86 protein-coding genes and 1 pseudogene are annotated in these 115,343 nt (G+C 60.4%); 26 read left to right on the plus strand and 61 right to left on the minus strand.

Annotation, left to right across the window (positions count from 1 at the left end):
* Nucleotides 1-77 precede the first annotated feature (77 nt).
* The 10 genes from LVE68_RS03790 to LVE68_RS03835 all read right to left on the minus strand — a co-directional run bounded on the left by LVE68_RS03790 (nucleotide 78) and on the right by LVE68_RS03835 (nucleotide 10,572).
* Nucleotides 78-1,316, minus strand: coding sequence for an aspartate kinase (locus tag LVE68_RS03790; RefSeq protein WP_233005701.1), 1,239 nt, complete (start codon nucleotides 1,314-1,316; stop codon nucleotides 78-80).
* Between the two features lie 149 nt (nucleotides 1,317-1,465).
* Nucleotides 1,466-4,081, minus strand: a complete 2,616-nt coding sequence (gene alaS, locus LVE68_RS03795; RefSeq protein ID WP_233005702.1) for an alanine--tRNA ligase — start codon at nucleotides 4,079-4,081, stop codon at nucleotides 1,466-1,468.
* 59 nt (nucleotides 4,082-4,140) lie between these two features.
* Entirely contained in the window at nucleotides 4,141-4,500 is a 360-nt protein-coding gene (locus LVE68_RS03800) for a histidine triad nucleotide-binding protein (protein WP_233005703.1), read from the minus strand.
* A gap of 3 nt (nucleotides 4,501-4,503) precedes the next feature.
* Nucleotides 4,504-4,689 (minus strand): Trm112 family protein, encoded by a 186-nt coding sequence (locus tag LVE68_RS03805; RefSeq protein WP_233005704.1) that lies wholly within the window; start codon nucleotides 4,687-4,689, stop codon nucleotides 4,504-4,506.
* Between the two features lie 113 nt (nucleotides 4,690-4,802).
* Entirely contained in the window at nucleotides 4,803-5,642 is an 840-nt protein-coding gene (locus LVE68_RS03810) for an alpha/beta hydrolase (protein ID WP_233005705.1), read from the minus strand.
* 145 nt (nucleotides 5,643-5,787) lie between these two features.
* On the minus strand, nucleotides 5,788-6,807 hold the full coding sequence (locus tag LVE68_RS03815; RefSeq protein WP_233005706.1) for a class I fructose-bisphosphate aldolase: 1,020 nt from the start codon (nucleotides 6,805-6,807) through the stop codon (nucleotides 5,788-5,790).
* Between the two features lie 99 nt (nucleotides 6,808-6,906).
* The gene (glpK, locus tag LVE68_RS03820) at nucleotides 6,907-8,385 is read right to left on the minus strand and encodes a glycerol kinase GlpK (RefSeq protein ID WP_233005707.1); all 1,479 of its coding nucleotides are present in this window, start codon (nucleotides 8,383-8,385) and stop codon (nucleotides 6,907-6,909) included.
* 40 nt (nucleotides 8,386-8,425) lie between these two features.
* The gene (locus tag LVE68_RS03825) at nucleotides 8,426-8,905 is read right to left on the minus strand and encodes a regulatory protein RecX (protein WP_233005708.1); all 480 of its coding nucleotides are present in this window, start codon (nucleotides 8,903-8,905) and stop codon (nucleotides 8,426-8,428) included.
* Between the two features lie 47 nt (nucleotides 8,906-8,952).
* Nucleotides 8,953-9,987, minus strand: coding sequence for a recombinase RecA (gene recA / locus LVE68_RS03830; RefSeq protein ID WP_233005709.1), 1,035 nt, complete (start codon nucleotides 9,985-9,987; stop codon nucleotides 8,953-8,955).
* Between the two features lie 75 nt (nucleotides 9,988-10,062).
* On the minus strand, nucleotides 10,063-10,572 hold the full coding sequence (locus tag LVE68_RS03835) for a CinA family protein (RefSeq protein ID WP_233005710.1): 510 nt from the start codon (nucleotides 10,570-10,572) through the stop codon (nucleotides 10,063-10,065).
* A gap of 91 nt (nucleotides 10,573-10,663) precedes the next feature.
* Between LVE68_RS03835 and mutS the strand changes: the two genes are divergently transcribed.
* The 5 genes and pseudogenes from mutS to LVE68_RS03855 all read left to right on the plus strand — a co-directional run bounded on the left by mutS (nucleotide 10,664) and on the right by LVE68_RS03855 (nucleotide 17,021).
* Nucleotides 10,664-13,291: a DNA mismatch repair protein MutS gene (gene mutS, locus LVE68_RS03840; protein ID WP_233005711.1), complete on the plus strand. Its 2,628-nt coding sequence runs from the start codon at nucleotides 10,664-10,666 to the stop codon at nucleotides 13,289-13,291.
* A gap of 123 nt (nucleotides 13,292-13,414) precedes the next feature.
* Nucleotides 13,415-13,738 (plus strand): ferredoxin FdxA, encoded by a 324-nt coding sequence (fdxA, locus tag LVE68_RS03845; protein ID WP_233005712.1) that lies wholly within the window; start codon nucleotides 13,415-13,417, stop codon nucleotides 13,736-13,738.
* A 263-nt stretch (nucleotides 13,739-14,001) separates the two neighbouring features.
* Nucleotides 14,002-14,169 (plus strand): DUF1328 family protein, encoded by a 168-nt coding sequence (locus LVE68_RS03850; protein WP_233005713.1) that lies wholly within the window; start codon nucleotides 14,002-14,004, stop codon nucleotides 14,167-14,169.
* Between the two features lie 413 nt (nucleotides 14,170-14,582).
* Nucleotides 14,583-14,894 (plus strand): annotated as a pseudogene (locus LVE68_RS18205) (InlB B-repeat-containing protein); the annotation flags it as partial.
* A 51-nt stretch (nucleotides 14,895-14,945) separates the two neighbouring features.
* Nucleotides 14,946-17,021, plus strand: coding sequence for a hypothetical protein (locus tag LVE68_RS03855; RefSeq protein WP_233005714.1), 2,076 nt, complete (start codon nucleotides 14,946-14,948; stop codon nucleotides 17,019-17,021).
* 105 nt (nucleotides 17,022-17,126) lie between these two features.
* Here LVE68_RS03855 and LVE68_RS03860 read toward each other — a convergent pair whose 3' ends face one another.
* Nucleotides 17,127-17,651, minus strand: a complete 525-nt coding sequence (locus LVE68_RS03860) for a peroxidase-related enzyme (RefSeq protein WP_233005715.1) — start codon at nucleotides 17,649-17,651, stop codon at nucleotides 17,127-17,129.
* Between the two features lie 86 nt (nucleotides 17,652-17,737).
* On the opposite strand from LVE68_RS03860, the gene dinB reads away from it, so the two are divergent.
* From dinB to LVE68_RS03880, 4 genes are all read left to right on the plus strand, one after another.
* On the plus strand, nucleotides 17,738-18,826 hold the full coding sequence (dinB, locus tag LVE68_RS03865; protein ID WP_233005716.1) for a DNA polymerase IV: 1,089 nt from the start codon (nucleotides 17,738-17,740) through the stop codon (nucleotides 18,824-18,826).
* A gap of 121 nt (nucleotides 18,827-18,947) precedes the next feature.
* Nucleotides 18,948-19,244, plus strand: coding sequence for a DUF6116 family protein (locus LVE68_RS03870; RefSeq protein ID WP_233005717.1), 297 nt, complete (start codon nucleotides 18,948-18,950; stop codon nucleotides 19,242-19,244).
* Nucleotides 19,245-19,334: 90 nt separating this feature from the next.
* Nucleotides 19,335-19,871, plus strand: coding sequence for an RNA polymerase sigma factor (locus LVE68_RS03875; protein WP_233005718.1), 537 nt, complete (start codon nucleotides 19,335-19,337; stop codon nucleotides 19,869-19,871).
* The gene (locus tag LVE68_RS03880) at nucleotides 19,868-20,314 is read left to right on the plus strand and encodes a hypothetical protein (protein WP_233005719.1); all 447 of its coding nucleotides are present in this window, start codon (nucleotides 19,868-19,870) and stop codon (nucleotides 20,312-20,314) included. Before LVE68_RS03875 ends, LVE68_RS03880 begins: the two co-directional genes overlap by 4 nt.
* Before the next feature lie 43 nt (nucleotides 20,315-20,357).
* On the opposite strand, the gene LVE68_RS03885 is transcribed toward LVE68_RS03880, so the two are convergent.
* The 8 genes from LVE68_RS03885 to LVE68_RS03920 form a co-directional block, all read right to left on the minus strand.
* Nucleotides 20,358-21,335: an NADPH:quinone oxidoreductase family protein gene (locus LVE68_RS03885; protein WP_233005720.1), complete on the minus strand. Its 978-nt coding sequence runs from the start codon at nucleotides 21,333-21,335 to the stop codon at nucleotides 20,358-20,360.
* A 76-nt stretch (nucleotides 21,336-21,411) separates the two neighbouring features.
* On the minus strand, nucleotides 21,412-22,335 hold the full coding sequence (locus tag LVE68_RS03890; protein ID WP_233005721.1) for an SDR family NAD(P)-dependent oxidoreductase: 924 nt from the start codon (nucleotides 22,333-22,335) through the stop codon (nucleotides 21,412-21,414).
* Nucleotides 22,336-22,349: 14 nt separating this feature from the next.
* Complete coding sequence (locus LVE68_RS03895) at nucleotides 22,350-22,814, minus strand: MaoC family dehydratase (RefSeq protein WP_233005722.1); 465 nt, start codon at nucleotides 22,812-22,814, stop codon at nucleotides 22,350-22,352.
* Nucleotides 22,815-22,887: 73 nt separating this feature from the next.
* Nucleotides 22,888-23,673 carry an SDR family NAD(P)-dependent oxidoreductase gene (locus tag LVE68_RS03900; RefSeq protein ID WP_233005723.1) on the minus strand — a complete coding sequence of 262 codons (786 nt, stop codon included), beginning with the start codon at nucleotides 23,671-23,673 and terminating at the stop codon, nucleotides 22,888-22,890.
* A 1-nt stretch (nucleotide 23,674) separates the two neighbouring features.
* Nucleotides 23,675-24,451, minus strand: coding sequence for an SDR family oxidoreductase (locus LVE68_RS03905; protein ID WP_233005724.1), 777 nt, complete (start codon nucleotides 24,449-24,451; stop codon nucleotides 23,675-23,677).
* A gap of 24 nt (nucleotides 24,452-24,475) precedes the next feature.
* Nucleotides 24,476-25,534 carry a phosphotransferase gene (locus tag LVE68_RS03910; protein WP_233005725.1) on the minus strand — a complete coding sequence of 353 codons (1,059 nt, stop codon included), beginning with the start codon at nucleotides 25,532-25,534 and terminating at the stop codon, nucleotides 24,476-24,478.
* Between the two features lie 61 nt (nucleotides 25,535-25,595).
* Complete coding sequence (locus tag LVE68_RS03915; RefSeq protein WP_233005726.1) at nucleotides 25,596-26,810, minus strand: acyl-CoA dehydrogenase family protein; 1,215 nt, start codon at nucleotides 26,808-26,810, stop codon at nucleotides 25,596-25,598.
* 40 nt (nucleotides 26,811-26,850) lie between these two features.
* The gene (locus tag LVE68_RS03920; protein ID WP_233005727.1) at nucleotides 26,851-27,522 is read right to left on the minus strand and encodes a histidine phosphatase family protein; all 672 of its coding nucleotides are present in this window, start codon (nucleotides 27,520-27,522) and stop codon (nucleotides 26,851-26,853) included.
* A gap of 125 nt (nucleotides 27,523-27,647) precedes the next feature.
* Here LVE68_RS03920 and LVE68_RS03925 point away from each other — a divergent pair, with 125 nt between their 5' ends.
* Both LVE68_RS03925 and LVE68_RS03930 read left to right on the plus strand, forming a co-directional pair.
* The gene (locus tag LVE68_RS03925) at nucleotides 27,648-28,541 is read left to right on the plus strand and encodes a LysR family transcriptional regulator (protein ID WP_233005728.1); all 894 of its coding nucleotides are present in this window, start codon (nucleotides 27,648-27,650) and stop codon (nucleotides 28,539-28,541) included.
* Between the two features lie 209 nt (nucleotides 28,542-28,750).
* Nucleotides 28,751-30,781, plus strand: coding sequence for an NADPH-dependent 2,4-dienoyl-CoA reductase (locus LVE68_RS03930; protein WP_233005729.1), 2,031 nt, complete (start codon nucleotides 28,751-28,753; stop codon nucleotides 30,779-30,781).
* A gap of 90 nt (nucleotides 30,782-30,871) precedes the next feature.
* On the opposite strand, the gene LVE68_RS03935 is transcribed toward LVE68_RS03930, so the two are convergent.
* Complete coding sequence (locus LVE68_RS03935) at nucleotides 30,872-32,128, minus strand: MFS transporter (RefSeq protein ID WP_233005730.1); 1,257 nt, start codon at nucleotides 32,126-32,128, stop codon at nucleotides 30,872-30,874.
* A gap of 703 nt (nucleotides 32,129-32,831) precedes the next feature.
* Here LVE68_RS03935 and LVE68_RS03940 point away from each other — a divergent pair.
* Complete coding sequence (locus LVE68_RS03940) at nucleotides 32,832-37,586, plus strand: CapA family protein (protein WP_233005731.1); 4,755 nt, start codon at nucleotides 32,832-32,834, stop codon at nucleotides 37,584-37,586.
* 31 nt (nucleotides 37,587-37,617) lie between these two features.
* On the opposite strand, the gene LVE68_RS03945 is transcribed toward LVE68_RS03940, so the two are convergent.
* The 8 genes from LVE68_RS03945 to LVE68_RS03980 all read right to left on the minus strand — a co-directional run bounded on the left by LVE68_RS03945 (nucleotide 37,618) and on the right by LVE68_RS03980 (nucleotide 51,744).
* Nucleotides 37,618-38,298: a TIGR02466 family protein gene (locus tag LVE68_RS03945; protein ID WP_233005732.1), complete on the minus strand. Its 681-nt coding sequence runs from the start codon at nucleotides 38,296-38,298 to the stop codon at nucleotides 37,618-37,620.
* 29 nt (nucleotides 38,299-38,327) lie between these two features.
* Nucleotides 38,328-40,307: an acylphosphatase gene (locus LVE68_RS03950; RefSeq protein ID WP_233005733.1), complete on the minus strand. Its 1,980-nt coding sequence runs from the start codon at nucleotides 40,305-40,307 to the stop codon at nucleotides 38,328-38,330.
* A gap of 392 nt (nucleotides 40,308-40,699) precedes the next feature.
* Nucleotides 40,700-42,673, minus strand: a complete 1,974-nt coding sequence (locus tag LVE68_RS03955) for an acylphosphatase (protein ID WP_233005734.1) — start codon at nucleotides 42,671-42,673, stop codon at nucleotides 40,700-40,702.
* Nucleotides 42,674-42,691: 18 nt separating this feature from the next.
* The gene (locus LVE68_RS03960) at nucleotides 42,692-43,600 is read right to left on the minus strand and encodes a transglutaminase-like domain-containing protein (RefSeq protein WP_233005735.1); all 909 of its coding nucleotides are present in this window, start codon (nucleotides 43,598-43,600) and stop codon (nucleotides 42,692-42,694) included.
* A gap of 53 nt (nucleotides 43,601-43,653) precedes the next feature.
* Nucleotides 43,654-44,916 (minus strand): HlyD family type I secretion periplasmic adaptor subunit, encoded by a 1,263-nt coding sequence (locus tag LVE68_RS03965; RefSeq protein ID WP_233005736.1) that lies wholly within the window; start codon nucleotides 44,914-44,916, stop codon nucleotides 43,654-43,656.
* Nucleotides 44,916-47,111, minus strand: coding sequence for a type I secretion system permease/ATPase (locus tag LVE68_RS03970; RefSeq protein ID WP_233005737.1), 2,196 nt, complete (start codon nucleotides 47,109-47,111; stop codon nucleotides 44,916-44,918). Before LVE68_RS03970 ends, LVE68_RS03965 begins: the two co-directional genes overlap by 1 nt.
* Nucleotides 47,108-48,334 carry a TolC family outer membrane protein gene (locus LVE68_RS03975; RefSeq protein WP_233005738.1) on the minus strand — a complete coding sequence of 409 codons (1,227 nt, stop codon included), beginning with the start codon at nucleotides 48,332-48,334 and terminating at the stop codon, nucleotides 47,108-47,110. The genes LVE68_RS03970 and LVE68_RS03975 overlap by 4 nt, the downstream gene beginning before the upstream one ends.
* Nucleotides 48,335-48,681: 347 nt before the next feature.
* Complete coding sequence (locus LVE68_RS03980; protein WP_233005739.1) at nucleotides 48,682-51,744, minus strand: BapA/Bap/LapF family prefix-like domain-containing protein; 3,063 nt, start codon at nucleotides 51,742-51,744, stop codon at nucleotides 48,682-48,684.
* Between the two features lie 263 nt (nucleotides 51,745-52,007).
* Here LVE68_RS03980 and LVE68_RS03985 point away from each other — a divergent pair, with 263 nt between their 5' ends.
* The gene (locus LVE68_RS03985) at nucleotides 52,008-53,582 is read left to right on the plus strand and encodes a carboxylesterase/lipase family protein (RefSeq protein WP_233005740.1); all 1,575 of its coding nucleotides are present in this window, start codon (nucleotides 52,008-52,010) and stop codon (nucleotides 53,580-53,582) included.
* A gap of 54 nt (nucleotides 53,583-53,636) precedes the next feature.
* Complete coding sequence (locus tag LVE68_RS03990) at nucleotides 53,637-54,185, plus strand: histidine phosphatase family protein (RefSeq protein ID WP_233005741.1); 549 nt, start codon at nucleotides 53,637-53,639, stop codon at nucleotides 54,183-54,185.
* Between the two features lie 50 nt (nucleotides 54,186-54,235).
* Here LVE68_RS03990 and pepN read toward each other — a convergent pair whose 3' ends face one another.
* Nucleotides 54,236-56,905: an aminopeptidase N gene (pepN, locus tag LVE68_RS03995; RefSeq protein ID WP_233005742.1), complete on the minus strand. Its 2,670-nt coding sequence runs from the start codon at nucleotides 56,903-56,905 to the stop codon at nucleotides 54,236-54,238.
* Between the two features lie 259 nt (nucleotides 56,906-57,164).
* Between pepN and LVE68_RS04000 the strand changes: the two genes are divergently transcribed.
* From LVE68_RS04000 to LVE68_RS04010, 3 genes are all read left to right on the plus strand, one after another.
* Nucleotides 57,165-60,191: an intermembrane phospholipid transport protein YdbH family protein gene (locus LVE68_RS04000; protein ID WP_233005743.1), complete on the plus strand. Its 3,027-nt coding sequence runs from the start codon at nucleotides 57,165-57,167 to the stop codon at nucleotides 60,189-60,191.
* A gap of 89 nt (nucleotides 60,192-60,280) precedes the next feature.
* The gene (locus LVE68_RS04005; RefSeq protein ID WP_237064297.1) at nucleotides 60,281-60,475 is read left to right on the plus strand and encodes a YnbE family lipoprotein; all 195 of its coding nucleotides are present in this window, start codon (nucleotides 60,281-60,283) and stop codon (nucleotides 60,473-60,475) included.
* 11 nt (nucleotides 60,476-60,486) lie between these two features.
* The gene (locus LVE68_RS04010) at nucleotides 60,487-60,813 is read left to right on the plus strand and encodes a YdbL family protein (RefSeq protein ID WP_233005744.1); all 327 of its coding nucleotides are present in this window, start codon (nucleotides 60,487-60,489) and stop codon (nucleotides 60,811-60,813) included.
* Nucleotides 60,814-60,906: 93 nt separating this feature from the next.
* Here LVE68_RS04010 and rpoS read toward each other — a convergent pair whose 3' ends face one another.
* The 12 genes from rpoS to tilS all read right to left on the minus strand — a co-directional run bounded on the left by rpoS (nucleotide 60,907) and on the right by tilS (nucleotide 72,947).
* Nucleotides 60,907-61,965 carry an RNA polymerase sigma factor RpoS gene (rpoS, locus tag LVE68_RS04015; protein ID WP_233005745.1) on the minus strand — a complete coding sequence of 353 codons (1,059 nt, stop codon included), beginning with the start codon at nucleotides 61,963-61,965 and terminating at the stop codon, nucleotides 60,907-60,909.
* Nucleotides 61,966-62,203: 238 nt separating this feature from the next.
* Nucleotides 62,204-63,040 (minus strand): peptidoglycan DD-metalloendopeptidase family protein, encoded by an 837-nt coding sequence (locus LVE68_RS04020; RefSeq protein ID WP_233005746.1) that lies wholly within the window; start codon nucleotides 63,038-63,040, stop codon nucleotides 62,204-62,206.
* 224 nt (nucleotides 63,041-63,264) lie between these two features.
* Nucleotides 63,265-64,209, minus strand: coding sequence for a DUF368 domain-containing protein (locus LVE68_RS04025; RefSeq protein WP_233005747.1), 945 nt, complete (start codon nucleotides 64,207-64,209; stop codon nucleotides 63,265-63,267).
* The gene (locus tag LVE68_RS04030) at nucleotides 64,209-64,880 is read right to left on the minus strand and encodes a protein-L-isoaspartate(D-aspartate) O-methyltransferase (RefSeq protein WP_233005748.1); all 672 of its coding nucleotides are present in this window, start codon (nucleotides 64,878-64,880) and stop codon (nucleotides 64,209-64,211) included. Before LVE68_RS04030 ends, LVE68_RS04025 begins: the two co-directional genes overlap by 1 nt.
* Nucleotides 64,881-64,960: 80 nt before the next feature.
* Nucleotides 64,961-65,929: a tRNA pseudouridine(13) synthase TruD gene (gene truD / locus LVE68_RS04035; protein ID WP_233005749.1), complete on the minus strand. Its 969-nt coding sequence runs from the start codon at nucleotides 65,927-65,929 to the stop codon at nucleotides 64,961-64,963.
* Nucleotides 65,922-66,401 carry a 2-C-methyl-D-erythritol 2,4-cyclodiphosphate synthase gene (gene ispF / locus LVE68_RS04040; RefSeq protein WP_233006668.1) on the minus strand — a complete coding sequence of 160 codons (480 nt, stop codon included), beginning with the start codon at nucleotides 66,399-66,401 and terminating at the stop codon, nucleotides 65,922-65,924. The genes truD and ispF overlap by 8 nt, the downstream gene beginning before the upstream one ends.
* A gap of 55 nt (nucleotides 66,402-66,456) precedes the next feature.
* Nucleotides 66,457-67,176, minus strand: coding sequence for a 2-C-methyl-D-erythritol 4-phosphate cytidylyltransferase (gene ispD, locus LVE68_RS04045; RefSeq protein ID WP_233005750.1), 720 nt, complete (start codon nucleotides 67,174-67,176; stop codon nucleotides 66,457-66,459).
* The gene (locus tag LVE68_RS04050; RefSeq protein ID WP_233005751.1) at nucleotides 67,173-67,463 is read right to left on the minus strand and encodes an FtsB family cell division protein; all 291 of its coding nucleotides are present in this window, start codon (nucleotides 67,461-67,463) and stop codon (nucleotides 67,173-67,175) included. The genes ispD and LVE68_RS04050 overlap by 4 nt, the downstream gene beginning before the upstream one ends.
* A 118-nt stretch (nucleotides 67,464-67,581) precedes the next feature.
* Entirely contained in the window at nucleotides 67,582-68,868 is a 1,287-nt protein-coding gene (gene eno, locus LVE68_RS04055; protein ID WP_233005752.1) for a phosphopyruvate hydratase, read from the minus strand.
* Nucleotides 68,869-68,952: 84 nt separating this feature from the next.
* Entirely contained in the window at nucleotides 68,953-69,798 is an 846-nt protein-coding gene (gene kdsA / locus LVE68_RS04060; protein ID WP_233005753.1) for a 3-deoxy-8-phosphooctulonate synthase, read from the minus strand.
* 82 nt (nucleotides 69,799-69,880) lie between these two features.
* Nucleotides 69,881-71,515 carry a CTP synthase gene (locus tag LVE68_RS04065; protein WP_233005754.1) on the minus strand — a complete coding sequence of 545 codons (1,635 nt, stop codon included), beginning with the start codon at nucleotides 71,513-71,515 and terminating at the stop codon, nucleotides 69,881-69,883.
* 124 nt (nucleotides 71,516-71,639) lie between these two features.
* Complete coding sequence (gene tilS / locus LVE68_RS04070; RefSeq protein WP_233005755.1) at nucleotides 71,640-72,947, minus strand: tRNA lysidine(34) synthetase TilS; 1,308 nt, start codon at nucleotides 72,945-72,947, stop codon at nucleotides 71,640-71,642.
* 386 nt (nucleotides 72,948-73,333) lie between these two features.
* On the opposite strand from tilS, the gene LVE68_RS04075 reads away from it, so the two are divergent.
* Nucleotides 73,334-74,773 carry a sugar porter family MFS transporter gene (locus LVE68_RS04075; RefSeq protein WP_233005756.1) on the plus strand — a complete coding sequence of 480 codons (1,440 nt, stop codon included), beginning with the start codon at nucleotides 73,334-73,336 and terminating at the stop codon, nucleotides 74,771-74,773.
* Between the two features lie 224 nt (nucleotides 74,774-74,997).
* Nucleotides 74,998-75,906 (plus strand): DegV family protein, encoded by a 909-nt coding sequence (locus tag LVE68_RS04080; protein ID WP_233005757.1) that lies wholly within the window; start codon nucleotides 74,998-75,000, stop codon nucleotides 75,904-75,906.
* A 114-nt stretch (nucleotides 75,907-76,020) separates the two neighbouring features.
* On the opposite strand, the gene LVE68_RS04085 is transcribed toward LVE68_RS04080, so the two are convergent.
* The 6 genes from LVE68_RS04085 to LVE68_RS04110 form a co-directional block, all read right to left on the minus strand.
* On the minus strand, nucleotides 76,021-76,974 hold the full coding sequence (locus LVE68_RS04085) for an acetyl-CoA carboxylase carboxyltransferase subunit alpha (protein ID WP_233005758.1): 954 nt from the start codon (nucleotides 76,972-76,974) through the stop codon (nucleotides 76,021-76,023).
* Between the two features lie 165 nt (nucleotides 76,975-77,139).
* The gene (gene dnaE, locus LVE68_RS04090; RefSeq protein WP_233005759.1) at nucleotides 77,140-80,655 is read right to left on the minus strand and encodes a DNA polymerase III subunit alpha; all 3,516 of its coding nucleotides are present in this window, start codon (nucleotides 80,653-80,655) and stop codon (nucleotides 77,140-77,142) included.
* Nucleotides 80,656-80,805: 150 nt separating this feature from the next.
* Nucleotides 80,806-81,033 (minus strand): DUF1289 domain-containing protein, encoded by a 228-nt coding sequence (locus LVE68_RS04095; protein ID WP_233005760.1) that lies wholly within the window; start codon nucleotides 81,031-81,033, stop codon nucleotides 80,806-80,808.
* Nucleotides 81,030-81,560, minus strand: a complete 531-nt coding sequence (locus tag LVE68_RS04100; RefSeq protein ID WP_233005761.1) for a gamma carbonic anhydrase family protein — start codon at nucleotides 81,558-81,560, stop codon at nucleotides 81,030-81,032. Before LVE68_RS04100 ends, LVE68_RS04095 begins: the two co-directional genes overlap by 4 nt.
* A gap of 198 nt (nucleotides 81,561-81,758) precedes the next feature.
* Entirely contained in the window at nucleotides 81,759-82,271 is a 513-nt protein-coding gene (locus tag LVE68_RS18185) for a methylated-DNA--[protein]-cysteine S-methyltransferase (protein WP_305080404.1), read from the minus strand.
* Nucleotides 82,268-83,725 (minus strand): DNA-3-methyladenine glycosylase 2, encoded by a 1,458-nt coding sequence (locus LVE68_RS04110; RefSeq protein WP_233005762.1) that lies wholly within the window; start codon nucleotides 83,723-83,725, stop codon nucleotides 82,268-82,270. Before LVE68_RS04110 ends, LVE68_RS18185 begins: the two co-directional genes overlap by 4 nt.
* Before the next feature lie 356 nt (nucleotides 83,726-84,081).
* Between LVE68_RS04110 and LVE68_RS04115 the strand changes: the two genes are divergently transcribed.
* Together LVE68_RS04115 and LVE68_RS04120 are read left to right on the plus strand one after the other, a co-directional pair.
* Nucleotides 84,082-86,628, plus strand: a complete 2,547-nt coding sequence (locus LVE68_RS04115; protein ID WP_233005763.1) for a thrombospondin type 3 repeat-containing protein — start codon at nucleotides 84,082-84,084, stop codon at nucleotides 86,626-86,628.
* A 449-nt stretch (nucleotides 86,629-87,077) separates the two neighbouring features.
* On the plus strand, nucleotides 87,078-90,101 hold the full coding sequence (locus LVE68_RS04120) for a thrombospondin type 3 repeat-containing protein (protein WP_233005764.1): 3,024 nt from the start codon (nucleotides 87,078-87,080) through the stop codon (nucleotides 90,099-90,101).
* A 254-nt stretch (nucleotides 90,102-90,355) separates the two neighbouring features.
* On the opposite strand, the gene LVE68_RS04125 is transcribed toward LVE68_RS04120, so the two are convergent.
* From LVE68_RS04125 to LVE68_RS04145, 5 genes are all read right to left on the minus strand, one after another.
* A complete protein-coding gene (locus LVE68_RS04125; RefSeq protein WP_233005765.1) occupies nucleotides 90,356-92,053 on the minus strand; it encodes a dipeptidyl-peptidase 3 family protein in 1,698 nt (565 codons plus the stop codon).
* 85 nt (nucleotides 92,054-92,138) lie between these two features.
* The gene (locus tag LVE68_RS04130) at nucleotides 92,139-93,971 is read right to left on the minus strand and encodes an ABCB family ABC transporter ATP-binding protein/permease (protein ID WP_233005766.1); all 1,833 of its coding nucleotides are present in this window, start codon (nucleotides 93,969-93,971) and stop codon (nucleotides 92,139-92,141) included.
* A 146-nt stretch (nucleotides 93,972-94,117) separates the two neighbouring features.
* Nucleotides 94,118-94,729: an NUDIX hydrolase gene (locus LVE68_RS04135; RefSeq protein ID WP_233005767.1), complete on the minus strand. Its 612-nt coding sequence runs from the start codon at nucleotides 94,727-94,729 to the stop codon at nucleotides 94,118-94,120.
* A 108-nt stretch (nucleotides 94,730-94,837) separates the two neighbouring features.
* Complete coding sequence (locus tag LVE68_RS04140) at nucleotides 94,838-97,999, minus strand: efflux RND transporter permease subunit (RefSeq protein ID WP_255701152.1); 3,162 nt, start codon at nucleotides 97,997-97,999, stop codon at nucleotides 94,838-94,840.
* A gap of 92 nt (nucleotides 98,000-98,091) precedes the next feature.
* Nucleotides 98,092-99,348, minus strand: coding sequence for an efflux RND transporter periplasmic adaptor subunit (locus LVE68_RS04145; RefSeq protein WP_233005769.1), 1,257 nt, complete (start codon nucleotides 99,346-99,348; stop codon nucleotides 98,092-98,094).
* A gap of 232 nt (nucleotides 99,349-99,580) precedes the next feature.
* Between LVE68_RS04145 and LVE68_RS04150 the strand changes: the two genes are divergently transcribed.
* The 4 genes from LVE68_RS04150 (at nucleotide 99,581) to LVE68_RS04165 (ending at nucleotide 104,450) form a co-directional block, all read left to right on the plus strand.
* Nucleotides 99,581-101,014: a basic amino acid/polyamine antiporter gene (locus tag LVE68_RS04150; protein WP_233005770.1), complete on the plus strand. Its 1,434-nt coding sequence runs from the start codon at nucleotides 99,581-99,583 to the stop codon at nucleotides 101,012-101,014.
* Between the two features lie 16 nt (nucleotides 101,015-101,030).
* Nucleotides 101,031-102,299: an arginine deiminase gene (arcA, locus tag LVE68_RS04155; protein ID WP_233005771.1), complete on the plus strand. Its 1,269-nt coding sequence runs from the start codon at nucleotides 101,031-101,033 to the stop codon at nucleotides 102,297-102,299.
* A 53-nt stretch (nucleotides 102,300-102,352) separates the two neighbouring features.
* Nucleotides 102,353-103,822 (plus strand): Na+/H+ antiporter NhaC, encoded by a 1,470-nt coding sequence (nhaC, locus tag LVE68_RS04160; protein ID WP_233005772.1) that lies wholly within the window; start codon nucleotides 102,353-102,355, stop codon nucleotides 103,820-103,822.
* 88 nt (nucleotides 103,823-103,910) lie between these two features.
* Nucleotides 103,911-104,450, plus strand: coding sequence for an NUDIX hydrolase (locus LVE68_RS04165; RefSeq protein ID WP_233005773.1), 540 nt, complete (start codon nucleotides 103,911-103,913; stop codon nucleotides 104,448-104,450).
* Between the two features lie 42 nt (nucleotides 104,451-104,492).
* Here LVE68_RS04165 and LVE68_RS04170 read toward each other — a convergent pair whose 3' ends face one another.
* From LVE68_RS04170 to LVE68_RS04205, 8 genes are all read right to left on the minus strand, one after another.
* Nucleotides 104,493-105,437 (minus strand): alpha/beta fold hydrolase, encoded by a 945-nt coding sequence (locus LVE68_RS04170; protein ID WP_233005774.1) that lies wholly within the window; start codon nucleotides 105,435-105,437, stop codon nucleotides 104,493-104,495.
* Between the two features lie 77 nt (nucleotides 105,438-105,514).
* Nucleotides 105,515-105,832: a Nif3-like dinuclear metal center hexameric protein gene (locus tag LVE68_RS04175; protein WP_233005775.1), complete on the minus strand. Its 318-nt coding sequence runs from the start codon at nucleotides 105,830-105,832 to the stop codon at nucleotides 105,515-105,517.
* Between the two features lie 122 nt (nucleotides 105,833-105,954).
* Nucleotides 105,955-106,809 carry a thioredoxin gene (gene trxA, locus LVE68_RS04180; RefSeq protein ID WP_233005776.1) on the minus strand — a complete coding sequence of 285 codons (855 nt, stop codon included), beginning with the start codon at nucleotides 106,807-106,809 and terminating at the stop codon, nucleotides 105,955-105,957.
* Nucleotides 106,810-106,881: 72 nt separating this feature from the next.
* Nucleotides 106,882-107,694, minus strand: coding sequence for a DUF4349 domain-containing protein (locus tag LVE68_RS04185; protein WP_233005777.1), 813 nt, complete (start codon nucleotides 107,692-107,694; stop codon nucleotides 106,882-106,884).
* 155 nt (nucleotides 107,695-107,849) lie between these two features.
* Entirely contained in the window at nucleotides 107,850-109,187 is a 1,338-nt protein-coding gene (locus LVE68_RS04190) for a hypothetical protein (protein WP_233005778.1), read from the minus strand.
* A complete protein-coding gene (locus LVE68_RS04195) occupies nucleotides 109,184-110,380 on the minus strand; it encodes a C69 family dipeptidase (protein ID WP_233005779.1) in 1,197 nt (398 codons plus the stop codon). The genes LVE68_RS04190 and LVE68_RS04195 overlap by 4 nt, the downstream gene beginning before the upstream one ends.
* Nucleotides 110,373-111,743 (minus strand): flavin monoamine oxidase family protein, encoded by a 1,371-nt coding sequence (locus LVE68_RS04200; protein ID WP_233005780.1) that lies wholly within the window; start codon nucleotides 111,741-111,743, stop codon nucleotides 110,373-110,375. Before LVE68_RS04200 ends, LVE68_RS04195 begins: the two co-directional genes overlap by 8 nt.
* Nucleotides 111,744-111,767: 24 nt before the next feature.
* Nucleotides 111,768-112,937 (minus strand): carbon-nitrogen hydrolase family protein, encoded by a 1,170-nt coding sequence (locus LVE68_RS04205; RefSeq protein WP_233005781.1) that lies wholly within the window; start codon nucleotides 112,935-112,937, stop codon nucleotides 111,768-111,770.
* Nucleotides 112,938-113,119: 182 nt separating this feature from the next.
* On the opposite strand from LVE68_RS04205, the gene LVE68_RS04210 reads away from it, so the two are divergent.
* On the plus strand, nucleotides 113,120-113,866 hold the full coding sequence (locus LVE68_RS04210; RefSeq protein ID WP_233005782.1) for a Mut7-C ubiquitin/RNAse domain-containing protein: 747 nt from the start codon (nucleotides 113,120-113,122) through the stop codon (nucleotides 113,864-113,866).
* Here the strand turns inward: LVE68_RS04210 and nhaA are convergent.
* Complete coding sequence (gene nhaA / locus LVE68_RS04215; RefSeq protein ID WP_233005783.1) at nucleotides 113,854-115,320, minus strand: Na+/H+ antiporter NhaA; 1,467 nt, start codon at nucleotides 115,318-115,320, stop codon at nucleotides 113,854-113,856. The genes LVE68_RS04210 and nhaA overlap by 13 nt on opposite strands.
* Nucleotides 115,321-115,343: the final 23 nt, after the last annotated feature.

Genomic DNA, 115,343 nt, shown 5'->3' on the forward strand with positions numbered 1-115,343 from the left:
CTCAATGGGTCGGACTCTACGCCACATGACGAAATTGCTATGAGAAGTCAGCCGCCCCCTTACAGCTGGTTATAGACTCAGCCTGCCGCACGGGGCTCCGACAGCTCAAACTCGCTGTGCAGGGCCCGCACCGCAAGCTCCAGGTAGCGCTCGTCAATGATCACGGAAATCTTGATCTCAGACGTGGTAATCATCTGGATATTGATATTGTCCTCGCCCAGCGCACTGAACATCCGGCTGGCCACATTGGCATGGGACCGCATGCCCACACCGACAATCGAAACCTTGGCGATTTTGTCGTCTGCAACCACTTCCCTGGCGCCCAGTTCACCAGCCACCCTCTCCAGGACCTCTTTGGCCTTGGCCAGGTCGTTACGGTGCACGGTGAAGGTAAAGTCTGTCGTGCCATCAATGGAGCTGATGTTCTGCACGATAACGTCCACTTCGATGTTCTCCGCGCCCACCGGCGCCAGGATCCGGCAGGCCACACCGGGAGTGTCCGGCACGCCGCGGATCGTCAGTTTTGCCTCGTCGCGGTTGAATGCGATGCCGGAAACGACGGGTTGTTCCATTTCGGTGTCTTCCTCATCCAGACTGATCAGCGTGCCCTCCCCTTCCTCGAAGGTGGATACGACACGCAGGGGTACCTTGTACTTGCCGGCAAACTCGACCGCGCGAATCTGCAGCACCTTGGAGCCCAGGCTGGCCATCTCGAGCATTTCCTCGAAGGTAATGCGATCGAGCCGCCGCGCACTGTCCACTACACGGGGATCGGTGGTATACACCCCATCCACGTCGGTATAGATCTGGCACTCGGTGGCATTCAGCGCCGCCGCCAGGGCCACACCTGTAGTGTCTGAGCCACCGCGCCCGAGCGTGGTGATATTGCCCTCTTCATCCACACCCTGGAAACCTGCCACCACCACCACGCGACCGGCATCCAGGTCCCGGCGCATACGCTCCACATCGATCTGCTGGATCCGGGCCTTGGTGTGCGAGTTGTCAGTAAGAATCTTCACCTGGCCGCCGGTATAGGAGCAGGCGTCATAGCCACGTTTCTTCAGCGCCATACTCAGGAGCGCGATAGTGACCTGCTCCCCGGTGGACACCAGGACATCGAGCTCCCGCGGATCCGGCTTCTCCTGCACCTGGTAGGCGAGGTCAATCAGGCGATTGGTTTCGCCACTCATGGCCGAGAGCACCACCACCATCTCGTGGCCCTGTGCCCGGAATGCGGCGACCTTGTCGGCGACAGCTTCGATGCGCTCGATCGAGCCCACCGAAGTGCCACCGTATTTCTGCACGAACAAACTCATGGATTTTTGTGTTTCCTTACTGCCAGCGTCACCAGGCCAGGCTTGTTGGCACAGTAACTGCCAGTTTTTGCGAGCCGCGCACTAAATCACTAATTTTCGGCAAAATCAACCGATTTATTGCGCGGCGCCCGCTCTTGCCCATCGGACTCTCAGGAGAGCTGCTCCTCGACCCAGCTGCGCACGTCGGAAAGCATACCCGGCAGCGCCGCTACATCAGTGCCGCCACCCTGGGCCATATCCGGGCGACCGCCGCCCTTGCCGCCCAGCTTGCCGGCGGCAAAGCGCATCAGGTCTCCAGCAGCCACCCGGCCGGTCAGGTCTTTCGTCACGGCAGCCACCAGGGCCACCTTCTCTTCACCCGGTGCGGCAAGCAATACGACGCCACTACCCAGCTTGTTCTTCATCTGGTCGGCGAGGTCCCGCAGCGATTTGGGATCCGCGCCCTCAATGGAAGCCGCCAGCAGCTTGTGGCCCGCCACTTCCACCGCCTCGGCGGACAGGTCTCCACCTGCGCCACTGGCGAGCTTCGTCTTCAGCTGGGACAGCTCCTTTTCCAGCTTGCGGTTGTTGGCCAGCAACTGCTCGACCTTCTCTGCCAGCATATCCGGGCGCGTCTTCAACAGCGCCGCCGTGTGCTCCAGGCGCTGCTGCGCCTCATCGAACAGGGCCAGGGCGTGTGCGCCTGTCACCGCCTCGATACGTCGCTGGCCCGAGGCGATGCCGCTCTCCCCGACGATACGCAGGAGCCCGATGTCCCCGGTACGCTGGACATGGGTACCGCCGCAAAGCTCTACAGAGAAGGCACCGCCACCCTCAATCTCGCCCATGGAGAGCACCCGCACGGTGTCGCCATATTTCTCGCCAAACAGAGCCATGGCGCCCTTTTCCTTCGCGCTCTCGATATCCGTTTCCTCGGTCAGCACCTCACTATTGGCACGGATCTGGGCATTCACCAGCGACTCAATGGCATGCAGCTGCTTGGCAGTCACAGCCTCAGGGTGGGAAAAGTCGAAGCGCAGGCGCTCTGAATCCACCAGCGAGCCCTTCTGCGTTACATGTTCACCCAGCACCTTGCGCAATGCAGCGTGCAACAGGTGGGTCGCGGAGTGATTGAGCGCGGTGGACTGGCGCACATCCGCGGACACCTCGGCCTCCAGCTCGTCGCCTACTGACAGGCTGCCCTGCAGCAGCTTGCCGGTATGCAGGTGATGGCCACCCTGCTTGCTGCAATCCCGCACCTCGAAGCGGCCACCACTGGCCTGCAGGTAACCACAGTCACCCACCTGGCCTCCGGACTCGGCATAAAAAGGCGTGCGATCCAGGACCACAGCCCCCTCCTGGCCCTCCACCAGGGTATCAACCTGCTCACCGCCTTCATTGACGATGGCCACTACCTTGCCGCGGGCACTGGTGGCATCGTAGCCAAGGAATTCAGTGCTGCCTTCCAGGTCGAGGGTCGCAGTGTAATCATGCTTGAACTTGCCCGCCGCCCGGGCGCGCTCGCGCTGGGCTTCCATGGATGCCTCATAGCCAGCCATGTCCAGGGTCAGGTCACGCTCCCGGGCAATATCCTGGGTCAGGTCCACCGGGAAGCCGTAAGTATCGTAGAGGGTGAATACCAGCTCACCGGGGATTTCAGTCCCCTCCAGGCCGGACAGTGCCTCGTCCAGCACTGACATGCCCTTATCCAGGGTCTTGGCAAACTGCTCCTCTTCCTTGCGCAGGGTGTCCTCGATCAGCTGCTGCTTGTCACGCAGCTCCGGGTAGGCGTCACCCATCTGTTCCGCCAGGGCGTTCACCAGCCGGTAGAAGAAAATGTCTTCCTGGCCCAGCTTGTGGCCGTGGCGGACTGCGCGGCGGATGATCCGGCGCAGCACATATCCCCGCCCCTCATTGGAGGGCAATACCCCGTCGGCGATCAGGAAAGAGCAGGAACGGATATGGTCCGCAATCACCCGCAGGGATTTTTCCTCCAGGTCACTGCAGCCGACAATCTCCGCGGCGGCTTTCAGCAGCGCCTGGAACAGGTCGATCTCGTAATTGGAATGCACGTCCTGCATCACTGCAGCAATACGCTCGAGGCCCATGCCGGTATCCACTGAGGGCTTGGGCAGCGGGTGCAGCTCGCCATCGGCAGAGCGTTCGAACTGCATGAACACCAGGTTCCAGATCTCGATGTAGCGATCCAGGTCATCGTTGTCCGATCCGGGTGGGCCACCGGGCACATCCGCACCGTGGTCGTAGAATATTTCAGAGCTGGGCCCACAGGGGCCGGTGTCGCCCATCTGCCAGAAATTGTCCTCGTCGAGGCGGGAGAAGCGGTCGGGGCTGACCCCCATTTCCTTCAACCAGATATCCGCGGCCTCGTCATCACTGATGTGCACGGTGACCCACAGGCGCTCCTCCGGCAAGCCCAGCACCTTGGTCAGGAAGTCCCAGGCGAAGCGGATGGCATCGCGCTTGAAGTAGTCGCCAAAACTGAAGTTGCCCAGCATCTCAAAGAAGGTATGGTGACGGGCGGTGTAACCGACGTTCTCCAGGTCGTTATGCTTGCCACCGGCGCGTACACAGCGCTGCGAGCTGACCGCGCGCTTGTAGGGGCGCGGCTCATGGCCCAGGAAAGTGTCCTTGAACTGCACCATACCGGCATTGGTGAACATCAGGGTCGGGTCGTTGCCCGGCACCAGGGAACTGGAGGGCACCACTGTGTGCCCCTGCTCGGCAAAATAATTCAGGAAGGCGTCGCGTATCTGTGCGCTTTTCATCCAGCGTAATTCCACTTCGTTGGTAAAGGTTGATTAAACGGTGAGACCGACGGGGCCACTCAGTTGCCCGGGTCGTCGGCCAGGTCCTGCTCGCGCATTTCCCGGTCGGCGAGCAGGTGAATATGCAGGTGAAAGACGGTCTGGCCGGCGCTGCGGCCGTTATTGACCACAAGGCGGAATCCATCCAGCTCCAGCTTGCGGCCCAGCTCCCCGGCTACCCACAGCAGGTGCCCCATCAGGAGGCGATCTTCCTGAGTCGCGTCCGACACATTGACGAGCGGTTTGCGCGGGATGATCAGCAGGTGCGTCGGCGCCTTGGGCGCACGGTCCCGGATAACGATGCACTGCTCGTCCTCATACACCCTGTCGACCGGAATCTCGCCCGCAAGAATGCGGCTGAAGACGCTGGGCTCACTCATGGGCTACTTTTCCAGTTTTTCCTCGGCGGTCAGCTGGCGCGCCTCGGACTCCAGCATCACCGGGATGCCGTCACGTACCGGGTAGGCCAGGCCACTGGCCTTGCAGACCAGTTCCTGCCGTTCCTCGTCATACTCGAGTGGCGCCTTGCTTACCGGGCAAACCAGCAGACTCAGTAGTTTCTTATCCATGTTCCACACCCTCAGGGCCCACCCGGGGCCAAAAACGACCGCGTATGGTACAACGGTTAACGGGCATTTTCACGGCCTCCGCGACCGCTCACCGGCCCCGGTTCACCGGCAGGTCAGGCGGAGGCTTCAATGGCACCCACTTCCTGGCCGGCCCGCAGGTGTGCCAGCAGCAATTCCACTGCCCGGGGCCCGTCTTCCGGCTCATTGAAAACCTCATGGAAGGCATCGGGGAACAGCTTCACCTGCCGCTCTTCACTCCCGAAGCACTCAAACCAGGCCAGGCTGGTGTCACTGTCCACCATGCGGTCACTCCGCGGCAGCAGCAACAGGGAGGGAACGGTGATCCTGTCGAGATTGGCATGGAGGAACTCGCGCTCCCGCAGGAAGCTGGCGAACCAACGCATGGAAACCCGGTCGTGGACCAGGTCGTCGGCCAGGTAATCATCTACCGCGGCCTGGTCGTGGGTCAGGTCCTGTGGATCCAGGCGGTTGGAAAGGGACAACTTTGGCACCAGCCCCGACAACAGGCTGATCAGCGGCCGCTCCAGCGCGCCCGGCTCATTACGGCCCCGGAATCCTGGCGCGGAGAGCACCAGGCTGTCGACCCCACCGAAGCGCACAACGCAACCACAGGCGATGACACCGCCCATGCTATGCCCCAGCAGGTGCAGGGGCCGCCCGGGGTTATCCCGCCGTACAATGCGGATGAAGTCATGCAGGTGTTCACTGTAGCGGGCAAAATCATCAATGTGGCCGCGCCGCCCGGCCGAGAGGCCGTGACCGTAGTGATCCGGGGCATAGACACTGTAACCCGCGCTATTGAGAACGCGCGCCAGGCGCCGATAACGGCCACTGTGCTCACCCAGCCCGTGGGAGATCACCACGACGCCGAGCGCTCCCTCTACCCACCAGCGCCGGAAATGCAGCTGGTCTCCATGTGACATGAATTGCATCACTCTCTCCTCGCTACGTTATTTTTATTGTGTCGTACTGTTTTTGTGCTGATTGTGGTGCGGGCCCGGTGCTGAGCTGCCGGGCCTGGCGACCGTATCCCGCTAAGCCGTAACCCGGATAGCCGCACCCCGGAAAGCCGTATCTCTACGATTCCTTTTCCATCGATTCTTCGTACTCGCCGAGCATGGCCAGGTGATTCAGCCGCGCCCGCTTGTGCAGGGCGGCCCGGGCGCGGCCGGCATTGCCACTCTTACCTTCCCAGGCCTTGAGTGCCGGTTCCTGCAGGGCGCGCCCGTATGAAAAACTCAACTGCCACGGCGCGTGCCACAGCTGGTTCAGCGCATTCAGGTTCGCCGTGGCCTCTTCCGGCCCCTGCCCCCCGGACAGGAAATTGATGCTGGGCACCGCCGCAGGCACTCCGCGACGCAGGCTGCGCATGGTGTACTCGGCCACCTGTTCGGGCGGCGCCTTGGCGCACTCCTTGCCGGGTGTGACCATACTTGGCTTGAGGATCATCAACTCCAGCACCACGCCATGCCGGTGCAGTGCGTGGAATACCTCGTGCCATACCACCTCATTGACCTCGGCACTGCGCTCGATACTGTGATCGCCGTCCATCAGCACCTCCGGCTCGACGATGGGTACCATCCCGCAGGACTGGCACACGGCGGCATAACGGGCGAGCATCTCGGCATTGGCTGCCAGGCCCAGTTGCGTCGGGTTACAGGGGCTTACCGGGTAGACCTCGCGCCACTTGGCAAAGCGGGCCCCCTGCTCGCGGTAGCCCTGCAATCGCTCCTCCAGGCCGTCGAGACCGAACGTAATCATGTCACCCGGTGCACCCGGTAGCGGGCCCTTGCCCTTGTCGACCTTTATGCCGGGCACGATGCCCTGGCCCCAGGCCACCTCTGGCAGGGGCCGGCCCCGGTCATCTTTCTGGCCAAGAGTCTCCTCGAACAGGATAACCCCGCTGACATAGTCACCCAGCCCCTCTGTACCCAGCAGCATTGAGCGGTAGAAGCGCCGGTGCTCTTCCGTGGATTCAACCCCCACGGAAGCGAAGCGCTTGGCGATGGTGCCACTGCTCTCGTCCGCAGCAAGAATGCCGCGGCGGCCGTCCACCATGTCGCCGATCGTGGCCTGCAGTTCATCACTGATATTCACGCTGATCACCTCTCATCAACTCCTGACTTGAGGATAGGCACTTTCACACTCATCGCGGCCACTGGCCGCGACTAGCGGTTCTCCTGGCGTAGCGCCGGCTCAGAAAGCACGGCACGCCGTTACTGCCCGGCGCCAGCCCTCCAGGAGCTCCCGCCGCCGCTGTTCCGGCATGCGCGGCACGAAGTCCCGCTCGATCTCCAGCAGGCAATCCGGAAGCTGTCCCGCGGGCCATATGCCGGCGCCGATACCCGCCAGTAGTGCCGCACCCACCGCCGTGGACTCGATCTGGCGCGGGCGCTCCACCCGTGTTGCGGAGATATCCGACTGGAATTGCATCAGGAAGTCATTGGCACTGGCCCCGCCGTCGACACGCAGGTGCGTGGTGTCGACACCGAGGGACCCGGCCATCAACTGGGCCAGCTCCTCGCTCTGGTAGGCGATGGACTCCAGGGTTGCACGCACCAGTTCTGCCTTGCCGGAGCCCCGGCTCAGGCCACAGATGGTGCCGCGGGCGCCCGGGTCCCAGTGCGGGGCGCCCAGGCCGCTGAATGCCGGCACCAGGTATACACCCTTGGTATCCGGCACCCCCCTGGCGATGGTTTCAGTCTCCCCGGCCTGCTGGATCAGGCCCATATCGTCGCGGAGCCATTGCACCGCAGAACCCGCATTGAACACGGCGCCCTCCAGCGCGTAGGCGGGGGCCCCCGTCGCGTCACAGGCGATGGTGGTGAGCAGTCCGGTCGGCGCCTCGGGGCGTTCGTCACCGGCGTAAGCCAGCATGAAACAGCCCGTGCCGTAGGTGTTCTTGATGGTGCCGGGGGATGTGCAGCCGTGGCCAAAGAGGGAGGCCTGCTGGTCGCCGGCCACGCCGCAGATGGGCACCTCAGCCCCCAGGAATGCCCCGGGGTCGGTGGTGGTAAACAGCCCGGCGGAGGGGCGGATATCCGGCAGGATCCCTGCCGGGCAACCAAACAGGTCCATTAGCTCCGGATCCCAGTCGCGCCGCTCCAGGTTGTAAAGCAGCGTCCGGCTGGCGTTCGTATGGTCGGTCAGGTGGGCTCGGCCGCCACTCATCTTCCAGATCAACCAGCTGTCGATGGTGCCGAACGCCAGCTCCCCGGCACGCGCGCGCTCCAGCAACTCAGGGCGCTCGCCAAACAGCCACTGTAACTTGCTGGCGGAAAAGTAGGCATCCAGTACCAGGCCGGTACGCTCGAGAAGCCACTCGGCTTTCCCGGCACGCTCCAGTTCCCGGCACAGTTCGGCCGACCGCCGGCACTGCCAGACAATCGCCCGGCAGACCGGCTCGCCGGTCTCGCGGTCCCAGAGCACCGTGGTTTCCCGCTGGTTGGTGATACCGATCGCGGACAACTCGCCCACCTCGATGCCTGCGCGCTCCACTGCTGCGGCACAGACACGCAGAGTCACCTGCCAGATTTCATTGGCATCATGCTCTACCCAGCCGGGCTTGGGGTAATACTGCGGGAATTCGGAATAGCTGCGACCCAGGAGGCGGCCGTGGGAATCGAAGACAAAGGCGGTGGTTCCGGTGGTGCCCTGATCAACAGAAAGAATCATGGGGGCTCCTTGCTCTTATCTTTTCCCCGAGTATACAGCCTCAGGGGAAAAGTTCTGCCTCCAGTGCACACTGGATCGCATCCGCAGGGAAGCCCCGGTAGGCAAGGTAGCGCTGGCGCCGTGCGCGCTCTTTCAGTTGGTGTTCCCGGGGCTGTGCATCGTCGATGGGCTGGCGGAATTTGCGCTGCAGCGTCTCCTCCGCCAACTGGAACCAATCCACCTCGAGCTGCTCAATGGCAGCCTCAATATAAGAGGCGTCCACTCCGCGCTGCTGGAGCTCGCGACGGATCCGCAAGGGCCCCTGGCCGCGCTGCACACGCGAACGGGCAAACACTTCGGCGAAGCGCTGGTCGGACTGGTAGTTAAGTTCATGAAGGCGCTGGAACAGCGCGTCGAAATCGGCATCGGGGAAGCGGGCCGCCAGCTTCTGCCGTAATTCCTGGCAGGAGTGCTCGCGGCGCGACAGCATCTCAAGTGCCGCGCCGAACAGCGCCTGAGCGGGGTCTTGCTGGGAAAACACGGGTAAAGGGGGGGGGCCGTCCTGATTACTCTCCCTGCTCCCCGGAATTACTCTTCCGGGGACTCCACCGCCTCTTCCGGCTGTGCGGGAACCAGGTCACCCAGCAGCTGGGCGCGCAGCTGGCCCTCGATCTCATCGCGGATACCCTGGTTTTCCTTCAGGAACTTGACCGCGTTGGCCTTGCCCTGGCCGATCTTGTCACCCTTGTAGCTGTACCAGGCACCGGCCTTGTCCACCAGCCCATGCTTGACGCCGTAGTCGATGATCTCGCCAAGCAGGTTGATACCCTGGCCGTACATGATCTGGAACTCGGTCTGCTTGAACGGCGGCGCCACCTTGTTTTTCACCACCTTCACCCGGGTCTCGTTGCCGACCACCTCATCGCCCTCTTTCACCGAGCCGATGCGGCGAATATCCAGGCGTACCGAGGAGTAAAACTTGAGCGCGTTACCACCGGTGGTGGTCTCGGGGGAGCCGAACATCACACCGATCTTCATGCGGATCTGGTTAATGAACACGCACAGGGTGTTGGTGTTCTTGATGTTACCGGTCAGCTTGCGCAGGGCCTGGGACATCAGGCGTGCCTGCAGGCCCACGTGGGAATCGCCCATCTCGCCCTCGATCTCGGCGCGCGGGGTCAGGGCCGCTACCGAGTCGACGATCAGGACATCCACCGCGCCGGAGCGCACCAGCATGTCGGCCACTTCCAGGGCCTGTTCGCCGGTATCCGGCTGGGAGACGATCAGCTCGTCGACGTTCACGCCCAGCTTCTCGGCGTAGATGGGGTCCAGCGCGTGCTCGGCGTCCACGAACGCACAGGTGCCGCCCTTGCGCTGCGCCTCGGCGATGACCTGCAGGGTCAGGGTGGTCTTACCGGAAGACTCCGGGCCGTAGATTTCCACGATACGGCCGCGGGGCAGGCCGCCAATGCCGAGGGCCACGTCCAGGCCCAGGGAACCGGTGGAGATCGCGGGAATCTGCACACGCTCCTTGTCCCCCATACGCATAACGGTACCCTTGCCGAACTGGCGCTCGATCTGAGACAGCGCCGCCTGCAATGCCTTGTCTTTATTGGAATCCATGACCTTTCCCATGTACTTAAGCGTTGTTGATTGGGGGCAAGCTTAACGAAGGATTACTGTATAAGCAACCAGTAATCAATCTTCCGGGTGCTCGCGCACGAGCGCCAGTATTTCCCGCAGCGCCTCGGCCACGGTCTGCTCCTGCACCGCCGCGCGATCCCCCTCGAAATGGAAGCAGCTGGCATCAATGGTAACCGGCTCCTGCCCCTCGGAATGGGCCAGCGCGATCCACACCGTGCCCACTGGCTTTTCCTCAGTGCCACCGTCCGGCCCCGCGATCCCGCTGACCGCAACGGCGACATTGGCATCCATCAGGCCCAGCACGCCGGAGGCCATCTGCCGGGCCACCTCTTCACTGACCGCGCCCAGCTCCTCCAGGTCATCCCCGGAGACCGCGATCAGCTCGCGCTTGACCCAGTTGGCGTAGCTGACCACCGAGCCCTCGAACCAGTCTGAGGCGCCCGGCACCGAGGTGATTGCGGCGGCGATTGCACCACCGGTGCACGACTCTGCCGCAGTTACCTTCCAGTCCCGCTTGTGCAATTCTTCACCAAGCTCCCGAGCCAGCTCCGAAATATCCGTCATCTGTTTATTCCTTGCTATCCGAATCGGTAGAATACCGCCTTCCCCCGGACCCCGGCAAAATCCACCTCATAACGGACAAGAAGTACGCCCCATGCCGCAAGCCGCGACTGCCACGAACAACGCCAAGCATACCCCGATGATGCAGCAGTACCTGCGCATCAAGGCCGAACACCCCCAGGAACTGGTGTTCTACCGTATGGGAGATTTCTACGAGCTGTTCTACGACGATGCCAGGAAGGCCGCAGAGCTGCTGGATGTCACGTTGACTGCCCGCGGCAAGTCCGGGGGCGAGCCCATTCCCATGGCTGGCATCCCCTACCATGCGGCAGAGGGCTACCTGGCACGCCTGATCAAGGCCGGGGTATCGGTAGCCATCTGCGAGCAGATCGGCGACCCCGCCACCAGCAAGGGGCCGGTTGAGCGCAAGGTGGTGCGGATCGTCACCCCGGGCACAGTAACCGATGAGGCACTGCTGAACGAGCGTCGCGATAACCTGCTGGGCGCCCTGGCGCACCTGGGTGACAGCTACGGCCTGGCCCTGCTGGACCTGGCAACCGGCCGATTCGTGGTGCAGGAAGTGGAAACTGTCGAGACCCTGGCCGAGCAGGTACAGCGACACGCCCCGGCGGAGCTGCTGGCCCCGGAAGATGTCACCCTGCCGGCTGAGGTCGCGCGCCTGCCGGGCCTGCGTCGGCGCGCCCCGTGGGAGTTCGACCACGAGAGCGCGCTGCGCCTCCTCAACAACCAGTTCGGCACCATGGACCTGGAGGCATTTGGCTGCAGCCACATGCTCGCCGCGGTGACTGCCGCCGGCTGCCTGCTGCAATATGCCCGGGACACCCAGCGCACCGAGCTGCCGCATATCCGCAGCCTGCAGACCGAGACCAGCGATGACACAGTGGCGCTGGACGGCGCCAGCCGACGCAACCTGGAAATCGACCTGAACCTTTCCGGCGGCGACGACAATACCCTGTTGTCAGTGTTCGATACCTGCAAGACCGCCATGGGCAGCCGCCTGCTGCGACGCTGGCTGAACAATCCCCTGCGCCAGCTGACCACCCTGAACAACCGGCAGGATGCTATCGGCGCCATGCTGGACAGCTATGGCTTCGAACCCCTGCGGGACGCCCTCAAGCCCGTGGGGGATATGGAACGCATCCTGGGCCGCCTGGCCCTGCGCTCTGCACGCCCGCGCGACCTGGCGCGGCTGGGGCAGTCACTGGCGCAGTTCCCGGAAATCCAGCGTCAGCTGGCAGAGATGGACACGGCACTGTTGCGCGAACTGGGACGCGAGATCGGCGAATGGCCGGAGACCGTGACATTGCTGGAGCGGGCCATCGTCGAGAACCCGCCGGTGGTGATCCGCGATGGCGGCGTGATTGCCGAAGGCTACGACAGCGAGCTGGACGAGTTACGCGCTATCAGTGAAAACGCCGGCGACTTCCTGGTGCAGCTGGAACAGCGGGAAAAAGAGCGCACCGGGATTCCCACCCTCAAGGTCGGCTACAACCGGGTGCACGGTTACTTTATCGAGATCAGCCGCGGCCAGAGCGACAAGGCGCCGGCCGAATATATCCGCCGCCAGACTCTCAAGAATGCCGAGCGCTTTATCACGCCCGAGCTGAAGGAGTTCGAGGACAAGGCCCTGTCGGCCAAGAGCCGCGCCCTGGCCAGGGAAAAAGCACTGTACGAGGAGCTGATCGTCAAGCTCAACGAATCACTGGCCGAACTGCAGGCCGCAGCAGCCGGCGTGTCGCAACTGGACGTGCTGGCCTGCCTGGCAGAGCGTGCCGACAACCTGCGCCTGTGCCGCCCTGCCCTCGGCGCCGAGCCGGGCCTGGATATCAGTGCCGGCCGCCACCCGGTGGTAGAGCAGGTGCTGGACGAGCCCTTCGTGGCCAACGATATCGACCTGCGCGACGACCGCCGCATGCTGGTAATTACCGGACCCAACATGGGCGGTAAGTCCACCTACATGCGCCAGACCGCGCTGATCGCCCTGCTGGCCCACTGCGGCAGTTTCGTACCGGCGGATTCCGCCCGTATCGGCATGCTGGACCGCATCTTTACCCGCATCGGCAGTGCCGACGACCTGGCCGGGGGCCGCTCTACCTTTATGGTGGAGATGACCGAAACCGCCAACATCCTGCGCAATGCCAGCGAGAACAGCCTGGTGCTGATGGACGAGATCGGCCGCGGCACCAGTACCTACGATGGCCTGTCCCTGGCCTGGGCCTGCGCCCACTTCCTGGCCGACCGGGTGCGTGCCTTCACCCTGTTCGCCACCCACTACTTCGAGCTGACGGACCTGCCCGCGCGCTGCCCCGAGGCGGCCAATATCCACCTGAATGCCACCGAGCACGGTGACAGCATCGTCTTCCTGCACCGCATCCAGGAGGGGCCGGCATCCAAGAGCTACGGCCTGCAGGTGGCAAAACTGGCGGGTATCCCGGGAGAGGTTCTGGTGGAGGCGCGGCAGCGGCTGCAGGCGCTGGAATCCGGCGAGCGCCCAGAGCTGGCAGGAACCGAAGCGGCGACCGGTGGCCCGGAGGCGGTATCCCCGGAGGCGGTATCCCCGGAGGCGGCATCACCGCTGCAGGCGGAGCTGTTCGGCGCCCCCAGCCACCCGGCAGTGGACGCCCTGGCGGAACTGGACCCGGATGAAATGACTCCGCGCCAGGCACTGGAACAGCTATACGCCCTGCGCAATTTGTTATAAGCACCCAACCAATTCGACTGAAAAGCCACTATAATTCGCGCCAGTTGTTGCTAAAATCCGCAACTCACAGAAATACCCCGGGGCTGGCGCTCCCGGAGACTGACGCATCATCGAGGGACAAGCATGACATTCGTAATTGGGGAAAACTGCATCAAGTGCAAATACACCGACTGTGTGGAAGTCTGCCCGGTGGACTGCTTCTATGAAGGCCCCAACTTCCTGGTAATCCACCCGGACGAATGTATTGACTGCGCACTGTGCGAGCCGGAGTGCCCGGCCAACGCCATCTTCTCCGAGGACGAGGTGCCGGATGACCAGCAGGAGTTCATCGAGCTGAACGCGGAACTGTCCGAGGTATGGCCCAACATCACCGAGAAAAAGGACCCTCTCCCTGATGCTGCAGAGTGGGACGGCAAGAAAGGCAAGCTTGAGCACCTGGAGCGCTAACTCCCCCTTTCAGGCAGACAGCACCTTATTGTGAAACGGGTCGCCCGGGGCGGCCCGTTTCTGTTTCCGCCATCCTATCTCTCCCCTGATCCGCCACCCTATCCCCCCTGAATTTCACCGGCGGGAACAAAATTGCTGGTGAGCGCCCGATTCTGGGCCTATAACTGTTGTCCATGAGCCATCCGCGATGGCCTGTGCCCAATCGACAGCGGCCGGCTCAGTGCACTTGGCTTATTTTCTCCCGGTATCAGAGGAGACTGACTATGTTGCGATGGGCAATTATATTTTTCGTGATTGCGATCATTGCCGCCTTCTTCGGATTCGGCGGCGTGGCCGGTGTCGCTGCAGATGCGGCGAAGGTCCTGTTCTTTATCTTCCTGGTGCTGTTCGTGCTGGCACTGATCTTCGGCCGCAAAAGACCCCCCAAGTAATTGAGCGTTCTGGAGGGCCAGCCCAGGCCCTCCAAACTTCCGGGTTTCACTCGACCATATCGCCGAAAAATCCTTGTCAAAAAAATAAACTTCGCATCCTCCGGATACTCTTCCACGCACCCCTGCCACATGCCTCCATGGCACATTGCCAAATCCATTTTGCCAACTGCGCCCGATCAAAAATTGAACCGATCCGCAACAAAGAATGCACCCGTTCACAAGCAAACCCCGGGCACGGGGATAGTGCCCATTTATCCGTGGCAGTGACTGGGATCCACCCGCTCCGCTCACGGACTAGCCAGCTATCGGGATCAGGGGCTGGGCCATGCAATTAGGCTATCTGGTACTACCAAAACATTTACAGAAATGATAAATACCCGGGCACAAGCACAACAAAAAGAGTGACAAAACCTATGAACTGGAAAAAGTGGCTAAGCTGTTCCGTATTTACTTTTACAGTCTCAGCCTGCGGCGGGGGCGGCGGTGGAGGGGGAGGATCGACTGACAACCCGCCGGACCAGACCCCAACGCAGTACACGGTAACCGCGCAGGCCGGCACGGGGGGAAGTATCTCTCCTGCAAGCGTCGAAGTTGATACTGGAGCAACCACAACCTTTACACTGCAACCGGACACTGGCTATGAAGTCAGCTCTGTCACGGGCTGCGGTGGCAGCCTGGATGGCTTGGCTTATACAACCGGCCCTATCACCAGTGCTTGCCAAGTCAATGCCGAATTCAGCTTCTCCGGGGCCGGGGGGTCAGATCCTGACGCGCCGGTGGCATCCATCCTGTTCCCATGGACAGTTTCCCGCAGCGATGCGAATACCCTGACAGTCAAGGGCGTCGCAAGTGACTCTGACAAGATCACTGCAGTAAGAGTCAATGGTGTAGAGGCAACCCTCTCATCAACGGCTGTGCAGGCATTTGCGTATCCCTCTCCCCTCTCTTCGAGCTCACCTGTGGGCTCGGGTACCGCGGACACCGGCGGCGACCAGGTTGAGTGGGAAGCGACGATAGAGCTGAGCGACAATGCAGATACCACTATTGTGGTGGAGACCGAGGATGAAGCTGGTAATGTGGAGTCGTCTGCAGACAGCGCACAGGTAATCAGGCGAGCCGTGCCGATCCAGTTTGTAATGGATACCGAAGGACGCCGCCTGGTAGGACAGCCCTGGCACGACCAGATCGTGATCATGGGGCTGGACGATGACAGTTACCAATCCCTGAAATTCAATGACCAGCCATATTGCCAGGGGCTGGGACTGCGCACCGACCGGGACCAGATGATTTGCACTAACCTGTTCAGCGACCAGCTGGAAATCACCGGCATCTCTCTGGATACGAAAGAGCAAGAGTTCCTGATCGGCTATCCCCTGCAGCTGGACCCCGCCGAATGGTCCTTCGCCAACGTACGTGAGACCCACGTTTCTTCGGACAACAGTGGCCTTTTCATTCTGCTGACCTACTTTTCTGCCTCAGATTATTCCCTGAACAAGTCCGTGATCCTGCGTTATGACTTTGGCAGCTCTACGATGGCCACAGTTGTCGACGGCACCACTGATAGCGGCAAAAAAGTAGCGTCAGATAATTTTGCGCTGGCTGAGAATGGAATGCTGCTTTTTAACGGCCACTGGGGCGATGACAACGGGGATGACAGCCTGCAACTGGTCGACTATGACGGCGCAGACTCCCAGGCTGTAACTGATGCCTTCAACCTCCTCCTCGCAGGAATTGACCTCGACACCACCGAAACATGGGCATACATGGCCGGTTACGATGGAATTGCCCGTGCCAACCTGATTGAAGGAACTCAAGAGGTGCTGTCACTGGAAGCCGACGAACTTGAGTTCAATGTTGCCCAGGTTAGCTCCATTGGGGTGGACGAGGTAAACAGCCGACTCCTGGTCTCCGATTCAGATTACAACTATATATTCTCTGTCGACCTTGAGACCGGCACTCGCAGTGAGTTTGCCTCAAACGGCGTGGGCAACGGCAAACACCTGCTGGCCCCCCGCGCACTGCAACTTGACGAGGCCAACGGCCGGGTGTTCTTGCTAGACGACGGCGGCAATGCCAGGGCAGTGCTGTTCTCGGTTGACTTGCTAACCGGCGACAGAGATGTCATCACGTACTTCGACCACGACTGCAACCATATCGCCAGCGACCTGGATTACGACCCGGAGGGTGGCCGCTTGTTCGCCACGTTCGATCACGCCGTAGTTGAAGTGGACGTTGAAACCGGGCAAGTTACCCCTGTCGCCCCGGCAACTGCCTCCACCAACGATTGCGCCGGATCGTCCTACCAGTTTACCGGCAGCACCCTGGACCTGCCCTCGAACCGCCTGCTCGTCACCGAAACCGGCAATGACGCTGTGATGGCAGTGGACCTCGCTACAAAGGTGATAACCAACGTCTATTCCTCCAGCAGCATCGATGTCCCGGTGGATGTGGCCATGGACAACGCCTCGGGCAACCTGTACATCGCATCGCAGGCCAATGGCGATATCCATAGCTACTCGCCGGAAACGGGCGAATTAACTTTGCTTCTCGACAGCTGCCTGGACGCAAACGGGCAGGATGCCATGGATATCAATATAGGAGGCATTCAGGGTATCACCATGGACCCGGCCCGGCCGGTGATGTGGATTACCGGCGATCAGTTGTTGCGCTTTGACCTGGAAGCCGGCAGCTGTTCAGCAATGCCCTGGCGATATTTCGGCTATGGCCTGGTGGACAACCGCAGCATCCTGGATTTGGCCATAACCGAGAGCGGACAGCTACTCGGGGCCAAGTTCAATCAGATGGTCCAGGTTGATTTCGAATCCGGTGAGCTGGTCACCGTTTCCAAATAAGCCAACCAATCCAAGAAACAGGCAGGGGCGCCATGCGGCGCCCCTGTTGCCAGCTAGCATTCGACCACTCCCCCCCCTGGCCAACCTTTCGCCGACTAGCCCAGGTTAATCCAGGGTAACGTCCAGCACTTCCAGAAACCGGTTGGCACCGGTCATAAACTCCATAACACCCAGAGCCTCGACGATTTCCATATCGCTGGCCCCCTCCCGCCGGGCGGCATCAATATACTTCTCCCCATGGTCGTATGGGGTCTGGTTGGCGTGGTGCGCGAGTTCCAGCAGTGCATGCTCCTTTGGGGAAAGGTGCGCATGATCGGGGTCAAGCCGGATTTGCAGGATTTCCTTTGGGTCCACCTCCCGCTCCTGCAGCAACTCACTGTACCTGGCTATGCCATATTCGTTGCGGTTGTCCGCGGACACCACCAGGGCAATACTCTCCTTCAACCTGACTGACAGGCAACCATGCATCATCAACACCTTGAACTTTTCCCATTTCAGCCGCAGCAGCTCAGGGTGATGCGCGTAGGCGCGGAACATATTGGGGATAGAGCCAAGCTCATCCTCGATCTCGGCAAAGACTTTCTCCACCGCTTCATCGGCAGGTCTCTGCACCAGGGGTATCCGACTCATAATCCTTCTCCCAAAGCGCCGTGAATTACCAGTCAGGGTGCTAATCAGCCTTCCCGACCGGCAACAGCACTGTATATAATCCCAGCATGAGGAAGATCATCCACTGCGACTGCGACTGCTTCTACGCCTCGGTAGAAATGCGTGACGACCCCAACCTGCGCGGGAGGCCGCTGGCGGTAGGGGGTGCCAGTGACCGTCGCGGGGTGATCTCGACCTGCAATTACGAGGCCCGGAGCTACGGGGTCCGATCTGCCATGCCCAGTTCGCAGGCAAAAAAACTGTGCCCTGACCTCATTGTAGTACCCGGTAATATGAAAAAATATCGGGAGGTAAGTGCCCAGATCCGGGAAATTTTCGCTGATTACAGCGATGCTGTGGAACCGCTGTCCCTGGACGAAGCGTATCTGGACGTCACAGACAGCGAACATTGCCAGGGCAGCGCGACCCTGATCGCCCGCGAAATCCGCCGACGGGTGGAATCCTCCCTTAACATCACCATCTCGGCCGGCGTCGCCCCCAACAAATTCCTGGCCAAAATAGCCAGTGACTGGCAAAAACCCAATGGCCTGACGGTCATTACCCCGGACCAGGTCGACGAGTTTGTGCTGCGCCTGCCTGTGGAGAAGATCCACGGCGTGGGACGGGTCACCGCAGAGAAGATGCATCGCCGCGGCATTCGGACTTGCGCTGACCTGCGCAATTTCACCAGGGTCGAGCTCAGCCAGCTGTTTGGCAAGTTTGGCAGCCGTCTCCACGACCTCTGCCGGGGTATTGATGACCGTCCGGTACGGAGCGATGGCTCCCGCAAGAGTGTGAGCGTGGAGCGTACTTTCAGTGAGGACTTGCCCACGCTGGAGGCCTGGCAGCAGGAGATGTCTGAACTCTATATAAGGTTGCTCGAGCGGCTGGAAAAACTGGGCGAACGCTACGAAATAAGCGGCGCCGGGGTAAAGGTCAAGTACAGTGACTTCTCCACCATGACCCAGGAACGCTCCAGCCAGAACGCGCGTGCCACTGAATTCCGGCACCTCCTCCAGCAATGCTGGGACAAGCGTGCCGAACCGATCCGGCTGCTGGGGCTGGGGGTCAAACTGAAGGATCTGCGTGCCGAGATGGGGCCGGAACAGCTGCCGCTACCATTGAAATACCGTAACCGCCACGTATCCAATGCCTGAACCAGCGGCTCCAAACCAGTCGGCACGTACCAGTCAGTAAATCTGGCGTAGCCGGAGTCTACTAAAACAAAGCTTTTCGGCCAGCCAACTATACTCACCCGAGGCAGGAGGCGGGAACGCCATGAAAAAAGTGCTCCCGAGCGCCCTGGTCGGCTGGTTCCTTTCATACGCCCGTCGACTCAGGCACCCACAGTTATTCAAGTGGATTTGCGCTGTATTCATCGTCGATCTGTTTGTCCCCGACCTGCTGCCGTTCGTGGATGAGGTCCTCCTGGGACTGGCCGCTCTCTACCTGGGCAGCCGCAGGAAACCCACAAGCAGTGATTTACCCCGCAGCAACGCCGACGGGGATAACAGCGATAAACGTCAGCATTCTTTCGCACAGCATTCACAGCGAAAAGACGACGGGCAAAGATGACCGGTTTCCGGCCGCCAGTGATCGGCCGGCCCATGCTCGCAACCGAATTGTTTACGAGCGGATTTGGGAAGCGCACGGAGGCGCGATAACTTGTCCCGCAAACATTACCAGCACCTTAACGACGAGGCGCTGCTCGAGTTTTATCACTCGACACGCAACCTCGGGGCCTTCCAGCACCTGTACTCCCGGTACAAGGACTCGCTCTATCGTTACTGTGCACAGATGAATTTCAACTATGCCAGTCGAGTCCTCGAGGAGCTATGGACCAGCCTGCTCGAGCATCCTCCCGCCTTACAGGGGCGCCTGTTGCGGAGCTGGCTATTTATCCGCCTCAACCGATTGCTGCGCCGCCATCCGGAAGAAACACTGGAAACCAGCCCTGCGACCTCCAGGGCCGGGCCACCCGGGGCCCCCTTATTGGAGGCCATCCAGCAACTGCCCCGCCGGCTTCGGAATATTGTCCTGCTACACATGGAGTGCCAGCTGCCACTGGCCACAATTGCGGATATCGAGGGAATCTCGCTGAAACAATGTCGCGATCATTACCATGACGGCAAGGAACAATTGCGGGAGATATTGCATGGACCGCGGCGGCAGCCGTGGCGTATCGCGGAGGTGACTGTATGAGTGTTTGGGAAAGCCAGTACCGGGAGGCGGCCAGCCAGCTGGCCTCGCCGGAGAACCTGGATGAGCGTATATTGCAGCAGGCCAGCCAGTACAAGCCGGCCCCCAGTAACAGCCGTCTTGCCTCCGGTGCCGCCGGCAGCTTCGCTGCTGTAGCCGTGCTGGTACTTTTGATTCACCCGGCCCAGTACCTGGGTGCATTGACTCCCGGAGGCTCAACTGGCACCGGCACAGATCCGCTGGAAAACTGGCAGATGCAGCAAAAGGCACCAACGCCCGTTGAGAGGGACCAGTGGTTTGCTCTCCGCGGGGAGGTGCGAGCGGGTAACTACGTGACATTGTGTGAGCAGTGGCGAAAAGAGCAACGGGGAGTTTTGGATGCCCGTCTTCCCGCGGACCTGGCCCGGAAAGCGCGCCGGCATTGCCGTCTGCTGCCGACGCCCTGACAGCGGCCCGGCACCCTGGCTGTCAATCAGGAGCCGTGCTCGCTCAGGTAATGCTCAGGATCACCTTACCACGGGCACGGCGCTCGGTAATTGCCGCAAATGCGTCGCGGAACTCCTCAAAGCTGAATACCTCAGTGGTTATCGGGTTCAGGCGCCCTTCCTCAACCATCTGCAGTAACTCGGCAAAGTTCTGCAGGTTGGCAGAGGGATCCCGCTGTGCCCAGCTGCCCCAGAATATGCCCATGATGTCGCCAGCCTTGAGCAGAGGCAGGTTCATGGGCAGGTGGGGGATATCCCCGGACGCAAAGCCGATTACCAGGTAGCGCCCACACCAACCGATAGAGCGATAGGCCTGTTCGGTATATTCGCCTCCCACCGGGTCAAAGATCACATCGGCACCGCGGCCACCGGTCAGCTCCTTGATGCGCGCCTTCAGGTCCTCCTGGCTGTAATCAACCAGCTCGTCGGCTCCCGCCTCCCGGCAGAATTCGAGCTTGCGGGCGCTCGAGGCGCAGGCAATCACACGCGCTCCCAGCGCCTTACCCAACTGGATTGCCGTCACTCCAACGCCCCCTGCGGCTCCCAGGACCACCAGGGTTTCGCCCTCTTGCAGCGCAGCGCGCTGCTTCAGCGCATAGTAGGAGGTGGCATAGGTAATACAGAAACCCGCCGCCTGCTCAAAACTCAGGGTTTCAGGCATCGGTACCAACAGGTTCTGGTCGACATTTACCTGCTCCGCGAACGCCGACATGCCGGGCATGGCAATGACTTTGTCTCCGACGCGGAAGCGTTTGACTTTATTGCCCACGGCGCTCACTACACCGGCGCATTCGCCACCGGGGATAAACGGCAACGGCGGCTTTACCTGGTATTTCCCGGCGATGACCAGTACATCCGGGAAGTTGAGCCCCGCTGCCCGCACATCGATCCTGACCTCCGTGTCACCGGGGACAGGGGATTCGCGGTCCTCAATCACCAGCGTTTCTACCGGTCCATACTCATTGCATATCAGTGCGCGCATCAGCCAAAACCTCGTCAACTCTCCATTTTAGACACCGACCAGGCGGCGTCGTTCTACACCCGGTAATACGGGTAGCTCACGCCAGGTCAACCTCGAGCGCTTCCGCGGCCTTCTGTACGAACTTGAGGGTCTGGTTAAAGCCGCCGACCAGTTCCCGCTGCCCGGTCTCATCCCCGATTTCCTCGAGGGCCGCGAGGACGTTCTCGCCGGTCTGCTCACCAGGCGGCAAGTAAATACCTTCGGTCTCCAGGATCCGGGCCTGGGCGAAACCGCCCGCTCCCGCACACAGGATCGTGCGGTTTGGTGCTTCCCCGGCGACCAGCGCGACCAGGCCAGCGGTTACCGATTCTGGGGTCATCAGGTCCAGTACACGCGTGTCCTGGATCAGGTCCTCGGTCATGCGTGTGGCGGCCGTCGGGGAAAGGCAGTTCACGCGAATTCCGTATTTCTCTCCTTCCAGGCACAGCGTATTCATCAGGCCGACCAGGGCGGTTTTCGCAGCTCCGTAATTGGATTGCCCGAAATTGCCATATAGACCGGACGACGAGGTCGTCATCACGATCCGGCCATAACCCTGCTCCCGCATCTGCGGCCAGGCCGCTTTAGTGCAATGCACCGAGCCCATCAGGTGCACATCGATTACCTTGCGGAAGTCCTCGATTGCCATCCTGGCAAATGACTTGTCCCGCAGGATCCCGGCATTGTTCACCAGGATATCGACCCGTCCCCAGTTTTCGACCGCGGCCGCGATCATTCCCTCTACCTGCTCGTAGTCGCAAACATTGGCACCGCTTGCAATGGCCTCACCGCCGGCCGCGACGATCTCCTCAGCCACCTGCTCCGCCGCGCTCATCGATGCACCGTTACCGTCCCGGGCACCCCCGAGATCGTTTACCAGCACACGCGCGCCGCGGCGGGCCAGTTCCAGCGCATGGGACCGGCCAAGACCATTACCGGCCCCGGTGACGATCGCAACCTGCCCATCAAATCGGATAGTCATTGAATGTTCCTCAGCTAGTCTCCGGTAAACTGCATTACCAACCATTCGGCAATCAGGGCTGGCTTTTCCTCACCCTGGATTTCCATGGTCATCTCAAGCTTGACCTGGAACTGCCCCGGGGCCTTTTCGACAATATCCATCACCCGGGCCCGGACCCGGACGCGCTGGTTTACCCTGACCGGGTTAATAAACCGCACCCGGTCCAGGCCGTAGTTAACCGCCATCCTCATCCCGTCGATGCCGATCTGCAGCTGCTCAGCAAAATGGGATAGGAGGGACAGGGTAAGGAAGCCATGGGCAATGGTGGAACCGAATGGGGTTTTACTGGCGGCTTCCGGATCCACGTGAATAAACTGGTGGTCCCCGGTGCAGTCGGCGAACGCGTTGATACGCGACTGGTCGATAGTCATCCAGCCTGTGGGCTCCGGTTCGTGGCCGATAAACTGTTGCAGGTCATCACTGAGAATCGCTGTTGGCATATGCCGCTCCTTTTCTCTGTTGTTCCCATACTCACCATTCAACGCGGCCAGGCGGACTTGAACGGTCTGTATTTCAGTAGGCGGATACGCCCCCATCTACCGCCAGTGCCTGGCCGGTAACGTAGGTCAGCTTCGGGGACAACAACATCAGCATGGCACTGACCACCTCATCCGGCTCTGCAAGGCGTTTCATCGGGCAGCCCGCCGCCAGGAATGCCTGGAAGTCCTGCGCGCTCACCCCATCCGGGGTTTCGATATCCGTCACCATCGGCGTCAGGGTAAAGAACGGGCAGACGGCATTGACACGAATCCCATGGCTGGCATTTTCAATTGCCGCAGTTTTCGTCAGGCCAATAACGGCATGCTTGGCCGCCGCGTAAGAGGCGATCTTGGGCGCACCGCCCAGCCCTGCCATGGAAGAGACGTTCAGCACAGTACCCGACTGCTGCTTTTTCATCAGCGGCAACTGGTGCTTCATGCCAAAGAAAACCCCTTTCTGGTTGATGTTGTACTGTCGATCCATTTCCTCTTCACTGGTCTTTTCCACCGACATCATCGGCGGCGCCACACCGGCATTATTGACTGCGATATCCAGCCGCCCGAACGCCTTCGCAGCCGCATCCACCAGTGCCGCGCAGTCAGCTTCCCGAGACACGTCACACCGCTGCGCCCGCACCTCTACCCCGGTACTGCCCAGCTCATCTGCCAGCGCCATCAGGACGGTTTCGTTAATATCGCCCAGCACCAGCCCCGCACCCCGGGCACCGAGTTCACGGGCCAGCAGGGCACCGAAACCGCTGGCAGCCCCGGTCACCAGCGCCACACGGCCGGAAAAATCCAGAATCGGGTCCAGTTTCATATCAGATCCCTCCACAGGACGTCATGCCGCCATCGACCACCACACACTCACCTGTGGTATAACTGGAGGCGTCGGAGACCAGGTACAATACTGTGCCAGCCATTTCCTCCGGCTCCGCATGGCGGTGCATGGGTATGTGCCCGATGGCAGTCTTGTAAATATCCTCATGGGAGAACAGGGCACCGGCGAACTTGGTCTTGGTCAGTCCCGGCAACAGGGCATTTACGCGGATATTGAACTGGGCACACTCCTTGGCAAAGGCTTTGGTCATATTCACTACTGCCGCCTTGGTAATGGAGTAAATGCCCTGGCCCACGCCGGGCTGCAGGGCATTGATCGAGGCGGTATTCACGATAACCCCACCACCCTGCTCGCGCATCAGCTTGCCCGCCTCCACTGACATAAAGAAGTAGCCGCGGATATTTACATCGACAGTCTTCTGGAATGCGCCCAGGTCGGTATCGAGAATATGGCCAAAATAGGGGTTGGTCGCGGCGTTATTAACAAGGATATCGAGGCGTCCGAACTTCTGGCGGATCTCACCAATCACCCGCTGGATATCCTCCATATTGCCGATATGGCAGGGGACCGCCTCCGCCTGGCCACCGGCATCGACGATGGCATCGGCCACCGCCTTACAACCTTCCATTTTGCGGCTTGAAACCAGGACGTGGGCGCCCTGCTCTGCCAGCAGTTTTGCAATAGACTCACCAATACCCCGGCTGGCGCCCGTTACCAGCGCTATTTTGCCGCTCAGGTCAAAAAGGTTCGTGGACATCATCGATTCTCCGTACTTTTCCTGTCAGTATTCTTTTTCAATCACATCCAGCGCGAACCGGGCCACCGGGTCCACCAGGGCGCCCATCCGCGCGGCATTTTTGCTGGACGCATTGCCCTGCTGCGCACGCTTGGCCACCCCCTGGATAATCGCAGCCAGGCGGAAAAAGCTGAACGCAAGGTAAAATGCCCAGTTGTCGATCTTCTCGATACCCATTCGCTGGCAATAACGGGCCACATACTCCGCCTCAGAGGGAATGCCGAGCGCCTGCCGATCCACCCCCATCAGTCCCGACATTTTTTCGCCGCTGGCAGGCATGCGCAGCTGCATGCACTGGTATGCCAGGTCCGCAAACGGGTGCCCCAGCGTCGACAGCTCCCAGTCCAGCACGGCAGTGGCCTGTGGTCGCTCCGGATGGAACACAATATTGTCGAGCCGGTAATCACCGTGCACCAGAGCTACACGGCCGTCGTCCCCGGGGAGGTGCCCGTCCAGCCACTCGATCAACTGGTCCATCGCGGGAATCGGATCAATTTCCGATGCCCGGTACTGGCTGCTCCAACGATCAAACTGCCTCTGATAATAGTTCCCGGGCTTGCCGTAATCCGCCAGCCCCACTGCCTCGATGTCTACACTGTGCATGGCGGCCAGTACCCGGTTCATCTCCTCGTAAATACCCGAGCGCTGGTCGTTATCCACTTCCGGCAGCGCCGCATCCCAGAAGATGCGCCCTTCACAATACTCCATGATGTAAAACATGGAGCCAATCAGTTCGCGGTCCTCACACAGGTGCAGGACTTGCGGCACCGGTACCGCCGTGTCTGCCAGTGCGCGCAAGACCCGGAATTCGCGGTCCACCGCATGGGCGGACTTGAGGAGCTTGCCCGGCGGCTGGCGCCGCAGGACATAGGTCCCGGACGGCGATTCCAGCCTGAATGTGGGATTCGACTGGCCTCCGGAAAATTTGGTCGCCCTGATCGGACCAGAAAAGCCCGGGAGCTGGTCAGCCAGGTATTGTCCCAGGGCCTCCAGGGGTAACTGGTCGATACCGGACTGCTCTTCCAGGGTATTGCTCTCTGTCATCTCAACCTCCCCGGGGCGCTGTCGCGCCACCCTTTATCTCTTTTTTTCAGGTTTGTTGGGTTTACTTCACAAGGGCACCGTAGCGGGCGGCCAGGTTGCGGCCCAGCTGCATCATATGTACCTGGTCTGGCCCATCGGCCAGCCGGATTGTGCGGGCATAAGCATAAGCGTGGGCCAGCACCAGGTCCTGCCCCAGGCCCGCGGCTCCATGGATCTGGATCGCCCGGTCGATTACATTGCAGGCCATCTGTGGGGCAACAATCTTGATCATGGCAATCAGGTCCCTGGCCGCCTTGTTGCCGTGACGGTCCATCTGGTCCGCCGCTTTCAGGGTGAGCAACCGCGCTTGCTCGATTTCGCAGGCTGAGCGCGCAATATCCTCCCGCACCGACCCCTGTTTGCTCATCGGCCGGCCAAACACCACGCGCTGCTCAGCGCGCTGCGACATCATCTCCAGCGCCCGCTGCGCCAGGCCGATCAGGCGCATACAGTGATGGATACGGCCCGGGCCCAGGCGCCCCTGGGCAATTTCAAATCCCCGCCCCTCACCCAGGATCAGGTTCGCTGCCGGCACCCGCACATTCTCGAACACGACTTCCGCATGCCCCTCGGGCGCATCGTCATATCCGAAGACCGTCATTGGCCGCACAATCCGGACTCCCGGGGTGTCGGTGGGCACCAGGATCTGCGACTGCTGCTGGTGCCGGTTCGGGTTGTCCGGGTCTGTCTTCCCCATCACGATCATGATCTTGCAGCGCTTGTTCATCAGGCCACTGATATAGAACTTGTGCCCATTGATGACGTAGTCGTCGCCATCGCGCACGATCGAGGTTTCGATATTGGTCGCGTCCGATGAAGCCACGGCCGGCTCGGTCATGGCAAAAGCAGAGCGAATCTCGCCATCTAGCAAAGGTTGCAACCACCGCGCCTGTTGCTCCGGGTTGCCGTATTGCGCCAATACTTCCATGTTGCCGGTATCCGGGGCGCTGCAGTTGAATACCTCGGAAGCGAACAGCACCCTGCCCATTTCCTCGGCGAGCGGCGCATATTCCAGGTTGGTAAGGCCTGCACCAAACCTGCGGTCCGGCAGGAACAGGTTCCATAGTTCCTCTTTCCGCGCCCGGGCCTTGAGTTGCTCCATCACCGGCGGCTCACCCCAGCGGTCCGCCTGCAGCTGCTCCAGGAAAGCCTGTTCGCTCGGATACACATGGCAGAGCATAAACGCACGCAGGCGCTCGAGAAGAGATTGGACCCTGTCGGAATATTCGAAGTGCATGATCGATTTCCTTACCTGTTCGGGGCCGACCCGGAAGTGGTCAGCTGTAAGTTATGAATTCCCGCCGGTCGTGGCGTTCGAGATGGGGGATATGGTTGAAACTGTGCAGGCTGATATCACCGGGACTGGAGAAAAAGTGGCTGATCGCCGTATTGCGGATCTGCATATTCAGCTTGATGACCGCCTCGGGCCCGGCCGCCATCACCGACCGCACCATCATCGCAATGGCACCTCCGGAACTCACCACCAGTGTGCGGCTACCGCGGGGACTGTCCGACAGGACGGCCAGGGCTTCACCGATGCGCTGTTCAAATGCAGCCCAGCTCTCCCCCGGAGCGATCTCATCGCGAATCCAGGCACCCATGGCCTTTTTCAGGAAGCGGTAGTAATCGCTCCGCCCGGCGCCGCGATCGGGTATCGCCGCGGGATCCAGCTCCCCATAGGTGCGCATTACTGACTGGAAATCGAACTCGTTCAGTTGGGGCAACAGCTCGACGCGGGCATGGTCCAGCCCAGCTCCTTCGCAGATCCCGCTGGCGGTTTCCCGGTGGCGTCTCAGGTCCCCGCACAATATCCGGTCGAAGCCCGCCTCCTGCTCCATCCAGTGTTCGCCCAGCCAGCGCGCCTGGCGCCAGCCCAGCTCGGAAAGCTTGTCGTAGTCAGCGGCGCCAAACGAAGCCTGCCCGTGGCGCACGGTAAAGAACTCGGCCAATCTGCTTCTCCCCTGTCAACCAGGATTTCACCCTAACGCTGCCAGTTGAATCATTAAAGTTTATTGTGCGAATATCCAGCCATTCACGGCCGTGATTACAGCAGCGGGCAACAGCAGGGCGCACCATGCAACTCAAACAGATGGATATGAATCTCTTCCTGGTGCTGGACGCCATCTACAGCCAGCGCAACCTGACCCGGGCCGCAGAGCAACTGCATATTACCCAGCCCGCCGTCAGTAATGCCCTGGCCCGGCTCCGCCGCAGCCTGGATGACCCCTTGTTCACCCGCACGCCAAGTGGCATGAACCCCACACCCTTGACCGAGCGCATCATGCCCCAGGTCCACCAGGCGCTGGCTCTTCTGGGGGGCAGCCTCAACCAGCAGGCCCAGTTCGATCCCGCTACCGCCAGCAAGACACTGCGGCTGTCCATGAATGACATGGCCGAAACCCTCCTGCTACCGCGTCTGCTGGAGCGCCTGCAGGAAAGGGCCCCGGGCATCTCAGTGGAGTCCTTCTATGTGCCGCGGGACCAGCTGGTGAAAGAGCTTGCGGCCAACACCCTGGATTTCGGGCTGGACATTCCGCTGGTTTCCGCGCCACAGCTGCACCAGCAGCGCCTCAGTAACGACCGCTACCTGTGCATGTTACGCAGCGACCACCCACTGGCGGAACAAGACGGCCTGACACTGGAGCAGTACCTGCAGCTGGAGCACGTCCACGTTTCCAGCCGGCGCAGCGGCCCCGGGCTGGTGGACATTGCCCTGAACAAGCTGGGGCGCCGGCGCGATATCCGCCTGCGGGTGCAGCATTACTGGGTGGCACCGGCAGTGGTCATGCGCACCGACCTGGCCCTGACAGTTCCAGCGATCCTCGCCAACCAGTACCCGGTGCGCCTGTTCGAACTGCCATTCCAGGTACCCCAGCTGGACTGGCACCTGCTCTGGCACAAAAACCAGCATGAGGATCCCGCCAGCATCTGGCTGCGCGGGGAGCTGATGGAGCTTTTCCAGACCTGATCCCTCCCGGTCCGGCACCCTCCGGGCCCAATCAAGACAGCACCCCGCCCCCAATCCGGCCAAAGATTTCGGCCGATATGGTCACTGCCCGGCCCGGGGGCCGCTGCTATTCTGCGAGGCAAATCCGGCCGACAGAGCCCAAGAACAACGTTCGACGATTCGGTCACCAACTGGTTTGGCCAGAAGAAGAGTAAAGAGAGAGATTTGCCATGTCACAGACCTACCCTCACCTGCTCGCCCCCCTGGACCTGGGCTTCACGCAACTGAAGAACCGGGTGCTGATGGGCTCCATGCACACCAACCTGGAAGAGCACCCGGGAGGTTTCGACCGGCTCGCCGCCTTCTATGCCGAACGCGCCCGCGGTGGTGTCGGCCTTATCGTCACCGGCGGCATCGGCCCCAATGAAGAGGGCTGCGTGTTCCAGGGTGCGGCGAAGATGACCACTGCTGAAGAGGCCCAGCAACACCAGGCAATCACCTCCGCTGTACATAATGAAGGTGGCAAGATCTGCATGCAGATCCTGCACACTGGCCGTTACGCCTATAATCCCAACCTGGTAGCGCCCTCGGCGGTCCAGGCGCCGATCAATCCCTTTACCCCGCGCGAGCTGAGCGACGAGGAGATCGAGGGCCAGATCGATGACTATGTGCGCTGTGCCACCCTCGCCCGCGAGGCCGGCTACGACGGTGTTGAAGTCATGGGCTCGGAAGGCTACTTCATCAACCAGTTTATCGTCTCCCGCACCAACAAGCGGACCGACCGCTGGGGCGGCAGCTTCGAGAACCGTATCCGGTTACCACTGGAAATCGTGCGCCGAATCCGTGAGGCCGTGGGTGAGGACTTCATAATCATCTACCGCCTGTCGATGCTGGACCTGGTAGAGGATGGCAGCACTTTCGAGGAGGTGGTAGCCCTGGGCCAGGCTGTTGAGAAAGCCGGTGCCAACATCATCAACACCGGTATCGGCTGGCACGAGGCCCGCGTGCCCACTATCGCCACCAGTGTCCCGCGGGCCGCGTTCACCGAAATCACCGCACGCGTAAAGAAACACCTCAGTGTTCCGGTCATTACCAGCAACCGGATCAATATGCCCGCGGTGGCGGAATCGGTGCTGGCCGAGGGCCACGCCGATATGGTTTCCATGGCGCGACCATTCCTGGCGGATCCGGAATTCGTGCAGAAGGCAGCGGAGGATCGTGCCGACGAGATCAATACCTGTATCGGCTGCAACCAGGCCTGCCTCGACCACACCTTCGAAATGAAGCTCACTTCTTGCCTGGTCAACCCGCGTGCCTGCCACGAAACCGAGCTCAATTACCTGCCGACGGACACCGCGAAAAGAGTTGCGGTCGTGGGTGCCGGCCCGGCCGGACTTGCTGCCGCCACTGTTGCGGCGGAGCGGGGCCACGAGGTAACCCTGTTCGAGGCCGATAACCGGATCGGTGGCCAGTTCAATGTGGCCAAGCGCATTCCGGGCAAAGCGGAATTCGAGGAAACCCTGCGTTACTTCGGCCGCAAACTGGAACTGACCGGGGTCCAGGTGGAACTGAACCGACGTGTAGCGGCAGCAGACCTGAAGGACTTCGATGAGGTTATTATCGCTACGGGTATCAACCCCCGCACACCGCCGATTCCCGGGGTCGAGAGCGAAAAAGTGCTCGGCTACCTGGACGTACTGAAACACCGCAAGCCCGTAGGCGAAAAAGTGGCAATTATCGGCGCCGGTGGAATCGGCTTTGATGTGGCTGAGTACCTGACTCATGAAGTTGATGAAAGCAGAGAGCTGATCGCCAGTGACAAGAATGAGTTCTTTGCCGAGTGGGGCGTAGATATCCGCCTGGACCATCGTGCCGGTCTCAAGCCCGCCGACTCTGTTGCCTCGCCGCGCAAGGTCTACCTGCTGCAACGCAAGACCTCCAAGGTGGGTAAGGGGCTGGGCAAGACCACCGGCTGGATCCACCGCACCAGCCTCAAGCACCGCCAGGTGGAAATGCTGCCCGGCGTCAACTACGAGAAAATTGACGACCAGGGCCTGCATATCCGCGAGGGAGAGGAAACCAGGCTGCTGGAGGTGGATAACATCATTATCTGCGCCGGACAGGAGCCGGCACGGGAACTCCACGAATCCCTGGCCGCAATGGGCATCAACTCCCACTTGATCGGCGGCGCCGACGAGGCAGCCGAGCTTGATGCCAAGCGTGCAATCGACCAGGGGTCGCGCCTCGCGGCCGGCCTCTGATACCGGACCCACAAAAGCCGTGACGCCGCCGGCGTCACGGCTACCCCGGGTCCATGGCCCAGGGAAACAGCTCCAGTGTTACTGCCCCCTTCATCCCTCCAGGGAAAGGACCCTGCCTTTTTCTTTTCCCGCTTGAGCAGGAACTTGCCAGCGCGCTGACAACCTGTACATCAGCAGCACAACGCCGCAGAGCACGAAACAGATCCAGTACAGAACCGACCCACCCCACCACTGAATGACAAGTCCACCGAACAATGGTGCGGCCGACCAGCCCAGCGCATAGAAAGCTGCCGCTCCGAAATAGCTGCCGCGGCGATCTGCGGGCGCCATCTGGTCGATCTGGATACTCATCGTCGGGAACAGGACCGTCTCAGCCAGGCTGACCACAAAGCTCGCCCCAAGCCAGCCTGCGACCCAGCCCATCGGGTTGAGCGCAAACCACAACTGGCCGACCGCCAGGACCACCAGGCCCAGTACAATGCGCTGATGCACAGACCAGTGCCCCAACAGCCGCAACAGTGGGAACTGCAGGAGCACAATGGTCAGGGCATTGACCAGGATCATGCTGGAGATCAGCTCGACAACTTCCGGCGCACCGCTCCTTTTCAGGTACTGCACCAGGCTGGAGTCAAAGTGCGCATAGATAAAAAAGGTCAGAACATTGGCCAGCACTACCAGCAGGAACAAGCGGTCTTTCCGCAGCACTGCGATCGTACTCGAAAGCGTGGCGTCGGGGTTCCGGCGCTTGCCTGCAGCTCTCCCGGTGCTGGTAAACGCAAAGCCCCAGGCGATCGCCACCGTCAAAACCAGGTAACTCAGCGCAGTCAGCCCGAAAGTCGACTGCTGTGCCGAAAGACCAGCCCAGACACCGACGAGGGGGCCGAACGCGACACCTACATTGACCAGGAAATAACGAAACTGCAGCGCCAGCTCGCGCGTGCCCTGCTCCGGCAGCAAGTCACCGATCAGCGCGCTTGACGGCGACTGCCAGATAGACTGTGCAACACAGCATAAGGAGATCGCCGCTATAAATACCGGAAGCGCCCCTGCCCGGGCCAAAAGTATAAACGCAAGGCCATTGAGGCCTGTACCGAGCAGCAGCAGGTTACGGCGGCCATAGCGATCCGACAGGGTGCCTACATAGAAGCCCAGCAGTGCAGCAGCAACTGCCGCTACACTCAGGATGACGCCAATCTCAGCGGCACCCAACGCGAAGCGGTCATATAGCATGATCGCCAGGAAAGGCCACACCATAAAGTAGGTCCCGCGGGCAAAAAAGCTGCCGACCAGAATGATCCAGACCAGGGGGGGAAAGCCGTGCATTCTCTGCCACCACTGCTTATCCATGGCCACTACTCCCTATTTTCACGTTCCAGTTCCATCAATAATTCCTGTGGATCACTCCCATCCACCGGCAAAAAAAAACCCGGAAGGGAAGCCTTCCGGGTTTCTTTGGGGAGGAAGGCCTGTCACCTTCCTTCGCACTAAGCTCTGTCGGGTGCTCTAAGACATGGTGGTAACCACCGCAAAGGTGCACAGGGTCATACGCACAGAAATCACTTCAACTGCACGCGCGCATGCAACCGGTTCCTGCGGTAGCAGGCCGGTACACGGCATCGGTTGTTGTGGTGTGATTTGCTTATACATGTTTCAGGGTAATCAAAGCTTGTAAACGGTATCCGGCAATACTATCTGAGCCAGAGGGTTTTGCAACCCCCGCCAATGGTGATCTGCCAGGCAGCCACCGCCTTGAAACCTGGAGCCCGAGCCAGCGACCTCTCCCAACCGTCACGCAGCACGGGATCATATCGACCAATCGGCCATGTCCGGTCGTACCGACATAGTCGCGTCACGAAGGGGCGGGGTCCGCTGGGACATCTATACTGGGAAGTCGTGGCGAAGCCTAAAGATAGTGCCACCCAGGCGATACCGGGGATGAAAAAACTGCCGACTCAGGTCCGAGTACCGCACTGAACAATCACCAAACCGGCCCCCCACCCCGTGACGCGTAATTCGTCAGCAGCATCTCTCACGGACGCGAGAAGGAACAATGACGCTCTCAGATCTCTTATTGAAAGCAAAACCAATGGTGGAGAGGAAACTGGAAGACCTCCCTGCCCCCTACATACTGTTTGTCTCGATTTGCGACGGGAAAGAGCGGGCCGTCACCCGCCATGTGAAAGGCGAAAGCATAACGGAGACATGGCAGGCTATTACCGCCGAGGCACGCAAGGCAACCAGGTCCGGCAAGCTCAAGCCCTGCTGGCTGCGCATGGATTGGGTCACCCGCGCCGACAAGATGAGCTGGGCAGGGCTGAAGGAAATACTCAGTGCCACCAAGCGATCTTACTTCCGCTATGGCATCGCCCTGGATGACGAATTTCGTTTTGCTTTCCTCGAACAGGAACTGAATGGCAACGCCATGCTCTACGGTGGAAACCAGATTGGGCATGCCGTCGTCAATGAGAAGAACTTCAATGTGTACTGTCGAAAGCGGTATGGAAACAAGCTCATACCGGATTTTTCGGATGAAAAAACAGTATATCGCTTGTGGACGGAAGGTCTCTTCTGTGATGAATCCGGCGCGCCCGAGTACCTTTATGGTCCCGGGAGAAACGCCGGCAGAAGGATCATCGACGACCTGGACGAAGCCACCACAACCAGACTGATCGAGACCAGCAGTAGCTACCTGGCAGGCCAGGTAAAGAAGAGTGGCCGTTTCGAATATGGCTGGCATGCATGCTTCGACAAACCAATCGGAACCTACAACACACTTCGACACGCAAGTAGTACGTATGCCATGACAGAGGCCTGGGAGGTAACCCGTGACAAGAATCTCCACTCCGCGATAGAGCGCTCCCTTGACTACCTCTCGAAAACGCTGATCAGGCGTGCTGCCTTGCCATCCGGGGAACAGGCAGCTTTCCTGGTTGAGGCCGATGGCGAGGTCAAGCTCGGAGGCAATGCCGTCTGCCTGCTGGCTTATGTTAAGTGGTGCGAGCTTACAGGAAACAACCAGTACCGTGAACTAATGGACCAGTTGGCACTGGGCATAGAGTTCATGCAGGACCGCGAGTCAGGGAAGTTCGTGCATGTTCTGCAGTTCCCTGAGTTATCAGTCAAGGAAGAGTTCCGCATCATCTATTATGACGGCGAGGCGGCATTTGGGCTCATGCGGCTTTACGGCCTGACCGGCGACGAGCGTTGGCTGAAGCTGGTCGAGAAGGCATTTGAATATTTTATCGCTGCCGACCACTGGCAGGCCCATGACCACTGGTTAAGTTATTGCGTCAATGAACTGACCCTCTATCGGCCGGAGGAAAAATACTACCGCTTTGGTATACAGAACGTAGAGGGCTACCTCGATTTTATCGAAAACCGTATCACCACCTTCCCGACCCTGCTGGAACTTATGATGGCGGCACAGAAGATGGTAACGAGGCTCTCGCAAGACGACAAATACCGCCACCTCCTGAAGCTGCTGGACCTGGAATGGTTCTACCGCGCGCTGCACAAAAGGGCAAACTACCTGCTCAACGGCTACTTCTGGCCAGAATTTGCCATGTTCTACAAGAACCCGGCAAAGATCCTGGGCAGCTTCTTTATCAGGCACCATGCATTCCGTGTTCGTATTGACGATGTGGAGCACTACCTGTCCGGTTATGTCGCCTATCGCAATTACCTGCGGAAAGGAAAAGTCCAGGCGAGGCAAGAAGCCACCATCGAAGAGGACCTGAAGCCCGCACCTCCCCCGGATGGGCGGCCGGTCGTAGCATGGGGCGGAGATGTAAACCTGTCCCGGCGCCAGCACTATCGCACAGCAGAGCTGGGTCGAAAAGCTGTGCTCGGACGTATACCAGCTCTGAGAAATGCAGACCTGACCGTTATCAACCTTGAATGTGTGGTTGCGACCTGTGGTGAACAGGGGACACAGAAAGGCGAATTATCTCCCTATTATTACCGCGCCAGGCCCGAGATGCTGCGCCTGCTGGTGGAGTCCAGAGTGGATGTAGTGGCCACCGCAAACAACCACAGCGGCGACTACGGCACTGATGCGTTGGTGGAGCAGTGTGAGTGGCTAGACAGGGTAGGCATTGCCCATGCCGGCTCAGGCCGCAATCTCGACCAGGCCCTGGCACCCGTGATTCGCCGCGCGGGACAGCTGAATGTGGCAATTTTTTCCCTGGATGCCACACAGGAAGAGTTTGCGGCTACGGTAAACAGGCCCGGGAGCGCCTATCTTCCACTGGGAGAACCGGATGCCTGGACCAGCGTTCTAGAGCCGCGAATCCGCGCCGCGCGCCAACTGGCAGAAGTGGTGCTGGTCGCCGTGCATTGGGGTCCAAACCGGGAGCGTGCTCCAGGTAAAGCAGAACTCCTGACGGGGCACGCGATCATTGACGCCGGTGCCGACGCAGTGCTCGGAGCCAGCGCACATGTCCTTCAGGGAACAGAGATTTACCGGGGCAGGCCGATCATACATGACGCGGGCGACCTCCTGTTCGACTCGATCCGAAACTCACTCGCGGACAGCGGTGTGTTCAGGTTGGCAATTAGCCACCGGGGGGTCGAACGCATAACGTTTGTCCCAGTCGGCTCTGGTTTTGGCTTCAGCCGGCAACTGAAAGATGGTAAAGCCATCGATGCTTGCAGGCGGTATGCCCGCCTTTCTGCACCGCTGGGCACAGCTTTCGTCCTGACAGAAAATGGTACTGCGACACTGGACCTGTCACCGCCAGAGCGAGAAGTAGCGCCACATATTCCCGTAGCGGCCACTACCACTTACCGGCTGGCCCCCCTGCAAGCCGCCACCGAAATCACCAGGGATGAATGGCAGGTATCCTCGGTGCCGGAGGACGCCCGTGTTACACCACAATCCATAGGACCACTGAAGCTGGTTGGGATTCGCATCTGGCCTCGAGAGATCAAGTATCGGCAAATGCTGTGGGTGGAGTCTTTCTGGACCTGCGAAACTGAGCTCGATGAGGATCACCGAATAGACTTTCAAGCTGTCCCGGTCGAGCAGACCTCGATGCCCTACTGGGGGAAGTCGATGGATCACGATCCCTGTGATTGGCAGCTACCGACGAGCCGCTGGAAGAAAGGCTGCATTTACCGGGATTTCTATGGATTGAGGCCACCGGGCTCGCGAACCCTGCAGAGTGTGGACCTGCAGTTACACGTAGGCCTGGTAAACACAAGCGACCGGACACCCCCTATCCCACTGGAAGGGCTACAGGTACACCTGGACTTCAGCAAGGCCTCCCCCCCAACTGGTAAGGCGCCTGTCTACCAGACCGAGTTTCCCAGCTCCCTCCTGAATCATAAGCATGGATTAACATGGGATGGCGAGCAGATAGAGCGCATCACAGGCGGCAGCTGGCTGGTGCCACCTCCTGATGACTGGGCTGTAAAGAACGTGGTGTCAGGGATCAGCTTCATCGAACAGGTCACGGGCCCGACCCTGTTTGTTGCCCACACAAGCCACGATCGGGCATATCATGAACAGAGCTCCTCGGTCACGAAGATATGGGATATGCATAAGCGCCTGTCCCAGCTGACGGGTCGACTTGCCGGGGCGATCGTTTCCAGGCCAATACCAGGGTTACCCCGGGGATTTCCCACGCTACTGGTTGATGATCCAATCAGGGCTATCGTTGAACTGGGCCTGGCCGCCAGGGCCCGCTACGACAAGGATGTGATTGCCATTACAGGTACCGCAGGGAAATCCACTACCCTGAGAATGCTCGGCCATATGCTTGGTGGAAGGGAGAAAGTGCTCACAAGTCTTGGCAACTACAACTCTCGGGTTGGGGCCCCTTCAATGCTGGCAAGCCTATCGACTCAGGATGATGCAGCCGTAATTGAAGTTGCGCAGAGTGCCCTGTGGATGAAGAGAGGCCCAATAACTCGACTGATAAAGCCAACCATAGCCATTGTTACTGAGATTGGTATCTCACAATCCCGTAGCCATGTACGCTCTACAAAAGATACTGCACGCTGGAAGTCACGCATTTTCGATGGATTGACCGGTCCAGCTATCGCTATATTTGGTGATCACCTCAAGCACTTCGAGTACATTAAGTCGAAAGCCCAGCAACATGCCAGGAGGCTGGTCATATTCGGAACCGGTCCTGATGCGGAGGTGAAAATTAAGGATGTTCAGGGCGATGATGAAGGAAGCTGGGTAACAATAGAAACACCGAATGAGACTGTGAGTTACCGGGTACCCGCACCCAGCAAGGGGATGGTGATGAACAGCATTGCCGCTATTTGCGCACTGTACGCCATGGGCAGGGATCTCCGCAGCCTGGCTGGAGAGCTTCAAAACCTGGAGCTGGATGACGCACACCTCAGCCGCACCAGGATGAAACTGGCAGGCAAGGAGATCAGCATTATTGACGATAGCTGGAATGCTACTGTCAGTTCGATGCTGAATGCTTTCTCTGTACTCGCCCAGTCAAATATAACAGGCCAGGGACGCAAGGTTGCTGTACTGGGCAGAATCGTTCACCTGGGGGATAAATCCCGTGAGCTCCATCAAAGCCTGGCAAAACCGCTCTTGGAGAGCGGTGTTGATCATGTCATTACACATGGCGAGGAAATGAAGCATCTACGCGAGGTCTTACCGGGCTCAATACTTGGACCACACTTTACAACAGCTGATGAACTGGCGGGTCACCTGATGGAATTCGTCCGGCAGTCAGATCTTCTTTTGCTCAAGGGATCAAGACGTGACTCAGACTTTGGCTCTGTCCCATGGCTGCTCGAGCAAATGTCAGACACCAGTACTACGCCAGCATGAAAAAGAGGCTGGGTAAAATAGCAGGCAGAGCTCACACCTGCACTTGTGATCTTTGCTCAGCCAGCCCCAATGGCCGCATTCCACCAAGCCTGCGCCTTGACGCCTGTGTTTCCAACTTGACGTTGAATGCAATGCAGATCCTGAGGGAATTATCCTCGACCGGATTTACATAGTGATACAGCCAGTTGGGAAACAGGACCATCCTGCCTTCCCGGGGGACGACCTTACTCAGGCCTCCAAAATTGCAACCTGGCAGGTCAGTAGAAATACATAACATCCGAGGATCCAGAAACTCTATATTACCACTGCCTTTGCTTCTTTCCTTCACGAGATCGGATTTTACATAATAGACACCCGACCAGGTACACGACTCATGATTGTGTATTTTCCGATAGCTCTCAGCCCGTGAAACATTCGCCCAGGCATGAGCAAGCATATCATTAGGCCGGGGTTCATACCTTCCCTTCGTGACACTCTTGGTAATTTCCTGGACAGAGGATATAACTCTCTGCTTGAAGACTTTAACTTCCTCATAAGGCCACTCGAGCAGGTCCTTGCTAGAATCCCAACTGCCTATATTCGACCTTTGTACCTTTGGTGAAGTGCTTTCCTTTTCAAGAATAATCTGCATCAGCCTGGAATTAATCGATTGCGAACTTTCCCAGTCCTTTATGAGAATTGGCGTCGCGAATGCTGATTTAATTATGTCCATATCTCTTCACATAAAACAGGATACAGAGACTAACTCTGCATGGTAAAATTGAACTGCCTGAGTGAGGGGTAATCCTCTAGCTGAATGTCTGACACCCTGGCCCGCGGATGACCGCTCCTGGCCAGGTTAACCATGGACTCAATGGCTACAGGGCTGCCCTCCAGTAACATTTCGACATCTCCTTGATTAAGATTACGCACCCAGCCAGCCACACCGTGCAATAAAGCCTGGCGTTTCAACCACTTTCGGTAGCCCACCCCTTGGACATCACCACATATCACTGCATGCACACAGCGCGAGGCAACAGATGTCGAGGCCACATCCGGGAAAAGTGAGTGAATCAAAGAACCTGCAACATCACGCCCGACCCCCTGGGAAGGAAAGTGATGTAATGCCAGGCTTGGATTGCAAAAAATTCCGTCGACAACCCACGCCTGCTCTTCTGGTGAGACAGAGATATCCGAGGCGAGCACATCGACTCCGGCAAGATAAGGGCTGAATACCGCCTCCACAGAACAACAGGCAATATCGATGAAGCCGGGATGAAGCAGGTGGGTTACGTCTCGGTTAAATTCCTCGTATCTACAAGGTTCACCATCGTTACCATGATGGGGCCCACCAAAGGTACAGGCGACGACACGGCCGTCAATAACCAAAATTCGGTACTGACAAAGGACCACTAATCGGGATGGCGTCCTTTCACTCCTCAGACCTGCTTCATTTACTATTTCCTTTACCCAGTTACGATCTCGACTAATCTTGAGCGAGACCGCACTGGTCCGGTCTGGAATCCCCTTATAGAATATTACGGAAACATGCCCGTCAGATACTTCGGTTACCAGATCGTCGATTCTCTCTACACGAAGATTTATTGCGCAGGCAGCCTGGGTAACCAGGTCTCTCTGGGGATGTGTTCCAGTAGCAAATTTCCGGAACTCTTCGCCAATAGCGTAGGGTCTTGCTGCCACAAGTGGATCTTCCCGGGCACTGCCATTGACATGCAAGTTACCAAAAGCAAAATTCAGCAACTCTTCCGGTAGATTAACTGGGCGCCCGTAACTGGGAAATACCGAGCTGGAAACTGAGGGATTCCCGTTTATTTCTATCACCTCAGCGGTCACCACGTCCTGACTCTCATCAACGATGAGATCAACGCCGACCTGAGCCAGGCCAGGGAAGCAAGCTGCGGCCTTTAATGCAATCTCCAGGACACCGCTATCAAGATAATCAATAATCTGGACTGCATCACCTCCGGCAGAGATATTTGCCACACTGGCTAATTGAACATACTCTCCGGCTTTCGGCACATCATCGACTGATCGTCCATTTCTATCCAGGAAATCAAAACGCCTGATCGGAGATATTCCAGCAGATGGATTTTTCACTCTCTGCTGGTTCTTTCTTTCCACCAGCTCAAGAATTGTACTTTCCCCATCGCCGATAACACTAGCCGGCAATCGGGCGTAGGCAGATACAGCCCTCCCTCCAATAACTACAACGCGGAGATCGTAACCCCGCAGGTAACGCTCCACAATAACTGTACGTGAAAACCGTCTGGCGTAATCCCAGGCACTTAAAAACTGTTCTCGTGAATCTATCGCGGTAGTGACACCAGTACCATGGGATTTATTCAAGGGCTTTGTTACGACTGGCCACTTGCAGGACTCGAAATACCGGAGAGCCAGATCTCTATCCTCAAATTCCCGGCCTTCTGGCACCTTGACCCCACCTCGATCGAGAATGCGTTTCGCAAGGCTCTTATTCTTTGCACAATGAGTATACACAGCAGAGTTTTCGGGACTGTTCTGTAAAAACCCAACTCTTCGCCCCTGGCTAGTGACGTCAAAGATCATCTTCTTGTAGATATTGACTTTGAACCCCAGGCGCTCTGCCTCTGAACTGATCAACGATATCGAAATATTGCCATCCCTCTGGTGAAAAGGGGAACTCTCATAGTCATTTTCAACTAAAAATAGCTTGTCGGCGGCCTCGGGTATTTGTACGGACATCTACGTCATCCTCAAGTACGGTAACCACTCACAGGTATTCAATTCGACCCCTCACCACCATGTACAACATCTAAAGTCGATAGATCCAGGATCCTTAGAATCGAATTCTAGTGTATCTACATTGATCGATTAGTGATGGTTCGTGATCCATATGCCAATAAATATGGAAACACGAAAGAAGAGACATGAGACACGAATTTCCCAACTATTACCTGGGCCTGGTCACTGGCACATACCTATACTTACAGCTCAGCTACTGAAAAATAACACAGCTAAGCATACAGGCGAAGATCGACCAAAAATTATACATAGGTGCTTATGAAAGATTGAAGGTCCCCGGTTACATGGAGCTAACCAGGGAAGCACCGTAGTAGCGTGCTGCCTGTACAGATTTATCGATAAACCAGAAATGCCCTCTGTTCAGTTGGGATGTGCTCACGTACAGAAACTTCCGACACTCTGGCTCGAGTGGGGCCCTGCTCACACAATGTCAGTAAGCTACCGACGCCACTGTGGGGCCCCTTGAAAAACATCTCGACGTCACCGTGGGGAAGGTTTCTTACCCACCCCGCAACACCATGTCGCACTGCTTCTCTCTGGACCCAGTCACGATATCCCACGCCCTGAACCCTGCCCCGCACCACGACATAGACACAGCGGTCCGAAGACAGCTGCCAATCTGCACCAGGAAAAAGTGACCGGAGCAAAGCCCCCGCAACGTCACGACCAACACCTTCAGACGGATAGTGATGCAGGATGAAGTTAGGATTACACATCACATCTGAAACCCGCCAGGATTGCTCATCTGGAGATACTTCAATATCCTCCGCAAGCACGTCCACGCCAGCAAAATATGGGTTAAAGACCGCCTTAACTGATTCCAATGCCGCCTTGGCAAAGTCAGGGTGGATCAGCTCAGTGATATCCCTACGCTGATCAGCGTAATTTCCCGCACCTTTTCCGTCACTGGAATAAGCGCCGCCATCAATACCAGCTACAACCTTGCCATCAATTACGATCAGCCGGTACTGGCACAGTTCCAGTGTATCTCCGGTCCTGTTCAGCCCCGCTTCCGCCAGGATCTCCTGGAGCCATTTCCTGTCCCTGGATACCTTCCTTGAAATGATATTGGTCCTGTCAGGCATGCCCTGGTAAAACATTACCGAATCGCTACGATCTGACACCTCGAAGACACTGGGGGATATATGGGAAACTCTGAGCTGCGCTGCAATTGCGGCTTGTTTGATATATGCTGCCTGCTCGCTCTCGCCGGTGGCGGCAACACGTAACCGCGGTGCGAAAACATAAGGCACTGCGGGCGCGATAATTACTTCGGCTGCATTCGATTTTTCAATGCGATTCCCGGAAAAAGCATGACGCAGGAGCTCGCCAGGCACATTTACCGGACTGCCATAACTTGGGAATACAGCATCACAGATCCCGGGATTCGAGTTTATCTCGATTACATGGCACTGCACCTTTTCTCCCCGATCATCGACCATCAGATCAACACCGGTCTGGTTCAGGCCCGGAAAGCAGCGAGCAGCCTTTTCCGCCACCTCAACAACTTCCTGCGGAACCAGGTGCAGCAACTGTACTGCGTCCCCTCCGGCCGATGTGTTTGCAACACTCGTCAACTGCACGTACTCACCTTTCTCGGGAACGTCCTCCATGGAACGCCCGTTGTGCTTCAGGAGATCAAATCGGGTGATCAGGTCAATCTGCAGGGAAGGGTTTTTCTCTCGCTGGAGGTTCTTGCGGTCAACCAGTTGCTGTATCGTGCTCTTTCCATCACCGATAACATGTGCTGGAATCCTTGACAGGGCAGCTACCGCCTTTCCGCCTACGACAACCACACGAAGGTCATACCCTTTTATGCATCTCTCAACCAAGACCTCCCTGCCGTATTGCCTGGAATAGTCCCAAGCTTCGAGGAAATGCTCCCTGGAATGGACATTAGTGGTTACCCCTGATCCGTAAGCACGGTCCAGCGGCTTCAGAACCATGCTGGTATTACAGGACTCGATGTAGTTCCATGCAGCCTCTGGCTCATCAAATACCTCACCCGACGGAACCGGCACTCCCTTTCGCGCCATTATCTCCTTGGCGACATCCTTCTGCCTGGCGCAGTAGCTATAAACAGCTGAATTTTCAGGGCTATTCTGGAGAAAAGTGACCCGGTTATTTTTGTGCAATACATCATAGACCAACTTCTTATAGCGCCTTACCTCAAAATTCTGTCGTTCCGCTTCCGCACTGATCAGTGCAGTTGCAATATCACCTTCTCTCTCGATAAACGGTGATCCTGAAAAGTCATTTTCAGTCTTAAACAACTCATCGGCACCTGCAGGGACATGATCAAACATCTTGGCATCCTCGAACGATTACTTTACGCTCCAGTGAATATCTACATCAACCTGGTCTCTTTTCCCCCTCAGCTCCCGTGGCCAAAGGTTTGACCAGACCCAGGTAAAATCCCGGTTGAGCACAATCTTTTCCTTGCCACCCACACCAAAGCCGTAACCAAACCGTGAATCCAGGGCAAGGTTTGGATCTACCGGTATCCAACGCCCCCCGATATAGACCTCGGCAGCGTGGTGGTTTGGCTGATTGAATTCACGTTTTGATGTCATAAGGAATTCAGAAGTTGTCCGGGCTGGATATCCCATCGCCCGTGCGAGGGCAACGAACAAGGCAGCATACTCAGTGCAATCCCCTTCCCCTTCATTGACTGCGTAGAGCGCGCCCTTGGTCGACTGCACATCGTACTCGAGTAGCTGCTGGGGAGTCAGGTATGCGGCCCTCAGTCGATCCTCATCAGAGTCAAACGCCCTTCGGATATGTGTGGCAAGTTTACGAATAGGTTCGGCATCGGACTCAATATATTTTCTGGGCTTAAGATACTCATCAGGTGGTGTTGCTTCCTGAGTCGGAGCGATCTTGTGAAAATCGTAACTGGTGATTTCCAGGTCAAACTGAACCGTTCGAACGGACCGTGAACCTGCGGGGATGTCCCATTCCATTTCAACATATTCACCATTGCCTAGTTTATGATGCTTACGCTTCAACTGCTCTGGATAGTCATAGCGGATGTCCAATAGCCGTTGTTGCATATGATCCCTTAGCGGGACGGAAATGCGATGCGTGTAACCCCGGATATCGATGTCAGAACGATTATCGACCACAACTTCAGCCGTAAGCGTCACCTTACGGGGCTGCCCCCAGGACGCATTAACCACAAACCACATCAACAGGAGGAATACACCTGCCAGGATGAAGAACTTCATATCCATCAAGCTACGCTCCTGCAAAATGGCCCCCTGTATAACTCTGACAACTTGACTGTTTAGCGCTCCCGTAGAGCCTCACTTGCCTTATTTATGGGTTTAACCAGGTAGTCAAAAATTGTCTTGGAGCCAGTCTTGACATCAACTGAAGCAACCATACCCGGCACAATCGGGAATCGATTACCGTCTTGATTGATCAGGGCATCAGATTGAGTGAGGATATAGACACGGTAATAATATTCATTCCTGTTTATTTCGTCCTGGATTGTATCGGGTGAAATCGTCGTCACCTTTCCCTCCAGACCGCCATAAATAGAGTAATCGTATGCCGTGATCTTTACCTTGGCCGACTGTCCCGGATGTATAAATGCAATATCACGAGGAGAAATACGCGCTTCAATCAAAAGCTTGTCATCGAGAGGCACGATCTCCATCAGGCGGCCATTTGGCGGCAGCACACCGCCAATAGTAGTAACTTCAATATTCTTGACAATTCCACGAACTGGCGACCTCAGGGTCAATCTGGTAAGCGAGTCAGACCTACCCTCGATCACTGAGGAAAGCGCTTCGGCCTCGGCGCTAACTGTCGCAAGTTCCTCACGCGCCCGGACCATATATTCCGAGCGGATTTCCCGCATTTTGAGTTGCAGTTCAGACTTCTGCCGGCTAAGGCGTAAAACCTCGACATTGCTCGCCGCACCTGAACTGACCAGGGAACGCGTTATGGAAAGCTCCTTTTCAACCAAATCCAATGATTCCCTGACACCACGAAGCGATTCTTCAAGACCTTTTTTTCTCGTATTAAAGAGCTTCTTTTCCTTCGCCTTCAGTTCATCATAGGTATCAAGTTCCTCCGGAAACTCCAGCTTGGTTCCATTGACTTCTGCTGTAAGACGCGCCACGCTAGCGATCGCTGCACGATAGCGCGCAGAACTTTCCTCGACGTTAGAGCGTACTTTGGTAGGATCAAGCTGGGCCAGGACTTGTCCCCGCTCGACAATATCTCCCTCACTTACCTTGAGATCCGCAAGGATTCCACCCTCGAGGGATTGGATCACCTGTTCACGGGAGGTCGGGACCACCTTACCAATGCCGGACGATACTTCATCTACCGTTGCAAAGTATGACCAGCCAATCAATGCAGCGATCAGGAGGAAGAATACCCAGACCACCCGAGTCGAATTAACCAGGGTTGACTCATCGTGCTCATCATACTGGTTCTCACCGGCCTGGTAGTCGGCATCCAGGAGTGGAATGGATTTGACACGGGCATTTTCACCGGCGTTACGCGACAGCCACTGGCTCTTCTCTTCCCTGTCCATCACGTTACCTGCTCACGATTCTTCTCACCCTGTCGGTCAGGTTTGGAGAGTCTTTCCATCACTTCATCTTTGGGCCCGTCCATCACTATCCTTCCCCGATCGATGACCAGGATTCGATCCACCAACTTGAGCGTACTGGACCTGTGGGTTGCCAGGACCAGAGTTCGCTTGTTAGACCAGCGCGAAAGGTTATCAATAAAACGCCGCTCAGCGGCCTCATCCAGTGATGCCGTGGGCTCGTCCAGAAGCAGGACCGAAGGCTGCCGGATCAGGAGCCTCGACAACAGGAGAGCCTGTTTTTGCCCCCCAGAAAGTCCTGCACCACCTTCCAGGACCATATGGTCCATCCCTTTGGGCATGTTCCTTACTGTATCCATGGCCCCCGACATCTTCAGGGCCCATATAATTTCATCGTCAGTTGCATTGGGGGCACCCAGTGTAAGGTTTTCCCGTAAAGTGCCATGGAAAAGCCCGGAGCCCTGTGCCAGAAGTCCCACGTCCCGCCTGACATCGGCGGGATCTATATGAGCTATTTCCACCCCGTCAAGATTTGCGGTGCCCGAACTTGCCTCGAGCATACCCGATAACGCCTGTAGCAGTGTCGACTTACCAGCGCCATTCTTTCCGAGTACAGCAATTTTTTCACCAGGGTTAATATGAAGTGACGATACAAAAAGGGCCGGTTCATTATCCCCGGGATCGTACTTGAATTCCGCATTACGGAAATCATAGTCACCGCGGATAGAAGCTTTATGCACTCGCTTGCTCCCCTCTGGCTGATCGACGGGTAGGTTCATTATGTTGTCGATACCTTCAAGAGCATACTTAGCCATTTGCCACCGGCTCAGTACCTGGGTGATATTAGCCATTGGGGACATCATTCTCGAACTGAGTATCGAGGCAGCAACAAGTGCACCCGTGGTCATTTCACCACTCATAACCATGGATGCCCCGAAAAGTACAGTCAGCGCAAAGACGGAGGACTGTACATTGTGAGTCCAGGTAACCAGTTTACTGGTCAGGTAGCGTAGTTTCAGGTTCGAGTCGGCCGTTACCGCATTGAAGTGATTCCATTGACGCTGGAACCGATGTTCTGCCTGGAGAGTTTTTATATCCTCCATTCCCTGTACAGTTTCGACGAGCATGCCATTTCTCAGCGAGGATTCCCGCATTGCTTCTCCCGATAACCTGGCAAGCTTCTTCTGGACGAGAACCCCCGGTATCACAAGCAGGAGCATGGCGAGCAGGGGAATCAGGACAAGGGGACCTGCAATGACCCAGAGCACTAACAGGAAAAGGAAAAAGAATGGCATATCCGCGATAGCCAGAATTGTTGTCGATGTGACCATATCTCGTACACGCTCCAGTTCACGGAGCTGGGAAATAAATGTGCCCGTCGACTTTGGTTTAGCAGAATTCCTCAACCTCACCGCATGGCCGAATACCTGATCGGATATCCGAATGTCAGCCCGCTTACCAAGCAGATCGGTAATTCTTACCCGCATTACGCGCATGGTAAAATCAAAGACGATCGCTAGAAGTACCCCGCTGAAGAGCACATATAAGGTCGACATGGATTCTGCCGGGATAACCCTGTCATATACCTGCTTGGCAAAGAGTATCCCGGACAAGGTAAGCGTATTGGCTACCGTAGTCGCCAGCATTACGTGACCATAGGGCCTCAGGTCGCGCAATATGATTTTCCGGAACCAGTGTCGGTTGTCCGGCTTGATATAATCGTCGACACGAATATCACTGATTGTCTTCCGCGGACGAAGTATTACCAGATGACGGATTTTTTCGGCGATTTCTTTGATATTAACGCTGCTTTCAAGCCCCTGGTCACCACTCCATAGAATGCCCAGTTTCCCGTTTTTCCCCATTGTCTCGATAACGCCAACCTGGCCACCAACCAGCTGGACAACGACCGGCAAGCGCCAGGGAGTAAGCTCGAACTGACCAAACTGGGAAAACTTGATTGTAAGGCCTGCTTGCCGTGCCATCTGCCTCAAGACGAGCTCGACACTTTCTGCCACCCCCCAGTCAGAAGCTATCCGGATGTTTTCCTCAGAAAAATCCAGCCGGTAATGACGTGATACGGCGACAATGGCTTCCAGCCATGGTTGATAGTCCATCTCCGCATTGGTAGCGCCAGTCTCCGCCTGGCCCTGCTCCAGGATGGTCTCGTTGTTCAAGGCAACACCTCCACTCCCTGAACCGCTCGCCCTTCAATCCCAAACGCCCTGCGAATATCACCCGTGTTATAGAGGCATTCGATCTCAAGCGCTTTGAGATCGAAGCGGGTCTCAACACGATCCCGGCGCGCCTGCTGCAGCTCTTCCTCTGAATTTAGTAGCTCAAGTAAGGTTCGGGTTCCAAGAGAAGAGTACTGCTTTCTATAGAGATCCCTGGTCTCGCTGATTGCATCCTCACGCGCATCCAGTATCCCCAGGCTGCGTCCTAGCCCATTGGCCTGAGCCTGTGCGGCCCGGTACTCCCGGGTGACAGACTCACGGGCAGCATCCTTTGCCGCGTCAGCTGAGCTCAATGCATAGGATGCTGATTCTTTACTTGCAGACAGCCGCCCACCTTGATATATGGGCATGGAAAGATTGAGGAACACCGCAGACTCATTCTCGTCGAGTACATTGGTATCGACATAAGTCTGGTCCAGGTAGCGGTTATAGCTCGCGTCAAGGGATAGAGTGGGCCAGACGTCAGCTTTGGATTCCTGAAGCCGGGCCATTGCCTCCGCACGTGACGCCTCCGCGATCAGGACTCTCGGTGACGCAAGCACCTCTCCGGGTGGACCCTCACAGGCATTCCTGACGGTTTCTGGCGTGCCCATCGTGACTCGCACAGGTGCGCCGGCGTTGACGAGATTCTGCAGTGTACTACGCCAGCGGGCCAGGTCAGCGCTGACCTGCTGCTTCGATGCACGTGCGGCTTCAATACGCGACTGAGCCTGCAAAACATCTGAACGAGAGCTGGCGCCCCGCTCACTTCGCATTCGCACCAATGAGGCTATTGACGATACCCCGGCTATCTGTTCGTCTGCTATTTCCAGAAGAGCCTGGTATCGCTGGACTTCCACCGCTGCGCTTGCAGTATCCCGGGCAACCTGGTCAATTGCCTGGAGTACTTCTGCCCTGGAGCGACTCACTTCGGCTTTTGCCAGGTCCACACCGCTGGAGATCTTGCCGAAGTCATAAATCACCTGTGAGACGTACAGCTGTAAGGCGTGGCCATTGCCATCGCCGTCATTCTCACTGTCCTGGCCTGCCACCACGCCCGCACTCAGCTGCGGGAAATATCCCGAACGGGCGACACGTATGCCTTCCTGTCGCCGGTATAGTTCTCCCACGCTCTCCGCAATGGCCGGATGCCAGTCGATGGCCTGGTGCACTGCATCAGTCATACTCAATTGTTGCGGTGCGTATTGGGAGTGACTGATCACAGACGGAGGAGTGGCTACTTCCTGCTGGACAGCCGATTCACTTATTCGGGCGGGTCGGTCAGCCGGGTCAGCCCCGGACTGGGATTGAGCTTGCTGCACCCACATGGTGGTGAGAGATGCCAGCGTGACTATCCATAGTCGCTGCATTGAATCCACTATATTCACTTGCTCTGGCGTTAGCGATATCCGGTACGGACATTTTATACCCGGGACCACTAGTTGAATTTTTTCCTTCCAATATTCTAGTCGAAAAAAGAAACACCGGGCCTGTAGGCCCGGTGTTTCTCAGTTGCTAAGCCTCCTTGGGATCAGACGTCGTCTGCTCCGTTCTGTTGCCACATGTCCTGCATGGGATCAGTGTCCTGGGCATGCATCGTGGTATCCATTCCATCCTGGAGACCACCTCCACTACCCGAGGAAGCAGATCCTTCCGCAGTGTCATCATCGGTATCAGCGCCCGAGAAGAGCGGGTCTCCCCCGGATTCGCTGTCGCTGACGAGGTCATCGAGGTCAAGACCGGATCCCATCTCATCGTCAGGCGACATTCCGGATCCACTCTCGCTTGACTCTCCAGGATCACTGCTCATCGCAGCCTCATCGTCCCCCATGGGGATGACGTCGCTGAGACTTACTTCAATGTCCTGGTCGCCATCGGCGTCACCGTCCGCGTCACCATCGGCGTCTCCGTCGGCATCACCGTCGGCATCCCCGTCGGCATCACCATCGGCATCACCATCGGCATCCCCGTCGGCATCCCCGTCGGCGTCACCGTCGGCATCCCCGTCGGCGTCACCATCGGCGTCTCCGTCGGCATCCCCGTCGGCATCACCATCGGCGTCTCCGTCGGCATCACCGTCGGCATCCCCGTCGGCATCACCGTCGGCATCACCATCGGCATCACCATCGGCATCACCATCGGCGTCTCCGTCGGCGTCACCATCGGCGTCCCCGTCGGCATCACCATCGGCATCACCATCGGCATCCCCGTCGGCGTCTCCGTCGGCGTCTCCGTCGGCGTCTCCGTCGGCGTCTCCGTCGGCGTCTCCGTCGGCATCCCCGTCGGCGTCACCATCGGCGTCTCCGTCGGCGTCCCCGTCGGCATCACCATCGGCATCACCATCGGCATCCCCGTCGGCATCACCATCGGCGTCTCCGTCGGCATCACCGTCGGCATCACCGTCGGCATCCCCGTCGGCATCCCCGTCGGCATCCCCGTCGGCATCCCCGTCGGCATCCCCGTCGGCGTCACCGTCGGCATCCCCGTCGGCGTCACCATCGGCGTCTCCGTCGGCATCCCCGTCGGCATCCCCGTCGGCATCCCCGTCGGCATCACCGTCCGCATCCCCGTCGGCGTCTCCGTCGGCGTCACCATCGGCATCCCCGTCGGCGTCACCATCGGCGTCTCCGTCGGCATCCCCGTCGGCATCCCCGTCGGCATCCCCGTCGGCATCACCGTCCGCATCTCCGTCGGCGTCGGCGTCGGCGTCGGCGTCGGCATCAGCATCCGCATCCGCATCCGCATCCGCATCCGCATCCGCGTCCGCATCCGCGTCCGCGTCGGCATCCGAATCAGCGTCTGCGTCACACTCGATATCTATATCGATATTGACATTGATGTCACAGCCGTCCTTCTCAATATCAACGTCTACATCGACATCTTTAATGTCACAGTCTGGGTCACAGAATTCGCCCAGGTTTCCAAGGCCTCGGTAGCCGTCAGCATCAGAGTCTGCGTCCGCATCTGCGTCTGAATCCGCGTCGGCATCGCAGTCGCAATCGATGTCGATATCTATGTTGACGTTGATATCGCAATCGGCATCGGCATCGGCATCCGCGTCGGCATCGGCATCCGCATCCGCATCGGCATCGGCATCGGCGTCGGCATCCGCATCCGCATCCGCATCGGCGTCGGCGTCGGCATCCGCGTCGGCATCCGCATCGGCATCCGCATCGGCATCGGCATCCGCGTCGGCATCGGCATCCGCATCCGCATCGGCATCCGCGTCGGCATCGGCATCCGCGTCGGCATCGGCATCGGCATCGGCATCCGCATCCGCATCAGCGTCGGCGTCGGCGTCGGCGTCGGCATCAGCATCCGCATCCGCATCCGCATCCGCGTCGGCATCTGCATCTGCATCGGCATCGGCATCCGCATCGGCATCGGCATCGGCATCGGCATCGGCGTCGGCGTCGGCGTCGGCGTCGGCGTCGGCGTCGGCGTCGGCATCAGCATCCGCATCCGCATCGGCATCCGCATCGGCATCCGCATCGGCATCCGCATCGGCATCCGCGTCGGCATCCGCGTCGGCATCTGCATCAGCATCCGCATCCGCATCCGCATCAGCATCCGCATCCGCGTCGGCGTCGGCGTCGGCGTCGGCGTCGGCGTCGGCATCAGCATCCGCATCGGCATCGGCATCCGCATCAGCATCGGCATCGGCATCGGCATCCGCATCGGCGTCGGCATCGGCATCCGCATCGGCGTCGGCATCCGCATCAGCATCGGCATCCGCATCCGCATCGGCATCGGCATCGGCATCGGCATCCGCATCGGCGTCGGCATCAGCATCCGCATCGGCATCCGCGTCGGCATCTGCATCAGCATCCGCGTCGGCGTCGGCGTCGGCATCCGCATCGGCATCCGCATCGGCATCCGCATCCGCATCGGCATCGGCATCGGCATCGGCATCGGCATCCGCATCGGCATCCGCATCGGCATCGGCGTCGGCATCGGCATCCGCGTCCGCATCCGCATCCGCATCCGCATCGGCATCGGCATCGGCATCCGCGTCCGCATCGGCATCCGCGTCGGCATCTGTGTCCGCGTCAGCATCCGCATCGGCATCCGTGTCGGCATCAGCATCCGCATCAGAGTCGGCATCAGCATCACTATCCGGTGGGGGGCCAGGAGGGCTGAATGGAGGGATGGGCCTGCCGGACGGGGTGAGATTACCGGTTTGGCTGAAACCGTCACGGCCGTCATCATCGTCCAGGGCTATGGCGATCGCGCCGAGCCCCACCAGGCCGGGGATCAGCCAGGAACTGACACCCGCAGTTGCAGCTGCCGGTGCTGCTGCGGCGGCAATCGGATATCCGGATCCGCCGAGCATGGCCAACATCACCGGCTCTTCACCACCTTCCAGCACCAGATGGCTCTGCTCACCATCTTCATCGACCTGGTAGAAGTTGGCGATAACGACCTGCTCACCCGACTCCAGGATAATGATCAGGTCACTGCCGTCCCTGGCGTATGAAACAATCTCGTCAGCGCCAAATGGCAGGCTGACAATCCCAATCGAAGATAGCGCCAGATCATTGAGTGGCGCCTCCCTGACCGACCCGGTTTCCCTGTCGTAAATTTTTCCAATCATGCTGTCACCTGACTACTTACCATCGTGAATCCCTTCCACACGAACAGCGGAGTGACGCCCTGCTGCATTTAGCTGTTTTATCAGTCCTGGCGGGTGCCTAATCCCTGAAAAATCAAATCGCCCAAAAACCACCCAACTCGAATAAATTTTGAGCAGTCCTTTGTTTATGGACAGTACGCCGTCACATTTCAAGAGCAATTCAGGCGCCGGCTATACTCGGAAGAGCCCGTATGGCGGGGCAATCAGGGAAGAGGGAAAATTTGATGACAGCGGAGCAGCACCCCCGCGGAACCGTGATTGGCGGTTTAAGGGACACGCCAATAATCGATGCGCCAGCGGGGCCCATTCTGGGAAAGATTTACGAAACCACTGGCGTGAGACGCTTCCTTGGCATCCCCTATGCCCGCCCTCCAGTTGGCAACCTGAGATGGCAACCACCGGAACCAATTCCCAGGTGGAAATCGCCGCTGAAAGCGTTCAGTTTTGGAATGCCCTCGGCACAGAATCCTTCAGTATTGATGGAAATTCGCGGGCCGAATGGGGAGTTGCCGGAAAGCGAGGACTGCCTCTACCTGAATATCTTTGCCCCACCGGCATCAGCGAATAGCAAGCTTCCCGTGATGATCTGGATCCACGGCGGCTCCTTCTATATGGGGTCCGGCTGCCAGCGGATATATGACGGCTGCCACCTGGCAGGTAGTGGCCGTGCCATTGTGGTGACACTGAATTACCGTCTGGGCGCACTTGGCTTTCTGCGCCTGGCAGAATGCTGCGATGTCGATGCCACCGGCAACGAGGGCCTACTGGACCAACTAGCCGCCATCCGTTGGGTAAAGCACAACATCGCCGCATTCGGCGGCGATGCCGACAATATGACGCTGTTCGGTGAGTCCGCCGGCGCCATGAGTATCGCCGCGCTGATGGCCATCCCTTCAGCTAAAGGGCTGTTCCAGCGGGCAGTAATCCAGAGCGGCAGCCCTTCTGTCTTCCAGACCCGCGCACGAGCAAATTCGCTGGGTGAGGCATTTGTGGAGGTGCTGCGTGGCAACGGCGGCATATCTCCTGCGCAGGCCAGCACCACGGACCTGTTGCGAGCCCAAAAGGACATTCTGGCAAACCCGCGTATTGAGCGGGAATGGGGCCAATTGCCATTCAAACCGGTCCTGGACGGAGAGTTGATATCGATATCGCCCATGGACGCCTTACGCCAGGGCCACGCCACAGAAATTCCCCTGCTGGTGGGCAGTAATGTCGAGGAATGGAACCTGTTCAGTGTCACCAACCCAGCCAGTTTCACTCTCGACCGGAACCAGGTTTTCCGGCATCTCGAGTGGTTACTGCCGGAAGCTGAACTGAATGCCCTGCTGGACCACTACCACGGCCGCGCCCGCTCGTTGACAGGCAGCCCCTGGCCGGAATGGAGCCGTACCTGGAACCTGATGCTGACCGATATGGTATTCACCTTGCCGGGGCTGCGGCTGCTGGACGCACACGGTGGCCGGCGTTATCACTACCACTTTGCCCAGCCACTGGCGGCGCAGCCCTTGCTGGGAGCCTGCCACGCAGCGGAGCTGGGGTATGTATTCGGCACCCACGGGGAGGACAGCCTGCGTGAACTTTACGGTGGTGAGCAGAACGCCGACGCGCTCAGCCGTGTTGTCCGCGAAGCCTGGCTAAGCTTCGCGGAAAGCGGCAGCCCCGGCCCCGACTGGCCCGCTTTCGAGGAGGGTTACAGCCGGCGCCTGGGATATCACCCGGCGGGCCATGCCCTCGACCGGGAAACCCTGACGCAGATATGGCAGGATATCGGTGACGACCTGATCGGGCGCTACCTCTGACCAGCCCGGTCTTCAGGTGCCGCCGGCAATCATGCAGTAGCAAGGGGGAGTACAGTGACAAGGATTCTGCTGATAAGGCACGGGGAAGCCGCCAAGGTCGCCGGAGTAAGGGACCCGGCGCTGACAGAATTGGGACACCGCCAGGCTGCGGAGCTGGCGGGGGCCATGGACTGGGATCCAGCCATGGCACTGGTCAGCAGTCCCAAAAGTCGCGCCCGGCAGACCGCTGAACCACTGGCCCGCAGGTTGGAACGGGACATCGTTATTGAACCGGCGGTCAATGAAATCCCCTCTCCCCGCGACCTGCCGCTGGCCGAGCGTGGCCCCTGGATCCGCTCACTGCTCGATGCAAAGTGGCAACAGCTGGAACAGCACCAGCTGCACTGGCGCGAGGAGATTATCAGCTACCTGCAGGGCCTCGACCGGGACACCGCGGTGTTCTGCCACTTCATGGTCATCAATTCAGTGGTCGCATACACCCGCGATGCGCCCGAAATCTGCCAGTTCCGTCCTGATTACACATCGGTTACCGAGCTCGTAGCTGCCAATGGCCGGCTGGAACTGGTGCGGCTGGGTCGTGAACGGGACAGTCGGATGCTGTGAGCAACTCGGGCCGGGGCCTCTCTCACAGCCCCGGTTCATTCCGTTCCGCCTCAGGCCAGGCTCTTGCTGACCACCTCGTAGAGGTCCGCTGACAATTGGCCACTTTCCATCACGGACTTGAGGGCCGTATGCATCTGGCTGCCAATATCCTTACGATATTTTTTCCAGCGGGTCAGCGGCGTCACCAACCGGGCAGAGATCTGCGGGTTGAGCTTGTCCATGGCAATGACCTGGTCGGCAAGGAATGCAAAGCCACTGCCGTCAGCCTTGTGGAACTGGGTGAAATTTCGATTGGCAAAACCGCCTAACACCGAACGCACCTTGTTGGGGTTTTTGAACTCAAATGCAGGATGTTGCATGAGCTCCTCGACATTCTCCAGGGTGCCATACCTCGCACTGCTGCTCTGCAGCGCGAACCACAACTCCACTACCTGGGTATCCTCCTGCCACCGCTGGTAGAAACTCTCCAGCGCCTCATTCATCTGCTCATCAGATCCGCGATTGACGAGGGCCGCCAGGGCCGCCGCGCTGTCGGTCATATTACCGGCGCCCTCAAACTGGTCCTGGGCCAGCGCCAGGTATTCGGCCTTGCCAGTGGCAGCCAGGAAGGCGAGGCAGGTATTCTTCAGCCGCCGCGCGGCAATGTCCTCCGCTTCCGGGCGGTAAGGTCCCTGCCGGGTAAATGCGTGATAGGTTGCCAGCAGTTCCTGGTGCAGGGCGTCTCCCAATGCAACCTCGGTAAATTCCCGGGCGACAATAATGGCCTCGGCATCAATCTCCTCTGCCTGCTCCGCCAGGACCTGTGCGCTGGGCAGGGACAGCATCTCTGCCACCAGCGCAGGATCCAGCTCCCGGTTCTCCAACACACTGCGATAAGCCGATACCAGCTCCGGAGAGAGCTCCATCTCACGCCCGGCACGATAATCTTCCTGCAGTGACTCCAGCGCAGAAAAAGCAAGGCGCTGGCCCGCGTCCCAGCGGTTGAACTCATCCGATTCACAACGCATCAGGAACAGTAATTGCTCCGCGGTGTAGCCGTAACGGAGTTTTACCGGTGCAGAGAACCCGCGCAGCAAAGACGGCAAAGGCTTTTCTGCCAGGCCACTGAAGCGGAAGGTCTGTTCAGCCTCACTGACCTGCAGCACCAGTTCGGAGTTGCCAGCCTGGTCCAGGGGCATATCGTTACCCTCGCCGTCAAGCAGGGCCACTTTCAATGGAATATGGAACGGTTTCTTGTTCGGCTGGCCAGGTGTGGCGGGGCAGGACTGGCGTACCGTCAGGGCATAATCACCTGTGCCGGGATCGTAAGCATCAGAGACCTCCAGCACCGGCGTCCCACCCTGGCTGTACCAGCGACGGAACTGCTGCAGGTCGACGCCATTGGCATCCTCCATGGCCCGGACAAAGTCCTCGCATGTCACCGCCTGGCCGTCGTGACGTTCAAAGTACAGATCGCTGCCACGACGGAAAGCATCCGGACCCAGCAGGGTATGGATCATGCGCACGACCTCAGCGCCTTTTTCATAGACGGTCAGGGTGTAGAAATTGGAGATCTCCATATAGGAATCCGGCCGCACCGGATGCGCCATGGGCCCATCGTCCTCGGCGAACTGGGCCGTACGCAGCATGGAAACATCCTCGATCCGCTTCACCGCGCGGGAGTTCATGTCGGCTGAAAATTCCGCATCGCGGAATACCGTAAAACCTTCCTTCAGGCTCAGCTGGAACCAGTCACGACAGGTTACCCGGTTGCCGGACCAGTTGTGGAAATACTCGTGGGCAACGATCGATTCAATGCGCTGGAAGGCGGCGTCGGTAGCGGTTTCCGGGCTCGCCAAAACACATGCGGAATTGAAAATATTGAGGCCCTTGTTTTCCATCGCCCCCATGTTGAAGTGGTCCACCGCCACGACCATGAAAATGTCCAGGTCATATTCACGTCCGTAGACCTCTTCATCCCAGCGCATAGCCTTCTTGAGCGAGCGCATGGCGTGGTCGCACTTGCCGATATTCTTCGCCTCGGTAAAGATCTGCAGCTTGACTTTACGGCCGCTGGCAGTGGTAAAGGTGTCCTCAACATGTTGCAGGTCGCCCGCTACCAGGGCAAAGAGGTAGGACGGCTTCGCGAACGGGTCCTCCCAGGTGACAAAGTGCCGGCCATCTTCCAGCATCCCCCGCTCGACTTCATTGCCATTGGAGAGCAGCACCGGGTAATCGCGCGACGCCACAATTGTGGTGGTGAATCGCGACATAACATCGGGACGGTCCGGATAATAGGTGATTTTGCGGAAGCCCTCCGCCTCACACTGGGTGCAGTACATGCCATTGGAGAGATACAGCCCTTCCAGGGAGGTATTGTCCTCGGGGTTGATGCGGTTACTGATCTCCACCACGAACTCCGGACGGTCGATATCAACGGACAGTCCCTCGGGCGAGGCCCGGTACCGGTCTGAGGTGACGGGTTCGCCGTCAATGGCGAGCGACAGCAGCTCCAGCTCAACGCCCTCCAGCTCCAGCGGTGGCAGGGCTCCGCCCTGAGCCACTGTTCCCTGCATCCCCATCTCCCGGGTTACGGCTTCCGGGTTCCGGCGAACAGACAGCCGGGACCGCACCAGGGTACCCCGGGGCTGCAGTTCGAAGTGCAAACGGGTCTCGTCCACCAGGTAATCGGGCACACGGTAGTCGCGGAGGTAAACAGTGCGCGGCTGGGCATCTTTCATGGAGTGCTTCCCTTGACTTGCAGAGGTACTTCAGGTCGCCGCACGCGGCGGAGCGGCAGGTATCAGGCCGAGACTATAACCTCCGCCGCCCCGGGGGTGCCAGTGGCCCTGCAGCGGCGGGTGACGGCGTCGCCGGGCAACCCCTGTGGCGCCGCACGCATTATTATTTCCTTCACGGACAGTTACACTGTCACCTGCCGGTGCGCGGCATCGGCAACTTCCAGCAACTTTGTGCTGCGTCTGTAACCAGAGGTCGAATGTGCCCAGGACTCGCCTGACATTGCCGCTAGTGATCTGTTGCCTGCTGGCAGTGGCGCTGGCCTGGGCGTGGGTCGAACGGGACCGGCTGGCAACCGCGGTGGCCAGCTGGCTTGCCGGTGACACCCGGATCAACCACATAGAGGGCCTGCAGCTTTCCCCCGCCACCCTGGCCATCGACCAAGTATCACTGACGCTGTCCGGTGGCACACCGGTGGAACTGCGGGGCATTACCGTGTCCCACCCATGGCAGCTGTGGCGGGGGGCCGCGCGCAGCGAGATCGCCGTCGAGTCCATGAGGCTGGGGAATGCGCCCAGGTCTGCTGCGCCCCGTAATCTGGCGGAAAACATCCGCCTCAGTGACCTACTGGCTATCGTGCGGCGGGCCTTGCCACTCAGCCTGGACGTCCGGCACCTGGTCCCCGCAGGGGCGCCGGACCACCCCCTTCGCATACAGCTTGATCGGACCGGGGATGATCAGCGGGTCAGGCTGCGGATTACCGGCGAGGGGGTGACCGGCCAGCTGGTAATGGCAAACCTGGATCCGGGGCGCCCACAGACAACACCTCTGCAGCTGGAGGTCTCCCTGGGCGACACGCAGGGTTCACGGGCTGTTGCTCTCAGCGGGACACTGGCGCCGGACCCGAGCCCCACGCTTACAGACACGACACCCACTCAGTGGCGTACTGAATTAACCCTGGCAATCGACCTGGAGAGCCTGGAGCGCGCCATCACCGCCCTGTCCCTGCCAGTTCCCCTTACCCAGAAGCTCGGTCCGGCCTACCTTGCCCTGGCCAGTGGCGACCCGCGAGGGGAGATGCAGGCACGCCTCAGCGGCAATATCCCGGACAACCTTGTGGCACTGGAACAGTACGGGAATATCCTGGTGCTGATCGACACGATTGAGGTAACAGCCCGCCTGGACCGGATGCAAAAGCCGCTGCCGCTGGCGATGGCCCTGGCAACCGAAGAGCCGATCCGGCTGGACATCACCACCCTCCAACCGCTCCAGGTTAAACAGGCAGCAGGATCTGCCAATGTGCGCCTGACGCCAATCGGCGATTCCGGTGACGAGCTGTTATCCGGCAACCTCCAGGCCCACAGCACGGCCGGCGCCAGCCAGCTCTCGGCCAGCGGCTCCCTGGATCTCACCACCGCGACATCCCTGCTGGGGGCCACCGACCATGATCTAATTACCCGGCTGCAGGAGATGGGCATCCGGCAGTTACGCGGGCAATTGCCGTTCGAGGCCTCTGCAACCCTGCCTCCGGTCGGGCAGGTGGCAGGTGCAGGTGGTATCACCAACCTGCATCTGCAGCTCCAGCCGGACAGCCAGCCAGCAGCAGAAATTTCCCGCACCGACACCACCCCGGAAAGCCTGCAACAGGTTTTTACGGCACTGGCCATGGAACGGGGCGTAATTTCGCTGAACCTTGCAAAAGCTGTTTCGTTCAGCGCTGACCACTGGCCCGGACCTATGGCGGTGAACGGCGAGGCCGTCAGCATGGCGCTGACTGATGGTTCCGGTACCCGGCGATTCTCGGCAACAGCGGAGTCACTGGCATGCCAGCTCGATACGGCTACGCACTGCACACTTTCACTGGTAGCAGAAGCCCCGGAAATACACCTGCCTGGTGAGGACGGCGGGTCCATCAAAGACAGCCGCTTTTCCGTGCAGGGAGCTCTCTCCCTGGAAAATGGCCGTGGCAAGCTGGACAGCAGCCAGTTACAGCTTAACGCTGGCGCACTGCAGGCCGGCGAAGTGGAAGCTGAAAATGCCACAGTGAAGTCCGGCAAGTTTTCGTGTATGCGGGACTCGCAACAGGTTTTCCGCTGCAGCGGTGCGCTGCTGGTGACCCTGCCCTGGCTTCGCGCCGGGAAAATGGAAGGTGGCGGCTCGCTTGCGCTAAAACAGCTGGATTTCGTGTACCAGCCGGACAAGCTGCAGTTGTCGAGTGATTACAGCACCGATGACTGGAGCGCGAAATTCAACGACCAGTACCAGGTATTTTCCGAAGCCCGGGGCCACTTCTCTCTTCGCGACCGGGTCCTGCGGGGTGATACCCGGGCCAGGCTGGGGCATGTCGCCGCCAACGGGGAGTGGATGCACAACCTGGCAAGCGATGGCGGTTCGGCCACGTTGTCCCTCCCGGATGCGGAGTTCAGTAAGAACCGGCCACTGAGCAATGTGGTGTCAGGCCTACCCGTGGAGCTGGTCTCCGGCCAAATGGTGGTACAGGGCAGGCTGTCCTGGCCGGCCGGCGACTCCGATACCCTGTCTGCCCAGCTCAGTGATATCGCCGCTGTCTACGACAAGTCCTTCGCGGTGGGAATTACCGGAAATATTGCCCTGCAACGAGAGGACGGCCAGTGGGCTACGCCGGAGCCCCAGGACATCGCTGTCGAGAGTATCGACGTGGGTGTGCCGATCGAGAACGTCCGCTTTGCCCTGTCGCTGGAAGCAGACAATGACTTGGTGTTGAACGGATTCAACGCGGAATTGCTGGAGGGCAATGTCCAATCGGATTCCATCACCTGGAACCTGGACGGAAAGGCACGGCGCAGCCAGGTGTCCATAACCGGCCTGTCCCTCAAGGCACTGAGCAACGAAATGGAGGCCGGGAACTTCGCCGCCAGCGGCGTACTGGACACGACCATTCCCCTGGTTACAGATGCCGGCGGCATCACGGTTGAGCGCGGCACCGTTAAGGCCCGCCCGCCTGGTGGCCGCCTTCGCTACTATGGCGCCTTCTCCCCGGAAATGCTGTCCAGTAACCCGCAATTAAAAATGCTCGCCGGGGCGCTGGAGGATTACGACTACCGGTCGCTGAGTGGCACGCTCGAGTATCCTCCCAGTGGCGATATGCAGATGCAGCTGAAACTGGTGGGGCGCAGTGCCTCCGTGGACAAGGACCGCGACCTCATCATCAACCTCAACCTGGAAAACAATATCCCGGCTATGCTCCGATCCCTGCAGGCCAGCCGCGACCTGGCCGATGCGCTGGAAAAACAGATCGGCGCCAATTGACCGGAGCGGAAAAGGCAGGCGATTCAGGTTCAGTTTGCGTTAAGCTAGCACCCATAAACTATCATGGCGATCAACCCGAGGAGTGCCAGATGACCCACCGCCGACTGCTACCCATGCTGTTCGCGGCCGCCCTGATTGCAGCCGGCTGTACGCCGACCGTCGCAGTACAGGCGCCCAGCGAGCCAATTACCGTCAACCTGAACGTGAAGATCGAGCACGAGATCCGCGTCAAGGTGGACCGGGAGCTGGAAAACCTGTTCGAGGACGAAGAAGGTATTTTCTGAGGAGCCCTATGATGAAAACACTGAAGCACATCCTGATGGTCCTGGCTTTCGCGGTGGCGCTACCTGCCGTCGCCATTACGCTGGACGCCGCCCGCAGCCAGGGGCTGGTGGGCGAAGCAAACAGCGGTTATATCGCCGTGGTGGACCAGAGTTCTGCAGAACTGGAAAAGCTGGTCGACGAGGTCAATGCCAAGCGCAAGCGGGAATACGCGGCGATTGCCAAGCGCAATGGCATTTCCATTGCCCAGGTGGCCGCCCGCGCTGCCGAAAAACTGGAGGCACGCCTGCCCCCGGGAGCTTATTACCAGGATAACCGCGGCCGCTGGGTACAGAAGTAATCCGGCCTGCCCGCACATAAAAAAGCCCGCATCCGTTGCCGTGATGCGGGCTCTCGATCCGGTGACATTGCTGCCGGCCGGGCGGCTTTCAGTTCAGAGATTGCCGAATAGGGACATACCATCCAGCCCCTGCTTTTCCATCACTTCCCGCAAGCGCTTGAGGGCGTCGACCTGGATCTGCCGTACACGCTCTCGCGTGAGGCCGATCTCACGACCCACCTCTTCCAGGGTGCTGGCCTCATAACCGCGCAAGCCGAACCGACGGGAAACCACTTCGCATTGCTTGTCCGGGAGCTCACCCAACCAGCGGTTGATACTGTCGAACAGGTCGGTGTCCTGAAGTAACTCGGCCGGATCCGATTCGTGCTGGTCGGGAATGGTGTCGACCAGCGTCTTCTCCGAAGACGGGCCGATGGGTGTATCCACCGAGGTAACCCGCTCATTCAGGCCGAGCATGCGCTCCACATCCTCAACCGGTTTTTCCAGCAGCGTGGCTATTTCTTCAGCCGAGGGTTCGTGGTCGAGCTTCTGAGCCAGTTCCCGCGAAGCACGCAGGTACACATTGAGCTCCTTGACCACATGGATCGGCAGGCGGATGGTGCGGGTCTGGTTCATGATCGCCCGCTCGATAGTCTGGCGGATCCACCAGGTGGCGTAAGTGGAGAAGCGGAAACCCCGCTCAGGGTCGAATTTTTCCACTGCGCGGATCAGGCCCAGGTTGCCCTCTTCGATCAGGTCCAGGAGGGCCAGCCCGCGACTGACATAGCGCCTTGCTATCTTGACCACAAGTCGCAGGTTACTCTCGATCATTCGCTTGCGCGCTGCGGCATCACCGCGGAGGGCCTTGCGCGCATAATACACTTCCTCTTCCGCCGTCAGCAGCGGGGAAAAGCCAATTTCATTCAGGTAAAGCTGTGTCGCATCGAGATTTTTCTGCAGGTGGGTATCGGTTTCAGTCCTGCGCGCTCGAGGCTTGAGGGGGGTAGGTTCAGAACTCTTTTTTGCCGTTTTTTTTGCGGGACGGCGCCCGCTTTTCGGTTTCGCTTCTGTGGAAGATTTATCTTGAACTTTCTGGCCTGACTGATCTGCTGCCAACTCTGGAGGAAGATCTGCGTCGCCAGTCACAGACTGGTGTTGCCGTTGTGCATCCATTTCCCCAACTCCTTGTACTATGCCATTATCAGCCGCACCTGGAGCAAGCGGAGCCGGGGCCCGATTACTTTCGGCGCGACAGTCACCGGGTCGGGACGACCGCTGGGGAGGGCGCGGGTACGCTTACAAGGAAGGACCATCTCGATGCCGACCTTGCAGCCGTCACTACTCCGGTGACTACCTCAAGTGGTACAAACAAAAATCCATTTTTATTTGCAGAGCCTTCGGTCCAGTTGGGCTATGGCAGGTAGGTCATGGGGTCAACAGGCTGACCGTTGCGACGGATCTCAAAGTGGAGCTTGTTGCGGCTGGTACCACTTGAACCCAGTTCCGCGATCCTCTGCCCCGCTCTCACCGCGCTGCCCTCTTTCACAAGAAGCTTGTGATTGTGGGCATAAGCACTGAGGAACTCCTCGCTGTGCTTGACGATCAGCAGGTTGCCGTAACCTCTCAGCGCACTTCCCGCGTAGATCACAGTGCCATCGGCTGCTGCATGGACAGAGTCCCCCTTTTCCCCGGCAATATCAACTCCCTTGCGCAGGGGATCCCCGGAAGTAAATCGACTGATCAGCTTGCCCCGGACAGGCCACTGCCAGCGGATCTGTCCGGCAGTCCGCGTCGCCGCCGGTTTTTTAACCGGCTTGGGTGTCAAGGATTTTGAGCGAACTGGCGCCTTAGGCTTTTCCTGTTCCGCCTTGCTGACCGGGGCGCTGGCAATGGTAGTGACCACGGGCTTCGACAGATCCCTGGGCTCCGGCCGGGGTTGCGGGTGCGGCTGTGGACGGGGCCGGGTGCGCGACTGCGGGCGGGACACCGTTTGCACTGGCTTGCCCTGCAGCTTGAGTCGTTGGCCGGGATAAATACTGTAGGGAGCACTGATCCCGTTCAGCGCTGCCAGCTCCCGGTAATCACGGCCATAGCGCCAGGCGATGGAATAGAGTGTCTCGCCCTTGCTCACGATGTGGTGGCCGATGCGGATACTGGGGGGCTGGGCCAGGGAGCTGGTAGGAGCCGCAGGACTGGCACAGCCGGGTATTACTGCCGCCAGCATGACTAAGGTTAATATTTTAAACACACAATGAAATTTGTGACCAAAATCACAACCATTGTCGCGCCACTCGCAGTGTTTAAAATGTTGAATCAAGTGACATTCCATTATTCTCTTTTTACATCAACCCGGGACATTTATGGAAAAAGTGTATAAAAAAATGTCCCGAAATTGTGCCCGAAACCCATAGAAAACGCTGCCTGTCCGACCTGAAACAGGTCACAGCCAAATAAAGTGCCTTTTTCCGCCCCTTATTTGTGCGTCGAATCCACTGCCTTGCCCAAATGGTCCACTGCCAGTACCAGCAGGACCGCGACCAGGGCCGCCACCATGGCCTGCAACACCAGAGGCTCGGCGCCAGTTTCCCCGGCAAAACGCCCGGGCAGCGCGTTGGACAACAGCGGGGTCAACTTGTCCCCCGTCGCCACCGCCTCGTCCGGGAGCTTCCAGGGCCAGACGATTTTCAGGCTTCCCATCAGAACACCAGCGAGAAATGCCAGTGTGCGGGCCGGGAAATGATGCATCAACCAGGATAACAGCCGGCTGAACAACATCAGTCCGGTTACCGCACCGGCGGCGAAATACAACAGGCTTGCGACCTGTAATTCATGCACAGCCTCAAGTACCCGCGGGTAGATCCCGATCAGCAGCAGGATAAAGGAACCCGATATACCGGGCAGTATCATGGCGCAGATTGCCAGCGCTCCGGAGAGGAACAGGTTCAGGGGGGTTGCAGACACCTGCCCGGGGCGGAGCTCGCTCACGCCCACCGCCAGCAGTATACCCAGCGCCAGGCAGGCCACCACCGACCAGCTCCAGCGTGGCACCTGGCGCATGATAGGGACCGTGGAAGCGAGGATCAGGCCGAAAAAGAAAGCCCAGACAACAATCGGGTAGTGATCCAGCAGGTAGCCGATCAAGCCGGCAAGGCTGAAGACACTCAGCAGTACGCCGCAGAACAGTGCCAGCAGGAAGTTGCCATTGATGTACTGCCAGGCCACCAACGGGCCATGGCGCCTGAGCACTGTCAGGCAGTGCGGGCCGATCCGGCTCAGGCTGTCGAGAAGTTCGCCGTAAATGCCGGTGATAAACGCAATGGTGCCACCGGAAACACCTGGCACTACATCCGCGGCGCCCATACCCATGCCCCGCAGTACCACGCCCCAGTAGCGGCTCTTCAGTGACTGGCCCGGCATCAGCGGATGACTCCCGATAACAGCGGCACGAAGCGGACCGGCTCCAGCCGCTCCACCTCAAACCGGTCGCTATCCTCACGCCTGGTCACCAGGGTCAGGAACTGGCGCTCGGTACCTACCGGGATCACCAGCACCCCATCCGGCGCCAGTTGCTCTTTCAGTTCCATTGGCACGGTGGACGGGGCGGCAGCTGTTAGGATCGCATCGTAGGGACCTTTCTCGGGCCAGCCGAAACCCTCAGTGCTTACCCGTGTCTCCACATTGTAAATATCCAGCTCCCGCAACCGGCGGCGTGCCTGCCCCAGCAGGGGCGCAATACGTTCCACGGAATACAGCTGGTCCACCAGCCGGGCGAGAATAGCTGTCTGGTAACCGGAACCGGTACCGACTTCGAGCACCCGGTGCAGGGATTTTGCCCGGCTCAACAGCAACTCTGTCATGCGCGCGACAATGTAGGGTTGGGAGATAGTCTGGCCGTAGCCGATGGGGAGCGAGGTATCCTCGTAAGCCCTGATGGCAAGGGCCTCATCGAGAAACAGGTGACGCGGGGTGGATGCCATCACCTCCAGCACGTCGTCGTTCTGGATTCCCCCTTCCCGCAGGCGCTGTATCAGGCGATTGCGGGTGCGCTGGGACGTCATCCCCAGCCCTTCGCGTTTCAAGCGGTCCATAGTGTCCCTTTCAACTGGCGACGGGCCCCGGGGCCCGTCGGCGTGCCGGCCTGTCGCCGGTTATGATTCTTTGTTGTCGTCTATTTTATGGCGGCATCCGCAACGTTGGCCAGTTCTGCCAGCTCCCGCAGAACCGCGGTGGCGAAAGCACCGACCGGCAGTGCAAACGTTAACTCCAGGTCGTCCCCCAGCCACTCGTGCTGCAGTCCCTCCGGAACCAGCACCAGGGGCCGCCGTTCCTGCTTCAGGCCACAGTGCTCCAGCCAGTTGCACCAGGACTGCCAGGGTTCGATCGCAGCAGCCTCGAGCTCGGCCAGATCAGCGCCGGCCGGATTCCTGCCGCGCCCCCACAGGGGGCCGGTGGGGATACTCTCGGGCTCCCCGTCCATCAACTGCCGCCAGCTGTCCTCACGCACCCGACGCGCCACCACCTGGTTAAAAAGCCAGCTGCGGGCCGCCGACATGGCAAAAGCCCGCTCACTCTTGCGACTGCGCCCGCCCTCCTCTGCCAGCCGCCGTGCCAGAGACAGGTTGCCGCCCTCGCGCCCGAAGCGCTGCTCGCCAAAATAATTCGGGACCCCGGCAGCGAGACGACCGATCAGCCTGTCCGCTGCATCGCGATCGCCACGCACATCACGCAGCCGGATCCGGAAGCGGTTGCCCGCGTGCTCGCCGCGACGCAATTTGCGCGCGCCGCGTCCGTGCTGAAGCAGCTCAATCTCTTCATTGACCACACCGCTCCAGTCGGGTTCGGGTTTCTGTGCCAGCCAGACGCTGAACCACTGCGTGGTAACCGCATGGCGATCCTTGAGACCGAAATAGCTCACGTCCCGGGGTGCCACGCCGGCCACCCGCGCAAGCTGCTGCGCAACCCAGCCGGTGTTGGCGCCACGCTTGCGAACCTGCAGGTAGACGTGCTCACCCGACTCGGCGAGGGTCGGGGCAGCCAGCTCCTCCACGACAAAGTCCGCGGGTTCGCGCCGGAATTCGGCGTGGGTCACCGGGCCGCCCAGTGCGCGCGGCCAATCCAGGTCCCACTGCTCAGTCATGTGCGCGCTCCAGTAGCACCGAGGCCATGGCGGCGATGCCCTCACCCCGACCGGTAAAACCCAGGCGCTCACTGGTAGTCGCCTTTACGCTCACGTCGGCGGTGCCGACAGCGCAGTCAGCGGCAATATTGGCCCGCATCTCCGCGATATGGGGTGCCATTTTCGGTTTCTGGGCTATCAGGGTGCAATCGGCATTGCCCAGCCGGTAACCGCGCTGGTGTAGTTCCCCAACCACGTGTCGCAGCAGCTCGCGACTGTCCGCGCCGGCAAACCGACTGTCGGTATCGGGAAAGTGATGGCCAATATCCCCCAGGGCCAGCGCCCCCAGGAGAGCATCGGCCAGCGCATGGAGCAATACATCACCATCGCTGTGGGCAACAAGCCCGCGGCTATGGGGAATCCTGACACCGCCAAGAATGACATGGTCCCCTTCTCCGAAGGCATGTACGTCGAAGCCCTGGCCAATTCGAATACTCACTCGCGATTCTTCTCTCTGTTGCTTACCCGAAACCAACCCGGCAGTTTGCTCAACGACTGGTTTCCGTCGCTGCATAACGCAACCGCAGGACCGCCTCGACCAGCGGGATATCCGCGGGCAACGTTACCTTGATATTGTCCCTGCGGCCCTCCACCAGGCGGGGGCGATGGCCCTCCAGCTCCAGCGCGCTGGCCTCGTCGGTAATCCCCTCGCCCCGCTCCAGGCCCCTGCGCAGGCAGCGCTGCAATTCTCCCAGTGGTGCGCGCTGGGGTGTCTGCGCCTGCCAGATATGCGTCCGGTCCAGGGTCTCGGCCACCCGCTCGCAGTCCCCCTCCGACACGCCCAGCTTCAGGGTGTCACTGGCCTTCTGCGCCAGCAGTGCCATCGGCTCACCCTCATCATCGAGCAGCGCATGGATATCATCCAGGGAGATACAGGGTCGGGCCGCATCGTGTACCAGCACCTGGGTTTCCGGCGCGACCCTGCCGGCCAGGAAGTTGAGCCCCTCGAGCACGGAATGTGCGCGCTCCGCACCGCCGGTCACCCGGTGAACGCGGGGATCCAAGGATTCGGGGATATGCTCGTAGTAGGGGTCATCGTCGGACACTGCCACCACAACCCCGGCCAGCCCCGGCCAGGTCAGGATGTTGCGCAATGTAAGGGAAAGAAGCGGCCTGCCCAGCAGCGGCAGGTATTGCTTGGGCCGGTCAGCACCCATGCGCCGGCCTGCGCCCGCAGCGGGAACTACTACCCAGAAGTCGGAGATCACTGGTTCTTGCCCTCCCCCGGCTCGAGAAAGATAAACAGTGTTTCTCCCTCCTTGATCAGGCCGAGGTCGTAACGCGCCTTGGCTTCCACGCCCTCGGTGCCTTCCTTGACACTGCGCACCTCACGCAACAACTGTCGGTTTTCACGCAACAGCGCCGCGTTCTTCTGTCGTTGCTCATCCAGCTGGCGCTGGAGACGTGAAACTTCCGCCAGACTGCCCTCGCCCACCCACAGGCGATACTGCATGACAAGCAGGGTGACGAGGAGGAAAGCCAGCAGCCATTTCATAGAGAATCTACGCAGTTTCAATAATCGATACCAGCAGGGGCGAACCTCCAGCCCGCCCCACCCGGTGCAAACCATCGATCAGGGCGAACGCCGGGCTCTCCCTTTCATGCGCCGGATCTTATTTAAATTCGGCGCGACCGCGATACGGGGCCTTGCCATCCAGTTCTGCCTCGATACGCAGCAGGCGGTTGTACTTCGCCACGCGGTCGGAGCGGCACAGGGAGCCGGTCTTGATCTGGCCGGCAGCTGTGGCCACCGCCAGGTCGGCGATGGTGGTGTCTTCAGTCTCGCCGGAGCGATGGGAGATAACCGCGGTGTAACCCGCATCCTTGGCCATCTTGATCGCGTCCAGGGTCTCGCTCAGGGAGCCAATCTGGTTGAACTTGATGAGGATGGAATTGCCCACGCCCTTGTCGATGCCCTCTTTCAGGATTTTGGTGTTGGTAACGAACAGGTCGTCACCTACCAGCTGCACCTTGTCACCGATCTTGTCGGTCAGGATCTTCCAGCCATCCCAGTCGCCTTCATCCATGCCATCCTCGATGGACAGGATGGGATAGTTAGCGGAAAGGTCCGCCAGGTAATCGGCAAAACCGGCGCTGTCGAACTGCTTGCCCTCACCAGACAGGTCGTACTTGCCATCCTTGTAAAACTCGGAGGAGGCACAGTCCAGGGCCAGGGTAATATCTTCACCCAGCTTGTAGCCGGCCTTGTCCACTGCTTCGGCAATTACCTTCAGGGCCGCTTCGTTGGACGGCAGGTTCGGGGCAAAACCACCCTCGTCACCGACGGCAGTATTGAGGCCCTGGGCGGACAGCACTTTCTTCAGGGAATGGAAAATCTCAGCGCCCTGGCGCAGGGCTTCAGAGAAGGAAGCAGCCTTAACCGGCTGGATCATAAATTCCTGGATATCCACATTGTTGTCGGCATGTTCACCGCCATTGAGGATATTCATCATCGGCACCGGCATGGTGTATTCACCGGCCGTGCCGTTAACTTCCGCAATGTGCTGGTAAAGCGGAACATTCTTGGAAGCCGCCGCGGCCTTGGCCGCCGCCAGGGAAACCGCCAGGATTGCATTGGCGCCCAGCGTGGATTTGTTCTCGGTGCCGTCAGCATCGATCATTGCCTTGTCCAGCGCACGCTGGTCGGTGGCGTCCATACCCTTGAGCAGGTCGGCGATCGTTGTGTTGATGTTTTCAACCGCCTTCAGCACACCCTTGCCCAGGTAGCGACCCTTGTCACCGTCGCGAAGCTCCAGCGCCTCGCGGGAGCCCGTGGATGCACCGGAGGGTGCACAGGCGGAACCGACGGAACCGTCCTCCAAAACAACGTCCGCCTCGACGGTGGGGTTACCACGGGAATCCAGCACTTCAAAGGCTTTGACAGCAACGATCTTGCTCATTAACAGGCTCCATGTTGAAAGTTATTGAATTGAATCTGTTTGCTCACAGGGGCAGTCGCCCCAACTGTTTGTTCTGTTCCGGCGCTACTTGGTATCCAGCGGCTCGAAGCCCTTCACCAGGTCGTCCACTGCTTTCATCTGGGCCAGGAAAGGCTCCAGCTTTTCCAGCGGCAGGGCACTCGGCCCGTCACAGAGGGCCTTGTCCGGATTCGGGTGCGCTTCCAGGAACAGGCCGGCGATACCCACCGCCAGGCCGGCACGTCCCAGCTCGGTTACCTGCGCACGACGGCCACCGGACGCAGCCCCGGACGGATCCCGCATCTGCAGCGCATGGGTCACGTCAAAAATCAATGGTGCGCCGCCGGAAGCATCGATCATGGTACGGAAACCCAGCATATCCACCACCAGGTTGTCGTATCCGAAGCAGGCACCGCGCTCACACAGGATGACTTTTTCGTTACCTGCCTCGGCAAATTTTTCCACCACGTTTTTAACCTGCGGCGGGCTCATGAACTGGGGTTTCTTTACATTGATCACCGCATTGGTGGCCGCCATGGCCTGGACCAGGTCGGTCTGGCGGGCGAGGAAAGCCGGCAGCTGGATCACATCCACCACCTCTGCCACCGGAGCTGCCTGGTAGGACTCATGCACATCGGTGATCAGCGGGACGCCGAAGGTCTGCTTGATTTCCTCAAAGATCTTCAGCCCTTCTTCCATACCCGGACCCCGGTAGGAATGGATGGACGAGCGGTTGGCCTTGTCAAATGAGGCCTTGAACACATAGGGAATGCCGAGTTTCTCGGTGACTTTTACATAGTGCTCGGCAACCTGCATGGCCAGGTCGCGGGATTCCAGCACATTCATGCCGCCGAACAGGGTAAAGGGCCTGTCGTTGGCAACCCGGGCTTTTCCGACTTCAATCGTTTTCATTTTCTTCCCTTTGCCTCACCCACCCCGCGACGGCGGGGGGAGGTGGTATATCCGCGAGGGCCCCTGCGGGCCCTGTAACTTATTAGTCCTGCTTGTCGTGCTGGCGCATCGCTGCAGCGACGAAACTCTCGAAGAGCGGATGGCCATCGCGCGGCGTCGAGGTGAATTCCGGGTGGAACTGGCACGCCATGAACCAGGGATGCTCCGGCAGCTCGACCATTTCCACAAGGGTGTCGTCCGCAGACCAGCCACCTATTTTCAGGCCCGCTTTCTGCAGGCGATCAACGTAATTATTGTTGACCTCGTAACGGTGACGGTGGCGCTCGACAATCACATCTGCACCGTAGATCTCGCGCGCCTTGCTGTCCTTGGCCAGGCGACACTCCTGCCCACCCAGGCGCATGGTACCGCCCAGGTCGGACTGCTCATCGCGCTTCTCGATCTTGCCTTCGCTGTCGATCCACTCGGTAATCAGGCCGATGACCGGGTGCTTGGTGTTGGCATCAAACTCGGTGCTGTTGGCCTCTTTCAGGCCCAGTACATTGCGGGCGTACTCGATCACCACGGACTGCAGGCCGAGGCAGATGCCCAGGAAGGGAATACCGTTCTCGCGCGCATAGCGCACGGACTCGAGCTTGCCCTCCAGTCCGCGCTCACCGAAACCACCCGGCACGAGGATGGCGTCGGCACCCTTGATCAGTTCCAAACCACCCTCGGACTCCACGTCCTCGGCGTTGATAAAGTCGATATCCACCTTGCAGCGGTGCTTGATACCGGCGTGGGTCAGCGACTCGATCAGGGATTTGTAGGCATCCAGCAGCTCCATGTACTTGCCGACCATGGCAATTTTCACTTCGTGGTCGGGGTTCAGTTTGCCATCGACGACCCCATCCCACTCGGACAGGTCCGGCGCGGCACATTCCAGCTGCAACTTTTCCACCACGATATCGTCGAGGCCATAGGTATGCAGCAGGCGCGGCACACTATATATGGTCTTGGCATCCGGCAGCGGCACCACCGCACGCTCCTCGACATTGGTGAACAGGGCGATCTTGCGGCGTGAGTCCTCGTCGATCTCGCGCTCGGAACGGCACAGCAGTATATCCGGCTGCAGGCCGATGGAGCGCAGCTCTTTCACAGAGTGCTGGGTAGGCTTGGTCTTGGTTTCGCCGGCAGTGGCGATAAACGGGACATAGCTCAGGTGAATCAGCAGCGCGCGGTTCAGGCCCAGCTCCACCCGCAGCTGGCGCACGGATTCCAGGAACGGCTGGGACTCGATATCCCCCACGGTGCCACCGATCTCGACGATGGCCACATCCACGTCGCGACCGCCCTCGAGCACGCGGCGCTTGATCTCATCGGTGATATGCGGGATCACCTGCACGGTGCCGCCCAGGTAGTCGCCGCGGCGCTCCTTGCGCAGCACAGTCTCGTACACCCGGCCGGTGGTGAAGTTGTTGCGCTTGGACATGCGCGTGCGGATGAAGCGCTCGTAGTGCCCCAGGTCCAGGTCCGTTTCGGCGCCATCTTCGGTCACGTAGACCTCGCCGTGCTGGAACGGGCTCATGGTGCCCGGGTCAACGTTGATATAGGGGTCAAGCTTGAGGATGGTGACCTTGAGGCCGCGGGCTTCGAGGATAGCGGCCAGGGAGGCGGAGGCGATACCTTTCCCCAACGAGGAAACCACGCCACCGGTTACAAAAATATAGCGCGTCATGCAAAACCTTGGTCAATCTGAATGCCCGATGGAATCGGGTTGCGGGGCTGGCACAGGCCACGCCGGCTGGCGTATTCCTCTGCCTCGAGATGGGACGCCAGACTACCAGAATGCGCAGATCTGCTCAATCAGAAAACGTCTCTGGTTGCCATCCCGGTGTACCAGGCAGGGAGCCTTCCCTATCTCCCTGGCACAGGAACAGGTCACCGACCGCCAGCATCTGCTCCCCCTCAAAGATTAGCGGAACCCGCTCCCGCAGCCAGGGCTCCAGCCCGTACTCCTGCAACAGCTTCTTGAGGGTCTGGGAATGCCCCCGGCCCACCGGCCTGGCCCGCTCACCGCCGCGACGGAAACGCACCCGGTAATCCCCGGGGGGCCAACCGCGCCGGGGGACCACTGTTCCGGCCCCCGGAACCTGCAGCTCCGCCTCTCCGGACCACGCGAGCTCCAGGCCCGGATCGATCGGCGCCAGGGGCGGCAGCAGGTAAAGGCGCCCCCGATAACGCCGGGCGCACAGTGGGCCCAGCTCCACCGCCGGCAGGCGGTCTTCCCGGGCAGCGCCCAGCTGGCGCAACAGCTCCGCCAGCTGAACCGCCGCCGGCATATCGCCCGCTCGACCGTGTACCCAGTAGCGCAGCAGGTTCTTGCACCGCGCCTGGCTCAGCGTGCCCAGGTGATCCAGGTCAACACTCTCCCCGCTGCGCTCTCGGCGCAGGCCACAGGCCTGGAGATCCTCCCGGGCCAGCTCCCGCAGCAACTCGGCGGCCTCCCCCAGGTTGGCAACGGCACGCCCGATCCGATCGCGCACCGGCCAGCGGGAGCGGAGCCGGGGCATCACCTCCCGGCGCAGGAAGTTGCGATCAAAACGTGTATCCGCATTACTTTCGTCATCCACCCAGGCCAGCCCCGCTGCCCGGGCATAACGCTCCAGCTCTGCCCGGCCAGAGCCCAGCAGGGGACGCACCAGCACCCCGGCGCCCAGCGGGCGAGTGGCCGCCATTGCGGCCAGCCCCTGTACACCGGCTCCGCGCAACAGGCGCAACAGGAAGGTTTCCGCCTGGTCGTCGCCGTGGTGGGCTGTCAGCAGCTGGTCGCCCTCCCGCAGGAGCCCCGCAAAAACGGCATAGCGCGCGCGCCGGGCTGCCTCCTCCGGCCCGCGGCCATTGTCATCTACGGTGACACTGCGAGTGGTTAACGGGATACCCAGCGACTCGGCCAGCCCGCGGCAATGGGCCTGCCACTCACCGGCATTGGGGGAGAGCTGGTGGTTGATATGAATCGCGTGGCAGGGCTCGCCCAGCGCGTTGAGCAGGTGAAGCAGCACACAGGAATCGAGCCCCCCGCTCAACGCCACCCAGCGGCGCCCCGTACAGGGGTGTTCCGCCAGTACCGACGCCAGGTTCCGGCGCAATACGTCGAGTTGATCCTGCATATTCCCCCGCGCCGGGCGCTCCATGTATAACCTTCAGGCAGGCCCGGCTTTTGAATACCTGCAGCCCTTGAATAACTGTGAAAGTGCCGGCGACTCCGGCCCGGCGCTTTCCCGCGCCTAGTGTACAACAATGCAGTCCCCGGGCCCGGCTGGCAGCGAATTACGGCCAGCTACCACTCATCAACTCAAGTGCCTGGCATATTCAGACGGATAGGGCGCCATATTTTTGTGCAGCATCGCATGCTGATGCGCCCAGCCGGGCCTACGCCGGGGCAGGCCGGCCCGAAAGAGCAACTGCTTACAATAACTGGCCGGTCAGCGCCGCTAGAATCCCGTGAAACTGACAATCATATCCAAAAACACAATAAATCAACGGGAGCCCGCCAATGGAAGCGATTGAGAGCCAAGTAAACCGGGGCGACACCGAAGTACAGGAGTCCCCCCCCCTCGCATTCATCCTGCTGATCTGCAGCGTGGCCACAATCGGCGGCTTCCTGTTCGGGTTTGACAGCGGTGTGATCAACGGCACCATCGACGGCCTCCAGAACGCCTTCGACTCCAATAGTGTCGGCACCGGTTTCAATGTCTCATCCATGCTGCTGGGGTGTGCTGTTGGCGCCTTCAGCGCCGGCAGAATGGCGGACATCTGGGGCCGCAAGCGACTATTGTTACTGGCTGCCATTTTCTTCCTCGTCAGCGCCTGGGGCTCGGGCATTGCATCCTCGTCGCTGGAGTTCGTGATCTACCGGCTTCTTGGGGGCCTTGCTGTCGGCGCCGCCAGCGTCCTGTCTCCGGCCTACATCAGCGAGGTGGCACCTGCCGCTTGGCGCGGCAGGCTATCCACCATCCAGCAGGTGGCGATCATCTCCGGCCTGTTCTCGGCTTTTGTCAGCAACTACCTGCTGGCCCAGGTGGCGGGATCCGCAATGACGGAATGGTGGTATGGCTATGAAGCCTGGCGCTGGATGTTCTGGGTGGAAATGCTACCGGCGGCCGTATTCCTGGTGGCTCTGGTATGGATTCCTGAAAGCCCCCGCTACCTGGTAATTTCACGACAGGACAGCCGCGCCCGTACTGAGCTGGGCCGACTTTACCCCGGACAGGGCGCAGCAGACGCGAAACTGCGTGAGGTGCAGGCGTCGGTGGCCGAGGATCACCGGCCCCGTTTTGCCGACCTGCTGGACAGCGCCGGCAGGATTCGAGGCATCATCTGGGTTGGTATCGGGCTGGCCGTGTTCCAGCAGCTGGTGGGCATCAATGTGGTGTTCTACTACGGCGCCGTGCTCTGGCAATCCGTGGGCTTTTCCGAATCCGATGCCCTGATGATCAATATTATTTCCGGTGCCGTCAGTATTGGCGCCTGCCTGGTGGCCCTGGGACTGATCGATCGCATTGGCCGCAAGCCGCTGCTGTTCTTTGGTTCAGCGGGCATGGCTGTCACCCTGGCGATGATGGTGGTCGCCTTCAGCAGTGCCAGCCTGGACCAGGGCGGCAAACTGGTATTGTCAGACCAGATGGGACTGCTGGCGCTGACCGCTGCCAACGCCTATGTGTTCTTTTTCAACTTTTCCTGGGGCCCGGTGATGTGGGTGATGCTGGGCGAGATGTTCCCCAACCAGGTACGTGGCTCCGGCCTGGCCGTGGCAGGCCTCGCACAATGGGGCTCCAATTTTGCCATCACCCTGAGCTTCCCCGCCATGCTGGCGGCTATCGGTCTCGCCGGTACCTATTCCGTCTACATGTTCTTCGCCATCCTGTCAGTGCTGTTTGTGGTGCGCTGGATTAACGAAACAGCGGGCCTGGAACTGGAACAGATGCCCGGCTGATCCCCCGGCGGGCGGCATCGGATGCCGCCCGCACCTCCCCTCCCGGCACAAAACTTTTTCCCACGTTTACCCCTTCGGTTGGCAACATGGGGCCAAATCTTCCGACTCTATTGTTCGAAAAGTACAACAGTGCATATCCGCTGGGCTTGCCCGAACGCAAGTGATAAATTCCGCGCAAAGGACAATCACCACAAATTCCAGAAAAATCTGAACAAGAGTCATACATGGTCCAGCTAGTTGTGGATTCCGGATGCGATCTTCCGGATGAGTTTCTGCGCAAATTTTCCATCCCGGTCCTGCCCCATACCGTGAGCGTGGGCAAGGATGTCTTCGGTGACCAGCGCAACCCTGCGCAGATGGCTCACTTTTATACCCTGTCCCTGGTTGATCGCTCCCACCAGATTGTTACCGGCCCCGCCCCCACTGCAGAAATAGAGAACACCCTGCGGGGCCTGGTCCAGAAGGGCCAGACAGATATCGTGGTACAGACCATCAATGCTGCCAACAGTCCAACTTACGCCAATGCGGTGGCGGCAGCAGAGAACCTGGCCGCTCACGGAACCAACGGGTCAGTGCAAGTCCACACCGTGGATACCCACTCCCTGTTCTCTGGCCAGGGGCTGCTGGCCCTGTACACGCTGTCACTGATCCGCCGCGGCCTCGATGGTGCCCAGGTTGCCACACGCACCGAGGAATTCCGCCGCAAGGTCCATGGTTACGCAGCAATCCGCGACGTCTACTATGTACGCGAGCGGGCACGCAGCAAGAACGAAAACAGCATCAGCTGGCTGAAGGCCATGGCCGCGCGCCTGCTGAAACTGAACCCGATCCTGTCCATGCACCATGAGGGCAGTACCGTCACCAACACCCTGCGCGGTTACGATCGCTGTACCGAAGCCCTGTTCCGGCTGGCTGCCGACAAGATTCGCGGCGGGGAGCTGCTGATGCCGATTGTGATGGTAAGTATCGCCGGGAAACTGGAGGACCTGGAGAAAGTGCCGGGTTACCAGCTGCTGAAGACCGCCGCGGCAGAAAACGATGTGAAAATTTACCACTCGGTGATGAGCCTCTCCGGCGGTATCAACCTGGGCCCGGGCACGGTGGCCCTGGCGCTGGCAGCCGACAAGCCCTGACCGGGCCGGGGACCAGTGACCCGGCAGGAGACACAAGGGGCGAATATAAAAAAGCCACGGCAGGGAAACCTGCCGTGGCTTTTTTAGTGGTTACCCGTTACCAGGGACTAGCTGTCAGGTGATATTGCCGTAGCTCATCAGGCGCTGGTAGCGCTTCTCCAGCAACTCGTCGATCGGCACCCTGCGCAGCTGGTCCAGCTGCTCCACCAGGCGCTCCTGCAGGCGCGACGCCATAGCGCCCGGATCCCGGTGGGCGCCACCGAGGGGCTCCTCGATGGTCTCGTCGACGATTCCCAGTTCTTCCAGCACGCTGGAGGTCACGCCCATCGCCTCCGCCGCCAGCGGTGCCTTCTCGACGGTTTTCCAGATGATGTTGGCGCAGCCTTCCGGGGAAATCACAAAGTAGGTGGAGTACTGGAGCATATTCAGCTGGTCGCCCACGCCGATCGCCAGTGCACCGCCGGAAGAACCTTCACCAATCACCGTGCAGATAATCGGGGTACGCAGCCGGGACATGACCGCGAGGTTCTGGGCAATGGCCTCACTGATGCCACGCTCCTCACTGTCGATCCCCGGGTAGGCCCCGGGCGTGTCAATCAGGGTCAGCACCGGCATCTGGAAACGCTCTGCCATCTCCATGATGCGCAGGGCCTTGCGGTAACCTTCCGGCTTGGGCATACCGAAGTTGCGCGCCACCTTGTCGTTGACGGAGCGCCCCTTCTCTTCACCGATCACGGCTACCGGCTTGCCGTCGAGGCGCGCAATACCGGAGATGATGGCCCTGTCGTCACCAAAGTGACGATCACCATGGAGCTCGTCCCAGTCAGTGAACATACGCTCGATGTAATCTTTCGAATACGGGCGCTGCGGGTGACGGGCCACCTGCACCACCTGCCAGGGGGACAGGTCGGCATAGATGGACTCTGTCAGGCTGCGACTCTTCTCACGCAGGCGGGCAACTTCGTCAGCGATATTCAGCTCATTGTCGTCGCCGACGTGCTGCAGCTCCTTGATCTTGCTTTCGAGCTCAGCAATCGGCTGTTCAAACTCGAGGAAATTGAAATTCATGCAATCCGCGCCTTTAAACTGTAAAAATGCCACCGGGCGATAATGGCGGCATAGCTTACCGCCATAGAACCGGGCAGTCGACCCGCGTTGCCAGTATGGCCACTCTGGCGTCCGTAATCTCCTTCCTGGCCAGGGCGTCCAATGTCACCGGTCCGCCATCCGACCTTACCGCTCAACATAGTCGAGTACCACACGGTCGCGCCCCAGCAGCTCGCGCAGGGACTGGACCATCTGGTCGTTCGGCTCCACTTTCCATTCCGGCGGCAGCTGGAATGTCCCGCGGGCATCACTGCGCTCCACTTCCATTAGCACCCCACAGCTACCGCCCACGTAGGGCCGCAGGCAGGCGGACAGGCGCTGGGCCAGCCCCGCCGGCGCACTGGCGCTGTCCAGCTTGAGACGCACGCCGGTCACACTGCCCTGGCGCAGCTCGTCCAGGGTTGCCACACCGTTGACGGTCATTTTCAGGCCACCACTGTAATCGTCGTGGGCCACTGGGCCGTCCAGCACCAGCAGGGAATCCTTGGCCAGTTTCTCGCGATGCTCGCCGAAAGCCTCGCTGAACACCGCCGCCTCGATACGGGCGCTGCGGTCGTCCAGGGTGACAATAGCCATGGAATCACCGCGCTTGGTCTTCATGACCCGCAACGCCACCACCAGTCCCGCCACTTTCTGCGACTCGCGGCCCGGCTTCAGGTCCGCAATTCGGGACTTCACCAGGTGCTGGAGTTCGTCCTCATACTCGTCAATCGGGTGCCCTGTCAGGTACAGGCCGAGCGTATTCTTTTCCCCCTCGAGGCGCTCGCGGATTCCCCAGGGCCGGGCGCGGCGGAATTCCGCGTAGACATCGCCCTCGGCGGCAGTGGGAACCACCTCGCCAAACAGGTCCATCATCCCTGCACTGTTGTTGCGCGACTGCTGCTCGGCCGCCTTCACCGCCTCATCCACGGCACTGAACAGCACCGCGCGAGCATAGTTGAGGCCATCGCTGCCCTCGCCGCCCGGCCCGATACTATCCAGGGCACCGGAGCGCACCAGCGCCTCCAGGGCGCGCTTGTTGACCTTGCGCGGGTCAATACGGGAACAGAAATCGAACAGGTCGGTGAAGGGTCCGCCCTCGGTGCGCACGGCGATAATATTCTCGATCGGGCCTTCACCCAGCCCCTTGATGGCACCCAGGCCGTAGACAATGCGGTTGTCCATATCCACCGAGAACTGGTAGGCACCCAGGTTTACATCCGGTGGCACCATCTCCAGGCCCATGGCCCGGCACTCCTCGATAAATGTCACTACCTTGTCGGTCTTGTCCATATCCGAGGACATGGTGGCGGCCATGAACTGGGCCGGGTAGTGGGCCTTGAGCCAGGCGGTCTGGTAAGACACCAGTGCGTAGGCAGCGGAGTGCGACTTGTTGAAGCCGTACCCGGCGAACTTCTCCACCAGGTCAAAGATTTTCATCGCCAGGTCCGGGTCGACACCCTGCTCTTTCGCGCCGGCGGCAAAGATCTCCCGCTGCTTCGCCATCTCCTCGGGTTTTTTCTTACCCATGGCGCGGCGCAGCATGTCGGCACCGCCCAGGGTGTAACCCGCCAGTTCCTGGGCGATTTGCATTACCTGCTCCTGGTAGACGATCACCCCGTAGGTGGGCTCCAGGATCGGCTTGAGCTTCTCATGCTGGTACTTGGCGTCCGGGTAGGCCACCTGGGCGCGGCCGTGCTTCCGGTTGATGAAGTCATCCACCATGCCCGACTGCAGCGGTCCCGGGCGGAACAGGGCCACCAGGGCGATCATGTCCTCGAGGTTATCCGGCTGCAGGCGCTTGATCAGGTCCTTCATGCCGCGGGATTCCAGCTGGAATACCGCGGTGGTCTCGGCCCGCTTGATCATCTTGTAGGTTTCGGCGTCGTCCAGCGGCAGTGCCTCGATGACCAGCGGCTCCCTGCCCTCGCGGGCACGCTGTTCGTCGACCATATCCTTGGCCCAGTCGATGATCGTCAGGGTGCGCAGGCCGAGGAAGTCGAACTTCACCAGGCCCGCATCCTCCACATCGTTCTTGTCGAACTGGGTCACCAGGCCGGCGCCGGTCTCGTCGCAGTAGAGCGGCGCAAAATCGGTCAGTTTGGTAGGGGCTATCACCACACCACCGGCGTGCTTGCCCACGTTCCGGGCCACGCCCTCCAGCTGCAGGGCCATCTCCCAGATTTCCTGGCCCTCCTCGTCGCCATCGAGGAACTCGCGCAGGATCTCCTCCTGCTCGAAGGCCTTCTCCAGGGTCATGCCCGGGTCCGGGGGAATCATCTTGGAAAGCTTGTCCGCCAGGCCATAAGACTTGCCCTGGACACGGGCCACGTCCCGCACCACCGCCTTCGCGGCCATGGTGCCGAAAGTAATGATCTGGCTCACCGCATCGCGGCCGTAGTTGTCGGCCACATAGCCGATCACGCGGTCGCGCTTCTCCATGCAAAAGTCGACGTCGAAGTCGGGCATGGAAACCCGTTCCGGGTTGAGGAATCGCTCGAACAGCAGGTCGTACTGCAGCGGGTCCAGGTCGGTAATCTTGAGGGCGTAGGCCACCAGCGAGCCGGCACCGGAACCCCGCCCCGGCCCCACCGGGATATCGTGGTCCTTGGCCCACTGGATAAAGTCCATCACGATCAGGAAGTAACCCGGGAAGCCCATCTGGATAATGATGTCCAGTTCGAACCGCAGCCGGTTTTCATAGGCGGTGCGGCGCTCGGCATAGTCCGGGGCCGACTGGTCGAGGATGGTTTCCAGTCGCACGTCCAACCCCTCGAAGGAGATCTTCTCGAAGAACTGGTTCTCGGTCATACCCTCGGGAATCGGGTACTCCGGCAGGAAATACTTACCCAGCTGGATCGGTGCCGAACAGCGCCGGGCGATCTCCACGGTGTTCTGCAATGCCTCGGGGATATCGCTGAACAGCTCCTGCATTTCCTCCGCGGTGCGGAAATACTGCTCCGGGGAATAGCGGCGCTCACGGCGCGGGTCGTCCAGGGCACGGCCGTCGTGAATGCACACCCGCACCTCATGGGCCTCGAACTCACTTTCCTCGAGGAAACGTACATCATTGGTGGCCACCACCGGCAGTTGCAACCGCTGGGCCAGGCCCACTGCCGCATGCAGGTAATCCTCATCTCCCGGGCGGCCGGTGCGTTGCAGTTCCAGGTAATAACGGCCGGGGAAAACCCCTGCCCATTGCCGGGCCAGGTCCTCAGCCTGGGCGGTGCGGCCGGCAACCAGTGCACGGCCCACATCCCCGTACCGGGCACCGGACAATGCCAGCACTCCCTCGGCGTACTCGGGCAGCCACTCGCGACGGATATAGGCGTTGCCGTGGTATTGGCCCTCCATCCAGGCGCGGGAGATCAGCTCGGTGATATTCAGGTAGCCCCGTGTGTTCATCGCGAACAGCGAGATCAGTGTCGGCTGCTCCTCACCGCCCTCACTGAGCCAGAAATCCGCACCGGTTATGGGCTTGATCCCGGCGCCCAGGCAGGCCTTGTAGAACTTGATCTGGCCGTAGAAATTGGTCTGGTCCGTGAGCGCCACGGCCGGCATCTCCAGCTCTGCGGCGCGGGCCACGAGCGGCTTGATCCGCACCAGGCCGTCGATCAGCGAGTATTCAGAGTGGACTCGTAAGTGAACAAAGGGTTGGGTCATATTCTTCTGTATTGAATTCTTCTTGCGCGCATCCCATCACTGCCCCCGTTGCCACGGCCATTGGCGACGTGGGGAATCCGGGTCACGGGGTTTCCCGACGGACAGCTATTTCCCGAATGCGCTTTACCTTGCGAAATTTTAGCGGCCAGGCTACCAGAGCCGACCCATCTGCCGGGCGCGCTCGGTACAGCGTTGCAACACCGAGCGCCGCTCGTCGTTGTTCATATTGCCCCAGCGGCTGATCTCCGTGCCGGTGCGAAAACAGCCCTCGCAGATATCTTCCGCGTTGAGGGCACAGACCGAGATGCAGGGGGATTTTACCGGTTTGCCAGCTGCCGGCGTTGCGGTAGACACGGGATTCTGGACTTTCACGGTCATGGCGAGTCGAGGGCAACCAGCTCTTCGGCGAAGCGCCGGCCGTTTTCAGCATAGTGATCGCTGCTGGCCTTCAGCAGCTCAAGCATCGACTCGTCCAGGGTTTTGACCACCTTGCCCGGGCTCCCCAGGACCATGGAAAAATCCGGGACTTCCATTTTCTCGGTGACCAGCGCATTGGCACCGATCACACAGCCCCGACCGATCCTGGCGCCATTGAGGATAACCGCGTTGATGCCGACCAGGGTGTAGTCACCGATTTCGCAGCCGTGCAGCATTGCCTTGTGGCCCACCGTCACCCCGGTACCAATCGTCAACGGGATACCCGGGTCAGTGTGCAGCACCGCACCGTCCTGGACATTGCTATCCTCGCCGATGGTGATGCGATCACAGTCACCGCGCACCACTGCGTTGAACCACACCGAGCTGCGACTGAGCATTCGCACATTGCCGATCACATGGGCACCCGGGGCGATGTAATGCCCCTCACCCTCGAGCTCTGGCTGGTTTTCACCCAGTCTGTACAGCATCTGGCCTCCGGCTGTGGATCTTCTCAAGCGGCCATTATCCCGCCCGTGGCCGGTCATTGCCAGCGGCTTGCGCACGATTCGGGGGAGGAAATGGCGCAGGGGGGAAATGCCTGAAAAAGTGGCTGGAAAAGTGGTCGGGAGGGACCGCCCGGGGAGACGGGGCCGGCAGGAGGTCCGGGCCCACCTGTGCCCCACCGCCTACAGCAGTACGCCCTGCCTGGAAAAGCGGGCGCCCTCGAGGCTGAGCAGGCGGGCCTTGAGGTCCAGGCCTCCCGCGTAGCCGGTCAGGGTGCCGTCGGCGCCGATAACGCGATGGCAGGGAATCACGATGGCGAGGGGATTGGCGCCATTGGCCCGCGCAACCGCACGGACCGCCCTGGGGTTACCCAGCGCTTCCGCCTGCTGCAGGTAGCTCCGGGTCTCGCCGTAGGGGATATCCTGCAGGGCAGCCCAGACACGCTGCTGGAAAGGCGTGCCGGGGGGCTGCAGCGGCAGCTCGAAAGCCCGCCGGCGACCGTCCAGGTACTCCCCCAGCTGGGTCGACGCCATGTCCGTCAGGGCGCACGTCCCCCGCTGCCACCCGGGCCCCATCCCCGGGCACCTGCCGTCGCGGACGAAGCCCAGCGCCACCAGTGCCGCCTGTGGGCCACTGTCCTCTGCGGCGACACAGACATCACCGAGCACGGTAGGATAAATCTCGTAAACAATCATTCACTGTCCCCAGTTTGCAGCGATTGCCACAGCAGTAATGCTCCATAAGCCCGCCAGGGCCGCCATTGCTCCGCCCGGTTCCTGGCCGCACCCGGCGAGGCCCGCTCGCCGCCCTCCCCCAGCGCCTGGAGGATACCAAGGTCTGACGCCGGGAAGGCATCGGGCAGCGACAAGCCGCGCATGGCTATGTACTGCGCGGTCCAGTCGCCGATGCCCGGCAATGCAGTCAACTGCGCACACCATCGCTCCAGGTCGGTCTCGGTGAAGTCCACCCGCCCTTCCAGGGTCGCCGCCACGAAAGTCCGCAGGGTCGCCGCCCGCGCCCGTGTCACCCCCAGGCCCTCGAAATCCGCCCCGGCCAGTTCCCGGGCCCCCGGGAAGAGCCGCCACTGCCGGCCACTGGTATCCACAAAGCGCCCCCCGTAACGCTCCACCAGCCGCCCGGCTATGGTTGTCGCCGCGGCGACCGATATCTGCTGGCCCAGAATCGCCCGCAAGGCGTACTCAAACGGATCCCAGGCGCCCGGCAGCCGCACCCCGGGCAACAACTCCAGCTGCCGTGCCAATAATGGGTCCACAGACAGTACCTGCCCGATTTCACCGGTATCCACGTCCAGGTCAAACAACCGGCGCAACCGCTGGTTGAGGACAAAAAGGCCCCGCCCATCGCCGGAATCCAGCTCCACCACCAGGCGGTGCGCCGCCGCATCGTCGCTGACACTCAGCACACCTGGCCCACCGCCCTCCAGGCAAAAGCTCCGCTGGTATATCCCGTCGTTTACCTCTTCGATTCCCCTGAGTGCCCGGGCACGGAAAAAGTCCAGCAGCTTCTGCCAGTCAAAGGGCGGCCGGTAAGGCAGGTAAAACCGGATCCCACCCCGGACCGCAGTCCCGCTCCGGGTCTCCTTTCGCACCTCCGTGGGGGTTCGGTGGCATACCTGCTGGAAAACCGCATTGAAACGGCGCGTGCTGTTGAAGCCGGCCTCGAACGCCACCTGGCCCACGGGCATGCGTGTCTCACGCAACAGTCCCAGCGCAAACATTACCCGTTCCACCTGCCAGTACTGCAGTGGGCTCATACCCAGGTGCTCGTTGAACAGTCGCCGCAGGTAACGGCTGCTGATTCCCAGCCGTTCCGCCAGCGATTCTACTGACGCCCCCTCGCGCTCACTGCGCATCAGGGCCAGCGCCCGCTGCACGGTGGTACCCACCAGGCCCCAGGCGGGACTGCCGGGCGCAGCATCGGGACGGCATCGCCGGCACGGCCGGTACCCGGCTGTCGCCGCCTCGGCCGCTGTTCGAAAGTATTCAACATTCTTTTCCAGGGGTGCCCGGGCCGGGCAGATCGGGCGGCAGAAAATACCCGTGGTTTTTACCGCGGTGTAGAACAGACCATCAAATCTCTGGTCCCGGGCCAGCCGGGCACGGGAACAGGTTTCACGGGACAGGGCCACTGGCAACTCCTCTTCAGATGGGGCCAGTCTATGGGTATTCCAGCCGGGTGACGAGTCACATTCGGAACTGACAGGCCCGGACGTGATAACAGGGCCTAACCACCGCCAGCAAGCCCCGGTGATGGCGGCAGGGGGGTGCAAAGCCAGGGTGAGTTATCCAGTACCGGGATAACGCTTTAATGATGGATACGATGCCCGGTTGGCTGCCCGCCCCCTATGTCGCTCCCACCTCCTTTTCGACACATCGGCAGATATCTCCTAAACCTGAAGAGGGGTCCGGGAGATTCGCCCCGGCTGCTGTCGCCGGAGCACAGGGAAGTGATGGCACAAGGGATAGTGTGCCCGGAGTTGTTTAGATGTTCCGTTTACGGGCTTTGGTTGTCCTGGTTGCGCTCGTCCTGTCCGGCTGCATATTCGATTCGGACGACGACAACGGCCGCCCGCGCAATAATGATGCCGATGGCGATGGCATCATCGACCTGCAGGACAACTGCCCCGCAACCCCCAACCCCGACCAGGCCGACTTCAATGGCGATGGTGACGGCGACGCCTGTGGTCCCCCGCCATCAGCCAGTCCACCGACAACACCGGAACCCGCACCGCCACAGGACACCGACAACGACTCGGTTCAGGACGATGCCGATAACTGCCCGGATACCCACAACCCCAGCCAGGCCGACCAGGATCGAGACGGCATCGGCGACTCCTGCGATCGTGACCTCGATGGCGACGGGGTCAATAACGACGTCGACAATTGCCCACTGAACCCCAACCGCGAGCCCGCCAGTATTCCCGATATTGTGCAGCTGGACCTGGACGAGGATGGTATCGGCGATGTGTGCGACAACGATCGCGACGGCGACGGTTTTACCAACGCCCTCGACAACTGCCCTGACAACACCAACGACCTACAGGGAGACAGCGATGGCGACGGCATCGGCGACCCCTGTGATGAGGAAGTCGACTCGGACCTGGACGGGGTCCCGGATCCGCTGGATAACTGCCCCGATCGTCCCAACGAATTCCAGGCCGACCTGGATGGTGACGGCTTCGGCAATCCCTGTGACAACGATGACGACGGCGATGGGATCCGCGACAGCAGCGACAATTGTCCCCTGCGCGCCAATACAGACCAGTCCGACCGCGATGGTGACGGCCTGGGGGATCGCTGTGATCTGGATGATGACGGCGACAGCATCGATGATATCGACGATAACTGCCCGGTTCAGGCAAACGCCGACCAGGCCGACCTCGACAATGACCTGGTGGGCGACACCTGCGACCGCGACCGGGATGGCGACAGTGTGGCCAACGACAATGACAACTGCCCGGGCCTTGCCAACCCCGACCAGGCCGACAGTAATGCAGACGGCGTTGGTGACCTCTGTGGCGCTTCTCCTCCCGGCGACGGTCCCGATCTCTGCCCCGGTAGCGACCTCGCCAATCCGCCGGACCCGGACAGGGACGGTTTCGGCAACAGCTGCGACCCGGATGACGACAATGACACCTTTCCCGACAGCGATGACAACTGTCCGCTGGTGATCAACCCCGACCAGCGCGACACGGACGCTGATGGCCTTGGCGACGCCTGCGACAGGGATGACGACAGCGATGGCCGGGAGGACGGCAACGACAACTGCCCCCTTCTTGCCAATAACAGCCAGGCAGACGATGACGGCGATGGTCGCGGCAATCCCTGCGACCCCACGCCGCAGGGCCTGGACCGGGATGAGGATGGCATCGCAGACAGTGAGGACAACTGTCCCGACACAACCAATCCCGGCCAGGAAGACAGCGACCGGGACGGCATTGGCAATGCCTGTGCAGCACCGACCCCGGACCGCGATGATGACACGGTGCTGGATTCAGAGGACAACTGCCCCGATATCCCGAACCCGCAACAGGAAGATGACGACAACGACGGGATCGGGGATGCCTGCGAGGAAGTCCGGCCGGATGCGGACCGCGACGGTATCCGCGACGACCGCGACAACTGCCCGGACATCGCCAATGGAGCGCAGTCCGATATCGACCTGGACGGCCGTGGGGATGCCTGCGATAACGACCTTGATAGCGATGGGGTTGCCAACGGCACCGACAACTGCCCGTTTACCGCCAACGCGGACCAGCTCGACGATGACGACGACGGCGACGGCAACCTCTGCGAAACCGACCGGGACGGGGACGGCATTCCGGATTCGGCGGACAATTGCCCGGACATTCCCAATGCCGACGGCGCCGACCGCGACAATGACGGCATCGGTGACCTATGCGATGCCGACCTCGACGGCGATGGCGTGGGGAATACCTCCGATAACTGCCCGCTCCAGGCCAATACCGGGCAGGAAGATATTGATGATGATGGCCTGGGGGACGTATGCGACACCAATGAACCGGTCTCCTGTGGCGACCGGGATGGGTTCAGGGCGCTCTCCGGTTTCGATACCGACTTCACCGTGGGTTCAGGTCCCGACTGCCCCCTGTGCCCGGTATTCACCCCGGAAAACGTTCCCGATGATTTCTTTGCCAATGCCGGGCGCCTGGCGGTACCCATAGACTCGGCGGGCAGCGCTTTTATCCGGATAGTGGATACCAATGAGGCGTATACGGGACCTTTCAGGGCCGGCTTTATCCTCGAGTCCGCCACCCTGCACCTTGATCGCATAATCCTCGAAGGCCTCACCCTGCGGACATTACTCGACGGGGTGGACACCGGCGAGCGTGCTCACGGCCGGGAGCTGCTGGTGTTCAGGCTACAGGGTGAGTCCGGTTTTCGCCGCCTGGTAACATTCAAAACCGACGCGGATTTCGATGCTGTCGAGGTTCGACTCGACGGCCTGCCATATTCTGTAAACCAATTAGACATTTACCTGCCGTGCCTGGCCCCAGTCCCACCTCCATGACCGCAGGCGGATTGCTGTGCTATGCCCGCCTGGCCACAGGATCGAACACTGACCTGTCGCGAAACCGGCACAGCACTGAACGCCGCCCCGGCAACCGAACCGGCAGAGAAGTCAGGCGGCCAAACGAGGGGGCCAACCTGAAAGGCAGTTAACAACAAATAGTCATATCGCCAGGTTCAACACTCGTTAGCTTTGACGCCAACATATAGACACAATTCACACTTTAGATTAGAAAGCCATCACGCAATAAAGAAAAATTTTCTATAGGCAAAGGAAAGCCGCCGGGATCCAGATCCACCCGGCGGCGTGCCAGGGGCGACAGGGAAGTTGCTGTTCAGGCTGAAGTCACCAACCGTGCAGGGACGCCGGTTTGTGTGGTCCCGACCATTGCATCTACGCCAGATTCCCGCCCCGGGCAGACAACAAAAACCTGCTCCGGAGAAACCCGCATGATGCGCTTCCCGATCTTTCTTCTCTTTGCATCGCTCACCCTTCTCTACGCCTGCACAGCGGATGAGAGCGGTCGCAGGGAGACAACCACCTTCAACAGCGCCTCCGCGGCCCCGCTGGACACCGATGGCGACGGCATCACGGACCAGGATGACAATTGTCCGGACATGGCTAATCCCGGCCAGGGCGATGCCGACGGCGATGGCAGCGGCGACGCCTGTGACAGCGATCGGGATGGAGATGGTATAAACAACAGTGCCGATAACTGCCCTTCGACCGCCAATCCAGACCAGGCCGATGGTGACAGCGACGGTACCGGTGATGCCTGCGACAACGATATCGACGGCGATACCGTCGGGAACAGTGCCGACAACTGCCCGCTGGTTGCGAACAGTGATCAGGATGACCTCGATGGCGATGGTACCGGCGACAGCTGTGACAATGACACCGATGGTGATGAGGTCACCGACAGCCTGGATAACTGCCCCATGGCAGCAAATCCGGGCCAGGAGGACCAGGACAACGACGGCATTGGCGATGCCTGTGATGCCGACAGTGATTCTGATGATGACGGCCTCGACGACGGCGCGGATAACTGCCCGGCCGTGGCCAACCCGGAGCAGGACGACACCGATGGCGACGGTACTGGTGATGCCTGTGACGAGGACGATGATGGCGACAGCGTCGACGATGGATCAGACAACTGCCCGGCCACGGCCAACGAGGACCAGGCAGACCTGGACGGGGACGGCATTGGCGACGCCTGCGACAACGACCGCGATGGCGACAATACCCCCACCGCGCAGGACAACTGCCCTGATACACCCAATCCCGGGCAGGAGGACACGGATAATGACTCCATTGGTGATGCCTGTGATGACTTCACCGACAGCGATGGTGATGGCATCGCCGAGGACAGCGACAACTGCCCCGCCACCGCCAATCGCGATCAGGCCGATGCTGACGGCGACGGCACCGGTGATGCCTGCGACAGCGATACCGATGGCGACGGCACCGAGAACAGCAGCGATAACTGCCCCCTGATTGCCAATGCAGACCAGCAGGACACAGATGGTGACGGCAACGGAGATGCCTGTGACGAAGACAGTGACAACGACGGTGTCGATGATGTGAACGATAACTGTCCGCTCAATGCCAATGCCGAGCAGACCGATGCGGACGGCGACGGAATCGGCGACAGCTGTGATGATGATGTCGACGGGGACAATGTCGACAATGACGCTGATAATTGCCCCTCTGTTGCCAACGAGGACCAACAGGACACCGATGGAGACGGGTTCGGTGATGCCTGCGACGACAATACCGACAGCGATTCAGATGGCGTACCTGACGAAGCCGATAACTGTCCCGAGGATGCCAATGCCGACCAGCAGGACCAGGACGACGATGGTATCGGTGATGCCTGTGATACCGACCGCGATGGCGACGGCGATGAAAATACCGGCGATAACTGCCCGGCGGTTGCCAATCCCTCACAGGCCGATACCGACAATGATGGTATCGGCGATGCCTGTGACAGTGACGACGACAACGACTCGATCGCCGATGAGGACGACAATTGCCCCTATATTCCCAATTCCGACCAGGCCAATCGCGACGGCGACCAGTACGGCGATGCCTGTGACAGCGATGAGGACGGTGATGGGGTCGGTGATGACGTGGATAACTGTCCCGCACTCGCCAACGAAGAGCAGTTGAATACCGACGGCGACGCGCAGGGCGATGCCTGTGACAGCGACGATGACAATGACGGTATCGAGGATGACACCGACAACTGTCCGCTGGTTGCCAATACAGAGCAGTCGGACCTGGACGGCGATGGCACCGGCGATGCCTGCGACGATGATCGCGATGGCGATGGCCTCCCCGACGACCGCGATAACTGCCCCGGTGAGGCAAACCTCGACCAGGCTGACCAGGACGGCGACGGCATCGGCGACGCATGCGATGCGGACAGTGATACCGATAATGACGGCCTGGATGACGGCGAGGACAACTGCCCGGCGGAGCCCAATGCCGGCCAGGACGACCTCGATGGCGACGGTGTCGGCGATGCCTGCGACGCCGATGTCGATGGCGACGGCTTCACTAACGATGAGGACAACTGCCCCATGACCGCCAATGACCAGGCGGATGCCGATGGGGACGGCCTCGGTGACGTCTGTGACGAAGACCTGGATGGCGATTCCGTCAACGACAGTGAAGACAATTGCCCGGTCGACTACAACCCGGACCAGTCGGACCAGGACGGTGACGGCCCGGGCGATGCCTGCGACCTGGACCGCGACGGCGACGGCGTGGACAACGGGGACGACAATTGCCCGGCAGTGTCCAACCCGAACCAGCTCGACGCGGATGGCGATGGTATCGGGGATGCCTGTGACCCCGATGTGGACAACGACGGGGTGGCCAACGAGGAGGACAATTGCCCGCAGACTGCCAACCCAGAGCAGGACGATTTCGACAATGATGGTATCGGCGATGCCTGCGACAACGGCCTTGCGGCCACCTGTGAGTCAGTCGGCGACTTCCAGCCGATTACCACCAGTGATTCCAAGCTGGCCCACGGCATTGTCACTCCCTGCCTGGAATGCTCGGTTACCAGCCCTGGCCGGGTCACCAACGATGTGATCACCGATGCCGCGCGGATCGAGGTATCGGCTGGGGCCGGTGGCGGTGCCTATATCGATGTGACCAAGACCACGGTGCTGTCCGGCAGGCATCGCATAGGCTTCCTGGTGGAGAAGCCTGCCTCTCTCCTGGACCTGGTGCTGCTGGAAACCGTACGCATCAGCACCATGCTTGGCGGCCAGCCCACCGGTGACAGCGGCACAGGCAGCTCTCTGGTGGTCTTCGATGTGGACGGTGCCGTGAACCAGCGCGTGATCACTATCAACTCGGTACAGCCTTTCGACCGGGTACGGCTGAGCCTTGGCAGCCTGCCCACCGAAGTGAACCAGCTGGATGTGTACATGGCTTGCCTGGCCCCGATCAACCGCTGATCGGCAACCGGCTCCCGGGCAGCAGCCGGGGGCCGGTTTTGTTTCGCTCACGTAGCGCCGCCAGTTCCCGCTGCGGTGGCCTTACCGGGGTACATCGGGCGTAGCGAAATACTTCGGAGCTTCCATCAAGGCAGCTGCAGCCCCGGGGTTGTCCGACCGCTGGTCGCGGCCATGGGCCGCTCCTACAGCAGGCGATTACAAACAAAAAACCCGGCAGTGATGCCGGGTTTTTTGTGGGAGGGGTTTATGGGACCTTACTTCAGTCCCAGCACTTCCTTACCCTGGATAAAGGTGACGTCCACCGGGATATCCGCATCAGACAGGCGATCCAGGTCGGCCTGCAGCTCGGCGCCAACGACGCCCTTGCTGTCCAGCAGCTCCTTCGATTTCTCGTAGTCACCGTCACCCTGGATGGTCAGGATCAGGTTGGACAGGCTGGTCATGGCTTCCTGCATCTTGTCGAAGTCCACACTGTACTGCCCGGTTTCCGGATCGCGGGTAAATGCGCCCTGCTCCTTGAAGTAATTGAAACGCATCATGTTGGCCTTGCCGTGGGCACTGGCGGCACCGAAGCGCACGCTGCGGAAGATACTGGCCAGGAAGGTGACGTAATTGTCCATCAGTTCCCCTTCCTCGATCTCGCCCTTCTCGTGCAGGCGCGTCACCATGTAGAGGCCAAGGATATCCGCCTTGCCCTCTTCCAGCGCCGACGAGGTTTCCTTCAGCGCCTGGCGCACATTGCTACCATCGGTCACGGTTTTCTTGATCCCCAGTCCATGTGCCACCTCGTGGAACATGGTATTGGAGAAGAAAGCCGGGAAAGTGATGTGCTGGCGCTGGTCCTCGGCGATCAGTACTTCACTGATGGGTACCAGGATCTTGTCGAACTTGGCGCGCATGGCGTTTTTCAACTGCAGGCGGCGGGTGCCCTTGGCCAGCTGGACCTCTTCATCATTGGGCAGGTTGATGGCGATGGTCTTGGAACCCGCATTGCTGTGGCCGGCGTAAAAGACTACATCGTAGGCGTTCAGGTCGGAATCGGTGCCCGGCACCTCGGACTTGTACTTGTCATCCACCGGCAGGCCCTTTTGCAACTCGGGCAGGAAGGCGGCGAACTTGGCCAGCTTCTCACTCCACTCCATGTCCTTCAGCAGGACGTAGGACTCGTACGCGGTGCGGTAGGCGAACAACTGGTCCTCGTAGTTCTCGATCGGGCCGATCACCACGTCGATTTCATTGTCCTTCATGTCCATCCAGGCCATATCGCTGGGACGGAAATCGTCAGACAGCAGCGCGTCGGCGCGCATGCTCAGGTAATTGGCAAACTGCTCGTCCTCGGCCAGCTCGGACGCCTGGCGCAGGATTTCCGCAGCCTTCTCCAGGTCACTCTTGTAGGCCTCGCTGTAAGGCACCAGCTTCAGGTTGCCATCCTGGTCGCGGCGTACCAGGGAGTAGAGGCCATCCTTACCCGGCTGCTGCCACTGCTCGAACTCCTTCTTGGTCATGTCTTCCGGATAGAACTCGGCACCGGGCGGCTTGGGGCCGTAGCCATCGATGAATGGCTCGTTGTTGTTGAGCCGGTCCCAGGGACCGTAGTTGATCCGTGCAAACTCGCGCTTGGCGCTGTCCTCGATGCCCGGTAGCAACTCTTCTGCGGGACCAAATGACTGCAGCCAGAAGAGACGATCCATGATCTGGCTGGCATCGATCAGCAGGCCGATCATCTGCCGCTGGTCGTCCGAGAGGTCGGACAGGTCCGCGTTCAGCTCAACCGGAACATAGATATCAAAGCGGCCATTGGCTTCGGCAGCTTCCTGCTCGGAGGGCTCCGCCTGGGTCTGTTCGACCGCAGTACCGGTCTCCTCGATTACCTCGGTCTGCTCCCCGCGGGGGGAGCAGGCGCTCATGACAGCCAGCGCCAGTAGCGCGGTGGCAAATTTTGCAGTCTTCATATGGGCCTCTGCCTATCGTTATCTTTGCAACGGCTCGCAACATTAGAGCGGTGCGGCCCAATTATCAAGAATGTGGCCGCAGGGTTCAGTGGTCCCGGGACACACTGTTCAATTCCTGATCAACCACAGCACCTTCCTCGCCCTGCTCCTGTTGCATACGCCAGAGGGCAGCATAGTGGCCCGCCTGTCGCAGCAGCTGCTCGTGGCTGCCTTGCTCCACGATACGCCCCTCGTCCAGGACCAGGACCACGTCCGCATCCACCACTGTGGACAGGCGATGGGCAATCACCAGGGTGGTCTGTTCCCGGGCCACCTGCCGCAGTGCCTCCAGGATGCCTCGCTCTGAGCGGCTGTCCAGGGAGGAGGTGGCTTCGTCGAAGACCATGATTGGTGGGTGTTTGAGCAGGGCCCGGGCAATCGCCACCCGCTGGCGTTCGCCACCGGAGAGTTTCAGCCCCCGCTCCCCCACCAGGGTGTTGGCGCCCTCCGGCAACTGGCTGATGAAACCGTAGAGCTGGGCGTGCCGGATGGCTTCGAGCACTTCATCATCGCTGGCATCGACACGGCCGTAGCGGACATTCTCCAGCAGTGACTGGTTGAAGAGCACGGTATCCTGCGGCACCACGCCGATGGCGCGACGCAGGGAAGCCTGACTGACGGTACGAATGTCCTGCCCGTCGACCAGGATCCGCCCGGCAGAGGCATCGTAGAAACGGAACAGTAACTTGAACAGGGTCGACTTGCCGGCGCCGCTGGCACCGACAATGGCAACTTTCTGGCCCGGCTTCACGGTAAAAGTGATTCCATTGAGGATTTCCCGGTCCGGGCGGTAGCCAAACCGGACAGCCTCAAATTCCACCTGGCCCTCCGTTACCTGCAGTTCGCCTGCCCCGGGCATATCCTTCACCCCTGGCGCCACCTCCAGCAACGAGAACATTTTCTCGATATTGGCCAGGGAGCCCTTCATTTCCCGGTAGACAAAGCCGAGGAAGTTGAGCGGGATAAAAATCTGCATCATAAAGGCATTGATCAGCACAAAGTCGCCAATGGTCATTTGCCCCTGGGTGACCCGCGCAGCGGCCAGCACCATCGCTGCGGTCATTGCGGTGGCGATAATCACTGCCTGGCCGGCGTTGAGCCCGAAAAGGGACAGCCGGTTCTTGCGCCGCGCCTGCTCCCACTGGGCCAGTTCCACGTCGTAGTGGCCAGCCTCGTACAGCTCATTGCCGAAATACTTCACCGTCTCATAGTTCAGCAGGCTGTCCACGGAACGGCTGCTGCTGCGGGATTCAGCCTCATTCAGCTCACGCACAAAACGCGTCCGCCATTCAGTGGCCACTACCGAGAACCCGATGTAAACCACCACCGCACCCAGTACCAGCAGCGCAAACACGCCGCTGTAATTCCACCACAACAGCACTGCCACCATGCCGATTTCCAGCAGGGTCGGGACAATGTTGAAGACCATGAAGCGCATCAGGAAACCGATACCGGAAATGCCGCGCTCGATATCCCGCGACAGGCCCCCGGTGCGGCGGTTGAGGTGAAAGTCCAGGTCGAGGCGGTGCAGGTGCTGGAAGACCTCAAGCCCGATACGCCGCTGGGCGCGCTCGGTGACCCGGCCGAAAATGGTATCCCGCAGCTCGCCAAACAGCACACTGGAAAAGCGTACCGCGCCGTAGGCCAGCAACAGCCCCAGTGGCAACGCGATCGCGGCAGCCGCACCACCGGCGGCATCCAGGTCGTCGACGATATGCTTGAGGATAAAAGGCAGCCCCACACTCGCCAGCTTGGCGCCCACCAGGCACAGCAGCGCAAGCACCACCGCGCGGCGGAATTCCAGCAGGTAGGGAAACAGGGTTTTCAGCGCGCCCCAGTGCACATCTTCCAGGGCGACCGCGGACTTGGGTCTGGGCATAGTAAAACTCGGGAGAAACCGGCCCACAGTATACGGCCCGGAATCGCTGGCTGCAGCCGCCGCGGAAGCTGGCCCGCCGGGTTCCGGCAGGCTCAAGAAGCACCGTTCGCCCGCCTGGGGGCTCCCGCGGCTCCGGGAGGATTAAGTCAGTTCAGTGCCCGCAACGGCACATCGTTGCGGTGGGAAATATCGGCATCGAGGATCTTCACCAGGAACTCGGTCAGGATGCCGGCAGTAAAGCCCCAGATTTCGTATTCCTGGAACTGGTAGGCCGGCAGGTAGATGGCCCGCTCATCGATGGTGATCTGGTCCGTGCGGATACGCGGGTCCTCCAGGAAAAACGACAGCGGCACGCGGAAGATCGCGTCCAGCTCTCCCGGGTTCGGTACCAGTGCCACGTCCGGTGAGACCACCCCAAGCCAGGGCGTCACGTGCACGTTCCAACGGGTGCTGCGCGGCCACAGCGGCCCCAGCACCCGCACCGCTTCCGCTGGCAGGCCGATTTCCTCCTCGGTTTCCCGCAGGGCCGTATGCAGCAGGGATGCATCCCCGGTTTCCCAGCGCCCACCCGGCAGGGAAACCTCACCGGAGTGCGTCGACAGGTGGGCGGATCGCAGGGTGAGAATGACTTCCGGGTCAGGCTCTTCGGTCAGCGCCAGCAATACCGCGGCATGACCACTCAGGTCCGGCGCGGCGGGCACCCGGGACTCCAACTTGTCCCGGAAATGGCGGAATCTACGCTCGATCTTGTCCAGCATCGTAATATTGTCTTCTCACCTTCAGCACGTGCCCCGGGCACGGTATGCAGTTCACCTGTACTTACTATACGGCAAGCAACACCTGAGACCACATTTTCCGGCCAGGATTCAGGGTTCCGCTGGCGGGCCCGCCCGGTGCGTGGCCGGAATATGCCCGCCCTTGATTTTCTCCCGCAGGGACTGCACCAGCGCGTAGTAAACCGGCACCAGTAATGTGGCGAAAATCGCCGCTGCAGTCATGCCCCCGAAAACCGCCAGCCCCAGCGAAATGCGACTGGCCGCCCCGGCGCCGGAGGCCACCAGCAGCGGCATCACTCCCAGCACAAACGACAACGCCGTCATCAGCACGGCCCGGAACCGCAGGCGGGTGGCACTTATCGCCGCCTCGGCCACGGACTTACCGGCATCGCGTTCGTTCGCGGCAAACTCCACGATCAGGATTGCACTCTTGGCCGCCATGCCGATCAGCAATACCAGGCCGATCTGGGTATACAGGTTATTGACCGCCCCCGCCAGCAGGTTAACCAGCAACGCCCCCGCAATGGCGATCGGCACGCACAACATCACCGCAATCGGAATCATCCAGCTCTCGTACTGCGCCACCAGGAACAGGTATACGAATACGATGGCGAGGAAAAACAGGATGGGAGCCATATTCCCCGAGGTGATTTCCTGCAGGCTGGACCCGGTCCATTCGTAGCTATAACCCGCAGGCAGGCGCTCCGCCACCTTTTCCATGGCCCGCATCGCCTCGCCGCTGGAATAGCCCGGGGCCTGGGCACCATTGATGGTGACGCTGTTATAGAGGTTGTAGCGGTCAATGGTCTGGGGGGCCACTGTGGGCGAGATCTCGACAATGGAGGTAACCGGTACCAGCTCGCCGCTGTTGGCGCGGACGAAAAATCCCGACAGGTCCTGCTCGTCGCTGCGGAACTGTTCGTCACCCTGCAACATGACCCGGAAAACCTTACCGAACAGGTTGAAGTCGTTGACGTAGAAGCCACCCAGCTGCGTCTGCAGGGTGTTGTAGACATCTGTCAGCTGCACCCCGAGGGTATGGGCCTTGTCCCGGTCGACCTCAAGCTCCAGTTGCGGGGTGCTGGCCTGGAAACTGGTAAACGCCTGGGCGATTTCCGGCCGCTGGTTGGCCTGGCCGAGGACATCGTAGAGGACGCCTGCCAGCTCGGACGCATCACGCCCCATCAGGTCGGTAAGGATAAATTCAAAGCCGCCGATGGTGCCCACCCCGGGCAGCGGCGGTGTTGGAAACACCATCACCCGCGCCTCGGGAACTGCCGCCACGTTCTGCTGCACCCGTTGCATCACTGCCATCTGGTGCTGGGAGCGTTCCGGCCGCTCGTCCCACGGGCGCAGGATCCCGATCATGAACGCAGAGTTGGAACTGACATTGTTCGCCAGGATATTGAATCCCGGCACCGCCATCACGTGGGCCACTTCAGGCTCGGCACGCATGATTTCGCGGATCTGCTCGACCACCGGGCCAGTGCGATTCAGTGAGGCCCCTTCGGACAACTGTACGTGGACCAGGAAAAATCCCTGATCCTCGTCCGGTATAAAGCCCGAGGGCACCGAAGTAAACAACCAGTAGCAGAGAGCGACTATCCCGACGACTGACAGCGCACCCATCAATGGCCGGGCCACCCAGAACGCGACCATGGCCATATAGGATCTGGTCAGCCGGTGCAGCGTCTTGTTGAACCAACCGAAAATCCCGGTCTCCTTCATCCCGGCCACTTCGCCGCCCTCACTGCGCTTGAGCAGGGTGGCACAGAGAGCCGGGCTGAGCGTCAGCGCATTGAGGGAGGAAATGATCACCGCCATGCTGATGGTGACTGCGAACTGCCGGTACATGCCCCCGGTCAGGCCCGGCATCAGCATGACCGGCACAAACACAGCCAGCAGCACCAGCGTGGTGGCAATTACCGGCCCGGTCACTTCCTCCATGGACTTGAGCGCAGCCTCCCGTGGCGGCAGGCCCTCTGACATCAGGCGCTGGGTGTTTTCCACCACGATAATGGCATCGTCCACCACAATGCCGATGGCCAGGATCAGCGCGAACAAGGTGACCGTATTGATGGTCATACCGAATGCCAGCATCAGGGCAAAGGTACCGATCAGCGACACCGGGATGGCAATGGCGGGGATCAGGGTGGAGCGGATATCCTGCAGAAACAGGAATACCACCAGGATTACCAGCACCAGTGCGATCAACAGAGTCTCCACGACTTCCCTGATCGATGCGCTGACAAACTCGGTGGTGTCGTAGAGTATTTCCGCCTCCAGTCCCTCCGGGAAACGCTCTTTCAGCACCGCCATGCGTTCCCGGATGCCCTCGGCCACGTTAAGGGCATTGGCATCCGGCAGCTGGTAGACCGCGATCACCGCCGCCGGCTTGCCGTCCAGGCGGCCATAGGCACTGTAGAACTCGCTCCCCAGTTCCACCCGCGCTATATCTTTCATCCGCACCATGCCACCGGCGGGGTTGGCCCGCAGGCTGATATCCTTGAATTCCTCCACATCCACCAGCCGCCCCTGGGCGAGGATGTTGTACTGGAACTGCTGGTCCTTGCCGATCGGCGGTGAGCCGATCTGGCCGGCGGCGACCTGCATATTCTGGGCGCGTACCGCATTGATCACATCCTGCGCGGTAATATTCAGCACTGCCATCCGGTCCGGGTTCAGCCAGATGCGCATGGCATAATTCAGGGAACCGAGAATACTGACGTCACTGACCCCCGGTACCCGTGCCAGCTCGTCGCGGATAAATATCTGGGCATAGTTGGCCAGGAAGAGTTCATCGAATTTTTCCTCGGGGGAGATCAGGTTGACCACCAGCAGCATGGTATTGGACTGCTTACGCACGATCACGCCATTGCGGCGCACCTCTTCCGGCAGCGCGGGTGTGGCCTGCTGCACCCGGTTCTGCACATTGACCTGCGCGATATCTTCGTCCGTGCCGCTCTCGAAGGTCACCGTCAACCGGTAACTGCCGTCATTGCCGCTGGAAGAGGACATGTACAGCATGTCCTCAACGCCGTTAACCTCCGCCTCCAGGGGTACCGCCACGCTGTCCCGCATGACCTCAGCACTGGCGCCGTCAAACCGGGTGGTGGCGGTGACGGTCGGCGGGGCCAGGTCGGGAAACTGGGCAATGGGCAGCAGTGGCAGGGACAGCAGCCCCGCCAGGGTGATCAGGATTGAAATCACAAACGCGAACCTGGTCCGCCGGATGAAAAATGCGCTGATCAAAAAAGTCCACTCCCTGTCGGCAAAATTCCATCTCCCTGTCGCCTGGCCGCACCCCGGCCCTGCATCCCGCCGCTGCCTGCGCCGGCGACCGCCTACTTGCTGTCCGTAGGCACGAGGTCTTTGCCGATGCCGGACCCATCCCGCTTATCCTTCTCACCACTTGCCCCGCGCCCAGGGCCCTCGCGACTTCCGGCACGGTAGTCGGCATAGGGGTTACGGGCGGAGGACTGGGGATCCACCGGTTGCTCCGCGACCACCCGCTGCAGCCCATTGACGATCACGGTTTCGCCGGCTTTCAGGCCCTCTTCCACGGCCCACAGTTCTCCCTCACGCTGGCCCAGCTCCAGGTACCGGCGATGCGCGATATCCTGGCTGTCCACGACGAATACATAGCGCCCCTGCATGTCTTCCAGCACCGCCGACTGCGGCACCAGCGGCTTGACCTGTTCGCTGCCGCCATAGACCCGGACTGACACACGGGCAAACTGCCCCTGGATCAGCAACTGGTTCGGGTTGGGGAATTCGGCCCGGACCGCCACAGAGCCGGTATTCGGGTTGACCTTGTTGTCGACAAAAGCAATGGTGCCGGGGTGGGGATAAAAACTGCCGTCCGGCTGCTCGATGCGGATATCCCGCTGTTCCGGCCGCAACCCGGCCTGGGCGCGGCGCTCCGCGGTAATCTGGACCGAGAACACCCTATCCTCTGGCACCTCGAACAAGACGAATACCGGGTCTGTATTGAGTATGGTCGCGAGCGGCTCCGACTGCGGTCCCACCAAAGCACCAACGGGAAAGGCGGACCGCCCGATGCGACCTGTCAGGGGAGCATAAATGCGCGTGTAGGAAAGATTGAGTTCCGCCGTGCTGACGTCAGCCCTGGCCTCTTTCAGGCTGGCCTGGGCCTGCTCAAAATCCCCCTTCAACCGGTCAAAATCCGACTTGCTGATAAAGCCCTTCGGCACCAATTCGCGCCCGCGCCCATAGTTGCGCTCGGCCACCTCCAGCGCTGCACGGGCCCTGGAGACGGCGGCGCGGCGATTTTCCAGCGTGGCAACAAACGGCTGCGGATCAATCTCGTAAAGCAGTTCGCCTTCCCTGACCAGGCTGCCTTCCTCAAAGTAGCGCCCCTGGATATTGCCCTCCACCCGTGGCCTTACCTGCAGCTCATCGGTGGCCTCGACCCGGCCGACATACTCGAACCGGGGAATGACCGGTTGCTCGCGCACAGAGAGTATCTCCACCGGCGGCGGGGGTGGCGCGGTTTGCTCCGGTCCCCGGTCACCACAGGCAGCGAGCATGATCGCCAGCAAACCCAGGCACAACCCGGGGATCTGAATGCGGGAGTTCATGGCCGGACTGTCACCATACCCGAAGGCCTTGTTCATCCTTCAACTATAGATGTTGCCTGTGACAGCCCGCCCGGGCAGTGCCTTTGGCGCCAGGGCCCAGGTGCGGAATGGCCGGGTACGCAGATGAACTGGATAACGCCATTTTTACTTCCCGCTGGAATATTGATGCAACTGCGGGACATGCAACCACACCATCTACACTTGCTGTTGTAGCAATTGGTGGGTATTCCCGATGGCCTCAGAGCAAGAGCGCTACCTGAATCGCACCACCATGATGGGCATGGTGGTGGGCTCCATGGTGGGCGCGGGGATATTTTCCCTGCCAGCCACCTTCGGGAACGCCACCGGCCCCTTCGGCGCACTGATTGCCTGGACCATTGCCGGCACCGGCATGCTGATGCTGGCCTTCGTATTCCAGTTCCTGGCGGTGCGAAAACCGGACCTGGATGCGGGTATCTTTACCTACGCGAAGGAAGGATTCGGCAACTACCCGGGGTTTATCGCCGCATTCGGTTTCTGGGCCGGCAGCTGCCTGGGGAACACCACCTACTTTATCCTGATCAAGTCCACACTCGGCGCCGCCATCCCGGCCTTCGGTGAAGGCAACACCGTTCCCGCAGTCTTTGTGTCATCCATCGTGCTGTGGTCGATCCACTTCATGATCCTGCGGGGAGTCAAGCAAGCCGCCTTTATCAACAAGATCGTGACTGTAGCCAAAATCATCCCCATCATCATGTTCATTGTGATCGTGGCGTTTGCGTTCAAGAAAGACCTGTTCGTGGAAAACTTCTGGGGTGGTGGTGAATACAATTTCCGCGATGTAATCGGGCAGGTGCGACGCACCATGCTGGTTACCGTATTCGTGTTTATCGGTGTCGAGGGGGCAAGCGTGTTTTCCCGCTACGCCAGAAATCGCTCCGACGTGGGCTGGGCCACGGTGATGGGGTTCCTCGGCGTGCTGTGCCTGATGATCCTGGTAACCCTGCTGCCCTACGGCGTCCTGCTCCGTCCGGAGATCGCCGATCTGCGCCAACCCTCCATGGCCGGCGTCTTGCAGGCGGTGGTAGGAACCTGGGGCGCCGTGTTTGTCAGTGCCGGCCTGATCGTTTCCGTGCTCGGTGCCTACCTGGCCTGGACCCTGTTATGTGCAGAGGCACTGTTTACCGCGTCCAGATATGAGCTGGTACCGAAAGCGTTCGGTCACGAAAACAAAAACGGCGTGCCGTCGACGGCCCTGTGGCTGACCAATATCCTGGTGCAGATCTTCCTGATCCTGACCATCTTTGCCCAGTACGCGTTCGACCTGACCCTCGAAATGACCAGTTCCATGACGCTGATCCCCTACCTGCTGGTGGCCGCCTATGGCCTGAAACTGGGACTGACGCGGGAGACCTACGAATCGGACCCGGGACGGCTCCGCCGCCGCGAGATGGCATTCGCTGCCATTGCCTGTATTTACTCAATATTCATAATTATCGCCGGGGGCCTGGTGTACGTGCTGCTCGGTTGCATACTGCTGGCCCCCGGCAGCCTGCTGTTTATTTTTGCCCGCCGCGAACTCAAGCTGCGGACGTTCACGCCAATCGAGCTGGTGCTCTTCTCAGCCATAGTACTCGGGGCCATCGTGGGTATTTACGCACTGGTCACCGGCGCCATTACGCTGTAAACCGGAGATTCGCCACATGGCCAAAGCCAAACCGGAATCCAAAGCCACACTCGGCGTCCACTCTGAAGTGGGCCAGTTGCGCAAGGTTATGGTCTGCGCCCCCAGCCTCGCCCATATGCGCCTGACGCCCACCAACTGCGACGACCTGCTGTTCGATGATGTGCTCTGGGTCCAGAACGCCAAGCGGGATCACTTCGATTTCATGACCAAGATGCGGGATTTTGATATCGAAGTGCTGGAAATGCACAACCTGCTGGCGGAGACGGTGGCGGTACCGGAAGCCAAAAAATGGCTGCTGGATCGCAAGGTGACCCCCAACAACGTGGGCCTCAGCCTGATGGACGAAACCAGGGCCTACCTGGAAAGCCTGGAGCCGCGCAAACTGGCGGAATTCCTGATCGGGGGCCTGTCGGTAATGGACCTGCCGGATGAGTTCAGCCAGTCCGAGTTCTTCGAGCTGGCACGGGAAGCCCATGGCGCCACCGAGTACCTGCTGCCTCCACTGCCCAATACCCTCTACACCCGCGACACCACCTGCTGGATCTACGGCGGGGTATCCCTGAACCCGCTGTACTGGCCTGCGCGCAAGGAAGAGACTTTCCTGACCACCGCTATTTATAAGTTCCACCCGGACTTCAAGAAAGAAAAGTTCGAAGTCTGGTGGGGCGACCCGGATACCAACTTCGGGCTGGCTACGGTGGAAGGTGGCGACGTGATGCCGGTGGGCAATGGTGTGGTGCTGATCGGTATGAGCGAGCGCACCTCGCGCCAGGGGATCTCGCAGCTGGCGGCGGCACTGTTCGAAAAGGGTGCAGCACAACAGGTGATTGTCGCGGCCATGCCCAGGCTGCGCTCCGCCATGCACCTGGATACCGTTTTTACTTTCGCCGACCGGGATCTGGTAACGCTGTACCCGGAAATCATGGACCAGGTGCGCCCGGTGGTAATCCGGCCCGGGGATTCCAGGGGCAGCCTCCATGTCACCCTCGAGAACAAGCCCTTTACCGAAGTGGTGGCGCGGGCACTCAACTTCAAGAAACTGCGCGTGGTGGAAACGGGCGGCGACGCCTACGCCGCCGAGCGGCAACAGTGGGACAGCGGCAACAACCTGGTCTGCGCCAGGCCTGGTGTGGTGTTTGCCTACGATCGCAATACCACCACCAACACTTACCTGCGCAAGGAAGGTATCGAGGTGGTCACCATTGTGGGTGCCGAACTGGGCCGCGGCCGCGGTGGCGGTCACTGTATGACCTGTCCCATCGTGCGTGACCCGGTGGATTTCTGACACCTTGCGGGCCTGTTCTCGCCGGGCCTGCGTCAGCGGGTTAATAGAAACGGATGGATAAGAGCAACAATGCACCTCCGGTGCGTGAGCCATCACTGGCTGATGCTTTCATTCCCCTCGTTGCCCTGGCGCTGCTGATCGGCAGCTCCCTGGCACTGTTTGGCATGGAGGCCCTGGACGGTCCCATCCAGGCAGCGCTCATCATCTGCTGTATGGTGGCGGCACTGATTGCGATGAAGAACGGTCATCGCTGGGAGACGGTGCAGAAGGCCGGCCAGGCGGCGATGGGATCGATTACCAGCGCCATTTTTATCCTGCTGGCGGTGGGCGCGCTGATTGGCACCTGGAACCTGTCCGGCACCATCCCCACCCTGGTCTATTACGGTATCCAGTTTCTCTCACCCACCTGGTATTACGTGGCCACGGCCATTATCTGCGGCCTGATCGCCATGTCGATCGGCAGTTCCTGGACCACCGCCGGAACCATCGGGGTAGGCCTGGTGGGGATCGCCGCGATGCTGGAGGTGTCCACCGCGATTACCGCCGGGGCGGTGATATCCGGTGCCTACCTGGGTGACAAGAACTCACCGCTATCGGAGACCACCATACTGGCGGCCCAAATGGTCAGGGTCGACATCTATACCCATATCCGCAACCAGATGTGGACCTCGGTACCGGCCTTCCTGCTGGCGGCGGTTGTATTCACCCTGCTGGGACTCGGCCGGGTGGAGGCACCGGGCCAGAGCGATTTGCAGAGCGCCGTTGAACTGGAGGCGCTCAACGGCATTTACCGCATCACCATCCTGAACCTGCTGCCTCTGGCCCTGCTGGTATGGCTGTCGATCCGCAAGTACCCGGCGTCCATCAGCCTGCTGCTGTCCGCGCTGTTTGCAGGAGTACTTGGCGCTTTCCTGCAGCCGCAGGTCTACGCCGGGTTCGTCGGCGAAGATTCCGGGCTCTCCATCGTGGAGGCCATCAAGGCAACCTGGCTGGCCATGGCCAGCGGTTTCAGTATGGAATCGGGCATTGCCGATGTAGACCAGCTGCTGTCCCGCGGCGGCATGGCCAGTATGCTGTTCACCCTGTGGCTGATTATGGGCGCGGTCACCTTCGGTTCCCTGCTGGATGAATTCGGGCTGATTCACCGCCTGATCGATCCGTTGATCGACCGCGCCAAAACCACGGGCGGGCTGTTCCTGACCGTATTCGCCAGCGCCTTCGGCCTAAATATCATTGCCGGTGACCAGTACATCGCGCTGGTCCTGCCTACGCGCGTCTACCGCGCCGAGTTTGCCAGGCGCGGACTCGCGCCCCAGAACCTATCGCGCCTGGCCGCGGACTGCGGCACAGTCACCTCGCCGCTGGTCCCCTGGAATTCCTGCGGCGCCTTTATGGCAGCAGTGCTGGGCGTGCCCACCCTGGTCTACCTGCCCTTCTGCATATTCAATATCGCCAGCCCGATCCTGAGTCTGCTGCTGGGCTATACCGGTTTCAAGGTAGTGCGACTCGACAGTCCACCATAGAAGCCTCCCGGGGCCTGAGCCAATCCCGATATCCCCAGCCATACGCACCGGCGCTGACGCCGGGGAAACTCGCACGTATAATGCCGCCATGAAATTCTGTAGCCATTGCGGCAGCGATGCCGTCACTTTCTCCATCCCCGAAGGCGACGACCGGCCCCGCCACCTGTGCGGCGGCTGCGGGGCAATCCACTACATCAACCCACGCGTAATCGTCGGCGTGTTGCCCTACCTGGGCGACGAAGTGCTGCTGTGCAAGCGTGCCATCGAACCCCGGCTGGGGCTGTGGACCCTGCCGGCAGGCTTTATGGAGAATGGTGAGACCAGCGAGGAAGGTGCCCTGCGGGAGAGCTGGGAAGAAGCGCGAGCCAATATCCGCGTAGACGACCTGTATACCGTGTATGACATTCCGCATATCAACCAGGTTTACCTGATCTACCGCGGCGAGCTGACCGACACCAACTTCGGTGCCGGCCCGGAGTCGCTGGAAGTGGAACTGTTCCGGGAAGAGGAGATTCCCTGGGACGAGATCGCCTTCCCGATTATGTCAGAGACCCTGGGGCACTACTTCGCCGATCGCCGCGAGGGACGCTACCCCCTGCACCGCGGTGTGATTACGCGGAAGCTGTGAGCCGGGCAAACCACGAATACATGGCGGCCGTCCCGGCCGCCTTCACCGCCGATCCAGCGACTGGGCCAGCAGCCAGCGGTAAAGGTCCTCCCCCGCATAGACGCGGACCCACACATCGTGCGGCATATCCTCGTGCACGGTGAAGCGCACGTCGCCCCCGAGTTCTTCCAGGCGGTTGATACCGGCGTAAAAATCCGACTTGTCGACAACCCGGTCGCGACCGCCGGCAAAGGCCCATACCGGCAGGCTGTTGTCAGCGATTGACGGCATCAGGTCCGGGTGGCCCCAGCCCGCTACCGGCGCCACCGCGGCAAAACGCTGGGGGTAACGGCTGGCCATATACCAGCTGCCGAAGCCACCGTAACTGAGGCCAGTCAGGTAAACCCGCCGCTTGTCGACCCGGTACCCCGATGCGACCTGGTCCAGCATCTGCACCAGGTCTGTCTCCACCCTGTCCCAGCCCAGGGGCAAGCCAATCGGCCGCTCCTCCCAGCCGGCGACTTCTTTCCCCGGTCCCATCTCGCCACGGGCCCCCATATAAAGGCGCTCGGGAACACCATCTGCGAGTCGCTGTGGAATCTGTTCCCGCGAGCGGTCGGCAATATAGGGGACTTTCTCGTCCATACCGAACATATGCAGTTGCGGCACCACGATGATAAAGGGCAGGTCGCGTTTCTGGATCCAGGCCTCGTAGAGCGGGCCGTGGACCAGGGTGAAATCCAGCTCATCCCGGCCATTGCCCCGCTCACCGTTGCCATGCAGGAAGAGCAACAGCGGCCACTTCCGGCCCGGATGGTTTTCGTAGCCCCGGGGCAGGTAGACAAAGAATTCCCGCTCGGCACCGTCCGCCTGGCTGGTATATGGCAGCCGCACCAGTCGGGGCTCACTCTCCAGCGGTACTGCTCCGGCACTGCCCGACTGCTGCTCGCAGCCCATCACCAGTAAAATAACCAGGCAACAGAGATAGCGGACCGATGGTGCCTGCATGGGTAATTCCTTTTGGCGATTATCGTGTTGTTATGCTGCATGCTTTTTCCCTGGCGGCACGGTCGGGGCTGGCGTGCTCAGTTACAGCGGTCGTCCAGCTTCCACAGGTCGAAGGCGGGTTCCTCGTAAGGGTGGGCCGCGCGCATCGCCGCCAGCGCCTCACCCACCAGGTCGTCGGCACAGACCAGCTCCACCCGGTATTCATTGACCTGTTCCACCTCACCGCTCTGGCCGATAAACGGCTGGCTGCCCGGCAGTGGCCTGAACTGGCCGGTGCCGGCTACTTGCCAGCAGCAACTGTCGTAGTCGCCGATCCGGCCGGCACCGGCGACGAACAGGGCCTGCTTGACGGGTTCGAGGTGGGTCTCGGGAATGTAAACGCAGAGTTTGTACATGGTGTCAGTACCGCCTCCGGGGAGTCATCGTGTCGGACACCGCGGCCCGTGAGTGGGTCGCGGAATACTTGCGGCAAGCCAGGCGGGCCGTTGCCGCCCGGCCTGGCAACAGGGAACAACTATCAGTAAAGCAGTGTCATCAGCTTGCGCTGGTACTGGGTCGCCAGCGGGTCACCCGCTCCCAGGCTTTTGACCATATCCAGGTAGGCCTGCTTGGCCGCACCATCGGCGTAATTGATGTCGCTGCGCAGGATATCCAGCAGCAGGTCCAGTGCTTCCTGGGTGCGATGGGCCTGGCTGTACTGCACCGCCAGCTTATAGGCGGTGTCGAAATCGCCCGGGTTGCTCTCCAGCGCCTCCTGCAGGGACTTGATCTCCGGGGTTTCCGCCGCCTGCTGCTTCAGTTCCAGCTGGGACATCAGCTGCTGGTAATCGCTGTCCTGGTCTGCCAGCAGGATCTTGCCCAGTACCTCCTCGGCTTCCTGGGTGCGATTCTGCTCCAGCAGTACCGCCGCCAGCTGCTTGGCAATATCCTGGCGCTCGCCGGACTCGCCGTAGGCCTGGCGCAGTACCGGCAGGGCCTCGTCCAGCTTTCCCTCAGCCACCAGCGCCTTGCCCTGCTCCAGTTTCAGGTCCCAGGGCTTGGGCAGGTACTTGTCCAGCATCTCGCGGATCTGCTTCTCCGGCTGGGCACCGGCGAAGCCATCCACCGGCTGGCCTTCCTTCAATACCATCACCGTGGGCAGGCTGCGCACGCCCAGCTGCCCCGCCAGCATCTGCTCGGTATCGGCATTGACCTTGGCCAGCAGGAACTGGCCGGCATACTCGGAGGCGAGTTTTTCCAGCACCGGCATCAGCTGCTTGCAGGGTTCGCACCAGTCGGCCCAGAAGTCCACCACCACCGGGCGTTTCATGGATTCCTCGATCAGCACCTGCTGGGCGTTTTCCGCCGTGACATCGACAATGAATTCGTTCACAACCACTCCTGAATCTGATTTTGGGCGCAGTTTACCCGATCGCCCAATTTCCAACCAACACCCATCACCCTGTCAGTGATGCTTCCGGCGCACACGAACCCATACCAGGCGCGCCAGGTAGAGCAGGAACAATCCCAGCAGCATCCACGGCAACAGGTAGGCCACTGCCGTCACGGTATCGGCTATCCCTTCCGACAATTGCCCGCCAAAGCTGCGGAATGCCCCGGCAATGGGCTGCGCAAACGATTTCTGCGACAGCGATAACAGCTGGATTTGCACCCGGTCCATCTCCACCCGTTGCAGCAGCCGGCTGCGCTTGCCCTCGGCCATTTCCAGGTCGGACTGGACCCGGGCCAACTCCGATGCCACTTTGACCAGAGCCTCGATATCGTCGGTTGTGCGCTCGCTCAACCCTTCCAGCCGGGCGCGGTAATCCCGCAGCATTTCCACCCGCTTCTGGTTATCCACGATGGCGTCGCCCAGGTCCTCAATACTGGTGGAACGCCCGGTTGTAGTACCGCCGCCCGCGGCCACCTCCAGCAATGCCGGCACGCCTCCCGGCAGCAAGCGCACCTCGATCCGCCCGCTGACATAATTGCTGGTATTCAAGCGGCTATCCAGCAGGGTGCAGCGGTACTTCGCATCGTCGGCACACCATGCCAGCAATGACTCGTAACGTTCCTCCAGCTCATCCACCGCATACTCCACCGAAACAGAATGGGTATATGCGAGGTACTTTGTGCGCTGGCGCTGGATGTCCGCGACCTTGAGCGCCGCACTCTGCCCGGCTGGTTCAGCCATCCGGGCAGAATCATCGCTGGAATCGCGACTGCAAGCGCTGGCCAGGAGCAGAACCAGCAGCACAAATAAAAATCGGTTACTCATCAACGGTATCCATATCGACAGGGAGAATCAGCGGGTCAGCGCAAAGGTTCTCTGCGCCACAACCCGGATGCACAGCGGTAGCGGCGCCCTTATGGAGGTCCCGTTCCAGGCTGCCACGGGCTGGGGCGCAGTCCACCGCTGATGACTGCTCGCTGTTACCAGTCCAGCGAGGATGGCAGTCGCGGTGAGGACAGAAGGGTCGCAAACCGTTGCCAGCGTTCTTCCGGGGAGCCGGCCTGCTCCACATAGTCAGCCACCAGCTGTTTGCCCCAGTTATAATTGATTACGTAGGCACCATAGGTGTCGACAAAGCGCTTGCGCTGGGCGGCGCGCTCGGGGCTGCGCAGGCCATAGGCCTGGAACAGTTCCACGACTTTCCCACCATCGATCTCGCCGTCGATATACTGGCGCGCGATCTCATTCTCGGCAAAGCCCAGCTGCTCCTGGAGCTCCAGCACCCGGGCATATTTTTTCGCATCTGCCGGGTCCAGCCCCGCCAGGGGGTAGAGCACACTCTTTTCAAACCCCAGTTTTTCCCCGCCCGGGAAAGCCAGCTCGATACCGTAGTTGGCGCTGCCCTCGGCAATCAGGGACTGCGGGCTGAACAGCGGGTAGACACTGTATTCAATCCAGCCACGGTCCTTTACCAGCGACTGCTCCAGCAGGGCATTGTAGGTGTGGTGGCCCGGGTAACCCTCGTGGCAACCCAGGTCGACAGCGCGGTCGATCATCACCGGCAGCTCGGTATTTACCTGGATCAGGCTGTGGGCGTCCCCCTGGTACCAGTTGTAGCCGCTCCAGGGCTTGTCGGTGACATATTCCAGCTTGAAATCCTCGTTTTCCGGCAGCTCGATATACTGCCGGGTCCGCTCACGGCAGGCATCGATGGCCGCATCGAATACCGCCGGCAGCTTGTCTGCGGGGATTGCGAACCGCTCCTTGAACTCTTTGACACGGAGATGCAGTGGTTGATCTCCCGGTAGTATTTTCTCCAGTTCCGCCAGCACCGGCTCGAACTCGGCCAGCTCGCGTTTCGGCGGCCGGGTGTCGTAGAGCTGCCGGGCATCACTTTCAAAGGTCCGCTCACGTGCGCCCGCCAGTGTTTCGGCATGTGCCCGGAGCGCGCGCAACTGGGTTTTCAGGTAGTGCTGCCGCAGTGTGTCCATATCGTCGCCCGGCTCGATATCCCCCGGTAACTGGTCGATCAGCTCTGCGGCCCGCTCGGCCAGCTCGGCGGCACTGGCATCACTGGATTCCGCCTCGGTGCGCAGCGCCTCGGGGCCGTAATAGGCATCGACATAGCTTTTGTCGTGGTTGCCCAGTTCCAGCACCAGCTTTACGTACTCTCGCGCCAACCGGTCTATATCCACCCGGCTCTCCCCGCCAGGTTCTGACACGGGTTGGTCGCCCGCGCTCTCTGCCGGTCGCTCACCGCAGCCAGCCAGGGTCAGGAGAGAAAATAAAATGAAGCAAGCCAGGTTGCGAATGGTCATGAGTGCTCCTGCATGATGTATCCACGGTTTTCCGGAAGTGGTTTCCCGGTAAAAACTCTTTCGGACCAGTAGCGTGCCCTCTGGTCCGCCACACGATTATCGCCGCGTTCGAGGGCGGCAAAGACAGCCCGCTCGGCCTCCTCCAGCTGGGGCTGTAGTTCCCGGCGACGAACGGGCTCACGATCGATCCACTGCGCGCACCACGCCCGGTGCCGCTCCCAGCCGTCGCGCTCACATACGTACCAGCACCCGGCAAAGCCTACCGGCTTGAACAGGCTGCTGCATGTCAGCGCAGTTCCGGTAAAGGCAATCCGCGGAGCGCCCTGCCCCAGCGCGACAATCATGGCGTTGGCAGTCTGTGATGGCCGCAGCCAGGGAAGCAGGGACCCGGATGGTGCCGCATGCATGCACAGGTCCGCGTTGCCACCAGGCTGCCGGTATCGATGCTGGCGAAGGATACCGGCAAAATCCGCAAAGCCAACACTATCCGCCTCGAGCGCATTCAGCGCCTGCAATGCGGCGCCGCGCCGACGGCGTGTGGCGCCGAAAAAAGGCAGCAGGCGGGTGTCGTTGTCACGATCAAAACGGCCGCCCCGTTCGCGAACCGCCTCGCTGGCAAGTTCGTAATCACTGCCAATGGTCAGCCCGTTGGAGATGGCGTCATACTTTTTTACCCGCCGGGCCACCCATTCGCGCCCGGCAGTTTCCAGCTTCCAGGTTTCCGTCCTGTCGGCAATCAGGAAACTGTTGTCATAACGCACATTACGTCGCGATTCCCCCTGGCTGAAACCGGCGGGGCCGCCCTGCCCGAATTCCCGCAACAGGTCGACGATGACCCGCAGCGCCGCTGCGGCGCTGTCGGCCCGTTCCAGGGCCAGGCGCACCAGGTCCATCCCCAGCAGGGCCACACCGGCACGCTTTACCCGCCGGGAGAAAATGGCCTCGTTACCAATGGCTACACCACATTCATTCACCCCCATCTCCGCGCCCCACATCCATGCCGGCCGGCCAACTACGCAAGCATAGCGATCAGGCACCTGCGGGATCTCAAGCCAGGTACAGCGGAGAACTGAAGCACTGTCGCCGCGCACTGCCGGGATTACTTCAACCCGCTGCGCCTCCAGGGGGTCGCGGTCGCTGTTCTTGGCCAGCCAGGTGGTGTCGCCAGCGCGGTACACCAGCGTGTCACACATGTTCGGCCCCGGCTGGCAGCATCATCCACTTCACTTCGCGCACAGCCCGCTCGGCAGACTCCAGGGCACCCTCCATATAGCCGTACCAGCGCGTGGCGAACTCGGTACCGGCCCAATGAATGTTCCCGTTCGGGTCCCGCAGGCGCTCACCGTGGCGGGTCCATGCGCCCGGGGGGAAATAAGCGGCGTAGCACCCGCGGGTCCAGGGCTCGCTGCTCCAGTCCTTGTCGATATATTCCTCCGGTGAACGAGCCCGCTCGCCGAAAAAGCCGGCAAAACAGTCCAGCACAACCTGCCGGCGTTCATCGGGTGCCATAGCGCTGTAATGTCGTGCGGCATCGCCCTCGAGGAATCCCATGAGCAGGCCGGAATCCCTTCCCGGCTCGGAGTTATCGAATGTCACCCGCACCGGCCCCCGGGTACTGGTCACCTGGCCGGACAATTGTGAATCGCGCCAGAAGGGCCGGTCGTAACGGGCGATACACTTGATACAGGCTCCTGCCGGCATTCTTTGCAGCGCCTGGTCACGCCAGGCCGGCAATTCCGGCTCAAAGCGGATGCGCAGGGCCTGGTTGGGGGGAATGGCGATGATCAGTCGCCGGCAGAGGATTGCGCCCCCGCGGTAATGCACCTGCAGGCGCTGGTCCGCGGTCCGGCTAATACTCTCGACCGGGCTGTTGAGCCGCACACTTGGCCCCAACTCCGCTGCCATGCGCTCGCACAGGCCGGCCGTCCCCCCGCGCACCCGGTCCTGCTGGGCGCCGCCGGTCACTGCCAACAGCTTCTCCAGGGAATCCCCGGAACGCGCGTAAAACAGGGCATGCAACAGGGAGATATCGCCGGGCTCGGCAGCAAAGACCGCGCCCACCGCCACAGCAAACAGGCGCCGGGCGGTGCGGGTCCGGCAGTTCTGCCGGATCCAGGTCTGCAGTGTCATGCCATCCCAGTGGGCTGCCTGGCGATGGGCCCAGGGGGTGGAGGGATCGATGGAACGGGCCATTTTCTCGAAGCGGGCCATGGCCATACCCAGGTCCACCATGGCGAACGGATTGATCCGCGGGACAGTACCGCGGTAGCGGCGCGCCCCCCGGTCCAGGAACAGCAGGTTGTCGCCCTCGTCATGCAGGGGCCAGGTCACCGCCCCCAGTTCCTCTACCAGGCGATACATCCGTTCCTGGCCCGGGCCGAGCCACTGGCCACCCAGGTCCACCGTGTCGCCATTGGCAAAAACATGGTTGAGCAGCCGCCCCCCTACCCGGTCGCGTGCCTCGAGCACGCGCACCGAATAATCCCGGTGCAACAGGCGGGCGGCCTGCAGCCCGGAAATACCGCCCCCGAGAATTGCCACATCGACTTCTTCCATCGCGCTTCTCCTGCCCAAACGCTGTTATTGGTCTGCCATTTCCGGGGTAAGCCCACTGCGGCCTGGCGGTGGCAGCCAGATGCTGGAAATTACCGCACCATCCCGCTGTGCTCCCTGTAGCACGCGCCCGTGCACCACGGCTGTGGTACGACCGTCATCCCCCAGGTCCCACAGGTCGCCCCGCAGGAAAGTATTGATGCCCCCGCGCAGGTGCCGGCCGCGACCGGCCAGGGCGTAGCGGTACCAGGCTTCGCCCTCGCTGATATGACCCACATCCCCGGGGTCTACGTCTTCCGGCGCGCCCGCGCCGTTATAGCCCTGCCAGGGTTGTGCCCATATGCCACTGGGCGTGGAAAACGATGGCACCGCGACGAGATCCGCCCCGGACACCTGGGCCCAGGTATCCGGGTACCAGCTGTCAGCGCAGACCAGGACGGCCAGGCGACCGGCCGGGGTATCAAATACCGGCAGTGGTGCCCGGGAGGGACGCGTAAAGGGGAGTTCGCTCTCAATCGGGTAGACTTTGCGCACCGGACCATGGATATCCCCACCGGCGTCGAATACGAAACTACTGTTGTACAGCGGGCCGTCACCGGGCTGGATCGACTGCCCATCGACGGCGGGGTCCGGCAGCACGATGGACCCGGCAACGACCGTCACCCCAAACTTTGTGGCGAGCCCGGAAAATACCTCCTGGTATTCACTGGCCATAACCTCCGCCTTGGCGTTGAACAGGGCTGCGGCAAAGGGATCTGCCGTGTCGCCTGCGGCCACTTCCCGATAGAGAGCGCTGGAAAATGTGGGCAGGTTACCCAGCGCCGCCCATACCATGGCAGAGGCAGTACCGCCTGCACGGAAAGTGAGCAACCCCTCCCCGGAGGCCACCAGCCAGGTGCCGATATGCTCCGGGAATACCACTACGGTGCGCGGGCCGAGCCAGCCCTCCCGATCGGCCCGGGCCAGGTAGCCATGCAGCTTGCGGTGCAGCTGAGCCCCATCAATGTAATCGGCTGGCTGCAACCAGGGCTGGATGGACACGAGGTTGGCCGCCCCGGCGACGGGTGCATTGAGTTTTTCCAGCACTGGCGGCGCTGGCCCGGCGGCACCCTCCACAGGAGGGACGGCCGGTAGCTGGGCGAGCAGTACCGGGATCGCAAGGACGAAGAACAGTGACAGCAATCGTTTTCTTGTCATTATTTTTTAGTCGCCTGCCGCAGCAGCGGAGCAGGTTTACCGGGCAGGCAAATGATGCCAAATAAGGACCAATGTACCACCGCTGGACGATAACTGGCACCCCGTTTGCCAACCTGGCCGCATCAACGGGATCACCGTCCCCAGACTACACTCGTGGTGACCGTCCCGGAAACCCCCATACCATGGTCCGCACCCAGTTCGAATTCTCTGGCAGCCTGGAGGATTTCCTGCCGGCTCACCGGCGGGGTCGCCCGATCCTGCTGGAGCGGGACTACCCGGGCGCGGTCAAGGACGCTATCGAGAGCCTGGGCGTACCCCATGTGGAAGTGGACAGGATCGTGGTGGGCGGCCAGGTGGTGGGGTTCGGCTACCAGCTGGAGGATGGCGACCAGGTGCAGGTCTATCCACAGGCAGGCAACGAATACAGGCTGGTGCCGCCGCCCCTCCCGGAGCCCGCCTTTGTGCTGGACTGCCACCTGGGCCGGCTGGCCCGCTACCTGCGCCTGCTGGGCTTCGACAGCCTGTTTGAGGGCAATTACCACGACCGGCAATTGCTGGAGATTTCCCTGGAGCAGGACCGCACCCTGCTGACCCGCGACCGCGACCTGCTGAAACGGAAGGCACTGCGCCGTGGCTACTATGTGCGAGCCACCCGGCCACGCCGGCAACTGCACGAGGTGGCAGGGCATTTCCGGCTGGCCAGCATGCTGCGCCCTTTCACTCGCTGCATGGTTTGCAACGGGCTGCTATCGCCGGTCGCCAGGCAGGCGATCGAGGAATACCTGCAACCGCGCACCCGGCGCTACTACGGTGATTTCCTGCAGTGCGGGGATTGCCGCCGCATTTACTGGAAAGGCAGCCACTTCCAGCGCCTGCAGCGGCTGGTCGGTGAGATCCGCGGCAGCGGCGTTCCCGATCAGCGCCCCTGATCCCCGGCACCGCCCGGCTCGGCGGCCTCGGCTGGCGTCATTTCCTCACCCTCGTCTGTATCGGTAAGTGTACTGAGCTCGTCGGACACCGGCGCCTTGCGCAATACCAGGTAGCCCGCGACACCGGCCACCACTGACGCCAGCAGCACGCCGGCCTTGGCCTGCACCAGCAACTCATCTTCGCCGTAAAACGCAAGCTCGGCGATGAAGATCGACATGGTGAAACCGATACCCCCCAGCAGTGCCACCCCGATGATGTGGTGGAAACTGGCAGCACGGGGCAGCCGGCCCAGCCCCAGCTTCCAGCCGATCCAGGTGGCGCCGACAATACCCACCAGCTTGCCGAACACCAGTCCCAGGATCACCCCCTGGGTGATGGGATTAAGCACTGCATCCGAGCTCGTGAAGCTGTCGACCGGGATTCCCGCATTGGCCAGCGCAAAGATCGGGATTACCAGGAAAGCCACCGGGGTGTGCAGGCGGGTCTCCATCCGCTGCAGCGGCGACTGGGCCAGGTTGACGCCATTACCCAGAGCCATGACCCGGGCCCGCAGGGCATCGTTGGCGATAATCTTGTCACCGGGCCGGAAGCAGCGGTCAAAGCTTCGAATGATGTCCTTGACGAAGGTACTGAACGCCACCGGGTCATACTTGGGCTTTGCCGGCAGTGCCATCGCCGTAATCACCCCCGCCAGGGTCGCGTGCACGCCGGTGACATACAGCTCGTACCAGAGCAGTACCCCCACGAAAATGTAGGCCGGCGAGCGCCGTACCCCGGCAAACTTCAGCAACCACATGATCACCACCAGCAGGCCCGAGGCCATCAGGGCGGTCATATTGACGCTCTCGGTATACCAGATGGCGATCACCAGGATGGCGCCCAGGTCGTCGACGATGGCCAGGGCCACCAGGAAAGTCACCACCGAGCGCGGCACCCGATTGCCCAGCAGGGCAATACAGCCCACGGCAAAGGCGATATCCGTGGCCATGGGGATACCCCAGCCCCGCGCGCCCTCGGTCCCACTGTTCAGGGAGGCGTAGATCAGCGCCGGCACCACCATGCCACCAATGGCGGCCAGGACTGGCAGCACCGCCTGCTTCAGCTCCGACAGCTCACCGACAAGGAACTCCCGCTTGAGCTCCAGCCCCACCAGGAAAAAGAAGATCGTCATCAGGCCTTCGTTGATCCAGTGGTGCACACTGAGGGAGAAACTCCAGTCACCTGCGTTGATACTGACGGGCATGTGCAGGATATGCTTGTAAGCCTCCTGCAGCGGGGAGTTCGCGATAATCAGGGCGATAATCGCGCAGGTGATCAGGAGCAGGCCACTGCTGCTCTGGCGGTGGATAAACTCCTCAAAGGGCGTGACCAGGCGTCCGAAGGCGCTCTCGAGCGGCGCCTCAAAAACCTTGCCCTTACGAACCCTGAACTTGCCCAGAACGCTTTTCGCCATCAGCCGGTGGTCTCCTTCATCTT

The sequence above is a fragment of the Microbulbifer sp. YPW16 genome (assembly GCF_021290385.1).
GTDB lineage: Bacteria > Pseudomonadota > Gammaproteobacteria > Pseudomonadales > Cellvibrionaceae > Microbulbifer > Microbulbifer zhoushanensis.

Excerpts from the sequence above, each read along its gene's own strand:
- LVE68_RS03790 (WP_233005701.1), bottom strand. The coding sequence starts at position 1,316 with ATGAGTTTGTTCGTGCAGAAATACGGTGGCACTTCGGTGGGCTCGATC.
- alaS (WP_233005702.1), bottom strand. The coding sequence starts at position 4,081 with ATGAAAAGCGCACAGATACGCGACGCCTTCCTGAATTATTTTGCCGAG.
- LVE68_RS03800 (WP_233005703.1), bottom strand. The coding sequence starts at position 4,500 with ATGAGTGAGCCCAGCGTCTTCAGCCGCATTCTTGCGGGCGAGATTCCG.
- LVE68_RS03805 (WP_233005704.1), bottom strand. The coding sequence starts at position 4,689 with ATGGATAAGAAACTACTGAGTCTGCTGGTTTGCCCGGTAAGCAAGGCG.
- LVE68_RS03810 (WP_233005705.1), bottom strand. The coding sequence starts at position 5,642 with ATGCAATTCATGTCACATGGAGACCAGCTGCATTTCCGGCGCTGGTGG.
- glpK (WP_233005707.1), bottom strand. The coding sequence starts at position 8,385 with ATGATTCTTTCTGTTGATCAGGGCACCACCGGAACCACCGCCTTTGTC.
- recA (WP_233005709.1), bottom strand. The coding sequence starts at position 9,987 with ATGGATTCCAATAAAGACAAGGCATTGCAGGCGGCGCTGTCTCAGATC.
- LVE68_RS03835 (WP_233005710.1), bottom strand. The coding sequence starts at position 10,572 with ATGACGGATATTTCGGAGCTGGCTCGGGAGCTTGGTGAAGAATTGCAC.
- mutS (WP_233005711.1), top strand. The coding sequence starts at position 10,664 with ATGCCGCAAGCCGCGACTGCCACGAACAACGCCAAGCATACCCCGATG.
- fdxA (WP_233005712.1), top strand. The coding sequence starts at position 13,415 with ATGACATTCGTAATTGGGGAAAACTGCATCAAGTGCAAATACACCGAC.
- LVE68_RS03850 (WP_233005713.1), top strand. The coding sequence starts at position 14,002 with ATGTTGCGATGGGCAATTATATTTTTCGTGATTGCGATCATTGCCGCC.
- LVE68_RS03860 (WP_233005715.1), bottom strand. The coding sequence starts at position 17,651 with ATGAGTCGGATACCCCTGGTGCAGAGACCTGCCGATGAAGCGGTGGAG.
- dinB (WP_233005716.1), top strand. The coding sequence starts at position 17,738 with ATGAGGAAGATCATCCACTGCGACTGCGACTGCTTCTACGCCTCGGTA.
- LVE68_RS03870 (WP_233005717.1), top strand. The coding sequence starts at position 18,948 with ATGAAAAAAGTGCTCCCGAGCGCCCTGGTCGGCTGGTTCCTTTCATAC.
- LVE68_RS03880 (WP_233005719.1), top strand. The coding sequence starts at position 19,868 with ATGAGTGTTTGGGAAAGCCAGTACCGGGAGGCGGCCAGCCAGCTGGCC.
- LVE68_RS03885 (WP_233005720.1), bottom strand. The coding sequence starts at position 21,335 with ATGCGCGCACTGATATGCAATGAGTATGGACCGGTAGAAACGCTGGTG.
- LVE68_RS03890 (WP_233005721.1), bottom strand. The coding sequence starts at position 22,335 with ATGACTATCCGATTTGATGGGCAGGTTGCGATCGTCACCGGGGCCGGT.
- LVE68_RS03895 (WP_233005722.1), bottom strand. The coding sequence starts at position 22,814 with ATGCCAACAGCGATTCTCAGTGATGACCTGCAACAGTTTATCGGCCAC.
- LVE68_RS03900 (WP_233005723.1), bottom strand. The coding sequence starts at position 23,673 with ATGAAACTGGACCCGATTCTGGATTTTTCCGGCCGTGTGGCGCTGGTG.
- LVE68_RS03905 (WP_233005724.1), bottom strand. The coding sequence starts at position 24,451 with ATGTCCACGAACCTTTTTGACCTGAGCGGCAAAATAGCGCTGGTAACG.
- LVE68_RS03910 (WP_233005725.1), bottom strand. The coding sequence starts at position 25,534 with ATGACAGAGAGCAATACCCTGGAAGAGCAGTCCGGTATCGACCAGTTA.
- LVE68_RS03915 (WP_233005726.1), bottom strand. The coding sequence starts at position 26,810 with ATGCACTTCGAATATTCCGACAGGGTCCAATCTCTTCTCGAGCGCCTG.
- LVE68_RS03925 (WP_233005728.1), top strand. The coding sequence starts at position 27,648 with ATGCAACTCAAACAGATGGATATGAATCTCTTCCTGGTGCTGGACGCC.
- LVE68_RS03930 (WP_233005729.1), top strand. The coding sequence starts at position 28,751 with ATGTCACAGACCTACCCTCACCTGCTCGCCCCCCTGGACCTGGGCTTC.
- LVE68_RS03935 (WP_233005730.1), bottom strand. The coding sequence starts at position 32,128 with ATGGATAAGCAGTGGTGGCAGAGAATGCACGGCTTTCCCCCCCTGGTC.
- LVE68_RS03940 (WP_233005731.1), top strand. The coding sequence starts at position 32,832 with ATGACGCTCTCAGATCTCTTATTGAAAGCAAAACCAATGGTGGAGAGG.
- LVE68_RS03945 (WP_233005732.1), bottom strand. The coding sequence starts at position 38,298 with ATGGACATAATTAAATCAGCATTCGCGACGCCAATTCTCATAAAGGAC.
- LVE68_RS03950 (WP_233005733.1), bottom strand. The coding sequence starts at position 40,307 with ATGTCCGTACAAATACCCGAGGCCGCCGACAAGCTATTTTTAGTTGAA.
- LVE68_RS03955 (WP_233005734.1), bottom strand. The coding sequence starts at position 42,673 with ATGTTTGATCATGTCCCTGCAGGTGCCGATGAGTTGTTTAAGACTGAA.
- LVE68_RS03960 (WP_233005735.1), bottom strand. The coding sequence starts at position 43,600 with ATGGATATGAAGTTCTTCATCCTGGCAGGTGTATTCCTCCTGTTGATG.
- LVE68_RS03965 (WP_233005736.1), bottom strand. The coding sequence starts at position 44,916 with ATGGACAGGGAAGAGAAGAGCCAGTGGCTGTCGCGTAACGCCGGTGAA.
- LVE68_RS03975 (WP_233005738.1), bottom strand. The coding sequence starts at position 48,334 with ATGACTGATGCAGTGCACCAGGCCATCGACTGGCATCCGGCCATTGCG.
- LVE68_RS03980 (WP_233005739.1), bottom strand. The coding sequence starts at position 51,744 with ATGATTGGAAAAATTTACGACAGGGAAACCGGGTCGGTCAGGGAGGCG.
- LVE68_RS03985 (WP_233005740.1), top strand. The coding sequence starts at position 52,008 with ATGACAGCGGAGCAGCACCCCCGCGGAACCGTGATTGGCGGTTTAAGG.
- pepN (WP_233005742.1), bottom strand. The coding sequence starts at position 56,905 with ATGAAAGATGCCCAGCCGCGCACTGTTTACCTCCGCGACTACCGTGTG.
- LVE68_RS04005 (WP_237064297.1), top strand. The coding sequence starts at position 60,281 with ATGACCCACCGCCGACTGCTACCCATGCTGTTCGCGGCCGCCCTGATT.
- LVE68_RS04010 (WP_233005744.1), top strand. The coding sequence starts at position 60,487 with ATGAAAACACTGAAGCACATCCTGATGGTCCTGGCTTTCGCGGTGGCG.
- rpoS (WP_233005745.1), bottom strand. The coding sequence starts at position 61,965 with ATGGATGCACAACGGCAACACCAGTCTGTGACTGGCGACGCAGATCTT.
- LVE68_RS04025 (WP_233005747.1), bottom strand. The coding sequence starts at position 64,209 with ATGCCGGGCCAGTCACTGAAGAGCCGCTACTGGGGCGTGGTACTGCGG.
- LVE68_RS04030 (WP_233005748.1), bottom strand. The coding sequence starts at position 64,880 with ATGGACCGCTTGAAACGCGAAGGGCTGGGGATGACGTCCCAGCGCACC.
- truD (WP_233005749.1), bottom strand. The coding sequence starts at position 65,929 with ATGACTGAGCAGTGGGACCTGGATTGGCCGCGCGCACTGGGCGGCCCG.
- LVE68_RS04050 (WP_233005751.1), bottom strand. The coding sequence starts at position 67,463 with ATGAAATGGCTGCTGGCTTTCCTCCTCGTCACCCTGCTTGTCATGCAG.
- eno (WP_233005752.1), bottom strand. The coding sequence starts at position 68,868 with ATGAGCAAGATCGTTGCTGTCAAAGCCTTTGAAGTGCTGGATTCCCGT.
- kdsA (WP_233005753.1), bottom strand. The coding sequence starts at position 69,798 with ATGAAAACGATTGAAGTCGGAAAAGCCCGGGTTGCCAACGACAGGCCC.
- LVE68_RS04065 (WP_233005754.1), bottom strand. The coding sequence starts at position 71,515 with ATGACGCGCTATATTTTTGTAACCGGTGGCGTGGTTTCCTCGTTGGGG.
- tilS (WP_233005755.1), bottom strand. The coding sequence starts at position 72,947 with ATGCAGGATCAACTCGACGTATTGCGCCGGAACCTGGCGTCGGTACTG.
- LVE68_RS04075 (WP_233005756.1), top strand. The coding sequence starts at position 73,334 with ATGGAAGCGATTGAGAGCCAAGTAAACCGGGGCGACACCGAAGTACAG.
- LVE68_RS04080 (WP_233005757.1), top strand. The coding sequence starts at position 74,998 with ATGGTCCAGCTAGTTGTGGATTCCGGATGCGATCTTCCGGATGAGTTT.
- LVE68_RS04085 (WP_233005758.1), bottom strand. The coding sequence starts at position 76,974 with ATGAATTTCAATTTCCTCGAGTTTGAACAGCCGATTGCTGAGCTCGAA.
- dnaE (WP_233005759.1), bottom strand. The coding sequence starts at position 80,655 with ATGACCCAACCCTTTGTTCACTTACGAGTCCACTCTGAATACTCGCTG.
- LVE68_RS04095 (WP_233005760.1), bottom strand. The coding sequence starts at position 81,033 with ATGACCGTGAAAGTCCAGAATCCCGTGTCTACCGCAACGCCGGCAGCT.
- LVE68_RS04100 (WP_233005761.1), bottom strand. The coding sequence starts at position 81,560 with ATGCTGTACAGACTGGGTGAAAACCAGCCAGAGCTCGAGGGTGAGGGG.
- LVE68_RS18185 (WP_305080404.1), bottom strand. The coding sequence starts at position 82,271 with ATGATTGTTTACGAGATTTATCCTACCGTGCTCGGTGATGTCTGTGTC.
- LVE68_RS04115 (WP_233005763.1), top strand. The coding sequence starts at position 84,082 with ATGTTCCGTTTACGGGCTTTGGTTGTCCTGGTTGCGCTCGTCCTGTCC.
- LVE68_RS04120 (WP_233005764.1), top strand. The coding sequence starts at position 87,078 with ATGATGCGCTTCCCGATCTTTCTTCTCTTTGCATCGCTCACCCTTCTC.
- LVE68_RS04125 (WP_233005765.1), bottom strand. The coding sequence starts at position 92,053 with ATGAAGACTGCAAAATTTGCCACCGCGCTACTGGCGCTGGCTGTCATG.
- LVE68_RS04130 (WP_233005766.1), bottom strand. The coding sequence starts at position 93,971 with ATGCCCAGACCCAAGTCCGCGGTCGCCCTGGAAGATGTGCACTGGGGC.
- LVE68_RS04135 (WP_233005767.1), bottom strand. The coding sequence starts at position 94,729 with ATGCTGGACAAGATCGAGCGTAGATTCCGCCATTTCCGGGACAAGTTG.
- LVE68_RS04145 (WP_233005769.1), bottom strand. The coding sequence starts at position 99,348 with ATGAACTCCCGCATTCAGATCCCCGGGTTGTGCCTGGGTTTGCTGGCG.
- LVE68_RS04150 (WP_233005770.1), top strand. The coding sequence starts at position 99,581 with ATGGCCTCAGAGCAAGAGCGCTACCTGAATCGCACCACCATGATGGGC.
- arcA (WP_233005771.1), top strand. The coding sequence starts at position 101,031 with ATGGCCAAAGCCAAACCGGAATCCAAAGCCACACTCGGCGTCCACTCT.
- nhaC (WP_233005772.1), top strand. The coding sequence starts at position 102,353 with ATGGATAAGAGCAACAATGCACCTCCGGTGCGTGAGCCATCACTGGCT.
- LVE68_RS04165 (WP_233005773.1), top strand. The coding sequence starts at position 103,911 with ATGAAATTCTGTAGCCATTGCGGCAGCGATGCCGTCACTTTCTCCATC.
- LVE68_RS04170 (WP_233005774.1), bottom strand. The coding sequence starts at position 105,437 with ATGCAGGCACCATCGGTCCGCTATCTCTGTTGCCTGGTTATTTTACTG.
- LVE68_RS04175 (WP_233005775.1), bottom strand. The coding sequence starts at position 105,832 with ATGTACAAACTCTGCGTTTACATTCCCGAGACCCACCTCGAACCCGTC.
- LVE68_RS04185 (WP_233005777.1), bottom strand. The coding sequence starts at position 107,694 with ATGAGTAACCGATTTTTATTTGTGCTGCTGGTTCTGCTCCTGGCCAGC.
- LVE68_RS04190 (WP_233005778.1), bottom strand. The coding sequence starts at position 109,187 with ATGACCATTCGCAACCTGGCTTGCTTCATTTTATTTTCTCTCCTGACC.
- LVE68_RS04195 (WP_233005779.1), bottom strand. The coding sequence starts at position 110,380 with ATGTGTGACACGCTGGTGTACCGCGCTGGCGACACCACCTGGCTGGCC.
- LVE68_RS04200 (WP_233005780.1), bottom strand. The coding sequence starts at position 111,743 with ATGGAAGAAGTCGATGTGGCAATTCTCGGGGGCGGTATTTCCGGGCTG.
- LVE68_RS04205 (WP_233005781.1), bottom strand. The coding sequence starts at position 112,937 with ATGACAAGAAAACGATTGCTGTCACTGTTCTTCGTCCTTGCGATCCCG.
- LVE68_RS04210 (WP_233005782.1), top strand. The coding sequence starts at position 113,120 with ATGGTCCGCACCCAGTTCGAATTCTCTGGCAGCCTGGAGGATTTCCTG.
- nhaA (WP_233005783.1), bottom strand. The coding sequence starts at position 115,320 with ATGGCGAAAAGCGTTCTGGGCAAGTTCAGGGTTCGTAAGGGCAAGGTT.